The organism is Microbacterium memoriense (assembly GCF_025398275.1).
Taxonomy (GTDB): Bacteria; Actinomycetota; Actinomycetes; order Actinomycetales; family Microbacteriaceae; genus Microbacterium; species Microbacterium memoriense.
In genome coordinates this window covers 113,819-229,161 of the sequence record NZ_JAODOR010000010.1, presented here as the reverse complement: position 1 = coordinate 229,161, position 115,343 = coordinate 113,819, and the positions used below count along the sequence as shown (strand labels likewise).

Here is a 115,343-nt window from a genome sequence, read left to right as displayed (position 1 = left end):
CGTCCCTCGCGGTGACGGGCGCAGTCACGACGCAGGTGTGAGGGCACCCGCGCCGGTTACCAGATCATCGGGCGGTCATCGTCATCCGGACCCGTGAGGTCGAGGTCGACGACGACGGGCACGTGGTCGCTCGGGATCTCGCCCTTGCGTTCGTCGCGGTGGATGCCGGCGCCCACGACGGCGTCGGCGAACGCCCGCGAGCCGAGGATGAAGTCGATGCGCAGGCCCTCATTGCGCGGGAACCGCAGCTGCTTGTAGTCCCAGTACGTGTAGCCGGTCGGAACGAGGGGGCGCACAGTGTCGGAGAGTCCGGCATCCAGCAGCGACTGGAATGCCGCACGCTCGGGCGGTGACACATGCGTCGACACGCCCTCGACCAGCGTCGGGTCGCCGTTGTCGGCGTCGGTCGGGGCGATGTTGAAGTCGCCGGTCAGGGCGAGAGCGAGGTCCGGGTTGGCCCCGAGGCTGTCGGCCGTGTATCCGCGGAGCGCTTCGAGCCAGGCCAGCTTGTACGCGTAGTGCGGATCATCGAGCGAGCGTCCGTTGGGAACATACAGACTCCAGACCGTGACGCCGCCGACGGTCGCGCCGATCGCGCGCGCCTCCTGCGGAGCATCGGGCCCGTCGTAGCCCTTCTGGAATCCGGGCATGCCGGGAAAGCCGATCTGCAGGTCCTCGAGCGGTTCACGGCTCGCGATCGCGACGCCGTTCCATTGATTCAGTCCGTGCGCCTCGACCGTGTACCCCGCCGCCTCGAACTCGGCGTAGGGGAACTGCTCGGGCTTGCACTTGATCTCCTGCATCGCGAGCACGTCGATGTTCTCGCGCACGGCGAAATCGACGGTGCGCGCGACGCGCGCGCGGATGGAGTTGACGTTCCAGGTGGCCACACGCATGCCTCCCAGCGTATCCGCCGGCGCCTCCCCCACCCGCCGCCGCGAGACACCATCCGTGCACCGAGACATCTGCTGGTGTGCGGTGTCTCGGTGCACCACCGGTGTTTCGCGGCCGGGCGACGGGCCGGGCGACGCGGCCGGGCGACGCGTCAGAGGGCGCGGAGGATGTCCTCGACGCGCTGTTTCGCGTCGCCGAAGAGCATCTGGGTGTTGTCGCGCCAGAACAGGGGGTTCGCGACGCCGGCGTAGCCGGAGGCCATCGACCGCTTGAAGACGACGACGTCGGCGGCGTCCCAGACGTGCAGCACCGGCATCCCGGCGATCGGCGAGGACGGATCATCGGCCGCGGACGGGTTGACGGTGTCGTTCGCCCCGATGACGAGAACGACATCCGTGCCCGTGAAGTCGTCGTTGATCTCGTCCATCTCCAGCACGATGTCGTACGGCACGCGCGCTTCGGCGAGGAGCACGTTCATGTGTCCCGGCAGGCGTCCGGCGACGGGGTGGATGCCGAAGCGCACCTCGATCCCGCGATCGCGCAGCCGCTGCGTGAGATCCGCCACCGGATACTGCGCTTGCGCGACGGCCATGCCGTAGCCCGGCGTGATCACGACCGACCGGGCGGTGCGAAGGAGCTCCGCGACTCCCGCGGCATCGATCTCGCGGTGCACGCCCGGGGCTCCGGCATCCGCCCGCGGGGCCTCGATGCCGAACCCGCCCGCGATCACCGACAGGAACGACCGGTTCATCGCCTGACACATGATGTAGCTGAGGTAGGCGCCGGACGACCCGACGAGCGCTCCCGTGACGATCAGCAGGTCGTTGTTCAGCAGGAAGCCGGCCGCGGCGGCTGCCCAGCCGGAGTAGCTGTTGAGCATCGAGACGACAACGGGCATGTCGCCGCCACCGATCGAGGCGACCAGATGCCAGCCGAGTGCGAGTGCGAGGACAGTGACGGCGATCAGGAGCGGCAGGACCGGCGTGAGGACGTACCAGACCGTCAGCGCGATGAAGGCGACGAGCGCGCCGAGGTTCAACGCGTTCTTGCCGGGGAGAACGAGCGGTTTCGACGCCATCCGCCCGGAGAGTTTGAGGTAGGCGACGATCGACCCCGTGAAGGTCACTCCGCCGATGAAGACCCCGATGAACACCTCGGCATGGTGGATGTCGCGGAGCGCCCCGGTGAGATCGTCGCCCGACAGGGCCCCGTTCCAGCCGACAAGGACCGCGGCGAGGCCCACGAACGAGTGGAGCAGGGCGATGAGCTCCGGCATCCCGGTCATCTCGACGACGCGGGCACGCCAGAGTCCGATTGCTCCGCCGACGAGCACCGCGACGACCAGCAGTGTCAGGCCGAGCGCGGCGGGTGGCTCGCCCCAGCTTCCGGCGGCGACGAGCCAGACGGTCGCGATGAGCGCTATCGCCATGCCGGCGATGCCGAAGGCGACGCCGCGGCGCGAGGAGGCGTGGGTCGAGAGCCCTGCCAGGCTCAGGATGAACAGCAGCGCCGCGACGATGTACGCGGCACCGGCGACGGACGCGGCGACGCTCACTTGTCGGCCCCCTTCGAGAACATCGCGAGCATTCGGCTCGTGACGGCGAAGCCGCCGAAGACGTTGATGGATGCCAGCAGCACCGCGATGGCCGCGAGGATCTGCACGAGCAGATTGTCGGCCGTGATCTGGACCATGGCGCCGACGATGATGATGCCGCTGATGGCGTTCGTGACGCTCATGAGCGGCGTGTGCAGTGCGTGGGCCACCTTGCCGATGACGTAGAACCCGATCACGACCGACAGCGTCAACACGAGGAAGTGCTGGGGGAGCGGTGCCGGCGCGAACGCGCAGATGAGGAAGAGCACGGCGATGCCGAGTGAGATGAGACCGGTCTTCGCACGCGAGGACATCTTCCTCTTGACGGGAGCCGGTTCGAGGGCCGCGGCCGGGGCGGCGGGCGCCGATACCTGCACGGGCGGGGGCGGCCACGTGACTGCGCCGCCGCGGGTCACCGTCACCGCGCGTTGGACGATGTCGTCCTCGTCCAGAGTGAGCACGCCGTCCTTCTCCGGAGTGAGGAGGGTGAGGAGGTTCAGCAGGTTTGTCCCGTAGAGCTGCGAAGCCTGCTGGGGGAGGCGTCCGGCGAGATCGGTGTACCCGAGGATCACGACGCCGTTCGCCGTCACGACGCGTTCGCCGGCGACGGAGCCGTCGACGTTCCCGCCCTGGCCGGCTGCCATGTCCACGATGACGCTGCCCGGTTTCATCGAGGCGACATCGGCGGCGGTCAGCAGGCGCGGCGCCGCGCGCCCCGGAATGAGGGCCGTCGTGATCACGATGTCGACCTCGATCGCCTGCCCGCTGTAGATCTCGGCGGCGCGGCGGTCGTAGGCCTCGCTCGTGGCTTTCGCGTACCCGTCGGCGGATGCCTCGACCGCCACATCGACCGGCAGATAAATGCCACCGATCGAGGCCACCTGGTCGGCGACCTCGGGCCGCGGGTCGGTGGCGCGGACGATCGCGCCGAGACTCGAGGCCGCGCCGATCGCCGCGAGACCGGCCACTCCGGCTCCGGCGACGAGAACTTTCGCCGGCGGCACTTTGCCGGCGGCCGTGACCTGACCGGTGAAGAAGCGGCCGAACTCGTGCGCGGCCTCGACGACAGCGCGGTAGCCGGCGATGTTCGCCATCGAACTCAGGACATCCATCGACTGCGCGCGCGAGATGCGCGGGACGGCATCGAGCGCGAGCGCCGTGATGCCTTGGCCGGCGAGGCGCTCGAGCAGCTCGGGGCGCAGCGCCGGACTCAGGAGAGCGATCACGGTCGCGCCGGGATGCAGGAGTGCGATCTCCTCGTCCGTCGGCGCGTTCACCTTCAGAACGATGTCGGCAGCCCACGCCTCACCCCGCGAAGCGACCGTCGCGCCGGATTCCAGGTACGCCGCATCGGGGAAGGAGGAGCGCGCGCCGGCATCCGCCTCGATGAGGACGTCGTAGCCGAGTCCCCGGATCTTCAGGGCCGTCAGCGGAGAGACAGCGACGCGGCTCTCGCCGGGCTGCTCAGCGACGATGCCGATGCGGGCCATGATGCTCCCTTGGTCGAGTCCGACACTAGCGTCGACTATGTGGTCAGGCCACAAGGCTAGCGGATGCCGCGCTCTAGAATCGACGCATGACCATCGCCTCCACTGCCGCTCTCGAGAACGACCGTCAGACGCTGATCGGGCTGATCCAGGAGGAAGCCGTCTTCCACGGCGACTTCACGCTCTCGAGCGGCAAAAAGGCGACGTATTACGTCGACATGCGCAAGCTCACGCTCGACCACCGCGCCGCACCGGCGATCGGGCGCCTCGTGCTGGACATCATCCGTGACCTGAGCGTGGATGCCGTGGGCGGGCTCACTCTCGGCGCCGACCCGATCGCCAACGCCGTGCTGCACGCGTCGGTGCAGGCCGGAACGCCGGTGGATGCGTTCGTCGTGCGCAAGGAGCCGAAGGATCACGGCCGCGGCCGCCAGATCGAGGGTGCCGAGGTCGCGGGAAAGCGCGTGGTGGTCGTGGAGGACACCTCCACGACCGGTCAGTCACCGCTGAAGGCCGCCGAGGTCGCGCGCGCGGCGGGCGCGGATGTCGTCGCGGTCGTCACGGTCGTCGACCGCAAGACCGGCGCGCAGGCCGCCGTCGAAGAAGCCGGATACACCTGGCGCTCGATCATCGACCTCGCCGACCTGGGCCTCGCCCCGCAGTGATACGAGCCGGGTCAATGCCGCGGAGCGGCGTTGAGGCGGCTGCGTATCAGGCCCCGTAGCGGCGCGAAGCGCCACGTATCGAAACCTCGCGCCGGCCCGCGCCCGCGGGCGCAGCTCAGCGGAACGCGGGTAGCTGCGATGCCAGCGCCAGCATGAGGCCGAGCAGTGTCATCAGGACGAGCGCGCGGCCGTTGGGCAGCGGCGTGCCCTGAGGGGCCTCGCGGCGCGCGCGAAGGAACAGCACGAGCGTGATGAGCAGAACCACGAGCGCCGAGACCGCAAGGAACAGCGCCATCAGTCGTCTCCTCCGCGTCCGCGGAAGTACTGAACCGCGAAGGCCACGAGCGTACCCACCAGGACGAGGATCGTCGCGGCGAACAGCAGCGTCTGCTCGAAGGGAGTCACAAACCCTCCGGCATCTCTGATTCCAGTGGCACCGGACGCAGGAGGTCGGCCACCGAATCGAGGATCTCGTCGGGGCGGAACGGATACCGCTCGATCTCGGCGTCGTCCGCGATTCCGGTGCGCACCAAGATCGTGTGCAGGCCCGCCTCGATGCCCGCGACGACATCGGTGTCCATGCGGTCGCCGATCATTCCCGTGTTCTCCGAATGCGCGCCGATCTGGTTCATCGCCGAGCGGAACATCATCGGATTCGGCTTGCCGACGACATACGGTGCTTTGCCGGTCGCGTGGGTGATGAGTGCCGCGAACGACCCGGTGGCAGGGACGACGCCGAATGGGGTGGGTCCGGTGGCATCCGGATTCGTGACGATGAACCGCGCGCCGGCGTTGATATAGCGGATCGCCTGCGTGATGCGGTCGAACGAGTAATTGCGGGTCTCCCCGACGACGACGTAGTCGGGGTGCGTCTCGGTCATGACGTAGCCGGCCTCGTGGAGCGCGGTCGTCAGGCCCGCCTCACCGATGACGAACGCCGTGCCGCCTGGATGCTGAGACTTCAGGAATTCGGCGGTCGCGAGCGCGGACGTCCAGATGCGATCCTCCGGCACCTCGAGTCCCGAGATCCTCAGTCGGGCGCTGAGATCGCGCGGCGTGTAGAAGGGGTTGTTGGTCAGCACGAGGAACGGGATCCCCTCGCTCCGCCACTGCGCGAGCAGCTCCGCAGCACCCGGGATGGGCTTGTTCTCGTGGACGAGAACCCCGTCCATGTCGGTCAACCAGCATTCGATATCGCCGCGTGTCCGCATGGGGCCCAGCCTAGCGGCGGCTGGCGACGTAGTCTCGAGCCGTGACGCGTGAGAAATGGGACCCCCGGCAGCTGCCCGACCTGACCGGTCGGCGCTATCTGGTCACCGGATCCACGGCAGGGCTCGGGTTCTTCTCGTCGCTGCAACTGGCCGGCGCGGGTGCGCACGTCGTGATGACGGGCCGCAATCCGAACCGGCTGTCGACCGCGCGGGCGACCGTGTTGCGACAGCATCCGTCGGCGTCGGTGGAGACCCTGATCCTCGACACGAGCAACCTCGGCTCGGTCCGCTCCGCCGCGGCGACCGCGCGCGGACGCACGGGACTGGACGGACTGTTGTTGAACGCGGGAATGGTGCATCCGCCCGCGGAGCGGGACACCACGGCGGACGGACACGAGATCGTCTTCGCCACGAATGTGCTCGGCCACTTCGCGCTCGCGGGTGAGCTGCTGACGTCGCTCGCGATGGCGCGCGGGCGGATGGTCTGGCTCGGTTCGATGTCGACGTCGATGTGGAAGTACGACCCGGTCGATCCCGAGCTGGAGAACGGCTACACGCCGTGGCGCGCGTACGTGCAATCGAAGGTCGGCACGACAGCGCTCGGACTCGAGGCCGATCGGCGGCTCCGCGACGAGGGTGTCCCGGTGGACAGCCTGATCGCGCACCCCGGTTACTCGACGAGTGGGCGCACGCGCGGCATCCTCGGGATCAACGAGCCGTCCCGCGGCACACGGTTCCTCGACAACCTGCAGGCGCCGATCACGCAGTCCAAGGAGCACGGCGCGTGGCCGCTTGTGCGTGCCCTGGTCGACCCGGACGCGCGCGGCGGATCGTTCTGGGGGCCGTCGCGTGTGGCCACCGGATTGCCGCGCGAAGCGACGCCCTCGGCGATCACCCGTGACACCGAGATCGCCGCCCGCCTCTGGAACTACTGCGCGCATGCGACCCGCATGCCGTGGCCCTACGAAAAGGCCGCGAAGGCTCGTCGCCGCTGAGCTCCGGCTCAGGCGGTGAGCCAGACCGCCTCGGCGGCGCCGGCGGGCAACTCGACGGACTCCCCGCCGTCGATGCGCACCGCGGCGCGACCGGTGACCATCACGGCGTGGCCGACGTCGAGGCCCGTCGCCTGCAGCGCTCGCAGGAGCGCGGGGTCGCGGTCGCTCACCCGCAGCACCCGGCCGGTGTGGCCGACGAGCGCCCCGCCGAGGAGCACGAACGGGACGCGGACGACCTCGCCGGCCGCGTCCGGGATGGCATCGCCGTGCGGATCGAACCGCGGGTGACCGAGCCGGCCGTCGATGCCGTCCAGCAGCCGATCGCTGATCGTGTGCTCGAGCACCTCGGCTTCATCGTGGACCTCATCCCACGCATAGCCGAACTCGCGGACCAGCCACGTCTCGATCAGGCGATGCCGGCGGATGATCGCCGCGGCGCGCAGGCGCCCGGCATCCGTCAGCGAGATCGGCCCGTACGGCCGGTGCGAGACGAGATCCTGCGCCGCGAGCTTCTGCACCATCTCGGTCACGGTCGACGGGGCGAGGCCGAGCTCGGCGGCCAACTGCGACGGCGTGATCGGGGCGGTCTGCCACTCGGTGTGGTGGTAGATCGTCTTCAGGTAGTCGTCGGTTGCGGCGGAGTGCACGCTTCAGGCTATCCGCCCGTGAACACCAGCCACAGGAGCAGGGCATTGAGCGACACGAGAAAAATGGCTGCGGCGATCCCGGCTGCCGTCGTCCACCAGCGGTTGCGGTACGCGCCGAGCACGTCCGGCTTCGCCGTGAGGGCGACCAGCGGAATGAGCGCGAACGGGATGCCGAAGCTCAGCACGACCTGACTCAGGACGAGGGCCTGCGTCGGGTCGGCGCCGAGCGCGAGAAGCGCCAGCGCGGGAACGAGCGTCACGAGGCGCCGGGCGAGCAGCGGGATACGCACCCGCAGCAGGCCGTTCATGATCTCCGCGCCGGCGTAGGCGCCGACGGCGCTCGAGGCGAGCCCGCTGGCGAGCAGGCCGACCGCGAACAGGGTTGCGACGACCCCGCCGAGGCCGGTCTGCAGCGCGGCGTACGCACCTTCGAGGCTGTCGGTACCGGGCACGCCGACGAGGTTCGCCGCGGCCAGCAGCAGGATGCAGAGGTTCACGGTGCCGGCGATGACGAGCGCGATCGTGACATCCCACCGGGTGGCGCGCAGCAGGCGAGCGACGCTGTGTCCGCGATCGCCGGCGCGCGCAGTCGGGGCGGTGAAGCGGTCTCGGGCGAGCGCGGAGTGCGCATAGATCGCGTGCGGCATGATCGTGGCCCCGAGGATGGATGCCGCCAGCAACACGGACTCGGCGCCATCGAAGCGGGGCAGGAGTCCGCCGGCGATGGCCCCGGCATCCGGAGGCGCGACGAAGACGCCGTACGTGAAACCCACCGCGATGATGATCAGCAGGCCCATCACGACGAACTCGAACGGACGCGCGCCGCGGCGCGACTGGATCGCGAGGAGCATGATCGAGACGGCGCCGGTGATCAGGCCACCCCAGATCAGGGGGATGCCGAAGAGCAGCCAGAGCGCGACGGCGCCGCCGATGATCTCCGCGACGTCGGTCGCCATCGCCACGAGCTCGGCCTGGACCCAGTAGGCTCGTCGGCCCCAGCGGCTGCGGATGCGCTCGCCGAGCACGTCGGCCAGGCTCCGACCGGTGACGATGCCGAGCTTCGCGGACAGGTACTGGATGAGCCAGGCCATCGCGTTGCCCAGCACCACGACCCACACCAGGAGATAGCCGAAGCGGGCGCCGGCGGTCATGTTGCTGGCGACGTTGCCGGGATCGAGATAGGCGACGCCCGCCACGAGCGCGGGCCCCAGCAGCCACGCCGCGCGTCCGGTTCCGCGGCGGCGCGCGACGCTCGGCGCGGTCTTCTCTGCGATAGACGAATATTTCGGCATACCGAAAACTGTACCCCATGATTTTTCGGTCGACCGAAATCGCATCGTCGCGTTCCGTCTTCAGTCTCCGTGGGGGGGATCTGCTCACCCACGCGCGGATTCGTGGGCCTCCGCGGGCCGCCGTGCGTTGCGCAGACTGAATACGCAACGGCGGCCGCACTAGCCTGGACCAATGCGTCAGCCCGTCACCCCGGATGAGAGCCCCGAGCGGGAGCCCGCGCGGGAGCGGGAGCCCGAGCTCGCGGTCGGGGTGGGGCCGTGGCCGGGTGGCCCGGAGGCCTGGCCCGAAGATCCGCGCTTCGATCCTGACCTGCTCGCGCAGGGCGACCGCCGCAATGTCGTCGACAAGTACCGGTACTGGACCATGGCGGCGATCGTGGCCGATCTCGACGAGCGGCGGCATCCGTTCCATGTTGCGATCGAGAACTGGCAACACGACATGAACATCGGCTCGATCGTCCGCAGCGCCAACGCCTTCGCCGCAGCGGAGGTGCACATCATCGGCAAGCGCCGGTGGAACCGCCGCGGAGCGATGGTCACCGACCGTTACCAGCACGTCCGTCACCACGAGGATGTCGCCGCATTCCAACAGTGGGCCGTGGCCGAAGGCATCCCGATCCTGGCGATCGACAATGTCGACGGCTCGGTGCCGGTCGATCGCGCCGATCTCCCAGAACGCTGCGTGTTGCTGTTCGGGCAGGAGGGCCCGGGACTCTCGGCCGAGGCGATCGCGGCGGCGGACGGCGTGATCGAGATCACCCAGTACGGTTCGACGCGCTCGATCAATGCCAGCGCGGCCGCCGCCGTCGTCATGTACGACTGGTGCCGCCGCTACGCCTGAGCCGCGAACCCGGGCATGCTCGGTCCCACCGTCGCGCGGGGACGCGGCGCGGGGTCACGCGCCGGCGGTGAGCCAGTGCGCACCGCGCACACGCCAGGCGAGCGTGCCCAGTCGGGCGAGCATGTAGACGCCGAAGAAGCAGACCGCGAGCCACGTGAGCCCGGCCGCTCCCGTGGGATGCACGAGCCACAGCGCGAGGAGCGCCGGGACATAGGGCAGGAGGTTCAGGCCCCCGGCGATCGCCAGGTAGCGCGTGTCGCCCGCCCCGATGAGCACGCCGTCGAGGACGAACACGATGCCGCACACCGGCTGCGCGACCGCGAGCACGAGCAGCGCCGGCTGGACGACCGCGGCAATCGCTGGATCGCCCGTGAAGACGATCCCGATGACGCCGGAGAGCGCCGCGATCAGGCCGCCGACGGCGACCCCGAACCAGGCACCCCACGCGAGCGTGCGTCCCAGCACGCGTCGGACGAAGGGCTCATCCCCTGCGCCGAGGCCCTTGCCGATCAGGGCCTGCGCCGCGATCGCGAGCGCATCGAGCGCGAACGCGGCGGTCGCGAAGATCGTGAACGCGATCTGCCAGCCGGCGAGCTCCTCGGTGCCGAGCGCCGTGGCGACGCCGACGGTCGCCAGCAGCGCCACGCGGAGGGACACGGTCCGCAGGAACAGCCAGCCGCCCGAACGCGCCGATCCGCTGACACCCTCCCGTTTCGGGCGAAGGGATGCCGCGTGCCGCCGCGCGAGACGTCCGACAACGAACGCGTACGCTCCGACCATCGACCATTGTGCGACGACGGTGCCGGCGGCGGAACCCGCGATCCCCCACCCGAGACCGTAGATGAAGACCCAGTTCAACAGCGCGTTCAGGGTGAAGCCGATGCCGGCGATCCACAGCGGCGTCACGGTGTCTTGCATTCCGCGGAGGAGTCCGGTGGCGGCGAACACCACGAGCATGGCCGGGAGCCCCCACATCGATAGGCCCAGGTAGATCTCGGCTTGCTCGGCGACGTCGGCCGGAGCGCCGAACAGTGCGACGAGCCACGGTGTGGTCAGCGACCCCGCGATCGCCAGGATCGCGCCGAGGCCGAGGGCGAGCCAGAGTCCGTCGATGCCGGCACTGACGGCGCGGGTAGGGTCGCCGGCGCCGAACCTGCGCGCGACGGCGGGTGTCGTGGAGTACGCGAGGAAGACCATCAGTCCGACGATGGTCTGGAGCACCGCCGACGCGATGCCGAGGCCGGCGAGTGGAACGATCCCGAGGTGCCCGACGAGGGCGGCATCGACGATCAGGAACAACGGTTCGGCGACGAGCGCACCGAGGGCGGGAACCGCCAGCCGCAGAATCTCGCGATTGAGCGTGGGTGCGGCCATATCCCCGAGCCTAGAGGCGCACCGGAGCGTCCCCGGCGGAAAGTAGCCTGGAGGCGTGGCGGACACCGGGATCCTCAGCAGACTCCCGTTGGGGAGGCTGCTGGCACGCATGCCCGCGTGGGTGCGGATCGTGCTCTCGCTCGCATCGATCGTGCTCGGCGCGGTCATCGTCCTCCGCCCGACGACCGCGCTCGACATCCTCGCCCTCCTCCTCGGCGGAGGCATGGTGCTCACCGGCGTCCTCGAAGCCACCGGCCGGGTGGATGAGGGTGAACGCCGCTGGCGTGGCGCGCTCTCGATCGGGTGGATCGCGCTCGGCGTGTTCGTTCTCGCGTGGCCGGGTCTCACGGTCCGCGCCGTCGCGGTCATCGCCGGCATCCTGCTGCTCGTCAACGGCGCGGCCGGCCTCGGCTCGGCTTTCCTGAAGGGGCGCGGCTGGGACGATCGGATCGCGGATGCCGCCTTCGGCGCGACGGGAATCATCTTCGGGGTACTCGCGCTCGCGTGGCCCGACATCACGCTGCTCGTCGTCGCGGTCGTCTTCGGCGCGTCGCTGATCATGCGAGGAATCGTCGATCTGTGGTCGGCGCTGCGCCGACGGCGCGATGAGCACCGCCCGCCGTCGAAGACCGCTCCGCGACGGCGATGGGGACGAACCACCGTCGCGCTCCTGTCGGTCGCCGTCGCGGTGGTGGCGGTGGTGGGAACGGCACCGCTGCGGGAAGGCTCGACCGTCGTCGACGAGTTCTATGCTGCCCCGCGCACGATCCCCGATCAGCCGGGCAAGCTGGTGCGCTTCGAGCCGTTCACCCGGGAAGTTCCGACGGGGGCGGTCGGCTGGCGCATCCTCTACACGACCACGGGCCAGGACGGAGAGATCCGCGTCGCGAGTGGGTTGGTCGTCGTTCCGGACGGCGGCGAGCCCGGGGAGCGCTGGCCGGTGATCGACTGGAACCACGGAACGACCGGATTCGCGCAGCACTGTGCGCCCTCGCTGCAGGAGCGACCGTTCTGGGCAGGCGGAATGTACGTCGTCAAGAAGGTCATCGCCGAGGGCTGGGCGATCGTGGCGACCGACTACATCGGTCTCGGGACGGAGGGGCCGCACACGTATCTGTTCGGCGAGTCGAGTGCGGTCGCCTCGTTGGATGCCGTGCGCGCTGCGCGCGAGATCCAGGAGGCGAACCTGAGCGCGAGCACTGTCGTCTGGGGGCACTCCCAGGGCGGCGGCGCGGCCCTGTGGACCGGCGCGCTGGCCCGCGAGTACGCCCCCGACGTCTGGGTGCGCGGCGTCGCGGCCTTCGCACCCGCCGCTGACCCTCCCGCGCTCGTCGACAACGTGTCCAACGTCACCGGCGGACTCATCTTCGCCTCGTACGCGTTCGCAGCTTTCGATGAGGTGTACCCCGACATCACGTATGCGCGCTACATCCGGCCGGGGCTGCAGCCGGTGCTCCGCGCGATGGCGGAGCGGTGCCTGACCGATCCCGCGATCGCGCTGTCGGTCGTCGCCGTCGTCGGGACGGCCATCGACCCCGAACTCTTCTCGACCGACCCGTCGTATGGCCCCTTGGGCACACACCTGCGGGAGAACATCGCGCCCGCGTGGATCGGACCGCCGCTGTTCCTCGGACAAGGCGGAAGCGACTCGATCGTGCCGCAGGCGACGCAGGACGCCTACGTCGAGGATGTCTGTGCGCGCGGGCAACGCATCGACTACCGCCGCTATGCGCTCTATGAGCACGCCGAAGTGATGGAGACCTATTCGCCGATGGTCGCCGACGCGATCACCTGGACGCGCGCGCGGTTCGCGGGGGAGCCTGCGAACGCGCAGTGCGCGACCACCGACGTGCCGCGCTGAGGTCCCCGGCATACACCGCAGTCACGGCGCGTATCCTGGACGGCATGACCGAGACCACCCCCAGATCGGGTATCGAGCTGTCCGAACTGAGCACTGACATCCGTCCGCAGGATGACCTGTTCCGCCACGTCAACGGCACGTGGATCGAGCGCACCGAGATCCCCGACGACAAGGCCCGCTGGGGCTCGTTCCATCTGATCGCGGAGCAGGCGGAGAAAGACGTCCGCGTCATCATCGAAGAATCGACGGATGCCGAGCCGGGCACCGAGACCCGCAAAATCGGCGACCTGTTCGCGAGCTTCATGGACACCGACCGCATCGACGCGCTCGGCGCCGCCCCGATCCTGCCGCAACTGGAGCGCGTCGAGGCGATCGGCTCCCTCCCGGAGTTCCTCCGCGTCGCCGGCGAACTCGAACGCGAGGGCGTCGGCGGCATCGTCGGCACCTACATCGAGCCCGACCCCGGCAACCCGCAGCGCTACGTCGTCTTCTTCGTCCAGAGCGGTCTGTCGCTGCCGGACGAGAGCTACTACCGCCTCGAGAACTTCACGGCGACGCGGACCGCGTTCCGCGAGTACGTCACGACGATGCTGAGCCTTGCCGATGTCGCGGATGCCGGGGCCCAGGCCGATCGGGTGCTCGCGCTCGAGACGGAAATCGCCGGACACCACTGGGACAACGTCCGCAGCCGGGATGCCGTCGCGACCTACAACCTGATGACCTGGGACGACGTGCAGGCGCGCGTCGGCGTGGATCTGGACGGATGGCTCGACGCCGTCGCCGGAGAGCACCGTGACGGGTTCACCGAGATCAATGTGAACCAGCCGAGCTACCTGGAAGGCCTCGGTACGCTCCTGACCGAGGAGCGGCTCGAGGATTGGAAGGCGTGGCTGCGTCTGCACGTCATCCGTGCGTCGGCGGCGTTCCTGTCCGACGAGTTCGTGGCGACGAACTTCGCGTTCTACGGCACCGAGCTCACGGGCGTTCCCGTCAACCGCGAGCGCTGGAAGCGGGGTGTGAGCTTCGTCGAAGCGGCCCTCGGCGAAGCGGTCGGGAAGGTCTACGTCGAACGTCACTTCCCGCCGCGCGCGAAGGAAGAGATGGACGAGCTCGTCGCGAACCTCATCGAGGCGTACCGGCAGTCGATCTCCGAACTCGAGTGGATGACTCCCGCGACGCGTGAGCGGGCGCTCGAAAAGCTTGCGGCCTTCACGCCGAAGGTCGGCTTCCCGGTCAAGTGGAAGGATTACAGCGCTCTCGAGGTCGACGGGGACGATCTGATCGGCAACGTCCGCCGCACGAACGCGTGGGAGCACGACCGGCAGCTCGCCAAGCTCGGAGCACCGATCGACCGCGACGAGTGGTACATGACGCCGCAGACCGTCAACGCGTACTACAACCCGTTGATGAACGAGATCGTCTTCCCCGCCGCGATCCTGCAGTATCCGTTCTTCGACATGGATCGCGATGCCGCGGCCAATTACGGTGGCATCGGCGCGGTGATCGGTCACGAGATCGGGCACGGCTTCGACGACCAGGGCAGTGCCTTCGACGGCACGGGAGCGCTCAACGACTGGTGGACCGACGAGGATCGCACAGCCTTCGAAGAGCGCACCAGCGCCCTCATCGCGCAGTACAACGCGCTCGTCCCGCAGGGTCTCGCCGCCGAGCACACCGTCAACGGTGCTCTCACGATCGGTGAGAACATCGGCGACCTGGGTGGCCTCGGCATCGCCCTGAAGGCCTACCGGCTCCACCTCGGGGAAGGCGCCGGCGACGGTCCCGTCATCGACGGGTTCACCGGCATCCAGCGCCTGCTGCTCAGCTGGGCGCAGATCTGGCAGCAGAAGGGTCGGGATGCGGAAACCATCCGTCTGTTGACGATCGACCCGCACTCGCCGAACGAGTTCCGGTGCAACCAGATCGTCCGCAACGTCGATGAGTTCTACGCGGCGTTCGAGGTCGCCGAGGGTGATGAGCTGTGGCTCGCACCCGAGGCACGCGTCACGATCTGGTGAGCGAGCGGCCGAGTTCGCGTCGCGCCGGAGCGCACGACCCGGTGCCGGGTTCGCGCGCGGGCGAGCGCGCGGCCGCGCGCGCCGGGGAGGCGGCGGACAGTCAGCGCGAGCTGCGTTCCCGTCGCACGCCGCCGCCCGGGACCGCACGGCGCGCGCTGCGCCAGCCGTCTTTTCTCGGCACGCTGAAGGCGCTCGACGTGCTCTCGACCGCGGGGGCACACGTGTCGGTGCGTGTCTCGGACCTCGACAGCGGCGACGGCATCCTCGTCGGCGACGATCATCTGACCCTTCCGGTCGCGGGCCTGGGCATCGTGCCGCTGTTGATCGAGGTCGCGGCTCAGATCGAGGCGCGTACGCTCGATCCGCTGGAGATTCTGGAGCGCGCCTCGGTCGATCCCGTCGGGGTCGCCGGTCTCTGGCAGCACCTCAAGGCGCCCGCACTGCCGGTGTGCGACCTTGCCGTCCTCACGGCGGCCGCCTCGGACGCCTCGGCCGCCAACGCGCTGCTTGCCCGCGTGGGCCTGGATGCCGTGCGCGCCCGCGTCGAGTCGATCGGTCTGACCAAGACCGCCCTGCTCGACCGATTCCGTGACGTGCGCGGACCCGATGACGCCCCGCAGGTCGCGCTGGCGTCGGCCGGCGAGCTCGCGGCGCTGTTCGCCGCGATCGTCAACGCGCAGGTCGTCTCCCCGGCCGTCAGTGCGCAGGTCGGTGAGTGGCTGAACCTCACGCAGGACCTCGCTCTCGTCGGATCGGCGACGGCGATGGATCCGTTCGCCCATGAAGACGATCGACACGGCCTGCTGTTCGTGAACAAGACCGGGCGCGCCGACGGCATCCGTGCGGAGGCGGGCGTGATCGCCGGACCGCGCGGCGGCCTCTCCTACGCGCTGATCGTGTGCTTCGACGATCTGTCGATCGCACACCGCCTGCGGGCGAACGAGGCGTTCCACACGCTGGGCCTCGACCTCATGGAGTACGTGTACTAACCCGCGTCCCACTGTGCGCACCTTGTGTCCCACTTGCGGCACAGCATGTCCCACTTCTGGTTGCTTCTGACGCTCAGAAACAACCGAAAGTGGGACATGGGGTCAAAACACGATCGTGTGGTTGCCGTCGCGGAGCACGCGGTCTTGCGCGTGCCACAGGACGGCGCGCGACAGAACCTGGCGTTCCACATCTGCGCCGCGGCGGGCGAGCTCCGTCGCCGATTCGGCGTGCGTGACGCGGACGGTGTCCTGCTCGATGATCGGTCCCTCGTCGAGGTCGTCGGTCACGTAGTGGGACGTCGCGCCGATGAGCTTGACGCCACGCTCCTTGGCCTTCTTGTACGGCTCCGCGCCGATGAAGGCGGGCAGGAATGAGTGGTGGATGTTGATGACCGGCACGCCCAGCTGGGACAGGAAGTCGCCGGACAGGATTTGCATGTAGCGGGCCAGGACGACGAAGTCGACGTTCCCCACGAGCAGCTTCAGGATCTCGGCTTCGGATGCCGCCTTATCGGGCCCGGTCACCGAGGGCACGTGGAAGAACGGCACGCCGAAACTACGGACATCCTCCGCAGTCGTCGTGTGATTGGAGACGACCATCGGGATCGTGACGGGCAGGTCGCCGCGGCGGTGGCGCCAGAGCAGGTCGAGGAGGCAGTGGTCCTGTTTGCTCGCGAGGATCGCCATGCGCTTCGGGACCGACTGGTCGGTGAGCTCCCACGCGAGTTCGAAATCGGCGAGCGTCCGAGCCACTTCTTGCTCGATCTGCGGCCGGTCTGCGGCGAAATTCGGGCGGTGGAACACGACCCGCTGGAAGTAGGCACCGCCGCGGGCATCGTCGGAGTACTGATCGAAAGCGACGATGTTGCCGCCGATGCGCGTGATCATCGCCGACACGGCCGCGACGATCCCGGGGGTGTCCTTGCCTTGCACGATGAGACAGGCGTGGGCGGGAAGAAGGTGCGGCGTGTGGACCGGAGACATGACTCGATTCTGCCGTGTCGCGCCGCCGTCCCCTATTCGCGCGCGCGGTGAAGCCACGTGTGGATGCTGCTCGTCGGCTCGTCCGCGTCGCGACAGCACGATGCCCCCGCCGAGTCGGCGGGGGCATCGCAGCGGGGGCTTACTTGAACGCGTCCTTGACGTTCTCGCCGGCCTTCTTCAGGTCGGCCTTGGCCTGGTCGGTCTGACCCTCGGCTTCGAGGCGCTCGTTACCCGAGACCTTGCCAGCCGCTTCCTTGGCCTTGCCGCCGAGGTCTTCCGCCGTGTTCTTGATCTTGTCGTCGAATCCCATGGGGAACCCCTTTCGTTCCGGTCAGCGTGGACACCGACCATCTGGACTTCACGTTACGTGCCCGGTCACGGGATGCCGATGGGGTTGACGCGTGGGCCGATGTGGCCTACGAGATGCTCAGCGCACGCCGCGCATGAGAGCCAGGACCGGCTTGACCGCCAGCAGCAGCGCGATGCCCATCGCGATCGCGACCGCGCCGATCGTGGAGAAGTAGGGCACCTGGTCGGCCGGGTCGTACAGCTTCGCGAGGGACCCGGCGATGGCCGTGCCGAGCGCGACCGAGAGGAACACGCTGGGAGCCGAGGACCCGGTCGGCGATCCAGGCGCCCAAGATCGTCGAGAGGTACACGGCGCCGCCGTACGCGCCGACGATGCCGGTCGCCACGCCTCGTCGATCCCGAGGCCTCCGCGGGCGACGGAGTAGTACATGTAGATGAGCAGGATGCCCTGCATGCCGTAGAAGCTGAAGCGCTCCCACATCTCGACGCCGAAGATGTGCGCGAGCGCCCACGGTTGGCCGAAGAAGCGCGTGTCGTGATCGTTGCGGTCGCGGGGTCCGGCGGCGTCGGAGGTCGTCGTACTCATGCGACGACGCTACTGGCTAGCGCGCGGGGAGGGCGGGATGAGCATCGGTGTACCCACCGCGGGTGGGGATGAACACGGCCACGACGAGCGCGATGATCGCGGCGGCGCCACCGAGGATCAGCGACAGCGTGAATCCGGCGCTCGTCGGCACCGGCACGCCGTCGAACTCTGTCGAGGAGGTCGCCAGCACCGCCCCGATGACCGCCGCCGCTGTGCTCGTTCCGAGCGAGCGGAACAGCGCGTTCAGGCCGTTTGAGGCGCCGGTCTCGCTCTGCGGCACGGAGCGCATGATGAGCATGGGCATGGAGGCGTAGCCGAATCCGATGCCCGCACCGATGAGGATGTTCGCGACGAGGAGGTGCCATACCTCGGTCGAGAACGCGAGCGTGAAGCCGTACGCGGCGATGAGGGACAGCGCTCCCAGAAGGAGGAGGAGCTTGGGCCCGGTGCGCTGCGCGATGCGGCCAGAGAGGGGGGAGAGCGCCATCATCACGAGGCCCGACGGCATGACGACCAGGCTCGCGGCGAGCAGCGACAGCCCGAATCCACCCGTCTCCACCGGCAGTTCGAGCATCTGCGGGTAGACGACGTTCGACGCGAAGAGCGCGAACCCCATCGCGACCGACGCGATATTGGTGAGGAGCACGGCGGGTCGTGCGGCGACGCGCAAGTCGAGAAGCGGCTCGTCGATGCGCAATTCGAACCAGCCCCAGAGCAGCAGGATGCCGAGCCCGCCGAGCCCGAAGGCCAGGACCGGCGGTGAATCCCAGCCCCATTCGTTGCCGCGCGAGATCGCGAGAAGGATGCCGATGAGGCCGACCGCGAGCCCGGCGGCGCCCACGAAGTCGAACCGCCCCGCCGTGCGGAGGACGCTGACCGGCACGATCCACAGCACGAGGACGAGGACGACGATGCCGAGCCCGGCGGCCATCCAGAACAGGAGGTGCCAGTCGCTGCGCTCGGTCACGAGCGCACTGATCGGGAGCCCGAGCGCGCCGCCCACCCCGAGCGTCGCGCTCATGAACGCGATCGCCGCATCGACGCGGTCGGCGTGCAGGACGTCCCGCATGATCGAGATGCCGAGCGGGACGACACCGACGATCGCGCCCTGGAGAGTGCGGCCGACGATGATCGCGATGATCCCGGGGGAGAGTGCCGCGATCACCGAACCGAGGATCATCACCGCGACGAGGGCCAGGACGACGCGCCGCTTGCCGTACATGTCGCCGAGCCGCCCCGCGATCGGCGTGATGACGGCCGCCGCGAGCAGCGTGGAGGTCACGACCCACGCCGTGTCCTCGCGGCTGGCGTCGAGGAGCTCCGGGAGCTTCGACTGAATCGGCACCATGAGCGTGAACATGAACGACGAGCAGAGTCCGGCGGTCGCGAGAACGGCCACGATCGCACCTTGGCTCGGCATCCGGGTCCTGCGGCGGCGCGCGTCGTCATCCCGTGTGTTCACTCATCGAGGCTATCCACGCTCGCCGGGGCCGGGGCCGTCGCTCCCTTCGCCGAGTGCGCTGGTTTCTCGCGACTGCGCCCCTCCCGCACGGCGGGCGACCGGCGCGCTCGGCGCGAACCAGCGCACTCGGCGACGTTGCGGTGCGGCATGCGCGTGATCGGCCGCAGCGCCTAACCTGGGGGCATGGCAGACGATCAGCCCGCGGGCATCGACATCCGCGCGCTGGAATCCGTCGAGCAGATCTTCACGGCGAGCGAGGTGCTGAGCGAGGTCTGGGGCGGCGATCGCACCGGCATGCCGCCCAATCTGCTGCGCGCACTCGCACATTCGGGCAACTATGCCGTCGGCCTCTTCGACGGCGACCGGATGATCGGCGCCTCCGCAGCCTGGTTCGCAGCGCCCGCGGAGCGATCGATGCACTCGCACATCACCGGCATCCTGCCCGACTATCGCGGCCGCAGTCTCGGGCGATTGCTCAAGAATCACCAGCGCGTGTGGGCGCTCGCGCAGGGCGTGGGGCACATCACGTGGACCTTCGACCCGCTCGTCGCGCGCAACGCGCACTTCAACGTGCGGGTGCTCGGCGTGCACATCACCGAGTACCTGATCGACCACTACGGCGCGATGGACGACGGTGTGAACCGCGGCGATGAGTCAGACAGATTGATGGCGTCGTGGGCGCTGGCGGCACCGGCATCCGCCCCGCGTGAAGAGGACGTCGTCACGTCGGTCCCCGTGCCGCACGACATCGAGACCCTCCGCCGCGCCGATCCGACCGAAGCGCTGGAGTGGCGCTACCGCGTGCGCGATGCCTTCGGCGGGCTGCTCTCGGACGGGTTCGTGGTCACCGGATTCGATGACGAGCGCGGATACCTCTTCGCCCGTCGGATGTGAGCCGACTGGCCGGTTATTTCTGCCAACCTCGCGCCCGCGTGTGTAGGCCGCCAGCGCGAAACCCTACGCTGGCGGCTATGTCGATCGTCGATCTCAGCCACCCCATCCGCGCCGGACTCGTCACGTACCCGGGGCTTCCCGCGCCGGTGATCACTTCGCACCTCACGCGTGAGGCGTCCCGCGCGAACTATGCACCCGGGACCGAGTTCGCGATGGACATCATCACGATGATCGGCAACACCGGCACGTATCTCGACTCTCCGTTCCATCGCTACGCGGAGGGTCCCGACCTGGCGGGCCTCGACCTCGCGAGCCTGGTGGGCCTTCGCGCCGAAGTCTTCCACCTGCAGGACGCGGGCACCCGGGGGATCGGCGCCGACACCTTCGCCGGTCGCGACCTCGGTGGCGCGGCCGTCCTGCTGCACACCGGGTGGGATCGATTCTTCGGCACCCCGGAGTACGGCGCCGGGGCCCCGTTCCTGAGTGAGGACGGTGCTCGCGCCCTCATCGCGGCGGGGGCCAGGCTCGTCGGCATCGACTCGGTCAACATCGACGACACCGAGTCCGGCGGCGAGCGTCCGGCGCACACGCTGTTGTTGGATGCCGGCATCCATGTCGTCGAGCACCTCACCCGGCTGGAGGACGTGCCCGCGTCGGGCGCGCGGTTCACGGCGGCGCCGCCCGCGATCGAGGGGTTCGGCACGTTCCCGGTGCGGGCCTACGCCGAGCTGCCGTAGCCTCATTGTGCACAATTGAATTGTGTGCAATGCTTTTGGTATGGCCACCGCTCTCGACGACTTCGTCTGCTTCGCGATGTACACGGCATCCCACGCGACGACGCAGGCCTACCGCGAGGTTCTGAAGCCCTGGAGGCTCACCTATCCGCAGTACCTCGCGATGGTCGTGCTCGCGACGGGGGAGCGCACTGTCTCCGAACTCGGCGACGAGATGAGCCTCGATTCGGGCACGCTCTCGCCTCTGCTGCGTCGACTCGACGACCGAGGGCTCGTCGCGCGACGCCGTGACACGGACGACGAGCGCGTCGTGCGCGTGCGGCTCACGGACGAGGGGCGCACGGTCCACGCCGCGGTGATGGATGCCGTCGGCTGTCTGGTCCCGGCCTTCCTCGGCGGTGGGGGCGACCTTCCCGAGCTCTTGCGCCAACTGGGCGCGATCACCGACAGCATGCGTGAGCTCGCGGCCACCCACCGCGCGGCCGCATAAGACCTCCACGAAAGGACACACCATGGACACTCTCTACACCGCAGAGGCGCTCGCGACCGGCGGCGGCCGCAACGGACACGTCCGCACGAGCGACGGCATCCTGGACTTCGACGTGCGCGTCCCGAAGGAGATGGGCGGCGCCGGTGGCGCTCCGAACCCCGAGCTCCTGTTCGCCGCCGGCTACGCGGCCTGCTTCCACAGCGCGCTGCAGTCCGTCGCGCGTGCGCAGAAGGTCGCGATCGAGGGGTCGAGCGTCGGGTCACGCGTCGGCATCGGCTCGAACGGAGAGGGCGGGTTCCAGTTGGCCGTCGAGCTCGAGGTCAACATCCCCGACGTCGATCATGACGTCGCGCAGGCGCTCGCCGATGCCGCCCACCAGGTGTGCCCGTACTCCAACGCGACGCGCGGCAACATCGAGGTGCGGGTCACCGTCGTCGACGACTGAGCACTGCTCGCGCTCGGGGCCCGGCATCCGCCCGCTCGGTGAACTGAGCATTGCGAGAGGGGATGTGCGCAGGTGAGGGTGAATTCGCGGGATTCATCCTCCCGAGCGCACATCCCCTCTGCTCGCGCTCGGGGCCCGGCCGCCGCACTAGCCTGGGCGCATGCCGATCGCCCGCGCCGCCGCATCCGTCACACTCGAGGGTGTCGAGCTTCGTGTTCTGCACCTTCCGCTCGTCGCTCCGTTCACGACGTCGTTCGGGACCGAGACCGTCCGCGAGGTCATCGTCGTGCGCGCGCTGACCTCCGATGGCGAGGGGTGGGGTGAGATCGTCACCCAGCAGGCGCCGCTGTACTCGAGCGAGTACACGCAGGGCGCGTGGGATGTCGCCGCGCGCTTCCTGATTCCCGCGCTGTTGGATGCCGGTACCCTCGCTCCCGAGAAGGTCGCCGGGGTGCTGGCGCCCTTCGTCGGGCACCGGATGGTCAAGGCGGGCCTCGAACTCGCGATCCTCGACGCCGCGCTCCGGGCCGAGGGGCGCCCGCTCGGCGAATACTTGGGCGCCACGGTCGATCGTGTGCCGAGCGGGGTGAGTGTCGGCATCCAGGCTGATCCCGCCGCTCTCGTCGAGACCGTCGGCGGTTATCTCGATCAGGGCTACGTCCGCATCAAGATCAAGATCAAACCCGGTCGCGACATCCTCGACACTGCCGCGGTCAGAGACGCCTTCGGGGCGATTCCGCTCCAGGTCGATGCGAACTCCGCGTTCACACTCGCCGACGCGGACGCCCTCGCCGAGCTCGACCGCTTCGACCTCCTGCTGATCGAACAGCCCCTGCAGGAAGACGACCTCGTCGACCACGCCACCCTCGCCCGGCGCTTGCATACCCCCGTCTGCCTCGACGAATCGATCACGTCCCGCAAGGCCGCGGCCGACGCGCTCGCGCTCGGCGCGGCATCCATCATCAACATCAAGGCCGGGCGCATCGGCGGCTACCTCGAGGCCGTCGCGATCCACGATCTGTGCCGGGATGCGGGAATCCCGGTGTGGTGCGGCGGGATGCTGGAGACCGGGATCGGGCGCGCGGCGAACGCGGCGCTCGCCGCGCTGCCGGGCTTCACTCTCCCCGGCGACGTGTCAGCGTCGGATCGGTTCTACGCGCGCGACATCGTGACCGAGCCGGCCGTGCTCGAGGGCGGACACGTGCGCGTGCCGACCGGACCGGGGATCGGCGTGGAGATCGACCGTGCGGCCCTCGATGCCTTCACGGTCGAGCGGGTCGAACTGCGGCGGTAGCGAGCTATCTTCCCCGGTTGACCAGGCCGGTCGCACCCGCGATGAAGAGTCCGAAGAGGATGATCGACAGCAATTTGAGCAATCCGAAGGCTGCGACGAGGCCGACGCTGCTGGGCCACAGCGCGGCGAACCCGAGGTCGAGAGGGATGATCGCTGTGTTCGCAGCGAAGACGAGAGACCAGGCGACGCGGAACCCTGGGTCCGCGTTGGGCGCGCCGGCGGCGGCATTCAAGGCATAGACGTCGTCGAAGGCCGCAATCGTCACGGCGGTGATGGCGATCCAGCAGCCGAGGAGCCACCACAGCGCGCGGGTGTTCTTGTAGAAAAAGCCGGTGGTTACATCCAGCACGGAGTCGAGTGCCCGGCGAAACCACGGCCGCGTCTGCGAACGATCGCGTTCCGCTTCGATGCGAAGTTCGGTGGCCTCACCGGCATCAGCGCTCTCGTCAAGCGCACGAGCGAACTGCTCCCACACTTGTGGCGCGTGAGACCCTGCTGCGCCACGGCGCAGCCATGCACTGATCCACTCGTGTGCACGGGCGTCTTCGGCGGGCCGTTCGGGGAGGTGCAGGATGAGTCTGCCGATTTCGATGCGGTTCGGTGAGCCGATGGCCGCGACCGACTCCACGCCCTCGGAGCCGTCGATGCTGAGCGTTTCGATGCGTGTTCCGGAGAGGACGACCCGCATGCGGAGCGTCTCATCGCGGGGGAACGAATCCGGCCGCAACTCGAGGCTCCCGATCTGGGAGTCCACGAGAAACAACTGCTGCAAACCTTCGCATCCGAAGAACCGCACGTCTGCTTCGATGTGGGTGCCGCTTGCGTCCACGGCGGAGCGAGGGCCGATGAAGAGGCAACTGTCGAAACTGAGAAGTCGGGCAGAAAAGCGGTCCATCGAAATACCCGACAGCACGCACCCCTCGAAGCCGATGGCGAACGGAGCCGTGAGCCAGTTGAGGTCTATCGGGCCGTCGATGATCACGCGGTGCAAGCGAAGCCCACGAGCATCGACGTCGTCGATCGTGCTCAGCGCCTCGCGCAAGAGACTCGCGTCGAGCCGGGCTGTGGGCAGCGCACGCTCCAGGAACGCTCCGGAGTACAGCTCGTCGCTGCGGATACCGACGGGCTCACCCGTCTCGTCGAACTGGTTGACGATGAGGCCGAGACGCATCGCATAGCGGATCTCTTCCAGGCCGATCGGGCGCAGATCGTCGAGTTCTCCTGACTCTTTCGCGTTATCGATGTAGGACCGGAGCGATCGTTCTGTCAGCGTCCCCATGGCGTACTCCTCCGGCCGTGACCACCTGGCGCGATTCGCCGAGCGAGTCCGAGGCTAGCGATGGGGGAAGGCGGGTCAGAGCTGTGCGGGGTAAGCCCGGACAACTCCGTACGGCAGAAGCCGCCGCACCACGTATCTGGCCGGGTTCATTTCTGGTGTACGGCGTGGGTGTTCGCCCCAGGGCGGGACGCCGCGGTGGACCTGAACAACTCCTGCAGGAGGCTGCTCCAGCAGGCCGGACGGCGCGTTCTTCCGTGCCGCGTTGTGCCGGTCCGCGCGGCGCTGCAGGAGCTGTTCAGGTCAGCTGCTGAGAAAAGCCCGCTGGCCAGCAGCCGGTCAGGCGTCGGGTTGCGAGCCGGCGGCGACCTGCGCGCCGATCGCGGTGGCCTCGGCGAGGCCCGCATCCGGGCCGGCGGGCGCCGTCGCGCGGGTCTTCGCGCGGTCGGACTCCTGGGCGAGCCCCTGCGCCATCCCGCGACCGGTCGCCTGCCCCTGGATCACGGCGCGCAGGTCGATGCCGGTGGTCGCCTGGACCGCGTCGAACGTGGCACGCATGCTTGCCGCCGACTCGGTGGCCATGTGCGAAGACGCGCCCTCGCCACCGAGCACCGTGATCGAGCCGACCTTGTCGAAACCGCGCGCGAACTCGGTCATCATCGGGACAAGGGTCTCGAGCGCGCGCTGAGCGAGCAGAGCCTCCTGGTTCTTCGAGAGGGCCTCGGCTTCGGCCGAGATCGCTTCGGCTCGCGCTTGCCCGACCAGACGCACGGCGTCGGCCTCGGCCTGCGCGCGCAGCCGTGTGGCTTCGGCCTCTTGTGCCGCGATCTGGGCGCGCGCTTCGGCCGCCTTGACCTGCGCGTACGCCTCGGCGTCGGCACCGCGCTGGCGCTGGTAGAGATCAGCATCGGCGACCTTGTTGATGTCGGCATCGAGCTGGGCCTGCTTGTTCTCGGCACCCTGCAGGAGGACCGCCTGTTCGCGCTCGGCGCGGGCGAGTGCTTCGGCCTGGTCGGCCTCGGCGCGGGCGCGCCCGACCTGGGCAGCGGCGTCCGCGGAGTTCTTGTCGAACGCGGTCTGCTCGATGAGGTTCGCCTCGTCGGTCGCGATCTGGCGGGCGCGCACTTCGCGGGCGGCATTGATTCGGGCGACGTCCGCCTCGCGACGCACGCGTTCGACCTCGGTCGCGCCGAGCGCGTCGATGTACCCGTTCTTGTCGGTGACGCCCTGGATCTGGAACGAGTCGAGGATGAGCCCCTGGGAGAGCAGGTCGCTCTTGATCCCGTCGGCGATCTGGTCTGACAGCTTCTGCCGGTCGTTCATGAGCTGTTCGACGGTCAGCGTCGCCACGACCCCACGCAGCGCGCCTTCGAGCTGTTCGGTCGTGAACTGCTCGATCGCGCTGTCCTGCGACAGGAAGCGCTCGGCGGCGCGACGCACCAGCTCGGGATCCGACCCGATCTTCACCAGCGCGACTCCGCTGACGTTCACCGTGACACCCGTCGATGATTGCGCCGTCGGCTCGATCTTGATCTGGCGTGCGCGGAGCGAAATCATCTCGGCACGCTGCGTCAGCGGATTCACCAGGGCGCCGCCACCGGTGATCACCGAGATTCGCGACGAATCTCCGGCGGCATTCCGCTGATTGCGACCGACGACGACGAGCGCCTGGTCGGCCTTGGCCACCTTGTACCAGGCGCGCACCATGATCAGGATGAAGACCAGCAGGATGATGGCGGCGACGGCGGCGATCCCGATGATCACGAGCGTGCTTCCGGCGGCGAAGAGATTGTCCACGAGCACTCGACTTTCTGTGTTGCGACTATGTCCTTCGACCGTACCCGGTGGCGCGCAGAGGCGTCGGGCTAACCCGATTCCGTCCGGGATGCGGCCGCTCTAGGCTCGAGTCATGACCATGCCCCCGCCCCCGTATCCCGCCGCGCCGCAGCCGCTGAACCCGTCCGACGAAAAGATGTGGGCGACCCTCGTCCACGTCGGCGGCATCTTCTTCGGCTTCCTCCCCGCCCTCATCGGCTACATCGTGATGAAGGATCGCGGGCCGTTCGTCCGCGCGCACACCGCGACCGCGCTGAACTTCCAGCTCACGCTGGTGATCGCCGAGATCGTCGGGTGGATCCTCACCATTGTCCTCATCGGTTTCGTGATCCTGGCAGCCGTCTACGTGCTGCGCATCGTGTTCTCGATCATCGCGGCGGTGAAAGCCAACGCGGGCGAGTGGTACACCTACCCGATGAGCATCACGTTCCTCCGATGAGCCGCCGGTAGAATCGACGGATGCCGCCTTCTTCGCGGCATCCGCGATTTCTCGCACTCCCGCACACGACCATTTGGAGCCACCTGTGGCCGAGCAGTCCCGCCTCGACAAAGTCATCGCCCTCGCCCGTCACCGCGGGTTCGTGTTCCAGGCCGGTGAGATCTACGGCGGCTCCCGCTCCGCGTGGGACTACGGCCCCCTGGGGACGGAGCTGAAGGAGAACATCCGTCGGCAGTGGTGGCAGACCTTCGTCCGCGGGCGTGGCGACATGGTGGGTCTCGACTCGTCGGTGATCCTGCCCAAGCGCGTGTGGGAGGCATCCGGACACGTCGCGACCTTCACCGACCCGCTCGTGGAATGCCTGCAGTGTCACAAGCGCTTCCGCGCCGACAACCTCATCGAGGACTTCGAGGCACGCAAGGGGCGTACGGCCGAGAACGGGCTGGCGGACGTGCCGTGCCCGAACTGTGGCACGAAGGGTCAGTACACCGAGCCGAAGGCCTTCTCCGGTCTCGTCAAGTCGTACCTCGGTGTCGTGGACGACGAAAGCGGCCTGCACTTTCTGCGCCCCGAAACGGCGCAGGGCATTTTCGTGAACTTCTCGAACGTTCACACCTCGTCGCGGAAGAAGCCCCCGTTCGGCATCGGCCAGGTCGGCAAGGCATTCCGCAACGAGATCACGCCCGGTAACTTCATCTTCCGCACCCGCGAGTTCGAGCAGATGGAGATTGAGTTCTTCGTCCCGCCCGCCGACGCGCAGGAGTGGTTCGAGCACTGGGTCGCGGCCTGCTGGGACTGGTTCATCGACCTCGGAATCGACCCCGAGAACATGCGTCAGTTCGACGTTCCCGAAGACGACCGCGCGCACTACTCCGCCGGGACGATCGATGTCGAGTACCGCTTCGGCTTCACCGGCAAGGAGTGGGGCGAGCTCATGGGTGTCGCCAACCGCACCGACTACGACCTCACGAGCCACACCGAGGCATCCGGTCAGTCGCTCACCTACTTCGACCAGGCGACGGGCGAGAAGTACACTCCGTTCGTGATCGAGCCGTCGTTCGGTCTCACCCGCTCGATGATGGCCTTCCTCGTCGACAGCTACCGCGAAGAAGAGGTGCCGAACTCCAAGGGCGGCACCGACACCCGCACCGTGCTCGGGCTTGACCCGCGCCTCGCGCCGGTCAAGGTCGCGGTGCTGCCGCTCAGCCGCAACGAACGCCTCTCGCCGCTCGCGCGCGAGGTTGCCGACACGCTGCGCGCGCAGGGCTGGAACGTCGACTTCGACGACGCCGGCGCGATCGGCCGTCGCTACCGCCGCCAGGACGAGATCGGCACGCCGCTGTGCGTCACGATCGACTTCGACTCGCTCGACGACAACGCGGTGACCGTCCGCGACCGCGACACGATGGCCCAAGAGCGCGTGCCGCTCGAGGCTCTTGTCGCGTATCTGTCCGAGCGCCTCCGCGGCGCCTGACCCCGGCATCCGCCATCCCCTTCACCCTTGTCCCACTCTGGCCAGGGGATGTCCCACTTGCGGCGGGGTTTGTCCCAAATGTGGCTGGTTCAGAGCGCCGAAAGCAGCCATAAGTGGGACATGGTCCCCGGGGTGCTGGGGAACCCTGGGGATGTCCCACTTCCGGTGGGGTTTGTCCCAAATGTGGCTGGTTCAGAGCGCCGAAAGCAGCCATAAGTGGGACATGGTCCCCGGGGTGCTGGGGAACCCTGGGGATGTCCCACTTGCAGTGGGGTTTGTCCCAAATGTGGCTGGTTCAGAGCGCCGAAAGCGGCCATAAGTGGGACATGGTCCGGGGGAGGAGCCGCTGAGTCAGCCGGTGACGGTGATCGTCGCGTCCTCGTTGTCGCCGGAGGTCGTCGCCGTGTACGACGCGGTCAGGATGCCGCGCAGCACCTCGAGGTCGACCAGGGTCAGATCCTTCACATACAGGCAGGCGACGCTCGTCGTGTGCGGGCCGAGCTCGGCGAGGGCTGCCGTGTGCGCACCCGCGTCGTCGAGGTAGATCGTGGAGGCAGCCTTCCGTGGCGCGAAGGCGAGGAGCGGCATGTCGCCTTCGTTGCCGGTCGGATACCGGTAGTGACAGCTGCCGAAGCCGATGACGGTGCCCCACAACTCCGGTTCTCGACCGGTGATCTCGCGCATCAGCGCGATGAGCGTGTCGGCATCGCGTCCGCGCGTCGCCGGAGTGACCTGAGCGACGAACGCGGCGACCGAGCCACCCGTGGGCTGCATCTCAGGCGCCCTTCGCGGCGGCCTTCGCCGCGCGCTTGTACTCGCGCACGAGCGTGAGCGACTCGGGCGAGACGATGTCGGCGACCGAGCGGTACGAGCCTTCGTCGCCGTACGCGCCCGCCGCCGCGCGCCACCCATCGCCGGTGAACCCGTACTGCTTGCCCAGCAGGGCGAGGAAGATCTTCGCCTTCTGCTCACCGAACCCGGGCAGGGCCTTCAGCCGCTTCAGGACCGCCGCCCCGTCGGGTGAGCCGCGGGTCCAGAGGGCTGCGGCGTCGCCATCCCAATCATCCAGAAGCGCTTGGCAGAGTGCCTGCACGCGCCCGGCCATCGATCCCGGGTACCGGTGCACGGCCGGAGTCTGCCGGAACACCTCGACGAACGCGTCCGGATCGGCGCCGGCGAGGGTCGCGGCATCCATCGCTCCGGTGCGTTCCTGGATCTTCAGCGGTCCGCTGAACGCCGTCTCCATCGCGATCTGCTGGTCCAGCAGCATGCCCACAAGGAGCGCCAGGGGGTTCTCGGTCAACAGGGCGTCGGCGGCAGCATCGCCGGTGATGTGCAGGCTCATGCACTCAGTCTCGCAGGAGGATCACCAGGCCGATGAGCGGCAACCGCGCGACTACCGCTTCGTGACGGTCACCTCGACGGTGTCGCCGATGTCTTTTCCGAGCGCGGCGCGGACCTTGGCGCTGAGAGACACCATGTGCCCTCCGGTTCCGGTCACCATAGCGCCGACGTTCTCCAGCCGGACATCGTCGACCGCGGCGTCGACTCTGACCGTCTTTCCCGTGCCGAAGAACTCCGCCGATCCGGGGATCTCCACGCAGCTCCACACGGCGCCTTTGACCTCGACACCGATCGTCGTCCGAAAGCTCAGCTCGTCTGCGCCCATGGCGACAGCGTAATCGGTGCTCCTCTCACCCGTCTTCCGGATGGTGGATGGGAAGATGGCGGGATGCCCGGTTCTGAGAGTTTTGTCGCGCACGTGCGCGAGCGCCGCGTCGTCGTGATCGGTGCGGGCGTCGCGGGTCTCGTCGCGGCGTGGGAGTGTGCACGAGTGGGTCTGACCGTCACCGTGGTGGATGCCGCGGACCGCCCGGGTGGGTCGCTGGCTCCGGTCGAGATCGATGGACTCACCCTCGACGGCGCCCACGCCGACCTCTCCCTGGGTGACCCTGATGTCGATGCCGTGTTGCACCTCCTCGGGTGCGACGCCACCGTCCTGGTCCCCGGCGACCGGAACGCGCTCGCCGGCGGTGGACCGCTGCCCGGGGACGGGCAGCTCGGGATCCCGGTGAACCCCTGGGCGCCGGAGGTGCGACGCGTCATCGGATGGTCCGGCACGTGGCGGGCCTATCTCGACCGTCTTCGCCCGCCGTTGACGATCGGCCGCGAGTCGAGCCTCGGTGCGCTCGTGCGCGGACGCCTGGGAGACCGCGTGGCCGATCGCCTCGTCGCGCCGCTCACCGCTGCGCGCTGGGAGACCGCGCCGGATGATCTCGATGCGGATGCCGTCCTCCCGGGCATCAGCACGGCGCTCACCCGGACGGGGTCACTGACGGGTGCCGTCGCGCAGCTTCAGGCGAGCCCCGAGCCCGCGCGGCGGGCGCTTCCCGCCGGCTTCGGTCCGCTCCTCGCGGCGCTCGACACCCATCTGCGAGACCTCGGCGTCGAGGTTCGCACCGGCCAGGAGGTGACGGGGATCACCGCGCGGGATGAGGGATGGCGCGTCGCGATGGATGACGCCGACATCCACGCGGATGCCGTCATCATCGCGACCGATGCCGCAGACGCCGGTCGATTGCTCGAGCCCGTGGTGGGTGAGACGCGTGCGTTCACCGCCGTCGACGAGGTCGACGTCGTCACCCTCGTGGTCGACGCGACGGATGCCGCCCAGGGAGGGTCGGATGTCCTGGTGTTCCCCCGCGGCTCCGAGGTGTACTCGGCGACCGACGTGACCGCCCGCTCACCCCAGGCGGGGCCGGCGCGCCGGGTGGTTCGGGTCGTGCTCGCTGCCTCCGACCGCGACGACGCGGCGATTGCCGCGGTGGCTGCGGCATCCGTCACCGACCTCGTCGGCGCCTCGCCCACGTCGAGCCGCATCAGGGGTGTCGCCCGGTCACGTCGGGTCGCCGCAGGCACGGGTCGCCGGGTCGCCGACCCCGCGCGACGTGAGGCGACACGGGCAATGCTCCACGCGCACGAGGGTCTGTACATTGTCGGCGGGTGGGTCGCCGGAGGGGACGTGGCCGACGAGATCGGCGATGCCGTGCGCACCGCCGAGCGAGTGCGACACGGCCTGCTCTGGGGTCAGGAACCGGCCCTCGATACCCCGTAACGGGGCCCGGCGCAAGAGGATGCCCGAATCGGCATGCAGCGTTACGCTAAAGACCCATCACCACACCGCCACCAGCGTGAGGAGACCCCATGAGGGGCAAAATCGGTATCGTCGTCGGGCTCGCCGCGGGCTACGTGCTCGGGTCGCGCGCCGGACGTGAGCGCTACGACCAGATCAAGGCCGAATTCCTGAAGGTCTGGAACACCGATCCCGTGCAGAAGCAGGTGTCCAAGGCGAAGGATCTCGGCAAGACGGCCGCTCTGGCACTGCCGAGCGCCGTGTGGGATGGCGCCGTGAAGGTGACCAAAGCCGCCACGCGCTCCGGCACACCCGGGCAGAAGCTCGACAGCGCACTCAAGGCGGGGAAGGCCTCGGCCGATGACGTCGCCCGGGGTGCCGAGGTCACCGCCGACGAGGTCAAGAAGGCGGCCGACAAGGCGGTCAGCGATCTCAAGAAGTCCGCGGACCGCTGATGGCCAGTCCCCGCGGCTTCCGCGATCGCGCGGATCAGAGCCTGTTGACTCTGATCGGCGAGGTGCCCGAGCTGGTGCGCAATCTCGTGGTCGCCGAGGTCGACTCGGCGAAGGCGTGGGTGAAGAACACCGGCAAGGACGTCGGGATGGGGGGCGTATGGTTCCTCGTCGCCCTGTTCTTCCTGTTCTGGTCGTTGCCCGCACTGGCGGCGTTCGCCATCATCGGGCTGTCGTCGTGGATGCCGGCCTGGCTCGCCAGCCTGATCGTCCTGATCGTCGGGCTGCTCGGCGCCACGGTGTTCGCGCTGATGGGTCTGATGCGGATCAAGAAGCTGTCCCGCTCGCAGAATCCCGCGCAGGCATTGAAGGTCGACGCACGCATTGTGAAGGAAGTGGCCGATGAGTTCTGAGCTGTCCATCCCGAGGACCGCGGTCGCGTTGGGGATCACCGACCCCGTCGAACTCGCACGCGCCGAGCTGAAAGCCACGCTTGCCGCGATCGAAGTGAAGGCCAACGTGCCCAAGCGGCTTTCCGTCGTTGCCGATCGCCGGGTGGCCGAGGCGCGCCGTTTCACGAATCAGAATCCGACGGCGGCAACCGCCGCCGTCGCCGGTGTCGCCGCCGCTGTCGGCTTCATCGTCTGGGGCATCGTACGTCTCTACACCCGCTGACCCGATCACAGGCGCGTGGCCGGCGCCGCGCGGGTATGCTCTTGTGCGAGGCAGTGGCAACGGTGCGCACTCTGCCGGCTTTGCCGACCCGATGCGCAGCATCTGGGACCCGACACGGTCGGGACGCGCGGCTGCGTGTGTTCCGACCTGAGCACCACGAGAGTCGAGCATGAATTCTGACGCGCGGGCCGCAGCGGCCGTCAAGCCCCTCAAGGGCTGGCGCGTCCTCGTGCCTCGCGGCGGTCCGTGGGGCGACTCGGTCGCGGCGACGCTCCGCGGCCAGGGGGCTACTCCGGTCATCGCGCCGCTCATCAACTTCGCTCCGTCGACCGACCAGGAAACTCTCGAGACGGCGCTGGCAGATCTCGCCGCCGGTGCGTTCGACTGGGTCACGCTCACGAGCGCGACCACGGTGGATGTGTTGTACGCCTATCGCGCGGTGATTCCGGCCTCGACCCGTGTCGCCGCCGTCGGTGAGACGACCGCTACGGCGCTGTCGGCCGTCGGATACCGCGTGGACCTCGTACCTGACGAGGACAACTCGGCGGCCGGTATGGCCGCGCAGATGATCGCACTCGAGCCGGAACCGCGCCGCATCCTCACTCTTCGCAGCGAGGTTGCGAAGCCCGTGTTGACGCGCGAACTCTCGCACGCCGGGCACGACGTGCGCAGCGTCGTCGCCTACCGGACGGTCGGGGTGCCCGTGACCGAGCGCATCGCGCACGATGTCGCCACCGGTCGCATCAACGCGATCCTCGTGACGAGCGGGTCCGTCGCCGAGCAGGTCCGTCTGCAGTTTCCCGCCATTCCGGACAGCACGGTCGTCGCCGCGATCGGTCCGCGCACCGCGAAGGATGCCCGTCGCGCCGGTCTCGGCGTCACCGCCGTCGCGCGGGAACAGACGGTCGACGGACTCATCGCGGCGGTCTCGACCTTCCCGCTTCCGCACGCGTCGGACGAGTTCGCCGTCTGAGACCGGATTGTTGCCGGTGGGGGAGTGTTCGCAGCGGGCGACGCTGGCAGACTGATCCCATGGTGACCCTGCTGCTGGACTCGACGCAGCTCGATATCGTGCTGTCGTCCGCCGAGCGTGCTCTCTCGAGGCGCAAGAGCGATCTGCGCATCGACCGCAGCCACATCCAGAAGGTGCAACTCGTCGACGACGCGTGGACGTGGCTCCGCGGCGTGCCGAGCCCGGGCACGTTCGTGCGCGGTGTGCTCGCGATGGGCACGTGGAAGAGCGCGGGCGGGTCCGATTTCGTCGTCGTGCGCCGTCGGCATCCCGCCGTCGTGATCGACCTCGAGGCTGACCCGGAGTTCGAGCGCATCGTGCTGACGACCCGCAACGGCCTCGCGCTCGTGCAGGCGCTGCGGCTGGAAACCGATGACCATCCGCAGGAGGTCACCGAGATCGTGACCTCGTCGCTCCCCGTCATCGGCGGCACGCACGCACCCGCTCCGCGCCCGCGTCCCGCGCTCGCGTGACGCCGCGCGCCCGGTGGGCGCGGGTAACGTTGCCGGAGTGAGTGAACCGGCATCCGTCCCTGAGGACCCGTCGACCGTCCGCCTCCACCGCGAGGGGAGCGTCGGGCGGATCACCCTGGATCGCCCGCGTGCGATCAACGCGCTCGACCTCGGAATGATCCACGCGATCGCGGCGGCACTGGATGGCTGGGAGCACGACGTCGACATCGCTCTCGTCCTGGTGGACGGTGCGGGCGAGCGGGGTCTGTGCGCCGGCGGTGACGTGCGGGGTCTGTACGAGCAGATCGTCTCCGGCCGTGCCGACCTGACGGGTGGCTTCTTCCGTGCGGAGTACGCGTTGAACGCGCGCATCGCGGAGTATCCGAAGCCGATCGTCGCGTACGCGGACGGCATCACGATGGGTGGGGGCATCGGCCTGGCCGGCCATGCGGCCGTGCGCGTCGTCACCGAGCGCTCGAAGCTCGCGATGCCCGAGACCCGCATCGGGTTCACGCCGGACGTCGGGGGAAGCTGGCTGCTCGGGCGCGCGCCGGGTCGGGTGGGCGAGTACCTGGCGCTGACGGGCGGGACGATGGATGCCGCCGACACGATCTATGCCGGCTTCGCCGATCACCTTGTGCGTTCGGAGCACCTGGACGATCTGCGCGACGCGTTCGTCACGCGGGCGGACCCCGAGACCCCGACCGAGCTGGTCCTGCTCTTCGACGAGACGGCACCGGCATCCGCCCTCGAAGCAGCCCGTCCGTGGATCGATGCGGCGTTCTCCGCGGACACCGTGCCCGAGATCCTCGAGCGCCTGCGCGCGCGGCCCGAGGCGGACGCCGCCACGACGGCTGACCTGCTGGAGGGTCTCTCGCCCACGGCTCTGACCGTGACGCTGGATGCGGTGCGCTCCGCGCGGACGCTTCCGAGTCTGCGGGCCGCGCTCGAGCAGGAGTATGGACTCGTGCTGTGGTTCGCCCTGACGCAGCCGGACCTGCCCGAGGGGATTCGTGCCCAGCTCGTCGACAAGGATCGCTCGCCCCGGTGGCAGCCGGCGACCCTCGCCGACCTGCCCGCCGATCTGGGTGCGCGCGCGCTGGCGTTCGAACCCGAGACCGCGCTCTGGTCCTGATGTTCGACAGCCCTCTTTCCGCCTCGGCATACGAGGTGCTCGCCGTGGCCCCAGACGCGAGCGATGACGATCTTCGCCGCGCCTATCGACTGCGTTTGCGGCAGACGCATCCCGACACCGGCGGAGACGCGGCCCTCTTCGTCCAGGTGCAGCGCGCGTGGGACCTCGTCGGGACGGCCGACGCCCGCGCCGTCTACGACCGGGGCCACGGATTCTCTGCCGAACCGGTCTCGTTCGCGCCCGAATCGGCGACGTGGCGTCCGCCCGGACGGCCCGTCGACACGCGCCCCCGCGCGCGCTCGTTCGGTCAGCCCGGCGGTTGGCGGCGCGAGCGGTATCTCACGCTCATGCGCGAGTGGGTCGGCCGTGGAGTCGCTCTGGAGGATGCGTACGATCCGGCGCTCGTGCGCACCGCCCCGCGCGAACTGCGGCGGATGCTGGCCGACGCGCTCGCCGAAGAGGCGACGGCGCGCATCGTCGGGGACCTCGGGATGGGTTTCACCGTCTGGCATGATGTCGCCGCCGACCCGCACGATCCCGAAGCGAAACTCGACCATGTCGTCCTCGGACCGAGTGGGCTGTACGCGCTGCTGTCGGAGGACTTCGGCGGGCCGGTGCGGACGCGGCGGGGTGAGCTCATCGGGGAGGGTGTCGTCGGGGCACCGGTCGCGCAGCTTGTCGCGCGCGCCCGTGCACTCGCGCGCGCGGCCCGCGTGAAGTTCGGTGGGGTCATCGTCGTCTTGCCCGATGATGATGTGATCCTGGCGATCGAGGAACTCGGAAAGGTGCGGGGTCTGCCGGTCGCCGTCGTTGCGCGATCGGCCTTGTCGACGGTGCTGCGTCGCGGACTCTCGGGGGCTCGCGACATCGGCGGCAACGAGCTGTTCGACGTGCGTACGCGTCTGCAGCAGACCATCCGCTTCGTCTGAGCGGGGGTGGCTAGGGTGAAGCCATGGAACCGGCATCCTGGGCTTTCCTGATCCTGGCGCTCGCGATCGTCGGTTTCGTCAGCGGGAAGATCCCCCTCGCTGTCGTGTCGATCGGTGTCGCGCTGGCGCTCTGGGCGACCGGAGTCCTGACGTTGCCGGCGGCGTTGGCCGGCTTCGGCGACCCCACGGTGCTGTTCATCGCGTCCTTGTTCGTCGTGAGTGAAGCCTTGGATGCCACCGGCGTCACCGCGTGGATCGGGAACCAGGTGATCACCCGGGCCGGGCGCGGCCGCTCACGGTTGACGATGATCATCGGGCTCATGGCCGCCGTCATCGCCGCCTTCATCTCGATCAACGGCGCTGTCGCGGCGCTGCTTCCGGTCGTCGTGGTCGTCGCGTTGCGAGCGGGGATCGTGCCGTCGAAAATGCTGATCCCGCTCGCTTTCGCCGCGAGCGCGGGGTCGCTGCTGACGCTGACCGGCACGCCCGTCAACATCGTCGTGTCGGAGGCGGCCGCGGCGGCGGGCGGACGCGAGTTCGGGTTCTTCGAGTTCGCGCTCGTCGGCATCCCGCTCGTGCTCTTGACGGTGCTCATCGTGACGTTCGCCGGCAACCGGCTCCTGCCCGATCGGGTCGCGGAGAACCTCGGTGACGGCGTGCCCGACCCCAGCGAGCATGCGGAGGTGCTGCGGCGGAGCTACGACGTCGACCTCGACACCGGTGTGCTCTTCAACGTGCGTGAGGGAGTGGCGGAAGTCCTCGTGGCCCCGCGGTCCTCTCTCATCGGGCGGGTCGCGTGCGCCGGAATGACGACGCGCAACGAGAACCTCGTCATCCTCGCTGTCCGCCGCGGCGAAGACGACGGCCCCAACGCGTCGCGCGGCACCGGCGTCGCCGGCTCGCTCGAACTGCAAGCGGGCGATGCGGTTCTCGTCCAGGGCCCGTGGGCAGCCCTCACGCGCTACACGCAGTCGCCGGATGTCATCGCGGTCACGCCTCCGCACGCGTTGCAGCGCACCGTCCCGCTCGGGCGCGGCGCGCGGCGTGCTCTCGTGATCCTCGCGGTCATGGTGATCCTCTTGGCGACCGGCCTCGTGCCGCCGGTTGTCGCGGGTCTCCTCGCCGCCGGAGCGATCGTGCTGACCGGCGTGCTGTCGATTCCGCAGACGTATCGCTCGATCTCGTGGACGACCGTGATCCTCATCGCCGGGATGGTGCCCCTGTCGGCGGCGTTCATCTCAACCGGTGCGGCAGCGATCGTCGCGGACATCGTGCTCGGGATCATCGGCAGCACGTCACCCCATCTCGCGCTGCTGGTGTTGGGTGTGCTCACCATGGTGCTCGGCCAGTTCATCTCGAACGTCGCGACGGTGCTCGTGGTGACCCCGATCGCCGTCGCGATCTCGCAGGCGATGCAGGTCAGCGTGCAGCCGTTCATGATGGCGCTCACGGTCGCCGGTGCCGCGGCCTTCATGACCCCCATCGCCACCCCGGTGAATCTCATGGTGCTGCAGCCGGGGGGCTACCGATTCGGCGACTACTGGAAGCTCGGTCTGCCGCTCATGCTCGTCTTCCTCGCGGTTGCGGTGGTCTACGTGCCGCTGATCTGGCCGTTCACCCCGTAAGGCCCCAGAGTTCCAGCGGGTGGGTCAGGCGCCACCACGCATCCGGTTCGGGGACGTCGGCGGTCAGGTGCAGGCCGACCGTCTGCGTGCTGAGCGGACCCGTCAGCGTGATGCTTCCGGCCGCGGCATCCGCCTCGCGCGCATCGGCGAGGTCGAGGTCGATCGTCGTGGTCGCCGCCGCGGCGTTCCACAGGATCGCGGAGGCATCGGCATCCGTCACGATCTCGACGCGTGAGCCCCACCGGGTCGTGACGATCCCGGCGACCGTGCCCGCCGGTAGGACCTGCGGCTGGGAGATCTCGGCGATCACCTGATCGAGGAGTCGTGTGGTCTCGCTGTCACGGAGAGCGTCGCTCGGCTGGCCGAGAACGCTCGCCGTGACACGGATCGTCTCGTCACCGGCCGTCGTGACCTTCGCCGCGAGCAGGTTGTAGGCGCCGAACAGGCTGCCGGTCTTCAGCCCGATCACGCCGGGGTCGACCAGGAGGTCGTTCGTGTTGACGACCTCGCCCGCACCGGGCAGGGTCACGCTCTCCGTGCGGACGATCTCAGCGACGACGGGGTTCGCGAGCGCCGTGGCGGCCAGCGCGACGAGACTCGCGGGGGTCGCGGTGTTCGCCTCGTCGATCCCCGTCGGGTCGACCACGGTGATTCCGGCCAGCCCGCGATCGCTCAGCCACTTCGTGGCTGCCCGCGCGAAGACGGCATCCGTCGGCCAGTACGTGCTGGCGAGCCGGTCGGCATAGTTTCCCGCCGAGCCGATGAGGATTCCCTGCATCAGCTGGTACGCGGTGAGTGTGCCTCCCACGGGGACATCGAGGGCCGACTCGTCGTTCGCGAGATAGTCCCAGTACGCCGCGCGGTCGCTGCGCGTGAACGAGAAGGTCGCACCGTCTTCACCGAGAGCGAAGGGCGCTTCCTCGAGTGCCATCAGCACCGTCACGAGCTTGGTGATGCTCGCCATCGGTGCGACGTCGGTCGTGGATGCCGGGACAGAATCGATTCCTCGCACCGCGACGGCCGCCGATCCGGCCTCGGGCCACGCGACCGTGGACACGGGGGCGGCGATGTCGTCGACCGTCGCAGCGGTCACCGCGGGCGGCACCGCGTACAGGGGCCAGAGGAGGGTCGCGCCGGCGTAGGCGCCGGCCATCGCGAACACCGCGAGGATCGGAACGATGACGCCGGCGCGGAAAGGCGACCGGCGCGGTCGCGTCGCCAGTAGATCGGGCGCCGCCCAGCGGTACGGGTGAGTGGTGTCCTGGAGGTTGTCGGGCGCGAAGCGGATGCCGACGGCATCCTCGTCGACCCACCCCAGCGCGACGCGGGAACCGTTCTTCCGCGACATCGCAACGGGACCCGTCTGCTGCTCACGGAGCGCACGCCGCGATGACGGGGGCGCGTCTTCCATGGTCACCCGCTCAAACTACCCGGTTCTCGCTATGATCGTTTTCACAACCACGGGAGTCCGGTGAGCCGGGCTGAGAGGAAGCGATCCACGCTTCGACCGTCGAACCTGATCCGGATCATGCCGGCGCAGGGAGGAGCAGAAAATGCACACTGTCACGTCCCCATCCCCCGTTTCGACTTCTGGCCGCTTCCGTTGGCGCGTTGTCGACATCGTCGTCGCCAGTGTGATCGCCGTCGCCTGCGCCGCCGTCTTCCTGCTCTGGAACGTCGGCTATGAAGGACCCTCGTCGGTGCTGAAGCCGCTTCTGCCGGGAATCCAGGGTTTGCTTGCCGGGCCGTGGCTGATCGCCGGCGTGCTCGGCGGTCTCATCATCCGCAAGCCTGGCGCCGCGATCTACACCGAGACGGTCGCCGCGGTCATCTCCGCACTCGTCGGCAACCAGTGGGGTGGTCCCCTCACGATCGTGTCGGGTCTCGTCCAGGGCCTCGGCGCGGAGATCGTGTTCCTGATCTTCCTCTACGGCGTGTGGCGTCTTCCGGTCGCGATGCTCGCCGGTGCCGGGGCGGGTCTTGCCTGCGGCATCAACGACCGCATCCTCTGGTACCCCGGCACCGACACGCTTTTCACCGTCGTCTACATCACCTCGACCACGATCTCGGGCGCCGTCATCGCCGGCCTCGGTGCGTGGCTCATCACCCGCGCCGTCGCGCGAACGGGTGCGCTCTCGCGTTTCGCCGCCGGACGCGAAGCGGGCGTGCGCGTCTAGCGTGGCGGAGGCTTCTCGCGGGGCGGGGTCTTCTCGCCCCGCCCTGATCGAGGCACGCGGCTGGGGGTGGCGCTACGCGACCCGCCACGCCTGGGCCGCGCGCGACGTGACCCTCCGAATCGAGCCGGGCGAGCGGGTGCTGCTGCTCGGGGCGTCGGGCGCGGGGAAGTCCACGCTCCTGCAGGGTGTCGCCGGTGTCCTCGGGGGCGCCGACGAGGGCGATGCCACCGGCGAGATCCTCATCGACGGATCACCGGCGGCCGCCGCGCGCGGGCGCACGGGGCTGGTGCTCCAGGACCCGGACAGCCAGACGATCCTCGCGCGGGTGGGTGACGACGTCGCCTTCGGCTGCGAGAACCTGGGCGTCCCGCGCGCCGAGATCTGGCCCCGCGTGGGTGCCGCGCTCGCCGCCGTCGGACTCGACGTCCCCCAGGGGCGATCGACGGCCGCGCTGTCCGGTGGGCAGAAGCAGCGGCTCGCGCTCGCCGGCATCGTGGCGATGCGCCCCGGCGCCGTTCTGCTGGATGAGCCGACCGCCAACCTCGATCCGCGCGGGGTCGCCGACGTCGTGGATGCCGTGCGGCGCGTGCTGGATGCCACCGGCGCGACGCTCATCGTGATCGAGCACCGGATCGACGCCTGGTTGCCGCTTGTCGACAGGGTGATCGTGCTCGGAGCGGAGGGCGGAGTGCTCGCCGACGGCACGCCGGATGCCGTCCTCGCAGCACGGGGCGTCGAGCTCGCGGCCGCGGGAGTCTGGGTTCCCGGCATCCGCCCCGTGGCGCCGTCGCTGCCCGCGCACTCGCCGGGTGAGGTTCTGGTTGCGGGGGAGCGGCTCCGCGTCGGACGCGCGCGTGGCGTCGCGGTCGCCGGACCGATCGATGTCGAGGTGCGCGCGGGTGAAGTGCTCGGGATCGTCGGCGCGAACGGCGCCGGCAAGTCGACGTTGGGTCTCACGCTCGCCGGGCTTCTCCCCGCGGTGGGAGGGGCGGTACGCGCGAGCGGGTCGCTCGCCGGGGGAGCGGTCGTGCGTCGCGGTGCCCGCGCGGACGATCCGCTCGCGTGGACGTCGACCGCGCTGCTGACGCGGATCGGGACGGTGTTCCAAGAGCCCGAGCACCAACTGCTGGCAACGACCGTCCGCGGTGAGCTCGAGGTCGGGCCGCGCCGCCTCGGTCTTCCCGAGTCGGAGATCACCGCGCGCACCGACGAGCTGCTCGAGCGGTTGCGGTTGACGGCGGTCGCGGCGGCGAACCCCTACACACTCTCCGGCGGCGAGAAGCGGCGGCTCACCGTGGCGGCGACTCTTGCGACCCGGCCGCGGGTCGTCGTGCTCGATGAGCCGACGTTCGGACAAGATGCCCGCACGTGGCGCGAGCTCGTCGCGATCATCGCCGATCTGCGCGACGGCGTCGACGAGCGCGGCCCCCTCGGGATCGCCGCGATCACCCACGACGAGGCGGTTCTCGATGCCCTGTCGGCCCGGCGATTCTCGCTGGAGCCCGCGCGATGAGTCCTCGTGACGGGCACGGTGTGGTGGCCGGTCTCAACCCGGTCGCGAAGCTCGCGGCATCCCTGCTGATCGCTCTTCCCCTCGTCGTGACGGTCGATGCCGTCTCGGCCGGCGTGGCTCTGCTCCTCGAACTCCCGCTGCTGCTGATGGCGGGCCTGGGGTGGCGACGCTTCTGGGTGCGCACGCTTCCGCTGTGGATCGGTGCGCCCGCGACGGCGGTCACGATCGCGTTGTACGGTGCGACGAGTGGCGCGGTGATGTTCGAGTGGCTGTTCATCCGCGTCAGTGAGGGTTCGCTCGCCCTCGCACTCGCGGCGTTCCTCCGGGTGTTGGCGATCGGGCTGCCCGCCGTCGTCCTGTTCGTGACGGTCGATCCCACGGACCTCGCCGACGGGCTGGCGCAGATCGTTCGGCTGCCGGCACGGTTCGTTCTGGGCGCGCTCGCCGGGATGCGGATGCTCGGTCTCCTCGTGGAGGATTGGCGCGCGCTCGCACTCGCGCGCCGCGCGCGCGGCGTCGCCGACACCGGTCGCATCCGGCGTTCCCTCGGTATGGCCTTCGCGTTGTTCGTGCTGGCGATCCGGCGCGGATCGGCGCTCGCCACAGCGATGGAGGCCCGCGCCTTCGGCGCCCCGAGTCCGCGCACGTGGGCGCGCCCGTCGCGGTTGCACGCCGGAGACGGGCTGCTCATGATCGCCGGACTCGCGATCTCCACGGTCGCCGTGGCTGTCTCAATCGCCGTCGGGACGTTCAACCCCATCTTCGGCCCGGCGTGATCCCGCGGCCGGTCAGGTCGCGTTCCAGAGGTCGCGGTCGTAGGTGAGGCGTTCGTGATCCGGGTCGACGCCGTATGCGGCGATGAGGCCGGGACTCAGTACCGAGGATACTGATACGCGATGTCATCGCGTAGGCTGAGCGGCGAGTTCGAAGGAGAGCACACATGGAGATCGCTGGAGCATCCGCCCTGGTCACGGGTGGCGCGAGCGGACTGGGCCTCGCCACTGCGCGACAGTTGGCTGCGCGCGGAGCGCACGTCGTCATCATCGATCTCCCCTCCTCAGCCGGAGCCGATCGCGGGGAGGAACTCGGCGGGACGTTCGCCCCGGCCGATGTCACTGATCCCGCTCAGGTCGCCGCTGCCGTCGCTGTCGCGGTCGCGCAGGGACCCCTTCGCGTCGTCGTGAATTGCGCGGGAATCGCCCCGCCCGCCAAGGTGCTGGACCGCGACGGCGCGCCGACCGATCTCGCCCATTTCGAGAAGATCGTTCGCGTCAACCTCATCGGCAGCTACAACGTCATCGCTCAGGCCTCGGCGGCGATGGCGCAGACCGAACCCACCGACGGCGGAGACCGCGGCGTGATCGTGAACACAGCATCCGTCGCGGCCTTCGACGGTCAGATCGGCCAGCCCGCCTACGCGGCGAGCAAGGGCGGCGTACACGCGATGACGCTGCCGATTGCGCGGGAGTTGGCTCGATACGGCATCCGTGTCTGCACTGTCGCGCCCGGGATCATGGAGACGCCGATGCTCGCGGGTCTTCCCGAAGCCGCTCAGACGAGCCTCGGCGAACAGGTTCCCTACCCCGCCCGGCTCGGCCGCCCGGACGAATACGCGGCGCTCGTGATGCACATCGTCGACAACGGCTATCTCAACGGCGAGACGATCCGTCTCGACGGCGCCATCCGGATGGCGCCGAAGTGACCGTCGTCGCTGTCACCTCCACTTTCACCCCTACCTCCGCGTTCCGTATTCAGTCTGCGTGCGGGGGCGCCCCGGCCGTGGCCGCGCGAATCCGCCACCGGCACGGGCAACCCACATCGGCCGGACTGAATACGGACCGGGAACAGCTCGACAAGGAGACAGCGGCATGACCGACTCGATCATCTACACGCGTGAGGGTGCGCTCGCGCGTCTGACGTTCAACCGACCCGCGAGCCTCAATGCCATGGGGTTCGAGATGGGTGGCCGCTGGCGTGATCTCGCCCACGAGATCACGTCCGACGAGACCGTCGGCGCCGTGATCCTCGACGCCGCCGGACCGGCCTTCTGCGCCGGCGGTGACGTCGTCGAGATGGCGACGAGCGGCGCGGTCGGGGCAGACGTGACCGCCGCGGCGCACCGCATCCACGACGGGATCCGCACGTTCGTGGAATCGGACAAGCCCCTCGTCGCCGTCGTCCACGGAGCGGTGGCGGGCGGTGGACTCGGTCTGATGCTGACGGCCGACTACATCGTGGCCGCGCCGCGCGCGAAGTTCGTCAGCAGGTACGCCAACATCGGCCTCACTCCGGACCTCGGTGTCTCGACGCTGCTGCCGGCGGCGATCGGGCAGACGCGGGCGCTCCGCCTCCTCCTCCAGGACGAGACGATCGACGCCGCGACCGCTCTCGACTGGGGTCTGATCGCCGAGGTGGCCGACGATCCAGCCGCCCGCGGCGCGGAGATCGCCGCGTTCTGGATCACCCACGCGACGGCCGCGTTCGGCCAGGCCAAGCGCCTGATCCGCGCGGGAGCCCGCCGTTCCTTCGCCGACAATCTCGGCGACGAGGCCCGCTCGATCGGCGCCGCCTTCGACACCCCCGAGTCGCGGGCCCGCGTCGCGGGGTTCGCGGCCGCATCCGCCAAGACCGCACCCAAGGAGACCGCATGAGCACCCTCGCCGGCAAGACGATCCTGATGTCCGGTGGTAGTCGGGGGATCGGGCTCGCGATCGCGCTGCGCGCCGCGCGCGATGGCGCCAATATCGCGTTGATGGCCAAGACCGACACCCCGCATCCGAAACTCGAGGGCACCGTGCACTCGGCCGCCGAGCAGATCCGCGCCGCGGGCGGGCAGGCGCTTCCGATCGTCGGCGATGTCCGCAATGACGACGACATCACCGAGGCGGTCCTGAAGACGCAGGGCGAGTTCGGCGGCATCGACATCGTCGTCAACAACGCGTCGGTGATCGACCTCTCCGGCTCGCTCGACCTCGCCGCGAAGAAGTACGACCTCATGCAGGACGTCAATGTGCGGGGAACCTTCATGCTCAGCCGCGCGGCGCTGCCGATCCTCAAGGATGCCGAGAACCCGCACATCCTGTCGCTCTCGCCGCCGCTGAACACGACGCCGCGCTGGCTGGGCGCCCACACGGCGTACTCGATGGCCAAGTTCGGGATGACGATGGCGACGCTCGGCCTCGCGGCGGAGTTCGCGAAAGACGGAGTCGCGGCCAATACGCTCTGGCCCGAGACGACGATCGCGACCGCCGCCGTGCAGTTCGCGCTCGGCGGCGACCGGATGATGAAGGTCAGCCGTACGCCCGACGTCTACGCCGATGCGGCCTATGCGGTCATGCTGCAGCCGGCGCGCGAGTACACGGGACAGACGCTGATCGTCGAGGACGTGCTGCGCGCCGCCGGGGTCACCGACTTCTCCGGGTACGCCGCGGTGCCGGGCACACCCGACAGCGCGCTGTTCCCCGACATCTTCCTCTAAACGACGACAGGACGGTCAGACGAGGCCGAGGGCGACGAAAGCGTTCCAGACGCCGTCGTCGAGCACATCGGTCGTGACGTGATCCGCCCGCGCCTGAAGCTCGGGGTCGGCGTTGCCCATCGCGACCGCGGTCTCGACGACCTCGAACATCTCGACGTCGTTCCAGCTGTCGCCGATGCCGACGGTCCCCTCGACGCCCCGGTCGAGCAGCTCGAGCACCTCGAGGATCGCCGAGCCCTTGTTGACGCCGCGCACGGCGACCTCGCCGTTGGATCCGCCGGGCAGCGGAATCGACCCCGGGATCACGTGGAAGCGCTCGCCGAGTTCCGTCTCGACGTGGGCGAGCGTGTCGGACTTCATGCTGATGAACGTGCTTTTGACCACGGCATCGAAGTCGAGGCCCTCGATCGGACGGTAGCTCAGCGCCGGCAACGGGTCTTCGTCGACGTCGAGGCCCAGGCGGCGGAGGTCCTCATCGTGGCGGTCGCGCCGCTGCTGGAAGAACTCATCCGCGAACGCACCGACACCTTCGCTCGCGTACACGGCCTCGTTCGTCTGCAAGAAGTAGTGGATGCCGTGCTCCTCGAAGTAGCCGACCATCCGGTCGACGTCCTCTCGCGGCATGTGGTGCGATACAACGAGGTCGTCCCCGCGCGTCGCGAAAGCCCCACCGTTCGTGATCGCGCCGTCGAAACCGATCGCGCGTACCGAGGGGTGGAGATCGCCGGCCGACCGTCCGGTGCAGAGGTACACGAGGTGCCCGTTCGTACGCGCTGTGCGGATCGCGGTCACGGTCGAGGGGGCGATGACGGACCCGTGTTCGAGGATCGTCCCGTCGACGTCGATGAACACGGTACGGGAGGCGGGAGTCGATGAGGTCACTGCCCCATTCTCTCGCGCCTAGATGAACGGATGCTCCGGGTCAGTGCTCGGGGCCGGTCACGAGCAGGATCGCACCGAGTCCGATCATCATGCCGCCGCCCGTTGCGGTCAGTGTCTCGATGCGACGCGGTGACCGGGCGAACCACGCCCGAGCGCCGGCGGCCATGAACACCCAGATCGAATCGGACACCAAAGCGATCATCGCGAAGACGAGGCCGAGTTCGAGCATCTGCAGCGAGACCGAGCCCGTCTGCAGATCGACGAACTGCGGGAGCACCGCGACGAAGAAGGCGAGCGTCTTCGGATTGGTGATCCCGACGACGAATCCCTGCCAGAGCTGACGGGCGGGGGATGCCGGCAGTGCGGTCGAGGTGACGTCGGCGGCGGCATCGCGCCGGTGACGGATCGCCTGAACGCCCAAGTACATGAGGTACAGCGCCCCGGCGATCTTCAGCACGGTGAACAGTGCGAGCGACTGTGCGATGATCGCGCCGACCCCGGCCGCGACCAGCGCGACGATCGGGATGAGCGCGAGGGTGACCCCGGCGACGCTGAGCAATCCGCCCCGGCGACCGAGGGTGAGCGTCCGGCCGACCGAGAACAGCACCGCGGGTCCAGGGATCATGATGAGCACGATCGCGGCAGCGATGAAGGCCAAAAGGTTGTCGAGAGGGACCACGGGCCCAGCGTAACGACGGATTCCCGCGGAAAGACGCGGGAAAATCGGGAAAGGTAACAATTCCGCGCAAACACTGTCATGGTGACGTTCCCAGTGCTACCGTGTTACCGATAACAAGCGGAGACGTGCTCGACGAGGAGCCTTTGGATGCACAGCAGCATCCGTGATTCTCGAAGCCGCACTTCCCTCCGTACAGCGGTGCCCTCGCCCGGGGGCGAACCGTCGGGGGAACTCGACAACCAAGAGAATCACGGAAGGATTCGATCGATGCAACGATCCACCAAGCGCACAGCCATGACGCTCGCGCTGGGCCTGCCCCTCGCGTTGACGCTCGCTGCCTGCAGCGGAGGAACCGGCGATGCCGGTGACGGTGGCGGCGACGCCGGCGGCGACAACAAGCTGACCGTCTGGGCCTGGGACCCGGCGTTCAACATCTACGCGATGGAAGAGGCCGAGAAGGTCTACCAGGCGGAGAACCCCGACTTCGAGCTCGACATCGTCGAGGTCACGTGGGATGACCTGCAGACCAAGCTCACCACGATCGCGCAGTCGCAGGCGTTCGACGAGCTGCCCGACATCTTCCTCATGCAGAACAACGCGTACCAGAAGAACGTCCTGAACTACCCGGACCTCTTCAGCCCGTTCACGACGGATGCGGTCGACTTCTCCGAGTTCCCGACCTCGGTGGTGGACTACTCCACGATCGATGGTGAGAACTTCGGTGTGCCGTTCGACTCGGGTACCGCCGTCACCGCACTCCGCACCGACGTCCTCGAGCAGGCCGGCTACACGGTCGATGACTTCACCGACATCACGTGGGACGAATACCTCACGATTGGCAAGGACGTCTTTGCCAAGACCGGTCAGCCGCTGCTGTCGGGTCAGGCCGGCTCCGCCGACCTCCCCGTCATGATGCTGCAGTCGGCCGGCGCCAGCCTGTTCGACGACGAAGGCAACCCGACGATCGTCGACAACGATGCGCTGAACGCTGCGGTCGACATGTACACCGAGCTGGTCGAGTCGGGCGTTCTCCTCGAGGTCAACTCCTGGGACGAGTACATCGGCACGCTGGTCAACGGCGCTGTCGGTGGCACGGTCAACGGCATCTGGATCGTCGGTTCGATCCAGACGGCGGCTGACCAGTCCGGCAAGTGGGCCATCACCAATCTGCCCAAGCTCGACGGCATCGACGGTGCGACGAACTACTCCGCCAACGGTGGATCGTCGTGGGCGCTCAGCTCGACCGGCAACACCGAGCTCGCCGAGAAGTTCCTCGCCGAGACGTTCGCCGGTTCGACCGAGCTGTACGACACGATCCTCCCCGTGGCCGGTGCGGTCGCCAACTGGATCCCCGCCGGTGACAGCCCCGTCTACGCGGAGCCGGTCGAGTTCTTCGGCGGACAGCCGATCTTCCAGGAGGTCGTCGCGTTCGGTGCCGAGGTTCCCAGCAACAACACGGGCGCCTACTACTACGAGGGCCGCGACGCGGTCAGCGCAGCGATGACGAAGATCATCGGCGGCGGCGACCGTGACGCCGCTCTGGCCGAGGCTCAGGCCAACGTCGAGTTCGCAATGCAGTAATGCCCCTCGTGGCCGGGGAGGGTTCACCCTCCCCGGCCACACTGGCATTGCCCACCCATAGACGAAAGCGAGATCGACGGTGCCTACTGATACGACCGCTCTGTCGCGGTCCGCGCGCAAGAAAGAAGCGCCACCGCTAGACAATTACATCGGCTCGAAGAAGCCGTGGCTCACCGGCTCGAGGCGCCGGAACCTCACCGGCTGGGTGTTCCTCCTCCCCGCCTCCCTGATGATCTTCGTGGTGAGCTTCATCCCGATGATCCAGGCGTTCTTCCTGTCATTGCAGACAGGTCGAGGCAGCCGGCTCGATTGGGCTGACCCGCTCTGGTACAACTTCGAACGCATGCTGAGCGATGAGATCTTCAAGCTCACGATGTTCAACACGTTCCTGTACCTGATCATCCAGGTGCCGATCATGCTGATCCTGGCGATGGTCCTCGCGAACCTGCTGAACAACCCGAAGCTGAAGTTCAAAGCATTCTGGCGCACGGCGATCTTCCTTCCCGTCGCCGTCTCGCTCGTGTCGTACTCGCTGGTGTTCCGGACGCTGTTCGCGACGGACGGTTTCGTCAACGACATGCTCACCGGCATCGGCGTGCTCCAGGATCCGGTCAACTGGCTCGGTCAGGTCGACACTGCTCGCGCCGTGCTGATCCTCGGACTCATCTGGCGCTGGACCGGCTACAACATGGTGTTCTACCTGGCCGCTCTCCAGAACGTCGACTACTCGAGCATCGAAGCCGCCCGCATGGACGGCGCGAACGCCTGGCAGGTGTTCTGGAACGTCACCGTGCCGCAGCTGAAGCCGATGATCGTGTTCACCGCGATCCTGTCGACCAACGGGACGCTGCAACTGTTCGATGAGTCGTGGGCCCTGACCCTCGGTGGTCCGGCTTACCACACGATGTCGATGTCGCACTATCTCTACGAAGTCTCCTTCCAGAAGAACCCGAACTTCGGCTACGCCGCGGCGATCTCGTACGTGATCTTGATCCTCGTCGCGATCCTCGCCCTGATTCAGATGAAAGTCGGTGACAAGCGTGACTAAGCGACGCTTCCGCGGCCTCCCGGGGTACCTGTTCCTGTCGATCTGGGCACTGTTCTCCCTGTTCCCGCTGTACTTCATGGTCGTCTCGTCGACCAACACGAGCGCCGCCGTCTTGGGCTCGAGCATGTTGCCGGGCGGCGAGCTGATGAACAACATCAGCAAGCTGTTCGCCGCTCAGGATGTCTGGGGTGCGATGGCGACCTCGTTCTACATCGCGATCGGCACCACGGTCCTCGCCTTGATCCTCTGCTCGCTTGCCGGCTACGGCTTCGAGGTCTTCCACTCCAAGGGCAAGGACCGCCTGATGGCGGTGCTGCTGCTGGCGCTGATGATCCCGTTCGCCGCGACGATGATCCCGCTGTTCCAGCTGTTCGCTCGGGTCGGCATGATCAACTCGATTTGGGCTGTCATCATCCCGGCGATCTCGACACCGTTCCTGATCATGCTGTTCCGCCAGTCGTCGCGGTCGTTCCCGCACGAGATCATCGAAGCTGCGCGCATCGATGGGCTGAGCGAGGTCGCGATCTACGCGCGTATCTACATTCCGACGATGAAGGCGACGTTCGCCGCGGCGGCCGTGATCACCTTCATGATGGCGTGGAACAACTTCCTCTGGCCGAAGGTGATCCTCATCAGCGGTGACATCTTCACGATGCCGATGCTCATCGCCAACCTCGGTGGCGGCTACGTCGTCGACTACGGCGTGCTCATGCTCGGCGTGCTGCTGGCGTCGCTGCCGACGATGGTGATCTTCTTCATCCTCCAGCGTCAGTTCGCGCAGGGCATCACGGGGGCTATCAAGTGACATTCGACGCCTCCCGTATCGCGGATCCGCGATACGTCTCTGAAGGGCGCCTGGGCGCGCACTCCGATCACCGCTGGTTCCGCGATGCGGGCGAAGCGGATGCCGGAGCAAGCGGCTACGAGCAGTCCTTGAACGGCCGGTGGAAGATCCACTACGCGAACAATGCCGGAGCGACGATTCCGGGCTTTGAAGCGGTGGACACGGATGTGTCCGGGTGGGATGACATCCCCGTCCCGGCGCACATCCAGCTGCACGGCTACGACCGCCCGCAGTACGTCAACGTCCAGTACCCCTGGGATGGCCGCGAGCAGATCGAGCCCGGCGAGGTGCCCGAGCGCTTCAACCCGGTCGCGTCGTACGTGAAGACCTTCACGCTCGACCGGCCGCTGGAGGTGGGGGAGCGGCTCAGCGTCACCTTCCATGGAGTCGAGAGTGCGATCGCCCTGTGGCTCAACGGGCGGTACATCGGGTACGCGACCGACAGTTTCACGCCGTCGGAGTTCGACCTCACGGACGCCCTCCAGGACGGCGAGAACCGCCTGGCGGCGCAGGTGTTCAAGTGGACGGCCGCGTCGTGGATCGAGGACCAGGACTTCTACCGGTTCTCCGGCATCTTCCGCGACGTGACCCTTTACCGGCGCCCCGCTGCGCACGTCGAGGACGTCCACGTCCGGACCGTGCTCGACGACGACTTCGCGGGAGCGGAGATCATCGTCGCGACCCAGCTCGCCGGCGATGGCTCGGTGAGCGTGCGACTCGAGGGCGTCGGATCCCTAGAAGATCGCGGAGACGGTGTCTTCGGCATCCGGATTGACGCACCCCGTCTGTGGAGCCCGGAGGACCCGGCGCTCTACAACCTCATGATCGAGGTGACGGATGCCGCGGGATCGGTCGTCGAGGTCATCCCGCAACGCGTGGGCATCCGCCGCTTTGCGATCGAGAACGGCGTGCTGACCCTGAATGGCGTCCGCGTCGTCTTCAACGGTGTCAATCGGCACGAGTTCGGCCTGAACGGCCGGGTCGTCGGCCGCGAGCAGACCGATGCCGATCTCCGGGCGCTGAAGCAGGTCGGCGTCAACGCCGTGCGCACGAGCCACTATCCGAACAGCTCGGCGTTCTACGAACTCGCCGACACGTACGGCCTGATGGTCATCGACGAGATGAACCTCGAGAGCCATGGCCTCTGGGACCGGATTCGTGAACTCGACCGGCCCGTGGACGAGTCGGTTCCGGGCGACAAGCCCGAATGGCTGCCCGCGCTGCAGGATCGCGCCGCGAGCATGTTCCACCGTGATCGCAACCACCCGAGCATCGTGATCTGGTCGCTCGGCAACGAGTCGTTCGGTGGCACGAACCTCCGTGACGTGGCCGACTGGTTCCGAGGGGTCGATGACCGGCCCGTGCACTACGAAGGCGTGCACTGGGATCCGCGGTATCCGGAAACGACCGACATCACGAGCCAGATGTACACGACCGCCGCGAACGTCGAGGCGTATCTCGCCGAGAACCGCGACAAGCCGTTCATCCTGTGCGAGTACGCCCACGCGATGGGGAACTCGTTCGGCGCCGTCGACGAGTACGTCGAGCTCGCGTACCGGGAGCCGCTCTTCCAGGGCGGATTCATCTGGGACTTCGCCGACCAGGCGATCGAGCTCACCGACAGGTACGGCGAGACCTTCCTCGGCTACGGCGGAGACTGCGGTGAGTCGCCGCATGACGGTGACTTCTGCGGGAACGGCATCTTCTTCGCCGATCACTCGCCGACGCCCAAGCTCCAAGAGGTGGCGTACCTCTACCAGGGGATGCGCATCCGGATCGGCGCGACCTCGTTCGAGGTCGACAACCGCCTGCTGACCACCTCGACGAGCGCCTACCGCTGCGTCGTGACGTTGGCCCGTGAGGGCGTCGTCCTGCGCGAAGAAGTCATCGAAACCGATGTGGCCGCGCAGACGACCGGCGAGGTCGCGTTGCCGTTCGGTGCGCCGGATGGACCCGGCGAGTACACGGTCGATGTCACTTTCCGCCTGCCGGCCGCGACCAGCTGGGGCCCCGAGGGGCACCGGGTGGCCGGCGAGCAGACGGTGTGGACGGTGGACGGTCCCCCCGCGGTGATCACGCGCGCTCCGGCGCCCGAGCTCATCCGCGGGACTCACAACATCGGTGTGCGCGGCGACGGGTTCTCCACGCTGTTCTCGACGCTCTACGGCGGCATGGCCTCGTATCGCTTCGGGCAGAGTGTCGACGGCGGGCGTGAGCTGCTGGCATCCATGCCGAAGCCGAACTTCTGGCACGCGCCGACGGCCAACGAGCGCGGTTGGGGCGGTCCTTTCGAGGACGGCCAGTGGCTGCTCGCCAGCCGCTACGCGCGCGTTCAGAACTCGATGACGTCCACGCGCGTGCGTCAGGACGACGAGTCGGTGACCGTGTCGTATCGGTACGAGTTGCCGACGCAGCCGGCGACGGCCGTCGAGGTCGACTATCGCGTCGACGGCGCGGGTCGTGTCGAGGTGACGCAGACGCTGCAGCTCGTCGATGGGTTGCCTGACCTTCCCGAATTCGGGATGCTGCTGGCTGTGGATGCCGACTTCCATCGTCTCCGCGTTTACGGTGAGGGACCGGAAGAGTCCTACATCGACCGACGCGGCGGCGCGCGACTCGACGTCTATGAGCGCGATGTGCGCACCGAGCTCACGCCGTACCTACGGCCGCAGGAAGCGGGCAGCCGCACGGGTGTCCGCTGGGCGGAGATCACCGATCGCCGAGGCGCCGGCATCCGTGTCGACAGTGCGGGCGGGATGGAGTTCTCGGCGTTGCCGTGGACGCCGTTCGAGATCGAGAACGCCGAACACCACACCGAGCTCCCGCCGATCCACCGCACCGTGTTGCGCCCTGCGCTCATGCGGCGCGGCGTCGGTGGCGACGACTCGTGGGGCGCGCGGACGCTGCCGGAATATCGGCTGCCGCGTTCGGGTGAACTTGTGTTCCGGTTCTCCTTCCAGGGAATCTGACGTGCTCGAGCGCGCGTCGTCGATGCGAGACGTCGCCCGCATGGCGGGCGTCTCGCTGCAGACGGTGTCGCGCGTCGCCAACGGCGAACCGCACGTGGCCGACGCGAAGCGGGAGCGGGTGCTCGCGGCCATGCAAGACCTCGAGTACCGCCCTAATTCGGCGGCGCGGGCGATGCGGCGCGGTGCCTACCGGTCGGTGGGAGTGGTCTACCACTCGCTCCATTCGGTAGGCACCCACCGCTCGCTCGAGGAGATCTCCGAGCGCGCCGCCGCCCACGGCTATGGGACGACGATCATGCCCGTGGCGGCGGCATCCGGCCGTGCCGCGAGCAGCGCGTTCACACGGCTCGGAGAGATGGCGGTGGACGCCGTCATCGTCGTCTTCCCGTCTCCGTTCGGGCTCGATGCGACCCTCGAGATCCCGACTGCGGTGCCCCTCGTGGTGCTCGGTCCGCCGCAGGGCGGAGGGTCGTCGTCGGTCGGCTTCGACCAGGACGGCGGCGCCGTGCAAGCGATCGAGCACCTGCTCGAGCTCGGGCATCCGACGATCCATCACGTCGCCGGACCGGCCGACAGCTTCTCCGGCGCCGCGCGCACGGCGGCGTGGCGCCGCTTGCTGGAGGCCGACGGGCGGAGGATCACGGCGTACGGCCACGGGGACTGGAGCGCTGAGTCCGGTTACACCCTCACCCGGCGGATGCTGGAGACCGAGCGCCCGTCCGCGATCTTCGTCGGCAACGACCAGATGGCGTTGGGTACGTACCGCGCGCTTGCGGAGGCGGGACTGCGGGTTCCCGAGGACGTCTCGGTGGTCGGCTTCGACGATGTCGACGAGGCGCCGATGTACGCGCCGCCGCTGACGACCGTCGCGCAGGACTGGGACGGGCTCGGCCGCGAGTCGCTGCGGATCGCGCTGTCGATGACCCACGGCGGCGCACCCGAGGACGTGAATCTGCCGCTGCGTCTCATCGTGCGGGACTCGACCGCCCGGTACCGCCCCGCCTGAGGTCAGATCAGTCCGTTGCGCACGAAGGCGTGGTGGATGCCGTCGGCGTCGAGGAACACGGCACGGCGCTGGAAGTCGGGAGTCATGGTGTCCTTTCCGGAAAACGGGCACCATGCGCCCGCGATTTTCAGGTCAGGCCTGCAGCGACGCGCCGTTGGTGCGGATGACGTCGGCGTACCAGTCGAACGAGCGCTTCTTGAAGCGGTCGAGCGTGCCCGTGCCGTCGTCGTTGCGGTCGACGTAGATGAAGCCGTACCGCTTGCTGAGCTGCGCGGTCGACGCGCTGACGACGTCGATGCAGCCCCACGTCGTGTAGCCCATCAGATCGACGCCGTCCGCGATCGCTTCACCGACCGCCTCGAGGTGGGCCTGCAGGTAGGCGATGCGGTAATCGTCGACGACGGTCTTCACCCCGTCGATCTCGACGAGCACGTCCTTCGCGCCGAGGCCGTTCTCCACGATGAACAGCGGCTTCTGCCACCGGTCCCAGAACTGGTTGAGCACGATGCGTAGGCCGACGGGGTCGATCTGCCAGCCCCACTCCGATTCCTTGAGCGTCGGGTTCTTCACGCCGCCGAAGAGGTTTCCCTCACCGATCTGGCGCTTCGACTCGTCGACCGTCTCGCAGATCGAGGAGTAATAGCTGAACGAGACGAAGTCGACCGTGTTCTCCTTGAGGAGGGCTTTGTCCTCGTCGCTGATGACGAGTTCGACACCCTGCTCGCGCAGGCTCCGCAGGTAGTAGCCCGGATACTCGCCGCGCACGTGGATATCACCGAAGGCGAGGTTCGTGCGCTCGGTGGTGAGTGAAGCGAACACGTCGTCCGGGTTCGGGGTGAGCGGGTAGACGGGCATGGACAGCACCATGCATCCGATCTGCGCGTTCGGGGCCAGTTCGCGGGCGATCTTGGTGGCCGACGCCGATGCGACGAGCTCGTGGTGCACGGCCTGGTAAAGGTCGGACAGCACGCGTTCGCGACCGGAGTCGTCGATCGAAATGACGACGTTGTTGTTGAGCACCTTGTCCACAGCGACCGCGTGGGCAGCGTTGCCGGGATTGCTCATGGCCAGCAGTCTAGAAGCCCGAGTGCGTCGGCGGGTGCTGTCGGAAGACTCCGGGCCACATCGCCTCGCTCGCCGCCTCGGTCGGCGTGACGAAAGCAGGCTGGATCGACCCGAGGCCGCCGTTCACGCCACGCGCGCGCCGATTCAGCCTGCACCTCGTACCGATGCGGCCGCTGCTCAGGTGCCCGGCGATACCCTGGGAACATGACCGAATCTGAATCCACCCCCGTGCGCAGCACCGGCCCCCGGCAGGTCCGCCCGCGCACCGAAGGCTGGACGCAGAAGCTCGATGCCGACGGCAAGCCGCTCCTGCAGTTCGCGGCGCCCAAGAAGGGCATGCCGCCGGTCCACCTGGCCGACCTCACGCCCGACGAGCGCGTCGCCAAGGTGAAGGAGCTCGGGATGCCGGGCTTCCGTGCCGCGCAGCTGGAGAAGCACTACTTCCAGCACTACACGTCCGACCCCGCCCACATGACGGATCTGCCGGCATCCGGTCGTGATGAGCTGGCCGCCGGCATGTTGCCGCACCTGCTGACCGAAGTGCGACGCCTCGAGACCGACCGCGGCGACACGATCAAGTTCCTGTGGAAGCTGCACGACGGCGCCCTCGTCGAGTCGGTGCTCATGCGCTACACCGGCCGCATCACGCTCTGCGTGTCGTCGCAAGCGGGCTGCGGCATGAACTGCCCGTTCTGCGCGACGGGGCAGGCCGGGCTCACCCGGAACATGTCGGCGGCCGAGATCGTCGAGCAGGTCGTGCGCGCCAATCGGTTGATCGCCGAGGGCGGTCTCGGTGACCCGCGCCGCGTCGGGCACGAGGACGAGCGCGTCACGAACATCGTCTTCATGGGGATGGGTGAGCCGCTCGCCAACTACAACCGCGTCATGCAGGCCGTGCGCACGATGGTCGACAAGAAGCACGGACTCGGGATGAGCGCCCGCGGCATCACGGTCTCGACCGTGGGTCTCGTGCCGGCGATCAACAAGCTCGCCGCGGAGGACATCCCGGTGACCTTCGCGCTGTCGTTGCACGCCCCCGACGATCTGCTGCGCGACGAGATGATCCCGATCAACTCGCGGTGGAAAGTCGATGAGGCCCTCGACGCTGCCCGCGGCTACTTCGAGAAGACCGGGCGTCGCGTCTCGATCGAATATGCCCTGATCAAGGACATGAACGACCACGCGTGGCGTGCCGACCTGCTCGCCGACAAGCTCAACGCCCGCGGGCGGGGCTGGGTGCACGTGAACCCCATCCCGCTGAACCCGACGCCGGGATCGGTGTGGACGGCGTCGGAGGTCCCCGTGCAGAACGAGTTCGTCCGGCGTCTCAACGAAGCCGGCATTCCGACGACCCTCCGCGATACGCGCGGCAAAGAGATCGACGGCGCCTGCGGGCAGCTCGTCGCGACGGAAGAAGACCAGGCCGTCGCCGCCGGGGTCCCGACCGACTGACCCCCGGCATCCACCGCGCCGGTAGCGTGGAGACATGGTCAACTATCGCTATCTCGGTAACAGCGGCTTCAAGGTCTCGGAGATCACCTACGGCAACTGGGTGACGCACGCGTCGCAGGTCGGCAACGAGGCCGCCATCGCTACGGTCCACAAGGCGCTGGATCTCGGCATCACCTCGTTCGACACCGCCGACACGTATGCCAACACCGCCGCAGAGGTCGTCCTCGGTGAGGCACTCAAAGGCCTCGATCGTACGGACTACGAGGTCTTCACCAAGGTCTACTGGCCGATCGGCAAGAAGGGCCCGAACGATCAAGGGCTGTCGCGCAAGCACATCTTCGACGGCATCCATGGGTCGCTCAGCCGGCTCGGCGTGGACTACGTCGACCTTTACCAGGCCCACCGCTACGACTACGAAACCCCGCTCGAAGAGACGATGCAGGCGTTCGCCGACATCGTCCGTCAGGGCAAGGCGATGTACATCGGTGTCTCGGAATGGACGGCGGAGCAGCTGCGCGAGGGCGCTGCGCTCGCGAAGGAGCTGAAGTTCCCGCTCGTGTCGAACCAGCCGCAGTACTCCGCGCTGTGGCGGGTCATCGAGGGCAAGGTCGTGCCGGCCTCGGAAGAGCTCGGCATCTCGCAGATCGTCTGGTCGCCGATGGCGCAGGGAGTGCTGAGCGGTAAGTATCTGCCCGGTCAGCCGGTGCCCGAGGGATCGCGTGCGACCGACGAGAAGAGCGGCGCGAACTTCATCTCGCGGTTCATGAAGGACGACGTCCTCACGGCGGTGCAGAACCTGAAGCCCATCGCCGAACAGGCCGGACTCACGTTGCCGCAGCTCTCGATCGCCTGGGTGCTGCAGAACCCGAACGTCGCCGCGGCGCTCGTCGGCGCGTCACGTCCGGAGCAGCTCGAAGACTCGGTCAAGGCCTCCGGAGTCGTGCTGGATGCCGAGGTCCTCGCGGCGATCGATGCGGCGCTCGCGCCCGTCGCCGTCACCGACGTCGAGCAGACCTACACCGTGTCGCCGAAGGGTCGGCCCGCCTGAGCCATGGGGATGACGAGCGCCGGGATTCTCCTCTATCGGCTCGCCGAGAGGGAGATCGAGGTGCTCGTCGCCCACATGGGTGGCCCGTACTGGGTCGGGAAAGACGCGGCAGCGTGGTCCATTCCCAAAGGGGAATACGACCCTGAGGTCGAGTCTCCGCTGGATGCGGCGAAGCGGGAGTTCCGCGAAGAGCTGGGCGTGGACGCGCCGACTCTCGGCTACGCCGAGCTGGGGAGCTTCGTGTACTCCTCCGGCAAACGGGTGACCGTTTTCGTCGCCGAGGGAGCTGACTTCCCTGCATCCGGTTTTACGTTCGGTGAGTTCGAGCTCGAGTGGCCCCCGCGTTCCGGCCGGAGGCAGAGGTTCCCCGAGCTCGATCGTGCGGAGTGGATGCCGCTCGACGTTGCGCGCCCTCGACTGGTGAAGGGTCAGCGGCCCGCGCTCGATCGTCTCGCGGAGTATCTCGCCGCGGCCTCGCAGTGATCGCGGGTGTCAGCGCTTCTTGGCGGGGGCGGAAGACACGTCGAGCTGCTCGTGGAGGCCGCCGAGCGAGGACCAGGCGCTCGCGGTGCCCTTCGCGGCATGTTCGGCGCCGCGCACAGCGCGCTCGTCGGCCCACTCGTTGAGCACGTGCCCGCGGTGACCGCGCACGTGCTCCAACACGACATCGGGGAGTCCCGCGGCACGGCGGGCATCGCGTGCGATGATCAGCTGCTCGAGCAGGTCGCGGTTCTTGGTCGGCGCTCCGGTCGAGGTCTTCCAGCCGCGGCGGCGGTGCGCATCCATCCACGAGGAGTACGTGTCGATCGCGTACTTGGAGTCGGCCTGCACCAGAAGATGCGCGACATCGGCGTGATCCTCGATCGCCTTCAGCATGCCCAGGAGCTCGCCGATGTTGTTCGTGCCCTCCGGCAATGCGCCGGCGGCCCAGTGCCCGTCCTCACCGACCCATGCCCAGCCGGTCGGCCCCGGATTGCCCTTGCACGCGCCGTCGGTGGCCACGGTGTACGGCTTATCTGTCACCCCTCGACGGTAGCCGATCAGGGGCCGGCGAGCTCACGACGTCGCATCAGCAGGAGGGATGCCGCGGTTCCCCCGACCGTGACGAGCGCCACCCACCAGAGCCCGCGCAGGTCGACATCCCCGCCGCTCGGAACCGGTGTCGCCGCGAAGGGTGACACGTGGATGAGCGCGTCGGGGAAGGCGAACAGCGGCCCGAAGAGCCCGACGACCAACCCCAGGATGACCAGGCTCCACGACAGCGTCATCGTCGCGCGCGGGGCGAGCACGAACACGAGGGCGCTCAGTGCGAGGAAGACCGCGGCCGCTCCGGCTTGGCCGGCGCCGGTGACCACGGCATCCATCATCAGCTCGGCCGGTGCAGCGTCGACCGAGGCGAGTCCGAGCGCGGCGCCGATGATTCCCGCGCCGATGATCGCGATGATGCCGACCGCGGCGACCAGCAGGTATCCGCTGAGCCATCGCACGCGCGAGAGCGGCGTGGCGAGTACCGCTTCGGCGAGACCTCGCATCTCGTCCTGCCGTGCGCGACACACGAGTTGCACCGCGCAGCACCCCGCGAGCACGCCGAGCATCGTGAAGAAGATGACGATCGACCCTTGGGTCAACGAACCCTGCTGCGCGACTGCGTGAAGGATCTGCTGGATCGCCGGGAGGTCGCCTGCGACATCGGCGAGCACCGAAGCCATTTTCGTCGCCAGGATGCCGATGACCAGTCCGCCCACCGCCCATCCGGCGATGGCCGCCCAGCTCAGCCGCCACAGCAGTCCGGTGTGCGTCGACAACAGTCCGCTGGCTTCGGCCGGCCCGCGCCGGTCGGGGAGGGCGCTCGCGCCGACATCCCGCTGGACGGCGATCGCGCCGGCCACCCCTGTCACCACCACCGCGGCGGTGAAACTCAGCAGGAGGGGAGCCGGGCTGTCGTCGGCGAAGGGGCGCGTCTGTTCGGCCCACCCGAACGGCGACAGCCACGCGAGCGGAGCGCTCTCGATCCGAGCCAGATCGGCGCTCGGCGTGCCGATCGCATTGCCGAGGCCTGCGACGAGGTAGCCGATCATGATCGTCCAGACGCCGATCGCGTTCGCCGCACGAGCCGTCTGCACGAGCTGCGCCGCCAACAATGCGACACCGAGGAAGACCACGCCGACGCTCGCCGTGGCCAGTCCCACGAGCACCGCGCCCCCGATCGCCTCGCCTGAGCCGACGAAGACCGCAGCGACCAGCGTCGCGAGCAGGATATTCGCGGCGAGGCCTTCGATGAGCGTCGCGATCAGCGGCGCGGTGCGGCCGGCCGGCGTCGCCGCGATGAGGTCGCCGCGCCCGGATTCCTCCTCACCGCGGGTGTGGCGCACCGCCAGGAACGAGCTCATGAATGCTGCGGCCATCGCGAGGAACGGGAGGATCAGGAACACCAGGAACGCGCCCTCGTCGGCCCCCGACGGCAGCCCGCGGAACAACAGGATGACCGGATTGACCATGACGGTCGCCAGCAGCGCTTCGCGGTGCGCGAGTGTGCCGAAACTGCTCTGCACGCCGGCGAAGGCGGATGCCGCCAGCAGCGCCGTCCCGCCGATCCACATCAGCAGCTGCCAGCGGTCGCGGCGCAATCGGTGGTGAAGGAGCGCGCCGACACCGGTCATCGCCGCTCCCGGCGTTCCCGTCGGGTGGCCGGCGCGGCCTCGGCCGGCGCCGCGTCATCCCCAGGCGCCGCATCCCCGTATTGCCGAAGGAAGAGCTCCTCGAGGCTCGGCGGCACGATCTGCAGCCCCGTTGCCCCGGCGGCGGCAATCGCCGGAAGCGCGGCGGTCACGGCATCCGAATCGAGTGTGAAAGTGACCCGCCCATCGATCGTGCGTCGGTCGTGTGCCCCCGGGATCTCGGCCGACGCAGCGACGCCCTCGGCGACGAAGGAGACCTGGGTACGAGTGAGGTGGCGGAGCTCGGCGAGCGTCCCGGATTCGACGATGCGGCCGGTGCGGATGATCGACAACCGGTCGCACAGGACCTCGACCTCCGACAGAATGTGGCTCGACAGAAGGACGGTCGCCCCGTCGCCGCGCACGCGCCTGATCTCGTGCCGGAAGACGACTTCCATCACGGGGTCCAGGCCGCTCGTCGGCTCGTCGAGGATGTACAGATCTGCGGGCGCCGCGAATGCGGCGATCAGCGCGACTTTCTGGCGGTTGCCCTTCGAGTAGGCGCGTCCTTTCACCGTGGGGTCGAAGTGAAAGGCATCCATCAGTCGTGCCCGCTCAGCGCGGTAGTGATCGTCGTGGCGCGTCACACCGCGCAACCGCGCCAGGAGGTCGATCGCCTCGCCGCCGGAGAGGTTCGGCCACGTGCTGACATCACCCGGAACATACGCGATGCGACGGTGCAGCGTCGCGGCAGATTCCCACGGATCGGCATCGAACACCGTGACCTGGCCACCCGTCGCGCGAGCCAGGCCCAACAGGATGCGGATGGTCGTGGACTTGCCGGCCCCGTTCGGTCCCAGGAATCCGTGAACGTGGCCCGCGTCCACAATGAGGTCGAGACCGTCGAGTGCGAGGGTATGGCCGTAGCGCTTCTGCAGCCCTTCGGCGCGGATGACGGTGCCCATGAGCAGACGCTACGCCCGATCGGGTCACCGCGCGAGAGGACATGCGTCTCCGCTCTCGTGTATACGAAAGGGTGATCGCTGTGACTGTACGTCGACTTCCGTTGGCTTTATGTATACACTGGGCGAGAAGCGACGAGGAGGTGCAGCGCATGAGGGCCAGTGACCGCGCGTACCGCACGCTTCTCGACGAGATCCAGTCCGGCGCCCTCGCGGCCGGCGCCGTCCTCGGTGAAGTCGAGCAGTCCACGCGGCTCGGCGTCAGCCGCACGCCGCTCCGCGAAGCTCTCGGGCGCCTGGTCGCCGATGGCCTCGTCGTCCAGGCATCACCCCGTGTCACCGTCGTCGCCGACATCGACACCGGTGACATCCGAGAGCTTTTCGAGGTGCGCCGCGCTCTGGAAGAGACCGCTGCGCGGCTGGCGTCCGCTCGCGGCGATGCCGCGCTGTTCGCCGCGCTCGCCGCCGAGTTCACCGACATGGATGCAGCCGCAACTCCCGACGCGTACTACGAGCTCATCGCACGCTTCGACGCCGCGCTCGATGCCGCGGTCGCCAACGACTATCTCACCGGGGCGTTGCGGACGATCCGCACGCACCTCGTGCGCGTGCGCCGCCTCGCCCGCGACAATCCGGCGCGCCTGGCGGCATCCGTCGCGGAACATCGGCTGATCGCCGCCGCCGTGGCCGACCGCGATGCCGACCTTGCCGCGCACGCCACGCACGTCCATCTGCACAATGCGCTGACCAGCATCCTCGGATCGCTGGAGAGCGACGAGACACCGACCGGAAGGGTCCCCGCATGACCGTCACACATCACGTCCGCGTCCACCGGAGCGAGGAAGAACTCGCCCGGGAAGACCAGCTCGCGTTCAAGATCGCCCAGGTCGCCGTCGACCCGGTCGAGGTGGAACCCGAGGTGGTCGACATGATCATCAACCGCGTGATCGACAATGCGGCGGTGGCCGCGGCATCCCTCACCCGGGCGCCGGTCAGCGCCGCGCGGGCGCAGGCGCTCGACCACCCCGTGTCGCGGAACGGCGCCGGCGCGAGCGTCTTCGGCACCGAAGAACTCTCGAGCCCCGAGTGGGCGGCGTGGGCCAACGGTGTCGCCGTACGCGAACTGGACTACCACGACACCTTCCTCGCGGCCGAGTATTCGCACCCGGGCGACAACATCCCGCCGATCCTCGCGGTCGCCCAGCACGTCGGTGCCGACGGCGCCGCGCTCGTCCGGGGGCTCGCGACCGGATACGAGATCCAGGTCGACCTCGTGAAGGCGATCTGCCTGCACAAGCACAAGATCGACCACGTCGCCCATCTCGGCCCCTCCGCCGCGGCCGGCATCGGCACGCTCCTCGGATTGGATGCCGGGGTCATCGCACAGGCCGTCGCCCAGGCCCTGCACACCACGACCGCGACGCGCCAGTCGCGCAAGGGCGAGATCTCGACGTGGAAGGCGCACGCTCCCGCCTTCGCCGGCAAGATGGCCGTCGAAGCCGTCGATCGCGCGATGCGTGGTGAGACGAGCCCGGCGCCGATCTACGAAGGCGAAGACGGCGTCATCGCCTGGATGCTGGACGGCCCGCAGGCCGCCTACGACGTCCCGTTGCCGGCCACCGGAGAGGCCAAGCGCGCGATCCTCGATTCGTACACGAAGGAGCACTCGGCGGAGTACCAGGCGCAGGCATGGATCGACCTGGCCCGGAAGCTCCACGGCGAACGCTCCTTCGACCCGGCCGATGTCGCCGCGATCGTGCTGCACACTTCGCACCACACCCACTACGTGATCGGCTCGGGCGCGAACGATCCCCAGAAGTACGACCCGACCGCATCGCGCGAGACCCTCGACCACTCGATCCCGTACATCTTCACGGTCGCGCTGCAGGACGGCGGCTGGCACCACGTGGACTCCTATCTGCCGTCGCGCGCACAGCGCGCCGATACCGTCGCGCTGTGGCAGAAGGTCACGACCGCGGAGGATGCCGAGTGGACGCGGCGCTACCACTCCGAAGACCCGGCCGAGAAGGCCTTCGGCGGTCGCGTCGAGATCACTCTGACCGACGGCTCGACCATCGTCGATGAGATCGCTGTCGCCGACGCCCACCCGCTCGGCGCCCGCCCGTTCGCGCGTGCGGACTACATCGCGAAGTTCCGGCTCCTGGCCGAGCCCGTCCTGACTTCCGCCGAGATCGACCGCTTCCTGGATCTCGCCGAGCGCCTGCCCGCACTCACCCCCGCGGAGGTGCGGGAGCTCAACATCGTCGCCCGCGACGGCGTTCTGGCCTCCGCCCCGTCCCCGACCGGCCTGTTCTGATGCCGGCCACCGCGCTCTCCCCGTACCGTTTGCAGGATCAGACCACACCAATCGTGTCGGTAGACGGCTCTCGGGGCCCGGGCCTGTGGTCTGATCCTGCAGTCGGTACGCGGGCGCGGCGAGACGTCGCGCGGAAAGGGAAGAGCTGATGTTGTATGCACAGACGCCGGCCGCTGAAAAGCGGCGGATCCTCCGGGAGCGGCTCGCCGCAGGCGAGATGCTGCGGTTTCCGGGCGCCTTCAATCCGCTGTCGGCACGGCTCATCGAGCAGAAGGGCTTCGACGGGGTGTACATCTCGGGCGCCGTCCTGTCGGCCGACCTCGGCCTCCCCGACATCGGCCTGACGACGCTGACCGAGGTCGCCGGCCGCGGTCAACAGATCGCGCGCATGACCGATCTCCCCGCGATCATCGACGCCGACACCGGCTTCGGCGAGCCGATGAACGTGGCGCGCACGATTCAGACCCTCGAAGACGCGGGCCTCGCCGGCACGCACATCGAGGACCAGGTCAATCCGAAGCGCTGCGGTCACCTCGACGGAAAATCGGTCGTCGACGAGAACACAGCGATCAAGCGCATCCGCGCCGCAGTCGATGCCCGCCGCGACCCAAACTTCCTCATCATGGCGCGCACCGACATCCGCGCCGTCGAAGGGCTGCCCGCCGCGATCGACCGCGCGAAAGCGCTGGTGGATGCCGGGGCCGACGCGATCTTCCCCGAGGCGATGAAGGACCTCGGCGAGTTCGAGGCCATGGCCGACGCCCTGGACGTGCCGATCCTCGCGAACATGACCGAGTTCGGGAAGAGCGAACTGTTCTCCGTGGACCAGTTGACGGATGCCGGTGTTCAGCTCGTCATCTGGCCGGTGTCGCTTCTGCGGATGGCGATGGGAGCCGCGGGCCGAGCTCTCGATACCCTGACGGAAGCCGGTCACCTCACGAGCCGCCTCGACGAGATGCAGCATCGCGCCGATCTGTACGACCTGCTCGACTACGAGTCGTACAGCCACTTCGACACCAACGTCTTCACCTTCCAGATCGACCGATGACACCTTTCGCCCGGCGACCGGGTGATGAGAGAGGATCGAGCACTATGACGGACATCAAGAAGGGCCTTGCCGGGGTTGTCGCCGACGTCACCGCGGTCAGCAAGGTCAACCCGGAAACGAACTCGCTGCTCTATCGGGGATACCCGGTGCACGAGCTCGCGGCGACGCAATCCGCCGAGGCGGTCGCCTACCTGCTGTGGAACGGCGAGCTCCCGGATGCCGCTCAACTCGCCGAGCTGCGGGCCACCGAGCGCGCCCACCGCGCCCTCGCCGATGACGTGAAAGCCGTCATCGACCTCACCCCTCTGGGGGCGCACCCGATGGACGAGATCCGATCGGCGGTCAGCGCCCTCGGCGCGCGGGACCTCGCCGGGACGGGGTCGGTGCTCGACGCGAGCGGCACCCCGGAACAGAACCTCGAGCGCAGCATCCGCCTCTTCGCGGCGCTCCCGGCGATCGTCGCGTACGGGCAGCGCCGCCGCCGCGGACAGGACCTCATCCCGCCGCGCGATGATCTCGACTACGCCGCCAACTTCCTCTGGATGACCTTCGGCGAGGAGTTCGACCCCGTCGTCGTCGACGCGTTCAACCGCTCGATGATTCTGTACGCGGAGCACTCGTTCAACGCGTCGACGTTCACCGCGCGCGTCATCACGTCGACGCTGAGCGATCTGTACTCGGCTGTCGTCGGTGCGATCGGGGCGCTCAAGGGGCCCCTGCACGGCGGGGCGAACGAAGCGGTGCTGCACATTTTCGACGAGATCGGGGATGCCGACAACGTCGTCGCCTGGCTCGACGACGCCCTGGCCCACAAGCGCAAGATCATGGGCTTCGGTCACCGCGTCTACAAGCACGGCGACTCGCGCGTGCCGACGATGAAGGCGGCGCTGGACACCCTCATCGCCTACTACGACCGGCCCGACGTCGAGGCGCTCTACACGACCCTCGAGTCGGAGTTCGTGGCCCGGAAGGGGATCTACCCGAACTTGGATTACCCGTCCGGTCCGGCCTACAACCTGATGGGGTTCGACACCCTCACCTTCACGCCGCTCTTCGTTGCCGCGCGGGTCGTCGGGTGGACCGCGCACGTCATGGAGCAGACGGCGGCGAACGCCCTGATCCGTCCCCTGTCGGAGTATGTCGGCCCCGACGAGCGCCACATCGACGGATTCGTCGACGAAGTCGGTACGTCCACGATCTCGCTCCGCGAAGTGGAAGCCGAGGGCTGACGCGGGAGCTGACGAGGACGGCTGACGCGGAGGTCTGACAGGGCGGCTCACGCGCAGCCGGATTCGCCCGGCTGCCGGGATGAGAGACTTCTCATCCCAAACTGTGACCGTTCACAGTAGCGTCGGAGGCGACCGCAGAGGGCACGGCGCCGTGCCCGCACACCCCGGGAGCTCCGCGTGCCTCAGTCGACGACGACTTTCTCCACCTCCACCCGGCGAGCCCTCGCCTTGTTCACGAGCGCCCTCCTGGTCGCCGCCGGGTCCGTCGCCCTCGCGGCGACCCCGACGCTTGCGGCCGACCGCAGCCCCGCCATCGTGGGCGACCTGCAGAGCGAGCTCGGCTGCCCCGGCGACTGGGACCCGACCTGCGCGGCGACGACCCTCGAGGCGGTCGACGGGACGACGCAGTACGCGGCGACGTTCGACGTCCCGGCCGGCACCTACTCCTACAAGGTCGCGCTCGACGGTGGGTGGGACGAGAGCTACGGCGCCGACGGCGCGGCGGGCGGCGCGAACATCCCGCTGACGGTCGGCGGCCCCGCGACGCTCCGTTTCGTCTACGACGACGAGTCGCACCGCATCGGCATCGAGGCGCTGTCCCTGGCATCCGGCTACACGTCCGCCGACGACGCGCTGGTGTCGGCACCGGTGCGTCAAGCCGGCGACGGTCAGCAGTTCTACTTCGTCATGACCGACCGGTTCGCCAACGGTGACCCCGCCAACGACACCGGCGGGCTCTCGGGCGACCGGCTCGCCACCGGACTCGACAAGACCTCCTCCGGCTTCTACAACGGCGGTGACATCGCGGGGCTGCGGCAGAACCTCGACTACATCTCCGGTCTCGGCACGACCGCGATCTGGCTCACGCCGAGCTTCATGAACAAACCCGTCCAGGGCGAGGGTGCGAACGCGAGTGCCGGGTACCACGGGTACTGGATCACCGACTTCACCCGCATCGACCCGCACCTGGGGACGAACGACGAGCTCAAGGCCTTCATCGACGACGCGCACGCCCGCGGCATCGACGTGTATTTCGACATCATCACCAACCACACCGCCGACGTCATCTCGTACGCCGAGAACCAGTACACCTACGTCGATCAGGCCACGAAGCCCTACCGGGATGCCGCTGGGACGCCGTTCGACCCCGCCGACTACGCCGGGACCGGCACGTTCCCGGCGATGGATGCCGCCACGAGCTTCCCGTACACGCCGGTCGTGGCGCCCGCCGAGGCAGATCTCAAGGTGCCCGCCTGGCTCAACGACGTGACGCTGTACCACAACCGCGGCGACTCGACGTATTCGGGCGAATCGACCACCTACGGCGACTTCTCGGGTCTCGACGACCTCATGACCGAGAGCCCGACGGTCGTGAACGGCTTCGCCGACGTCTACAAGAGCTGGATCGATTTCGGCATCGACGGGTTCCGCATCGACACCGCCAAACACGTCGACTTCCCGTTCTGGAAGACCTGGACGAAGGACGTACTCGACTACGCGCATGCGCAGGGCAAGCCCGACTTCTTCATGTTCGGCGAGGTCTACGACGCCGATCCTGCGACGCTCTCGCCGTACGTCCGCGACACCGACATGAACTCGGTGCTCGACTTCGCGTTCCAGTCGGCGGCGACGAGCTTCGCCAAGGGCGGTGACGCGCAGGTGCTGCAGAAGATGTTCGCCGGTGACGACCGTTACACGACGCCGGACTCGTCGGCGACCGCACTGCCGACCTTCCTCGGCAACCACGACATGGGCCGCATCGGCTACTTCCTGAAGAACACGCCCGATGCCGCCGCCCGCGACTTGCTGGCGCACGACCTGCTCTTCCTCAGCCGCGGTCAGCCGGTCGTCTACTACGGCGACGAGCAGGGCTTCACGGGCGACGAACCGGGCGGCGACAAGAGCGCGCGGCAGAGCCTGTTCGCCAGCCAGGTCGCCGAGTACCAGAACCAGACCCTGATCGACGGCACGACCGTCGGATCCGTCGACCGCTACGACACCGACACCGCGGTGTACACGCACGTCGCCGACCTCGCTGCGCTGCGGAAGGACCACCCGGCCCTCGTCGACGGCGCGCAGATCGAGCGCTATGCAGGCGACGGCGTCTACGCGTTGTCGCGCGTCGACGCGGGTGAGAAGATCGAGTACCTCGTCGCGCTCAACAACACCTCGTCCGCGGCGACCGTCACGGTGCCGACGCTGACGGCGGATGCCTCGTTCACGGGCCTGTACGGCGCGACCGGCACGGTCGCCACCGGTGCCGATGCCGCGGCGTCCATCACGGTCCCGGCGCTCTCGGCCGTCGTCTACCGGGCCGGGTCGCCCGTCACGTCACCCGCCGAGGCGGTGCCGCTCGCGGTGTCCGTACCGGCAGCCGGCGCGGCGCTGACCGGCCAGGCCGCTGTCTCGGCGAGCGCCGATCAGTCGTGGCGGCAGACGAGCTTCGCGTGGCGCGTCGTGGGCGGCGACCAGTGGCAGTCGCTCGGCACCGCCGAAGACACGACCCCCGGCGTCTTCCACGACGTGACGGGCCTCGCCGCGGGAACCCTCGTGGAGTACCGCGCGGTGTCGACGGATGCCGCCGGCCACCGCTCCGCCGCGTCGACGTACGCGTCCGTCGGCAACCGGGTGAACCTCGCCGCCGACGTCGTGCCCGAAGAGCCCGACGACGCGACCCCGTACGGCGCCGTCAGCATCCCCGGCTCGCTCAACTCCGAGATGGGGTGCGCGGGCGACTGGGCCCCCGACTGCGACCAGGCGCAGATGACGCAGGTCGACGGGATCTGGCAGCTCACGGTCGACCTCCCTGCCGGCGACTACGAGTACAAGGTCGCGACGGAGAAGAGCTGGGACGAGAACTACGGCGCCAACGGCGTCGCGAGCGGCCCCAACATCGTGCTCACCCATCCGGGCGGCCCCGTGACCTTCTGGTTCGATCCGCGCACGAAGGTCGTGCAGTCGAGCGATGACGGCCCGGTCGTGACCCTCGCGGGATCGTTCCAGTCCGAACTCGGGTGTGCCGCCGACTGGTCGCCGGAGTGCCTGCGCGCGATGATGTTCGACGGCGACCGCGACGGCGTGTACACCTTCTCGACCAGCAAGCTGCCCACCGGGTCGTACGAGGTCAAGGTCGCGCACGGCCTCAGCTGGGATGAGAACTACGGTGCCGACGGTGCCGCGGGCGGCGCCAACATCGCCTTCTCGGCCACCGAAGGCAAGCGCGTGACCTTCACCTACGACGCCACGACCCACCGGCTCGAGATCGTCTCGGCCGACCCGCCGCTGGCCGGCACCGGTCAGTCGCGCGCGCACTGGATCGACGCCGAGACGATCGCCTGGCCGGGTGATCTCGGCGCGGCGACGGGCGCGAGCTTCGCGCTGTACGGATCGCAGACCGCCGGCCTCGCCGTCGCCGACGGGGAGGTGACCGGCGCTGAGCCCATCGCCCTCACCCGCGTCGACTCGGGGCTCACCGAGGCGCAGCGTGCGCGCTTCCCCGCTCTGTCCGGCTACGTCGCCCTGCACATCGAGGGGCAGGATCGGGATGCGGTCGCCGCGCTCCTGCGCGGACAGGTCGCCGTCGCGCAGCGCGCCGCAGACGGAAAGCTCACGGCGTTCACCGGCGTGCAGATCCCGGGCGTGCTCGACGACCTGTACGCGGACGCCGCGGAGGACGATGTGCTCGGGGTGTCGTTCCGGGGGTCGAAGCCGACCTTCCGTCTGTGGGCGCCGACGGCGCAGTCGGCGACGCTGCTCACGTGGGATGCCGGCGCCACCGGCGACCCGACGCGGCATGCGGCATCCTTCGATGCGGCATCCGGCACGTGGACCGTCGCCGGACGCACGGCGCTGAAGGGCGACGAGTACCTGTGGGAGGTGGTGGTCTACGCCCCCACGACCGCGAAGGTCGAGACCAACCGGGTCACCGACCCCGCGTCGGTCGCGCTCACGACGAACTCCACGCGCTCGGTCGCGGTCGACCTGGACGACAAGGCGTGGAAGCCCGCGGTATGGACGAAGGCGAAGGCGCCCGTGATCGCCCGCGACGTCGACCGTGCCATCTACGAGCTGCACATCCGCGATTTCTCGATCACCGATGAGTCGGTGCCCGAGAACGAGCGCGGCACCTACCTCGCTTTCGCGCGCGACGGCGCGGGCACGGCGCAGCTGAAGCAGCTGGCATCCGCCGGCATCAACACGGTGCACCTGCTGCCGTCGTTCGACATCGCGACGATCGAAGAAGACCGCGCAGCCCAGGCCGTGCCGGGGTGCGACCTCGCGGCGCTGCCGGCCGACTCCGACCAGCAGCAGGCGTGCGTGCAGGCGGTCGCCGACACCGACGGGTTCAACTGGGGCTACGACCCGTTCCACTATTCGGCGCCGGAGGGCTCGTACGCGACGAACCCCGAGGGCGGAGCACGCATCGGCGAGTTCCGGACGATGGTGGGCTCGCTCCACAAGATGGGGCTGCAGGTGGTGCTCGATGAGGTGTTCAACCACACCTCGGCGTCGGGACAGGCCGACACCTCGGTGCTCGACCAGGTGGTGCCGGGCTATTACCAGCGGCTCGACGCCAGCGGTGCGGTGCAAACCTCGACGTGCTGCCAGAACGTCGCGACCGAGCACCGGGTGGCGCAGAAGCTGATGGTCGATTCGCTCGTGCTCTGGGCGAAGGAGTACAAGGTCGACGGCTTCCGCTTCGACCTCATGGGGCACCACTCGAAGGAGAACCTGCTGGCTGCGCGTGCCGCGCTCGACGAGCTGACGCTGAAGAAGGACGGTGTCGACGGCAAGAGCATCTATCTCTACGGCGAGGGCTGGAACTTCGGAGAGGTGCAGGATGACGCGCTCTTCGTGCAGGCGCGGCAGGGCAACCTCGGCGGCACCGGCATCGGGACGTTCAGCGATCGCCTGCGCGACGCCGTCCACGGCGGCAGCCCGGTCGACAGCGGCTCGACGTTCCGGCAGGGCTTCGGCACCGGGCTCGCGACCGATCCCAACGGCGATCCGATCAACGGGACCGCCGAGCAGGCGCTCCGAGACCTGGGTCATCAGACCGATCTCGTCAAGCTCGGGCTCGCGGGCAACCTGGCGGACTTCTCGTTCGCCACGGCCGACGGCGCGGTGAAGACGGGGGCCGAGCTCGACTACAACGGTCAGGCGGCCGGCTACGCCGCCCAGCCCGAGGAGATCATCAGCTACGTCGACGCGCACGACAACGAGACGCTGTACGACCTCGGTGTGCTGAAGCTGCCGACAGACACGACCATGGCCGATCGCGTGCGCATGAACACGCTGTCGCTCGGCACGGTGACCCTCGCCCAGACGCCGTCGTTCTGGCACGCCGGCACCGAGCTGCTGCGGTCGAAGTCGCTCGATCGCAACAGCTACAACTCGGGAGATTGGTTCAACCGCATCGACTGGACCGGCCAGACCTCGACGTTCGGGTCGGGCCTGCCTCCCGCGGCCGACAACAAGGACAAGTGGCCGGTCATGCAGCCGCTGCTGGCCGACCCAGCGCTCAAGCCCGGCGCGGCCGACATCGCCGCCGCCGAAGCCGCCGCCCTCGACCTGCTCCGCGTGCGCCGTGAGGTGCCGCTGCTGCGGCTGGGTTCGGCGGAGCGTATCGAGCAGAAGGTGTCGTTCCCGAACAGCGGCCCGGGAGCCGCGCCCGGCGTCATCACCATGCTGATCGACGACCGCGTCGGCGACGACGTCGACCCGGATCTCGCGGGTGCCCTCGTCGTGTTCAACGCGTCGCCCGAGCCTGTGACGCAGACGGTGCCCGCGCTCGCGGGCCGGTCATTCGCGCTGACCGCTGCCCAGGCGAACGGCTCGGATGCCGTCGTGAAGACGACGACGTGGGATGCCGCATCCGGTGCGGTCACGGTGCCCGCCCGGTCGGTCGCGGTGCTCACGGAGCCGCAGGTCACCGAGGTCGCGACCCACGTCTTCGCGCAGCCCGATCGCCCGCTGGTGCGCGCCGGATCGTCGGTCATGGTGGGAGGCCGCGTCACAGCGGACGATCGCAGCGCCACCGTGGGCACGGTCACGGTGACCGACAACGGTCGGGTCGTCGCCACGGTGCAGATCGCCGCGGGCGACCGGGGCAGGTTCTCGGTGACCGTTCCGAAGCTCGGCCGGGGACTGCACGTGCTGCGCGTCTCCTTCGACGGGGAGCCGGGCTGGCTTGACGCGCGGGCACGCGGGGTGCTACCGGTCGTCGCCTACTGAGGGTAGACGTCGACCCGGGAAGCGTAGAATCGCCCCGCATGGGGCTGAACATCAAGAACGAGCGCACGGTCGCCCTCGTCACGGAGCTCGCGGCCTTGACGGGAGCATCCAAGACGAGCGCGATCGAGGATGCCGTGCGCCGACGCGTCGACGAGCTGGCCGGTGACGGCGAGCTCACCGCGAGCGTCGCCGCGCGGCGCCGGACGGCGGACCGGCTGCTCGAGGGGATCCGCGCGAGCATCGCCGGGACGCCGGGCACGTGGCGAGAGTACGAGCGCACGGAACTCTACGACGAGCGGGGTGTGCCGCGGTGATCGTCGACACCTCTGCCGTCATGGCGGTGATCGAGGAGGAGCAGGGTCACGAGGAGGTCGCCGGGCTTCTGGCGGCCGGGGGTGGCCGGATCTCGGCCGCGACGCTCGTCGAGCTCACCGCGGTCGTGCAGCGCTACGGCCGCCCCGAGGTGCATCGCATGGTCGATCGCCTGCTCGCGGCATGGCAGGTCGAGATCGCCCCGTTCGATGCCGCCCAGGCGCGCATCGCGCAGCAGGCTTACCGTGATTTCGGCCGCGGCAGCGGCCACCGCGCGGCGCTCAACCTCGGGGATTGCTTCAGCTACGCCCTCGCGACCGCGCAGAACGAGGAGCTGTTGTTCGTCGGCGAGGATTTCGCCGCGACGGACATCCCCGCAGCCCTCGGCCCGGAGCGTCGCCTCGCCTAGACTGAGCAATGTGCTCTACCGGGCGCTGACGATGATGTCGATTTGTCTCACGAGGACGTGACCAGATGAGCGTGACCGCCACCCCGACGACCCTTTCCGCCGATGAGAGGGACGCCATCCTCCAGGCCGTCCGGGAGTTCGCGGCCACCCGACTGGCGCCGAACGCGCTCGATTGGGATCGCCGCAAGCATTTCCCCCGCGACGTGCTCGCCGAGGCCGGCGAGCTGGGGGTCGGCGGCATCTACATCCGCGAGGACGTCGGCGGCTCGGGGCTGCAGCGCGAGGACGCCGCCGCGATCTTCGAAGCTCTCGCGGCGGGCGATCCCACGATCGCGGCGTACATCTCGATCCACAACATGGTGGCGTGGATGATCGACACGAACGGCACCGACGAGCAGCGCCGCGCATGGCTGCCGCGCCTCGTCACGATGCAGGACCTCGGCGCGTACTGCCTCACCGAGCCGGGTGCCGGGTCGGATGCCGCGGCGATCACGACGAGCGCCATCGCCGACGGCGACGAATACGTGCTCACCGGCGTCAAGCAGTTCATCTCCGGCGCCGGGGAAGCCTCCGTCTACGTCGTCATGGCGCGCACCGGCGCCCTTCGACAGGCTCAGGAACCGCGGAAATCAGACGGCATCACGGCGTTCCTCGTCCCCGCGGATGCCGCAGGCCTGAGCTTCGGGCCGAACGAGCAGAAGATGGGCTGGAACGCGCAGCCGACGCGACAGGTGATCCTCGACGAAGTGCGGGTGCCGGCATCCGCCGTGCTCGGCGAGCTCGGCGGCGGATTCCGCATCGCCATGAAGGGGCTCGACGGCGGGCGCGTGAACATCGCCGCCTGCTCGCTGGGCGGTGCGCAGTGGGCGCTCGATCGGGCCGTCCGTTACGTCCACGAGCGGTTCACGTTCGGCGAGGCGCTCGCCGAACGGCAGTCGGTCGTGTTCACGCTCGCCGACATGGCGACGCAGCTGCAGGCAGCCCGCGCGCTCGTGCGCGACGCGGCGCGCGCGATCGACGAGGGTGCGCCCGACGCCGCGGTGCAGTGCGCGATGGCCAAGAGGTTCGCCACGGATGCCGGGTTCGAGGTCGCCAATCAGGCGCTTCAGCTGCACGGCGGCTACGGCTACCTGCAGGAGTACGGCATCGAGAAGGTCGTGCGCGACCTGCGGGTGCACCAGATCCTCGAGGGGACCAACGAGATCATGCGCGTGATCATCGGTCGCGAGGTCGTCGGAGGCTGAGCCCCGGCGCGCTGCGCGATCGGGTCCCGAACGACAGCGTCGGATGCCGGAGAGCCCGGCATCCGACGCTGCTGCGTGTGAGTGGTCAGCTCAGCTTCGCCCGCCGCCGCACGGTCAGCACGATTCCCGCGACGAGCACGCCGAGCGCCAGGACCGTCACGAACCCGATCGGGAACGTGCCGCCGGTCGCGGCGAGCGTGCCCGGAGCGACGACCTCGACCGGCACGCGGATGTCGACCTGCCCGGGCGCGCTGATCACGAGCGTGTGCGCGCCGAGCGCGAGGTTCGACGGAACCCGCACGGTGAACGCCGTCCGTCCGTCCAGCCCCGCGGTGGGGATCCCGGTGATCACGATCGGGTCGCTGTAGAGCGTCGCGCCGATCTGCTGCCCCGGGGTGAGACCCGACAAGACGACCGGAAGGGCGCCGCCCTGCTCGACCCGGCCCGATCCGATGTCGATCGTCGCCCAGTCGGCGTCGCCGCCCGTCTCGGGCAGCTCGCCCTCGCCCGCGCCCGGCTCGGTCGGGTCGGTCGGGTCGACCGGTGTGCCGGCCCCGACGAGCGCGCGCCCGAGCGGCGACGGGTCGACGACGTCGTGCGCCACGAAGTAGGCGACCGTCGCCGCCAGGTCCACCTGCCCGGTGTCGGTGCGGTCCGTGCCGGCCGCGAAGGTGACGAAGTTGTCGCCGCCGGCGGCGAGGAAGGAGTTCGTTACGACGGTGAACGACTCGGTCGCCGTCACGGGCTTGCCCGCGAACGCCATCGACACGATCCGCGATCCGCGTGGGGCGGACTCGTCGTAGCGGTACGAGAATCCGTCCGAGACGCCGAGATGCAGCTTGGGCCGCTCCGACCCCGCCGGCTGCCATTGCTCTTCGAGCACGGCCTTCAGCTGCGCGCCGGTGAGGGTCACCGTCACCAGCGTGTTGGCGAAGGGCTGCACGTTCGCGACGTCGCGGTAGGTGACGGTGCCGTCCGTGCCGTAGAGCAGGTCGGTGCGGAGTCCCCCGGGGTTCATCAGACCGATCTGCGCCGGCGTGCCCGCGTAGTCCTCGTTCGAGGTGGCCCACAGGTACAGGTCGGCGACGGTGTTGCCGAGCGTCGACTCGACCCCGCGGTCGTTGCCGGCCGGTGTGCCGCCGCGGAGGATGTCGGTGCTGATCGCACCGACCTCGACGGCGCCCTTCTCGACGGCGACCGCGACGGCATCCGCCACGATCTTCGCGACGGCGGGATCTGCCGGGAACGCCGCCGTCCCGCCGACGACGAGCGGCTGCACGCCGCCTGCGATCGAGACGAGCTCCTTGGTTGTGGAGTCGACCGACAGCTGCAGCGTGCCCAGCGCCTTGCCGTACTCCGACGCCTGGATCACCGGGCGTCCGTCGATCTCGCACGCGTACGTCTGGTGCGTGTGCGCCGACACGATGGCGTCGATGTCGGGCGACGCCTCACGGATGAGGGTCCCGAAGGTGCTCGTGTCGGCGGCGACGTTCGCGCAGACCGAAGTCGCCGATCCTGAGTGGGTGAGCAGGACGATCACGTCGGCGGCATCCGCCGCGGTGATCTCCGCCGCCACCCGATCGGCGGCCTCGCGCTGGTCGCCGAACTCGATACCCGCGATCCCGGTCGGTGTCACCATCGCAGCCGCGTCGGGCGTGACGGTGCCGATGAAGGCCACCCGCACACCGTCGACCTCACGGACGGCGTACTCGGGGAGCGCCGGCGTCTTCGTGCCGCGCAGGTACACGTTGGCGCCGAGGCCGAAGTCGCCGCTGCCGAAGCGGGGCAGCACGCGGCCCGTGAGGTCGACGAATCCGGCGTCGAACTCGTGGTTGCCGACGGCGCCGAGGTCGAGACCCGCGGCGAGCAGCGCATCGATGGTCGGGTGGTCCTGCTGGATGAACGACGTGAACGTCGACGCTCCGATGTTGTCGCCGGCCGAGACGAACAGGGTGTTCGGGTTCTTCGCCTCGAACGCGTCGACGGCACCGGCGACGACCGCGGCACCGGCAACGCCGTTGCGGAGATCGGCCTCGAGCCGACCGTGGAAGTCGTTCACGGTGAGCACCTGGATGTCGGTGAGGCCGTCGTCGATGGCGAACAGCGTCGTCGTGCCCGAGACCTCGTTCGCTACCGCGAGCAGGGGCTCGCCGGTGGTCGAGGACTCCGCCGGGATGAACGTCACACCCTCGGCGCCGAGGTCCAGCGAGGCGGCGCTCGGATCGACGCCTGCCGCGAAGTCGCGGTTGTTGACGTACGTGACGAACGTGGATGCCGCGGGGTCCGTGATGTCGTAGACCATGATGCCGCCGACGCGCTCAAGCCCGACGAAGGCATAGGTCCGTCCGTTCACCGCGCCGATGGCGACACCCTCCGGCTCGGGGCCCTTCGCGGCGCTGCGCGTGTCGAAGCCGGTCTCGTCGTGACCCGAGTTGACGTAGTCGGGCACAGCGGCCGCGAGGGTCTGCTCGAAGCCGTCGCCGGAGTCGAAGACCTGCCGGCCGTCGGTCGTCCAGATCGAGAAGGAGCGCCCGCCGTAGGAGTACAGCTCGCTGTAGCAGTCGGCGCCGTCGGCGATGCCGAGGTCGGTGGCGATCTTCAGGCGACCGAGGTCGGCATCCGCCTTCTGCGCGGCGAGCGGGCTGTCGGCGCAGACCGCCGCGAGACCCTTCTTGCCGAGGTCCTTCACCCGCGCCTCGTCGATGTAGTCGCCCCATTCGCGGGCGTCGCCCTCGTTCGCGGTGACCAGGTACGTCGCGCCGCCCGCCTGGTACGACGACATGCCGTCGGGCATGTAGATGCCCTTCAGGCCCGGGTAGGTGGCGATGTCGATCGCCTTGTCGCGGTCGCTGGCGTCGAGACCGTTGCCCGCCAGCCCGTGGTCCTGGAATCCCAGGGAAAAGAGGTCGGTGACGGTCGCGGACGCGAGGTCGACGACCGCGATCGCGTTCGCCTCCTGGATCGCGGCGTATGCCGTGCCGCCGTCGATCGTGACGTACTCCGGCTCGAGGTTGCGGCTCACGCGGTTGGATTCGAGCGGGCGCTCGCCCTGGTCGGGCGCGGCCACGTCGGGGCCGAACACGCGGACATCGGCCGGCAGGTTCGCGCCTTCGAACGCGCTGAATCCGGCGATGCGCACGGCGCTCTGCCCAGGTGCCTGCTTGGCGGCGGGCAGCGTCACGACGCCGATCGAGCCCTCCGGGTCGATCGAGAAGTCGCCCGCCGGCTCGCCCTCGTTCGCGACGACGGCGAAGGCGCCGTCCTTCGAGAGGGTGACCATGTCGGGCAGGGCGCCGACGGTGACCGATCCGAGAATGGTGGGCGCTGCGGCATCCGCGTCGAAGAACACGAGCGAACCCGCATCCGTCTTGGTCGGCGCCTCGAGGGCGATGACACCCAGGCCGTCGGACCGCACGGCGACGGAGTTCGCGATGCCGTCTGCGGTGATCTCGTACAGCTCGACCGGTGCGGCCGGGTCGGTGACGTCGAGCACCGTGACGGCGCCCGCCTGCGCGTTCACGACGAACAGGCGGTCGCCGTGGGCGGCGACGATCTCGGCAGCCGACGCTTCGAACACGCCCGTGCGGTGCGTGCCGATGGGGGTCAGTGAGATCGCGGCGTCGTCGGCGGAGTACGCAACGGGCGGTGTCGGGGCGGGCGCGGCCGAAGCTGCGGTGAGGGGGGTCAAGGCGAGCGTGCAGGCGAGGGCGGCCGTGGTGGCCCCCGCGATCGCACGACGTCGGACGGAAGAGCGCATCGATGTCCTCGGATGGGTGGGCAGGGATGCCTCCTGCCTACGCGCGGCGCGTGGCGCTCGTATGACGCAGAGGTGAACGGCAGGGGGCGGCGCGCACCGCTGGACCCTCCGCGAGAAACGGGCGCGGCGACGGCGCGCGTGACACGATGGGGTCATGACCGAGTACACCTCGATCCTGACCTCGACGCGAGGACGCGTCGGCTGGATCACCCTCCACCGTCCCGAGGCGCTCAATGCACTGAACTCGACACTCGTCGACGAGCTGGCGCACGCGGCATCCGCCTTCGACGCCGACGACGCCGTCGGATGCATCGTGCTGACCGGCTCGGAGAAGGCCTTCGCCGCGGGCGCCGACATCAAGGAGATGGAGGGCAAGTCGTCGCGGGACATGGCGATGCAGAACCCCTTCGTCGGCCTCGAGGCGTTCAGCCGGGTGCGCACCCCCGTCGTCGCCGCGGTGGCGGGGTACGCGCTCGGCGGCGGCTGCGAGCTCGCCATGACGTGCGACATCATCCTCGCCGCCGACACCGCGCGCTTCGGACAGCCCGAGATCACCCTCGGAGTGATCCCCGGGCTCGGGGGCACGCAGCGGCTCCCTCGCGCGGTCGGCTACTACAAGGCGGCCGAACTCGTGCTGACCGGGCGGATGATGGATGCCGCCGAGGCCGAGCGTGCGGGGCTCGTCTCGCGGGTGGTGCCCGCCGCCGATCTGCTCGCCGAGGCGGAGAAGGTCGCCGAGACGATCGCGGCCAAATCGCTGCCGGTCGTCTATGCCGCCAAAGAGGCACTGCGCGCGTCTCTGGAGACCACGGCCGCCGAGGGCCTGCGGTTCGAGAAGCAGGTCTTCTCGTCGCTGTTCGCCCTCGACGATCAGAAGGAGGGCATGGCTGCCTTCCGGGAGAAGCGATCGGCGAATTTCACCCACCGCTGAGTCCTCCACGATCGGCGTGAATCTCAGTTCCACGCTTCGCGGCACTCAGTCGCATCTCGTAGGATGAAGTCATCGCGAAGGAGAACCGATGAAGATCGTGGTGCTGGTCAAAGAAGTCCCCGACACCTATGGCGACCGCAAGCTCGACCTCGAGACCGGGCTTGCCGATCGGGCGGCGTCCGATCGCGTGCTCGACGAGATCGGTGAGCGGGCCCTCGAAGTGGCGCTGAGCCACGCCGATGCGCACCCGGGTTCCGACGTCACCGTCGTCTCGATGGCGTCTGCGGCGGCTTCCGCCACCGTGCGGAAAGGACTCGCGATGGGGGCGGCATCCGCTCTGCAGATCGTGGATGACCGACTGGCCGGCGCCGACCTCGGTGTGACGGCGCGCGTCCTCGCCGCCGCGGTGACACGCGCCGGATTCGACCTCGTCATCACCGGAAACCTCTCGACCGACGGCGCCGGGGGAGTGCTCCCCGCCATGCTCGCCGAGCACCTGGGCGTACCCCACGCGACCGCGCTGTCGGCCGTGACGATCGCTGATGATCGCGTCTCGGGCACACGCTCGAGCGACGCGGGCGTTGCGCAGATCAGCGCGCCGCTGCCAGCCGTGATCTCGATCACCGAAGCGCTGCCGGATGCCCGGTTCCCGAACTTCAAGGGCATCATGGCGGCGAAGAAGAAGCCGTTCGAGACCGTGTCGCTCGATGACCTCGGCGTCGACGTCGACCCGGCGCTCGCGCCCCAGTCGATCATGACGACGGTCAGCGAGAAGCCGCCCCGCGGGGCCGGCGTGAAGATCGTCGACGAGGGGGATGCCGGCGACAAGCTCGCCGCCTTCCTCATCGAAAACCGACTGGCGTAAGGGAGAGTGTGATGGTGGATTTCGCAGCGGACTCGGTCCTCGTGCTGGTGGAGGTCGCTCCGGCGGGCGAGCTCGCCACGTCGACGGCCGGGCTCCTCGGCGCCGCGGCCGCAGTCGGGACCCCCGTCGCGCTCGTCGTCGCGGGTGTGGACGCGCAGGCCTCCCTTGCGGCTGCCGCCGGTGAACGGGGAGCCGCCGTCGTGCTGACGGCCGACCTCGGCGGCGCCGACACGGCGCTGTCGGTGCCGCTCGTCGATGCGCTCGCCGCCGCTCACGCACTCGTGCGTCCCGCGGCAGTCCTCGTCTCGAACTCGATCGAGGGGCGCGACATCGCGGGTCGGTTCGCGGCGCGCGCCTCGCTCGCGCTCGCAGTGGATGCCGTGGGCCTCACCCGTGACGACGACGGCATCCTCGCGCAGCACTCCGTCTACGGCGGATCGTTCAACGTGACCTCCGCGCCGACGTTCGGCGCGCCCGTCATCACGCTCCGTCAGGGCGCCGTCGACGCGCGGGCCGAAGCTGTGGCCGCGCCGGTCGTCGAGCCGCTCGTGGTCACGCCGTCGGGGGCCGCCGCGGCCACGATCGAATCGTTCCAGGCGGAAGTCGCGGCATCCAGTCGTCCCGAACTCCGTGGCGCGGGCAAGGTCGTCGCGGGCGGGCGCGGACTCGGCTCGCAGGAGAAGTTCGTCCTCGTCGAGCAGCTCGCCGATGCGCTCGGCGCGGCGGTCGGAGCTTCACGCGCCGCGGTGGATGCCGGGTACATCCCCTACGCGGCCCAGGTCGGGCAGACCGGCGTCTCGGTCTCGCCGCAGTTGTATGTCGCACTCGGCATCTCCGGCGCGATCCAGCACAAAGCCGGCATGCAGACCGCGAAGACGATCGTCGCGATCAATAAAGACGGCGATGCGCCGATCTTCGACATCGCCGACTTCGGCATCGTAGGTGACGTGTTCACGGTCGTCCCGCAGCTGATCGCCGCCCTTCAGGCCAAGAAGGCGTAGCGCCGATGGCCTCGTTCCCCGGGCTGCGCCGCGGCCTCCCTCGCGTCGTCGGGGGTGACCCCTGGCCGCCGGCATCCGCCGTCCCTGTCGCCGAGATTGCTGCGGATGCGGGGATAGCTGCTGAATCTGCTGCGGCCGCTGACGGTACGCCGGTCGCTGAGCGTGGCGAAGCGGCGCCTCGACCGTCCGACCTCTCGACCAGCCCGGGGGGCGTGAGTGCCCTGGGCCCTGACCAGGTGGCGCAATCTGCGCCCGTGGCGGCCGCGTCTGGGCAGATCGCGACACCTGTGGCTGATGGCGGGCCCGCGCTCGTGCGGCGGGGGCTCCCTCGCGCGGCGCACGGCGAGCCCTGGCCCCCAACGGACACGGCGCCGCGTGCGCCCGGTCTTGCAGGGCAGGTGGCGCATTCGGTGGGTTCCGTCGCCGGGGTCGGGCAGGTTGTGACCCCCACTGTGGATTCTGCCGACTCAGCCCCCGGACAGGTGGCGGAATCTGCCCCCGTGGCAGCACCGTCTGGGCAGATCGCGACACCTGTGGCTGATGGCGGGCCCGCGCTCGTGCGGCGGGGACTCCCTCGCGCGGCGCACGGCGAGCCCTGGCCCCCAGCGGACACGGCGCCGCGTGCGCCCGGGCTTGCAGGGCAGGTGGCGCATCCGGTGGGGTCGGTCGCCGGGGTCGGGCAGGTTGTGACCCCCACTGTGGATGCTGCCGACTCAGCCCCCGGACAGGTGGCGGAATCTGCCCCCGTGGCAGCACCGTCTGGGCAGATCGCGACACCTGTTGCCGACCGTGCGGCCGCGCCATCGGCACCCGCGCCGGCAGCGCGGGCCCCGGCATCCACCGAACCCCCACGCGCACCGCTCACCGTGCCGCAGACGGTCTGGGCGGGTCGCGCCGCGTACCACCGGCCGCCGCGCAAGCCGGAGCCGCAGAAACTCGGACCCTTCACGAAGGCGCAGTGGGCCGGCGCGGTCATCATCGGCGGAGGCGGACTGCTGTTCGCCGCGGCGCTTGCGGTCGTGTTCGTTCGGGCCTTCCTCAGCCTCGATGTCATGCAGGACTTCCTCGTGACCTACCCCGGCGAGTACCACCTGCCGGAGGGTGCGCCCGTGGGGTTCCCGGCGTGGCTCGGGTGGCAACACTTCTTCAACGTGTTCCTCATGGTCCTGATCATCCGGTCGGGGCTCACGATCCGCACCGAGAAGCGGCCATCCGTCTTCTGGACGCCGAAGAACAACCCGAAGGGCAAGACGAGCCTCACGATCTGGTTCCACCAGTCGCTCGACATCCTGTGGCTCGTGAACGGCGTCGTCTTCCTCGCGCTGCTGTTCGTCACGGGCCAGTGGATGCGGATCGTCCCGACGAGCTGGGACGTCATCCCGAATGCTCTGTCGGCGGCCCTGCAATACGTCTCGCTGGACTGGCCGACCGAGAACGGCTGGGTGAACTACAACTCGCTGCAGCAGCTTGCCTACTTCTCGACGGTGTTCATCGCCGCGCCGCTCGCGGCGATCACCGGCTACCGGATGAGTGGTCTCTGGCCGAAGAAGAATGCGCGACTGTCTGCGGCGTATCCGATCGATTGGGCCCGCAAGGTCCACTTCCCGGTGATGCTGTTCTTCGTGGTGTTCATCTTCATCCACGTCGCGCTCGTGCTGGCGACCGGCGCACTCCGCAACCTCAACCACATGTACGCGGCGCAGGGATCGGTCGACGGTGTCGCCTATGCCGACAACTGGACCGGATTCTGGATGTTCTTCGCGTCGCTCGTGGTCATCGCAGCGGCGTGGGTCGCGGCCCGCCCGCTCGTGCTGGCGCCGATCGCGCGCCTCTTCGGCAACGTCAGCGGGCGCTGACCGCTCGCTCACACCGCCGGCATCCCGGTGCCCGTCGGCCTCCTCAGCCGTCATGAACTCCGCAGAATGCAGCGATCTCCGCAGGCGATCGGCCGGATGGGTGCGGAGATGTCGACATTCTGCGGAGATCGCGCGCGCCGAAACGGCACGGGGATGCCGGCAAGGGGATGCCAGCGGAGCGGCGGGTCAGCGGGTGAAGCGGACCTCGGTCAGCGTCTCGCCGAGGAACGGCTCGGTGTGCGTGGCACCGTCGAGCGTGAACCCGTTGCGCGTGTAGAACCGGTGGGCGCGGGGGTTGTCCTCGGCGACCCAGAGATAGACGTCCTCATCGGGGTGCACGGCGGAGTCGAAGAGCAGCTGACCCGTGCCGGTGCCGTGGAAGGCATCGAGCAGGTAGATGAAGTACAGCTCGCGGGCACGCGGCGCATCGCGATCGCGGGCCGGGCCCGAACCGACGAAGCCGACGATCTCGCCGTTCGCGAGAGCCGCGAACATGCGGAAGTCCTCGCCCTGCGCGGCCCAGTGGGTCCACAGTTCGGCGAGACGCTTGGGTGACACCTTCTCGAGTGCCGCTTTGCTGATGAGGTGGTCGTAGGTCTCGTGCCAGCACGTCGCGTGGACGCGGCCGAGAGCTTCGGCATCCACGTCACGCACGGGACGGACGACGATGTCGGTCTGCGCAGTTGAATCCACGGTGGCTTCCATGGCCAGACTCTACGTCGACCCTATGAAAATCTGAAATCGACGGATGCCGCCGCCCTCACGTCAGGAAACACAGGCTTTCGCGCTAGCATCGCGCTTCGTGAATGTGTGGTGGCGATCCCTCCTGACGATCTGGCGCGCGAAGGTGCTTCTGCACCGGCGTGGGCCGATTCCGCCGCACAGCGTGGGTCGGATCCGGCTGCGCACGATGCCCACCGACATCGACCTCCTGGGACACATGAACAACGGCCGCTACGCGTCGCTGTTCGACCTCGGTCGCTTCGACCTGCTCATCCGCACCGGCATCTGGGATGCGATGAACGCCCAGGGCTGGTACGCGGTCGTCGCGAGCGAATCGGTCACGTTCCGCAAGTCGCTGCAGCTGTGGCAACGCTTCACGGTGGAGTCACGCCTCTACGGGCACGACGACAAAGCCGTCTATCAGATCCACCGCGCCGTGGTCGATGGCGAGGTCTACGCAGAGATGATCGTGCGCGCGCGGTTCCTCCGCCGCACGGGCGGCGTGGTGAACACCGAGGAGCTGTTCGAGGCTCTGCACCGTCCGGACGACCTGCCGCCCCTGCCGGACTGGATCACGGAGTGGGCGAAAGCCTCGGCTCTGCCCTCGACGAAATCGCCCGCGCCGAGCGTCTGGAGCTGACGCACGTCGCGCCGCGCGCACGGATGCCGTTAGCCTCAACGCGTGCTCTCCGTTCTCGTCCGCGCCGGCCGCGTGTGGCTCGCGCACTGGCCTGCGCTGCTCGCGTGGCTGCTCGGCGGGACGCTCGTGCACTTCCTGGTGCTCAAGCTCGCGTCCTTCGTCGGCGCACAGAACGCGGTCGGTGGCATCCTGCTTCTGCCGGTTGCGGCCCTTGCGCTGCTGATCGCCTACGTCGCGATGTTCCTCGTCGTGCGCGACGGGATGCCGGGCCTCCGCGGCCTCGCACCGCTCCCCAGCGACCCGACCGAACGGCGTGACGCGTTCCTCAGCGGTGTCCTCGGCGGCATCTTGCCGTTCGTCGCTTTCTACGCCGCGTGGGGGTTCATCCGTGAGGACGTGATCACCTACACGAACGATGCGTTCGAGTGGCAGTTCATCTGGGGGTTCAGCGCCGCCCTGAACGGCCGCGACTTCGACAGCGCCGGGACGATCGACGACCTCGGCATCAATCCCTTGACGATCGGCCTTCTGGTCATCGCGTTCGTGGGACGGTGGGCCTACAAGCGCTACGGAGATCGAGTGCCGCACACCTTCGGGTCGCGCCGTGTCTTCGGGGTCGTCGCGGTCTACCTCGAAGCCTTGTGGGTGTACCTCGCGGCCTACCTCATCACCGACCTCGTCGGCCTGGTGACGGGGTGGGTCGAGACGCGACAAGGCACCGTGTGGTTGGGCGACCTTCGTGACGGACTGACCGGATGGCTCGCGCCGCTGGGCATCCTGTGGGACGGCGTGGGGTGGCTCCTCGGCGAAGTCGGCGGGATCATCCTGCTCCCGCTCGCCTGGTTGACGATTGCCGGCGTCATCTACGGGCAGGCGGTGAAGGCGACGACGCCGCGGCTGAGCGGGACGCGTTTCACCCGCGTGCGCGCGCGGTACGGTTCGATCCCGGCGCGCGCGCGTCGACGCATCTCCGACTTCTGGGACAGCCTGGTCGTCTCGCGCTTCCGGCCGGTCGGCGCGGCGATCGTGCTGATGTGGCGCGCCGGGCCCGTCCTGATCGGCGGATACATCTTGCTGTTCACGGTGGTGGAGTTCGGCCTGCAATGGCTCTTGATCGGTGTCTCGCGCGCCCTCGGGCCGCACGAGTATCTGGGGTTCTGGGTGCCGATGTCGGTAGCGCTCGTCATGATCGCCACGCTCCTGGTCGAACCCCTCCGTGTCGCGGTGATCGCAGCGACATACGACCAGACCGTCACCGCCCTCGCGGATGCCGACCGCTCAGCGGGTGACGTCGAATCGCACGTCAGTGGCAACAGCGTCGGTGTCGCGGCTACTCGTGATCGCGACGAGCAACCGGTCGGGGGCATCGCCCGGCAGCAGGACGAGACCGGAGAGGTCGAACGGGACCGCTGAGCCCCCATCGTCGGTCGCGCTGGGGCAGAACCCGAGCTCATCGTCGTCGCGAGTCCAGTCCAGCGAGTAGTTCGGCCACCACTCGCGTCCGGTCTCCGGGTCGATGAGCACCGGGACGCTGCACTGGATCGCATCCTGACCGGGTGCCACACGCACGCGGACGACGACCGGGTCGCTCCCGGACGGGGCGCCGATCTCCTCCGGGTCGATCGATGTGATCTCCGGCACCTCGAACTTCCAGTCGCCGACGAGCGTGCCGGAGTCAGCGGGTACGTCGCGCTGGGCGTTGCGGACGGACCCGAACTCGATCGTGTCGAATGCCCACACCCCCACCGGGATCAGAACGACCAGTGCCGCCAGCGCGAGGGCGTTCCGGCGCCACCACCCGGCGCTCACGGGTTCGTCCAGGCGGTGTCGGGGAGGGCGAACTCGGCCGCTCGCTCGAGGGTTGTCAGATCGACCGGCAGCTCGATGACGGCGGACCCCTGCTGATTCTCGGACGGGGAGAGTCCGGGGAGGGGGGTCCCGACGGACAGCTGCAGAACCGCCTCGGCGGCGCGATCGTCGCCGGCGATATCCGGCGGGAGTTCGAACACGAGGGTTCCCGACTGGGGGATGCCGACGTGCAGGCCCCAGCCGCTGATCGCTGCGTCGGGATCGTAGGCTTTCACTCTCTCGCTCGCGAGGAAGGTTCGATCCCCGACCCTCAGGTAGGCAAGGCCCAGCGATGCGGGCTCGCGTTCGATCAGGGCCGCATCGAGCGAGACGACGAGCCAGGTGCCCTCGGCGAACCACCCGCTCGTCGACACTCGGTCGGCGCGCTGCACCTCGTGGACGGTGACGGCGAGATTGTCGGCATCGATGGGTTCCCCGAGCTCCGCCACGACGGGGAACGGGTCGGCGAGCCGCTGCTCACCATCGGGAGTCGCGCCGGCGACGAACCACGCCGCGACCACCATCGCCAGGGCGATGATCCACGACACCGCCCGCGTCATTCGTCGGACTCCGATCCGGCATCTTCGAGCGGCACCGTCACCGTCGCGGCCGGGGCGTAGTCGCCCCAGTCCTCGCCCGTGTAAAGGAGCTGGCCGGTGATGAGCGCGGCATCCTGGACGACGAGGGTCAGATTCTCGCCTTCGTGATAGTCGTCCGGGCCCACCGCCCACGTGTAGACCAGCAGCGCCGGCACATTCGGCTGCAGCCAGAGCGGCGATGTCTGGTCGTCTTCCCGGACCACGGCGCCCGCGGGGCGAGAGTCTCCTTCGCGGAGTACCGCCTGCAGAAAGCTCTCCGATCCAGCCGAGGACAGGGGTCGATCCCACAGGTTCTCGACCTGCGCGAGCACGACGAGAAGGCGCTCGCCACGATCGCTGTCCGGGGTGACGCCCGAACCTTGGAGGGAGTCGATCAGGACCGCGCGCTCCACGGTGACCTTCAGCTGCGCGCTCGTATGGACGTCGCCCGCTGTCAGTTCGGGAAGGGTCGGCTCGGCGACGGCCACCGGCGCGAGCCCGCCGAAGGCGGCGGTCGCGGCGAGGAAGAGTCCGGTGCCGATCGCGGCGAACCACTTCGTGGGCACCCGATCGGTCGCCTTCTGGAGCCGGGCGAAGCGCGACGGGCGCGGCGTCGCGCTCTTCTCGTCCGGGCCGGGGGCATCCTCACTCGCTCAGGCTATAAGGCCCGCTGTCGTGAAGGCATCCGCGATCGCCTCACGCACCAGACGGATGCCGGGACGCGATGCGCTGGAGCGACGCTCGGCGGTGAAGATCTCGCGGGCCGGATCGCCCGGCAGCGGCGTGAGGGTGACGGGCGCGGCCCCGCCCGCCCACAGCAGATCGGGAAGCATGCCGACGGCGTGACCGGCCGCGATGAGTGCGACGTGCGCGCCGAGGTCGGCGAGTTCGTAGCGGACGTCGGGTTCGAATCCCGCCGCCCGACACTGCTGCACGGCCCACTCTCGTGCCGCCGTCCCGGTGGGCTCCAAGACCCATGCGCGGTGCGCGAGCGCTGCGAGCGGGGCGCGGGATCCGTCGGTGGCGAGACGCACCGGGTCGGTGCCCAGCGCCCGCCTGTCGAGTCCCGGCCGGAGCTCGCGGGTGAGTCCCGGGTACTGCTCGGCGATCGCGAGGTCGAACCCGCGCGCCGCCAGCTCGAACAGTCCCTGTTCGGGCGGAACTTCGACCAGTTCGACACGGAGATCGGGCGCGCGCTCGCCGAGGAGCGTGAGCGCGGCCGGAACGACGGCGTGCGTGGCGGTCTGGAGGACGGCCACGCGCACCGGCGCGATGCCGGGCTGCAGCTCCTCCAGCTCTCCGCGGATCCGCTCGTCCGCCGCGAGTGCCCGCGCCGCGTGCACGGCCAGGGCCTGGCCGTGCGCCGTGAGGCGCACGCGTCGCCCGTCCGCGACGAGCAGCGGCACCCCTGCATCCCGCTCCAGCTGGGCGAGTTGCTGCGACACGGTCGACGGGCTGTAGGAGAGGGCCTCGGCGACAGCCGCGAGGGTCCCGCGGAGGGCGAGTTCGTGCAGCAGGCGCAGGCGACGCAGTTCGAACACGGCAGCCGCCTATTCATCGATGAAGGTGAACAATATTGATCGTAGATCATCGCTTTTCATGAATCATGGTCGTGCCGCACGCTGAACGGATGGAGACGAGGCAGTCTGGGGACAACGCGAGCGCCGAGACGGCTTCGCACGAGGAGGCCGGCATGCCCGAGCAGAACCTTTCGACACGGGTGCAACAGTCGATCGCGCTGGCGGAGCGCTGGGTACAGGAAGCCGCTCACGTCGCCGCCGACCCCGCCGCAGAACGCCTCGCGGGCGTGCTGAAAGACCCGCACGGACTGCCCTTCACGATCGGATTCGTCGACGGAGTGATGCGGCCCGAGTCGTACGCCGCCGCGGCCGCGAATCTGCAGCGGGTCGCGCCACTCGTACCGGGCTTCCTGCCCTGGTATCTGCGCGGAGCCGTGCGCCTCGGGGGCGCGGTCGCGCCCGTGCTCCCCACCCCGGTCGTTCCGATCGCCCGACGCGTGTTGCGCGAGATGGTCGGCCACCTGGTCGTCGACGCGCGCCCCGACAAGCTCGGGCCCGCGATCGCGAAGCTCCGCTCCGCGGGCGCACGATTGAACCTCAACCTCCTCGGTGAAGCGGTCCTCGGCGAAGCCGAAGCCAAGCGCCGGCTCGACGGCATCCATGACCTCATCCACCGCGACGACGTCGACTACGTGTCGGTGAAAGTGTCGGCGATCGCGAGCCACATCTCGATGTGGGCCTTCGACGAAGTGGTCGAGTCGGTCGTCGAGCGCCTCCTGCCGCTGTATCTGACGGCATCCGCCGATGCGACCTTCATCAACCTCGACATGGAGGAGTACCGCGACCTCGATCTCACGATCGCGGTGTTCACGCGCATCCTCGAGGACCCGCGGCTGCAGAGCCTCGAGGCCGGCATCGTCCTGCAGGCCTACCTCCCCGATGCGTTGCCGGCGTTGCAGCAGCTGACCGCATGGGCGCAGCAGCGCGTGGCGGCCGGTGGGGCCCGCATCAAGGTGCGCCTCGTCAAAGGCGCGAACCTCGCGATGGAGCGGGTGGATGCCGTGATGCACGGCTGGGACCTTGCCACGCACGCGAGCAAGCTCGACTCCGACGCGAGCTATCTGCGGTGCCTCGATGAAGCCCTGCGGCCCGAGCACACGGATGCCGTGCGCATCGGCGTCGCCGGCCACAACCTGTTCGACATCGCCTACGCGTGGCTGCTCGCGGGCGAGCGTGGCGTCACCGACGGCGTCGAGTTCGAGATGCTGCTCGGCATGGCCCAGGGGCAGGTCGCGGCGGTCAGCGCCGACGTCGGTCACGTGCTCCTGTACGTCCCGGTGGTCCGGCCGGACGAGTTCGACGTCGCGATCAGCTACCTCGTACGGCGCCTCGAGGAGAACGCATCGAGCGAGAACTTCCTTTCGGCCGCGTTCGATCTGCACGATGACCCGCGTCTGTTCGCGCGCGAGCGCGACCGCTTCATCGCCTCGGTGGAGCGCGCCGGCGATCCGGCGCTGCCGGTGGGGGCCAACCGGCGGCAGGACCGGGGCGCTCTCGCGGAGGCTCCGGCATCCATTCAGCGTACTCGCGAGACGGGCGAGCATGCGGCGGAGGGGCTCACCCAGGCCGTGCTCGGCATCGCCCGAGCGGGGCAGGAATATGTCGAGACGGCCGTCTTCTCGCCGCGTGAATCGGCGCAGCCCACCGAGGGTGCCCCGGGCTTCCGCAATGCGCCCGACACTGATCCGGCACTTCCCGCGAACCGCGCATGGGCGCGGGAGATCCTCGGCCGGGTGGCCACGTCCGACGCCGGCGAAAGCACGATCGCCGCGGCCCGACTAGACGATCCCGTGGCTCTCGAAGAGACCCTCCGCCAGGTGCGCACGGCGGGAGCGGCATGGGGTGCGACGCCGGCGGCCGAGCGCGGGCTCGTCCTTCAGGGTGCGGCACGCGCACTCGAGCGGCGGCGCGGCGAATTGATCGAGGTCGCGGCATCCGAGACCGGGAAGGTGTTCGCCGAGGCCGATGTCGAAGTCAGCGAGGCGGTCGACTTCGCTGCGTACTACGCCGCGACGGCGCGCGAACTCGACAGCATCAGCGGTGCGGTGTTCGTTCCCGCGCAGGTGACGGTCATCACTCCGCCGTGGAACTTCCCCGTCGCGATTGCGGCCGGCGGAGTACTCGCGGCGCTCGCCGCGGGATCGGGCGTCGTGTTCAAACCTGCGCCACAGGCTCGGCGCTGCGCCGCGGTCGTCGCCGAAGCGGTGTGGGAGGCGCTCGACGAGGCGGGGGTCCCGCGGGATGTCCTCGCGCTCGTCGACATCGACGAAGGTGACCTGGGGCAGCAGCTTCTCTCGCATCCCGATGTGGACCGGGTGATCTTGACCGGCTCGTGGGAGACGGCTGCGCTGTTCCGTTCCTGGCGACCTGAGCTTCCGCTACTGGCCGAGACGAGCGGCAAGAACGCGATGATCGTCATGCCGTCCGCCGACCTGGATCTGGCGGCATCCGATCTCGTCAAGAGTGCATTCGGTCACGCCGGGCAGAAGTGCTCCGCTGCGTCGATCGCGATCCTGGTGGGTCCGGTCGGGCGCTCGCAGCGCTTCGCGCGGCAGCTGGTGGATGCCGTGGAATCCCTCCGCGTGGGCGCACCCACCGATCCGCTCAGCGAGGTCGGGCCGCTCGTCGAGGTGCCCCAGGGCAAGCTCGCGTGGGCGCTGTCGACGCTGGAAGACGGCGAGCGGTGGCTTGTCGAACCGCGCCCCGTCGAGGATGCCGACCCCTCCCTCGCCGGAAGGCTCTGGCGACCCGGCATCCGCGTGGGAGTGCGGCCGGACTCCCGCATGCACCGGGAGGAGTTCTTCGGTCCCGTCCTCGGGATCATGCACGCAGCGTCTCTCACTCACGCGATCGAGCTGCAGAACGCCGTCGCGTACGGTCTGACGGCGGGGCTCTACACGCAGAGCCCCGACGACCTCGCCCTGTGGCTGGACGAGGTCCAGGCCGGCAATCTCTACGTCAACCGCGGGATCACCGGCGCGATCGTCCAGCGGCAGCCGTTCGGCGGCTGGAAGCGCTCCGCGGTGGGCGCCGGTGCGAAGGCCGGAGGTCCCAACTACCTGATCGGGCTCGGGTCGTGGCGCCCGTCGGCGAGCGGCGCGCCGTCATCGACACTGCACCTGCGCGGACTCGATACCCGCATCACGACGTTGATCGAATCGGCTCAGCCCAGCCTCGACTACGACGGATTCGAGTGGCTTCGCCGGGGGGCGCTGTCGGATGCGATCGCCTGGGATCGTGAGTTCGGCCGAGTGCGCGATGTCTCTCACCTGGAGGTCGAGCGCAATCTTTTCCGCTACCGACCGGTCGATGTCGCGATCCGCGCCGCCGGCGATGCCGCGTGGCACGAGGTCTTGCGCGTCGTCATCGCCGGAGTGCGGGCCGGGTCGGCCGTCACCTTGAGTGCACCGGTCGGGCTGCCTGCCGGTGTGCGCCGTGCCCTCGGAGAGCTGAACGTCCCGGTGTCGGTCGAGACGGAGGCGGAGTGGACGGCGCGGCTGCAGCCGGATGCCGCCGATCGCCCGGGACGCGTGCGACTCATCGGAACACCCGCATCCGTCGCCGACATGCACCGCACGCTCGCCGAGTCGACGGGAGGCGACCCGGACGTCGCGGTCTACGACAACCCGGTGACGACGGCCGGGCGGATCGAACTCCTGCCGTTCCTGCACGAGCAGGCGCTCGCGATCACGGCGCATCGATTCGGGAATCCCGACCCGACGTTCGTCGATGTGATTTGAGACGATCCAAAGAGAAACAACTTATCTTTCTGGATGCCGGGGCGATACGGAGGGACGATGATGACGGCGCTTCTGGGGAGCGCCGCAGGAGGAGTCTCCAGTTCCAGCACAATGGTCGGACCCGAACTCCTACCAGAAGGCACACCGGGGGGAGTGTCGCTCTGGGGTCGAGGTTGATCTCTCGGCCCCGGGGCATCCCCGCGCCCGCAGGCGATCAGGCCGCGCGGGGCGCGATCGGCACCATGAATTCGTTCACGAGCGCGCGGACTCCGAGCGCGAACAGCGTCCACGGTCCGGCCGGCACGTCGTCGTCCGGGCCCGCCTCGATCCGGGGATGCGGGATGCCTTCGAGCGCCCGCACGGCGAATCCTTCGCCGAGTGCGGCCATCGCCTCGGAGAAGTCGGTGATCGTCAGCGGTGACTTCATCCGCAGCCCATACGACGACATCAGAAATCCGTAGAACTCGTCGAACGCCGCGATCGACTCATCGTGACGCTCCCGACTGGCCGCCTTGAGCTCGGGCCAGGTGTCCGCGGCGGTGCGCAGGGCGAGTGCGATCAGGAATGACTGCGCATCCCGTGCCTCGTCCGGGTCATCGACGTCACTCGTGGCGGCGCGCACGTGCGCGTTCGCCGCGGCCCGGATGATGTCATCGCCCGGCGCGCCGGCCTCGATGAGCCCGGTCACGGCATCCCGCACGTAATCCGCCGGACTGCTCAGCCTCAGACGCACCATCGCCACCGCCAGGTCGCGTTGATAGTCGGTCTGATCGGCCCACAGGCGGTAGGCCGCGCCCGTCGTCAACTCCGCGCGCCGCAGAACGTCCTGCAGTCGGATGTGCTGAATGCCCGCGCTCACGCCGCGCTCGAGGACCATCTGCATCCCCACGCGGATCAGCAATGCGCGTGTTTCTTCCCCGGTGCGTCTCGCCATGAGAAAAAATCTACTCACATCGCTGTGCGCGCGCTCGGACTTCGCTCACGTTGCCGCCGGGCCGATCTGGCACAATGGAGTCCGGCGTGCCCGCCTCGACGTTTCCTTCCCGGTGTCACTCGGGGAGGAGAAGCGCCGACGGGCCTCTGGACAGCGTCCGCCGCCCTTCATTCGAGGAGCGAGTAAATGTCCATCCTTCGACAGGCCCACGAGTCCGTGCAGAGCACCGGGCGCATCCAGCAGCGACGTCGGTACCTCATGTGCCGCCCCGAGCACTTCACCGTCAGCTATCGGATCAACCCGTGGATGGAGCCGGCGAAGCCGACCGACACGGCCAAGGCCGTCGCGCAGTGGCAGACGCTGCACGACACCTACCTGGCACTCGGCCACGAGGTCGAGCTGATCGACGCCGTCCCGGGGCTCCCCGACATGGTCTACACCGCCAACGGCGGGTTCATCATCGACGGACGTGCGCTGGGCGTGCGTTTCCGCGTGGCCGAACGCAGCGGCGAAGAACGACCCTTCATGGACTGGTTCGCGGCGAACGGGTTCGAGGTCATCGAGCCGATCGAGGTGCAGGAAGGCGAGGGAGATTTCCTGCTGGTCGGCGACACGATCCTGGCCGGCACCGGGTTCCGGTCGGTGGGCGACAGCCACCGCGAGATCGCCGAGGTGTTCGGCCGCGAGGTCGTCTCGCTCCGGTTGATCGACCCGCGGTTCTACCACCTCGACACCGCCATCTCGGTGCTCGATCCGGTCGAGGGTCCGGGAGGCGTGGAAAAGGCGAACATCGCTTATCTCCCCGCCGCGTTCGACGATGAATCGCGCCGCATTCTGGAAGAACGCTTCCCCGACGCGATCACGGTCTCGGATGAGGACGGCGCCGTCTTCGGGCTGAACTCGGCCAGCGACGGCTACAACGTGTTCATCTCGCCGCGCGCGACCGGGTTCGAAGCCCAGCTGCGCGAACGCGGCTACCACCCGGTGCTCGTCGACCTGTCCGAGCTGTTGCTCGGCGGCGGCGGAATCAAGTGCTGCACGCTCGAACTGCGAGGAAACCGATGACCATGACCGCTCCGGACGCCGTCGCCGAGCTCATCGACGCCGAAGACGCGCACGTCGCCCACAACTATCACCCGCTGCCGGTCGTCATCGCCCGCGGTGAGGGCGCATGGGTCACCGACGTCGAAGGCAAGCGCTACCTCGACCTCCTCTCGGCCTACTCGGCCGTGAACTTCGGTCACCGGCATCCGGCCCTCGTCGCCGCCGCCACCGAGCAGCTCGGCCGCATCACGCTGACGAGTCGTGCGTTCCACAACGATCAGCTGGGGCCGTTCGCGGGAGCGCTGGCAGCCCTCTGCGGCAAGGACCTCGTCCTCCCGATGAACACGGGCGCCGAAGCCGTTGAGACCGGCATCAAGGTGGCGCGGGCGTGGGCGTATCGCGTCAAGGGCGTCGCCCCGGACGCCGCCACCATCATCGTTGCGGACGGAAACTTCCACGGCCGTACCACGACGATCGTCAGTTTCAGCGATGACCCGCAGGCGCGTGAAGGCTTCGGCCCGTTCACGCCGGGGTTCGTCTCGGTGCCGTTCGGGGATGCCGCTGCGATCGAGGCAGCGATCGACGAGAACACCGCAGCCGTGCTCGTCGAACCCATCCAGGGCGAGGCGGGCGTCGTGATCCCGCCGGAGGGGTACCTCCGAGCGATCCGCGAGATCTGCGACCGACGGAACGTGCTGTTCATCGCCGACGAGATCCAGTCGGGTCTCGCCCGCGTGGGCACGACGTTCGCGTGCGACCGGGAAGGTGTCGTCCCCGACATGTATCTGCTCGGCAAAGCGCTGGGCGGCGGCATTCTGCCGCTGTCGGCCGTCGTCGCGAACCGTGACGTGCTCGGTGTGATCCGCCCGGGCGAGCACGGGTCGACCTTCGGGGGCAACCCGCTCGCGACCGCGGTCGGATTCCGGGTGGTCGAGATGCTGGCATCCGGCGAGTTCCAGACCCGTGCGACGGCGCTCGGCGAGCATCTCGCGGCAAAGCTCGACGAGCTCACCGGGCACGGCGTCGTCGCGGTCCGCGTCGCGGGCCTCTGGGCCGGCGTCGACATCGATCCCGCTCTCGGGACCGGGCGCGAGATCGCCGAAAAGCTCCTCGCGCGCGGGGTGCTCGTCAAGGACACCCACGGCCAGACGATCCGCATCGCCCCGCCGATCGTGGTCCGCGCGACCGAGCTCGACTGGGCCGTCGAGCAGCTGCGCCTGGTGCTGTCCGCCTGACCCGCGCCGCTTCCCCGGCAGCATCCAGCGCACTCGACGGGGGATGCCGGACCCCAGCGCGAGCCGACATACTGCCGAAACACGCGCCGGACTAGGCTCATCCCATGGGTGACCTGTTCGACGGATACGGCTCCACGCTCGCACCACGCAAAACCGCGTCTGGGGTGCCGGCGTTCGATGAGATGTTCGCGGCGCCGACCAGCGCCGGGGCAGATGTGTCCTCGCGCACGGCCTACCGCGAGCTCTATCAAGCGCTTGCGAAGATGACGCAGGAAGAACTGCGCGGGCGGACGGAATCGCTCGCGAGCTCGTACCTCGCGCAGGGCGTGACGTTCGACTTCGCCGGCGAAGAGCGGCCTTTCCCGCTCGATGCTGTTCCGCGCGTCATCGAATTCGACGAGTGGTCGCGCGTCGAAAAGGGCGTCCAGCAGCGGGTCAAGGCGCTCGAGGCGTTCCTCGACGATGCCTACGGACGCCAGCACTGTGTTCGCGATGGCGTCCTTCCCGCCGCTCTCATCGCCAGTTCGCAGTACTTCTACCGGCAGGCTGCCGGCATCCACTCGGCCAACGGTGTGCGGATCCAGGTCGCGGGAATCGACCTCATCCGCGACGAGCACGGCGAAATGCGCGTGCTGGAAGACAACGTGCGCGTGCCGTCCGGCGTGAGCTACGTCATCTCGAACCGCCGGGTGATGGCGCAGACCCTGCCCGAACTCTTCGTCTCGATGCACGTGCGACCCGTCGGTGACTACCCCAACAAGCTGCTGCAGGCGCTCCGTGCGTCCGCCCCTCCGGGAGTGGACGATCCGAACGTCGTCGTGCTGACGCCCGGTGTCTACAACTCCGCGTACTTCGAACATACGCTGCTCGCGCGCCTCATGGGCGTCGAACTCGTCGAGGGTCGCGACCTGCAGTGCATGGGCGGGAAGGTCTTCATGCGCACGACCCGCGGGTCCAAGCGTGTCGATGTGATCTACAAGCGGGTCGACGATGACTTCCTCGACCCGCTGCAGTTCCGCGCCGACTCGATGCTCGGGGCTCCCGGACTCTTGCTCGCTGCCCGACTCGGCAACGTCACGATCGCCAACGCGGTCGGCAACGGCGTCGCCGACGACAAGCTCCTCTACACGTACGTGCCGGATCTCATCCGGTACTACCTCGCGGAAGAGCCGATCCTGAAAAATGTCGACACCTGGCGCCTCGAAGACCCGGGTGCGCTGGAAGAGGTGCTCGACCGGCTTGCCGAGCTCGTCGTCAAACCCGTGGACGGTTCCGGCGGCAAGGGCCTCGTCGTCGGCCCGGATGCGTCGCCCGCCGAACTCGAGAAGCTCCGCAAGAAGCTCCGCAAAGACCCGCGTGGCTGGATCGCGCAGCCCGTCGTCATGCTCTCGACCATCCCGACGCTCGTCGAAGACGGGATGCGGCCGCGCCACGCCGACCTCCGCCCCTTCGCCGTCAACAACGGCGACGAGGTCTGGGTGTTGCCGGGTGGACTCACCCGCGTCGCGCTGCCGGAAGGGCAGCTCGTCGTGAACTCGTCGCAGGGTGGCGGCTCGAAGGACACGTGGATCGTGGGCGGTTCGGCCCCCGAGCGCGGCGAATATGGACACGGGACCGGTGTCGCCGGTCTCGTGGCCGATCAAGCAGCGGTGACGGAAGCGATCACGGTCATCTACGACCCGCAGCAGGCGCCGGATCACTCGCCGCAAGACGGCCCGCAGGATCTCCATCAACAGCAGGAGCAACAACAGCAGTCCGCAACGGCAGCCGAGCCGACAGCATCCGCTCGAGCCGACAGCTTCGATGCGCACGTATCCTGGCGGATCGACCAGAAGTTGTCGGCTCGCGAGGGTGCTGAGGGGGGCTCGGGATGCTGAGCCGCATCGCAGAATCGCTGTTCTGGATCGGGCGCTATATCGAGCGCAGCGACGGCACGGCCCGCATCCTTGACGTGCACCTCCAGCTGCTGCTGGAAGACCCGTGGATCGATGAAGACATCGCGTGCCGCTCGCTCATGGGGGTCATGGGGACCTTTCCGGAGGAAGACGGCGTGCGGGTCAGCCGCGTCGACGTCCTCAACCGGCTCGCCGTGGATCGCTCGAACCCCTCGAGCATTGCCTACGCGATCCAGTCGGCTCGCGAGAACGCCCGCCGCGCGCGGGAGATCGTCTCGACGGAGCTCTGGGAGACCCTCAACACGACGCAATCGCGCATGCCGCGTCGCATCAACAACGAGAAGACGCACGAGTTCTTCCAGTGGGTGCGCGAGCGTGCGGCGCTCGCCGTCGGGATCACCGACTCCTCGACGAGTCGCGATGAGGCGTGGCAGTTCCTGACGCTCGGGCGCTCGATCGAGCGCACCGACATGACCGCGCGGCTGTTGGCGACGCGGTCGTTGACGGAAGCATCCGGCCCGTCCTGGACGACGATTCTCCGTTCCTGCGGTGCGTATGAGGCGTACCTGCGCACATATCGCGGCATGCCGAGCGCGAGCAACGCGGCCGAGTTCCTGCTGCTCGATCGCCTCTTCCCGCGCTCGATCATCCACTCGATCCAGCGCGCCGAAGAATGCATGAGCGCGATCGACCCGGTTGCCGATCGCGTCGGCCATTCCAACACCGTGTTGCGCGCGCTCGGGCGTATCCGCAACGATCTGGAATACCGCCCCATCGGGGAAATCTTGTCGGAGCTCCCCGAACACATGGAGCAGGTGCAGAAGGTCACACGCGAGGCGTCGGAGGCCATCCGTGACCGGTTCTTCCCGACACACGCCGAACCGAGCTGGATCGGAGAAACCTCATGATGCGCCTGCGGATCGAGCACGCCACCGGATTCACCTACCAGGGTGAGGTCGGCGCTTCTTACAACGAGGCGCGGATGCTGCCGAGCTCGACGGACAGTCAGTTCGTGCTGAGCTCGCAACTCGACATCGAGCCGTCGACGAGTGTGAACCAGTACCTCGATTACTTCGGCACGCGCGTCGCCTCGTTCGACGTGCTCGCGGCGCACTCGGCGCTGAGCATCACCGCGCGCTCGCTCGTCGAGGTGCGCCCGCGGCCGCTGGAGTTCTCCGACATCACGTGGGATGCGCTGGCGCGCGAAGCGGGGCGCTCGATCGGCACGGTCGAGATGATGAGCGCATCCCCCCGCGCCGCCGCACATCCCGAGGTGGCCGAGATCGCCCGGTCGATCGCCGCACAGCACGAGCACCCGGGGCGCGCCGCGCACGCGATCGCTGAAGCCGTCGGGGATGCTGTGGAATACGTGCACGGCGTCACCGGGGTGCATTCGACCGCAGCCGAAGCATGGGCTGAACGCAAAGGCGTGTGCCAGGACATCGCGCACATCACCCTCGGCGCTCTGCGCGTCGTCGGGATCCCCGCGCGTTACGTGTCGGGATACCTCCACCCGAATGCGAACGCCGAGGTCGGCGTCGCGGTGCCGGGAGAGTCCCACGCCTGGGTCGAGTGGTTCGCCGGCGACTGGCAGGGTTTCGACCCGACGAACAACGCCGAGATCGGTGATCGCCACGTGCTCGTCGGGCGCGGACGGGACTACAACGACATCCCGCCGCTGCGCGGTGTGTACGCGGGCCCGTTCAAGAGCGAGTTGCACGTCAACGTCACCGTCACCCGCGAAGCCTGATTCCGCCGGGGTTCATCGCACCGGTCCCCTGGCGCAGAGCGCGATGTCCGCAGATGTGCGCGATCTCCGCATCCATCGGCCGGATTCGGTGCGGAGATGTCGACATTCTGCGGCGTTCGTGCGCGAGGTGAGAGGCGGTCAGTCGGGGGCGACGGTTGCCAGGAGTGCGCCCCGGGCGACCTGGTCGCCGGAGCGGACGGCGAGGTGCACAGTGCCGGAGGTCGTCGCGCGCAGGACGTGTTCCATCTTCATCGCCTCGACGACCAGCACGGCGTCGCCGGCGTCGACGTGCGAGCCGTCCGCGGCAGAAACGAGGACGACGGTTCCCGGCATCGGCGAGCGGAGCTCGGGGGAGGATGCGGCATCCGCCCGCCCGGCACGCGCGATCGCGACGTCGGTGAGCTCTACGGCACGCCCGTCGGCGACGAGCCAGTCCCCGGCGCTGATCACCTGGCGGCGAACGCCGTCGATCACGACCGTCGCCTCAGCGCCCCGCACCGACACGGATGCCGCCATCTCGGCCCCGTCGTCGACGCACACGCGGGCGGCAGACGGCGTTCCCCACACCCGCACGTCGGCGCATCGATCCCCGGCCGCCAGGCGATACCGGGTGGGCGCGGCTGGGCCCAGGCGCCAGCCGTCGGCGCGCCGCCACGGGCCGCCCGGCCGCGGCAGCGCCGCCCAGCGCAGGAGAGCAGCCTCGGCGAACGTGCGGTCCGATACGCGCGCGAACGGCAACGTGTCGAAGACGCGCGCGATCAGCCCGGTGTCGAGGTCGCCCCGCGCGACCCCGGGATCATCGAGAAGCAGCCGCAGGAACTCGACATTGGTCTCGAATCCGAGCACGGCCGTTTCGCCCAGCGCCGCGATCAGGCGGCGGCGTGCCTCGTCGCGGTCGGCGCCCCACGCGATGATCTTCGCGAGCATCGGGTCGTACTGCGTGCTGACGTCGAGGCCCTCGGCCAGCGACGTGTCGACACGCACCCCGTCACCTCGCGGATGCCGCACCGCGAGCGCCCGCCCGCCGGTCGGCAGGAACCCGGCGCGTGGGTCCTCGGCGTAGACGCGCGCCTCCATGCTGTGGCCGGTGAGGGTGACATCTGCCTGCGCGAAGGGCAACGGCTCGCCCGCCGCGATCCGCACCTGGAGTTCCACGAGATCGAGCCCGGTGATCTGCTCGGTGACGGGATGCTCGACCTGCAGGCGCGTGTTCATCTCCAGGAAGAAGAAGTCGTCCGGGCGGTCGCCGGCGACGATGAACTCGACCGTCCCAGCCCCGACGTAGCCGACGCTGCGTGCGGTCTCGCAGGCGGCTTCGCCCATGCGGGCGCGCGCGGCGGCATCCAGCAGGGGAGACGGCGCCTCTTCGATCACCTTCTGGTGTCGTCGCTGCAGGGAGCACTCACGCTCGCCGAGATGCACGACGGTGCCCTCCTGGTCGCCGAGGATCTGCACCTCGATGTGCCGGGGGTGGGAGACGTAGCGTTCCAGGAACAGCGTGTCGTCACCGAAGGATGCCGCAGCCTCACGCCGGGCCGCGGCGAGGGCATCCGGCATCCCGTCGGCCGATTCGACGACGTGCATGCCCTTGCCGCCACCGCCGGCGGACGGCTTGATCAGGACGGGGAAGCCGACCTCGGCCGCGCCGGCGATGAGCGCCGCGTCGGTCAGCCCGGGTACCGCGATGCCGGGGACGGTCGCGACGCCGCGGGCCTCGACGGTGCGCTTCGCGCTGATCTTGTCGCCCATGACGTCGATCGCTTCGGGCGAGGGGCCGATGAACACGATGCCGGCATCGGCGCAGGCGCGGGCGAAGTCCGCGTTCTCGGCGAGGAAGCCGAAGCAGGGGTGGATGGCTTCCGCTCCGCTGCGGCGGGCAGCATCCAGCACCCGATCGATCGCGAGGTAGCTCTCCGCGGCCGGCGCCGGGCCGATTCGGATCGCTTCGTCGGCCAGACGCACGTGGAGCGCGTCGGCGTCGGCGTCGCTGTAAACCGCGATGCTCCGGATGCCGAGGCGTCGGAGCGTGCGGATGATGCGGCAGGCGATCTCGCCGCGACCGTTGATGAGGACGGAATCGAACATCGCGCTCACATCCGGAAGACGCCGTAGCCGGGCGCCGCGTCATCCGCCGCGCGCATGACGACATCGAGCGCGAGCCCGAGCACCTCACGGGTCTCATCCGGGGCGATGATCCCGTCGTCCCAGAGGCGCGCCGTCGAGTAGTACGGGCTGCCCTGCGCGTCGTATTGTGCACGGATCGGCGTCTCGAACGCCGCCTGATCTTCGGTCGACCACTCCTGGCCGGCAGCATCCATCTGATCGCGGCGGACCGTCGAGAGGACGGATGCCGCCTGCGGCCCACCCATCACCGACACGCGCGCGCCGGGCCAGAGCCAGAGGAATCGGGGCGAGTACGCTCGCCCGCACATCGAGTAGGTCCCGGCCCCGAATGAGCCGCCGACGACGACCGTCATCTTGGGTACGCGGGCGCACGCGACGGCGTTCACCATCTTCGCGCCGTGTTTGGCGATGCCGCCCTCTTCGTATTCGCGGCCGACCATGAACCCGGTGATGTTCTGCAGGAACAGCAGGGGGATGCCGCGCTGATCGCACAGCTGGATGAAATGCGCGCCCTTGAGCGCGGACTCCCCGAACAGCACGCCGTTGTTGGCCACGATCCCGACCCGGTGTCCGTGGATGCGGGCGAAGCCGGTCACGAGGGTCGTCCCGTACTCGCTCTTGAACTCGTCGAAGCGGCTTCCGTCGACGATCCGCACGATGATCTCCCGTGCGTCATACGGGGTGGTCAGATCGACCGGAATGATGTCGGCCAGCGGCGTCGTGACGTGCGGCTCGCGGGACTCGTCGGTGGAGGGGACGGCGGGGTGCGGGAGGGTCTCCAGGATGCTGCGGACGATCTGGAGCGCGTGCGCGTCGTCGTCGGCGAGATGGTCGACGACGCCCGAGATGCGGGCGTGCGTGAGACCACCGCCGAGGTCTTCGGCCGAGACGATCTCCCCGGTGGCGGCCTTCACCAGGGGCGGTCCGCCGAGAAAGATCGTGCCCTGGTCCCTCACGATGACCGTCTCGTCGCTCATGGCCGGTACGTAGGCGCCGCCGGCCGTCGACGATCCCATCACCGCCGCGATCTGGGCGATACCGTCGCGAGACATGCGGGCTTGGTTGTAGAAAATGCGGCCGAAGTGGTCGCGATCGGGGAAGACCTCGTCTTGCATCGGAAGGTAGGCGCCGCCGGAGTCGACGAGGTAGACGCACGGCAGCCGGTTTTCGGCCGCGACTTCCTGGGCGCGCAGATGCTTCTTCACCGTCAGTGGGAAGTAGGTGCCACCTTTGACCGTCGCGTCGTTGGCGAGCACCATGACGTGGCATCCGTGGACGAGGCCGATACCGGCGACGACGCCCGCCGCCGGCGCTTCGCCGTCGTAGAGGTCCCACGCGGCGAGCGGCGCGAGCTCGAGAAAGGGGCTGCCGGGGTCGAGCAGTGCGTCGATTCGATCGCGGGCGAGCATTTTGCCGCGGTCGAGGTGACGTCGCCGCGACGATTCCGGGCCGCCGCGCGCCGCGATCGCGCGACGTTCGTCGAGCTCGGTGAGCAGGTCGGTGTAGGCCATCCGGACCTCCTCGTTCGGTTACTGCGCACTAACTGAATTCAGGTTAGTGACCGATAACCGAAATGTCGAGGGGTCAGGCGGGTGCCGCGTCCGGATCGAGCGAGGCCAGGGTGTCGTCTTCGACGGCATTGTCGGCGACGAGCTCGTCCTCGGTCGTCTCATCGCCGCCGAGCGGCGCGTCGTCGGGATCGGTGCGGTCGGTCTCGGGGGTGCTCATGTCTCGAGGCTACGCCCGACCGGCACGCCGTGGGCGAGTTCGCCGAAGACATCGGCGGCACTTTCGAGGCCAGCTTGCCCGCTCGGCGGTGTCAGCGGGCGAGGAGCTCGTCGACCGTCACGCCCGGCAGCGAGAGTGTGACCTCGGTGCCCCAGGGGTCGTGGGTGATGAGCGACGTGCCGTTGTCGGTGAACGCCTGCGCGCGTTCGCGCAGACGCGCCGCGACCGCGTCGAGGTCGGCGCGCGTGGGCACGGTGATCGCCACTTCGCCGAGACCGAGCCGCGCAGCACGCGGGCCCGCGCCGCGGCTGTTCCACACGTTCATCCCGAGGTGGTGGTGGTATCCGCCCGCCGACGCGAACAGGGCCGTCGGCAACGACGACACCGTTGCCTCGAAACCGAGGGTGTCGACGTAGAACGCGCGCGCCGCGCCGATGTCGCCCACCTGCAGGTGCACGTGGCCGACGCGTCCGGCGAGGGCGGGGCCAGCATCCAGTGCGTCCTGGGTGAGGTGGGTGCGGAGGTACTCGTTCGGATCGAGATACAGGGTGTCCATGCTGATCTCGCCGTTGATGTGCTGCCATGTGTCGCGGGCGCGATCGGTGTACAGCTCGATCCCGTTGTTCTCGGGATCGGTGAAGTAGAACGCCTCGCTGACGAGGTGATCGCTCGAACCGGTGAACCGGGTGCGGGCGTCGTGAGCGGCGCGGTAGACGGTCGCCGCGAGGCTCGCTTGCGTGTCGAAGAGGAATGCGGTGTGGAAGAGTCCGGCCTCCCGGGGGTTGACCTCGGGAAGATCCGGTGTGTGGATCAGGCGCATCATCGGCACATCACCACGACCCAGAACGCGATGCACCTCTCGCCCGCGCGTGCGTTCTTCGATCGGGTTCAGCGCGAACGCGTCGCCGTAGTAGCCGCTCATCAGGTCAAGGTCGCCGACGCGGAGCGTCACGGCATCCATCTGCGTGTCAGGGTGGATGACGCGATCGGCGTCGTGGGGGGAGGTCATGGTGCTCCTGTCGTGAACGATATCCACGATAGAAGCCTGCAGACGGGCCGGGCCGTTTTCGGCGGGAATCAGGCCTGCGGGTCGAACCGTCGCGGTGCGTGCGTGCGGGCGGCGAGATCCCGCAGCGACTCGAGGCTGCCGGAGAGGAATCCTGCCGCACGGGCCTGCACGAGCACGTTGCCGAGCGCGGTCGCCTCGACCGGGCCGGCGAGCACTGGCACGCCGGCCCGGTCGGCCGTGCGCTGGCACAGCAGGGCGTTGAGGGCGCCGCCGCCGACGATGTGGATCGTGCGGACATCGATCCCGCCGAGTCGGCCCGCGGTGGCGGTGGCCTCGGCGAACGCCTGCGCGAGCGATTCGACGATCGAGCGGGTGTACTCGGCGCGGCTCTGTGGAGCGCGCACGCCGTGTTCGCTGCACCACGCGTCGATGCGCGCCGGCATGTCGCCGGGCGGGAGGAAGCGGGCGTCGTTGATGTCGAAGACCGGCACGGCGGATGCCGGGACTTCCGCGGCCGAGTCGAGCAAGGTCGGCAGATCGATCGCGTGCCCTTCCTGGCGTTCCCACCCGCGGACGGTCTCGCTGAGCACCCACAGCCCCATGACGTTGTGGAGGAGTCGGACGCGCCCGTCGACGCCGCCTTCGTTCGTGAAGTTCGCCGCGAGCGCGTCGGGGGTGAGCACCGGGCGCTCGACCTCCACGCCGACCAGACCCCACGTGCCGCACGAGATGTAGGCCGCGGCATCCGCCTGCATCGGGATGGCGACGACCGCCGAGGCCGTGTCGTGCGAGCCGACGGCGACCACGGGCGCCTGTCCACCGAGCGATGCGGCGACCTCGGGGCGGAGTGCGCCGAGCACCTCGCCGGGCGCGATGAGCGGGGGGAGGATGTCGCGGGGGACACCGAGCCGCTCGATCAGGCTGTCGTCCCACGCGTGGTCGAGCCACCGCAGGAGCCCGGTCGTCGAGGCGTTCGTCAGTTCGGCGCGGGCGCTGCCGGTGAGCCAGAACCCCAGCAGGTCGGGGATCATGAGCGCGGTGTCGCCGGCATTCACCAGGAACGGATCTTCCGCGGCGAACTGATAGAGCGTGTTGAACGGCAGGAACTGCAGGCCGTTGCGCGCGAACAGCTCGGCGTGCGGCAGGTGCGCGTGGACGGCGGCGACGCCGCGCGCCGTGCGCTCGTCGCGATAGTGGAACGGCGTGCCGAGGAGGCGCCCGGCGCGAAGCAGCCCGTAGTCCACGGCCCACGAGTCGATCCCGATGCTCGCGATCGCCGGCTCCGCGCGGAATGCCTCACGGAGACCGGCGAGGGCCGCGCTGTACAGCCCGAGCACATTCCAGTGCAGGTCGTCGCCGAGGCGGATCGGGTCGTTGGCGAACCGCGCGACTGTTGTGGTCTCGAGCGTGTCCGGGCCGACGCGCCCGACGATGACCCGACCGCTTGTCGCCCCGAGGTCGACGGCGGCGACGGAGCCCGCCGGGATCATGCCCGTTCCTGCCCTGTCGCATGGGCGCTGGTGCGGGAGAGTGCTCGTGTGGCGGATGAGGCGGTCCGGGCGCTGCGCGCCATACGACCGAGCGCGATCATCGCAGGAAGGCGGCCGCGACGCCGGAATCGACCGGGATGTGCAGCCCCGTCGTGCGGGTGAGTTCCGGACCCGTGAGGACGTAGACGGCATCCGCCACGTTCTCGGGGACGACCTCGCGCTTGAGGATCGTGCGGTTCGCGTAGAACTGGCCGAGGTCCTTCTCCTCGACGCCGTAGGTCGCGGCGCGGTTGGCGCCCCAGCCGGCGGCGAAGATGCCCGACCCGCGCACCACGCCGTCGGGGTTGATGCCGTTGACCTTCACGCCGTGCTCGCCGAGTTCGACCGCGAGCAGGCGCACCTGGTGGGCCTGGTCGGCCTTGGTCGCCGAGTACGCGATGTTGTTGGGCCCGGCGAAGACGGAGTTCTTCGACGAGATGTAGATCACGTCGCCGCCCATCTTCTGCTCGATGAGGGCCTTTGCGGCCGCCTTGCTGACGAGGAACGAACCCTTCGCCATCACGTCGTGCTGCAGGTCCCAGTCCTTTTCGGTCGTCTCGAGCAGAGGCTTCGACAGCGAGAGCCCCGCGTTGTTGACGACGAGATCGATGCCGCCGAAAGCGAGCACGGTCGCGTCGATCGCGGCCTGCACAGCATCCGCGTCGGCGACATTCGCGGCGACGCCGATGGCCACGTCGGGCCCGCCCAACTCGGCGGCGGTGGCCTGCGCCTTCTCGAGGTCGAGGTCCGCGACGACGACACACGCGCCTTCCGCGGCGAGCCTCGTCGCGATGGCCTTCCCGATACCGGAGGCCGCGCCCGTGACGAACGCGATGCGGCCCTGGTGGGTCTTGGGCTTCGGCATCCGCTGCAGCTTCGCCTCTTCGAGCGCCCAGTATTCGATGCGGAACTTCTCCGCGTCGGAGATCGGCGCGTACGTCGACAGCGACTCAGCGCCGCGCATGACGTTGATCGCGTTGACGTAGAACTCGCCCGCGACGCGCGCGGTCTGCTTGTTCGCGCCGTAGCTGAACATGCCGACGCCCGGGATGAGCACGATCAGCGGATCGGCGCCGCGGATCGCGGGGCTTTCGGCGGTCGCGTGTGCGTCGTAATACGCCTGGTAGTCGGCGCGGTACTCGGCGTGCAGTTCCTGCAGGCGCGCGATCTGTTCCTCGACGGATGCCGTGGCCGGCAGGTCGAGGATCAGCGGCTTGACCTTGGTGCGGAGGAAATGGTCGGGGCAGCTGGTTCCGAGGGTCGCGAGGCGCGGGGCTTCGGTGGCGGCGAGGAAATCGAGGACGACGTCCGCATCGGTGAAATGGCCCACCATCGGCTTGTCCGTCGACGCGATGCCGCGGATGGTCGGCGCGAGGGCCGCGGCGCGGGCACGCCGGTCGGCCTCGGGGAGAGCCTCGAAACCGGGGCGGACGCTGCCGAACGGCTCGGCCGTGCCGTGCTCGGCGAGATACGCGGCGGCGGTGTCGATGATCCAGGACGAGTTCCGCTCGGCCTCGTCGGATGTGTCGCCCCACGCCGTGATGCCGTGTCCACCGAGGATGCAGCCGACGGCCTGCGGGTTCTGCGCCTTGATCTCGGCGATGTCGAGCCCGAGCTGGAAGCCAGGACGACGCCAGGGCACCCAGACGACGGTGTCGCCGAAGATCTGCGTGGTCAGCGCCGGACCGTCGGCCGCGGTCGCGATCGCAATCCCGCTGTCGGGATGCAGGTGGTCGACGTGTGCGGCATCCACGAGCCCGTGCATCGCCGTGTCGATCGAGGGGGCAGCGCCGCCCTTGCCGTGCAGACAGTAGTCGAACGCGGCGACCATCTCGTCTTCGCGGTCGACGCCGGGGTAGACGTTCACGAGCGCGCGCATGCGGTCGAGCCGCAGCACCGCGAGGCCTTCGGGCTTCAGGGTGCCGAGGTCGCCACCCGAGCCCTTGACCCAGAGCAGCTCGACCGGCTCGCCCGTGACGGGGTCGGTCTCGGTGCCTTTGGCGGACGTATTGCCGCCGGCGTAGTTGGTGTTCTTCGGGTCGGCGCCGAGGCGGTTGCTGCGCGCGATGAGTTCAGCAGCGGTGGGGTTCGTCATGGTGTCTCTCGTCTCGTGACATCTGCGGGGTCGGGAAGGCCGGCGAACCGGGCTCAGGCGCCCCAGCCCGCCTGGGTGCCGCCGACGCGGGCGGCCTCGATGGTGGACTGGTATCCGGATGCCGCGAACGCGGCCATCGGGTCGGCCGGCAGGCCGCGGCGCTCGCGCCATTCGGCGAGAGCGGGGCGCACGTCGGTGTAGAAGGCATCCATGAACACCGCCTGCGCACCCAGGACGTCGTTCGCCGTGCGCGCCGCCGCGAGAGCGTCGTGGTCGAGGAGCAGCGCTCGCGCAGTCATCTCCTGCACGTTGAGCACCGAGCGGATCTGTCCCGGGATCTTCGCCTCGACGTTGTGGCACTGGTCGAGCATGAAGGCCACGTCGGGGTTGTTCAGCCCCCCGCCGCGGATGACCTCGACGATGATGCGGAACAGCTGGAACGGGTCAGCCGCGCCGACGATGAGGTCGTCGTCTGCGTAGAACCGCGAGTTGAAGTCGAACGAGCCGAGCTTCCCGAGGCGCAGCAGCTGCATCACGATGAACTCGATGTTCGTGCCGGGGGCGTGGTGTCCCGTGTCGAGGCAGACCATTGCGCGGTCGCCGAGCGTGGCCACCTGCGCGTAGGACGTTCCCCAGTCGGGAACATCGGTGTGGTAGAACGACGGCTCGAAGAACTTGTACTCGAGAACGAGTCGCTGCTCACCGGAGAGGCGCTCGTAGATCTGACGCAACGAGTCGTTCAGACGGTCCTGTCGTGCGCGCATGTCCATCTGGCCGGGGTAGTTGGAGCCCTCGGCGAGCCAGATCTTCAGGTCGCGCGAACCCGTGGCATCCATCACGTCGATGCACTCGAGGTGGTGGTCGATCGCCTTGCGTCGGATGCGGTCGTCCTCGTGCGTCAGGGCGCCGAACTTGTAGTCCTCGTCCTGGAACGTGTTGGAGTTGATCGTGCCGAGCGCGACGCCGAGGTCTTCCGCGTGAGCGCGCAGCGCGCTGTAGTCGTCGACCTTGTCCCACGGGATGTGCAGGGCCACCGACGGTGCGAGGCCGGTGACGCGGTTGACTTCGGCGGCATCCGCGACCTTCTCGAACACGTCGCGCGGCGTGCCTTCGGTCGTCCAGACGCGGAACCGGGTGCCCGAGTTGCCGAAGGCCCAGCTGGGGAGCTCGATGCCCTGCTGCTCGAGGGTGGCGGTGATGTCAGGGGTGAGGATGCTCACGATCGGTCGCTTTCATGGTCGGCGCTGGCGGAGCCCGTCAGCTGGTCGTGCAGGTTGAAGACTTCGGTGAGGCCCGTGTCGGTCTGGTCGGGCCGGCCGTCGAGGCCCACGAAGAACTCGGCCATCGACGCTTCCCAGCGGGCGGCGACCTCGGAGGCTGCGAGATAGGCCTGCGCGGCCGCGTCGTCGTCGGTTTCGTAGTAGCCGAACAGGCGCCCGCCCGCACCGAGGAAGATCGAATAGTTGCGGCGACCGGATGCGGCGATCTCGGCCAGCATCTCCGGCCACACCGGGCTATGGCGGGCGATGTAGTCGTCGATGCGGTCGGGGGAGACCTGCAGTTCGAACGCGACGCGGGGCATGTCACTCCTCTGTGAGGCTCGCGCGGGTGGAGCACCGTGAAACGATCCAGATATGAATCGTTTCAAACTGTAGTGTGAGATGCGGAACCCGTCAAGAGCAATGGAGCAGAGTCGGTGAGCAGTCAGTGTCAGTGAGCATCAAGGACGTCGCAGCCGCGGCATCCGTGTCGGTCGGCACGGTCTCGAACGTGCTGAACCGGCGCGACAAGGTCTCGCCCGCGACCGTCGAACGCGTCCAGGCAGCGATCGATGAACTCGGATTCGTCCGCAACGACGCCGCCCGCCAGCTGCGCGCCGGCCGGAGCCGCAGCATCGGACTGATCGTGCTCGACAGTGCCAACCCCTTCTTCGCCGAGGTCGCGCGCGGCGCGGAGGAGCGCGCTGCCGCAGCCGGGATCTCGGTGCTCCTCGGCAACAGCGACCAGGACCCGGCGCGCGAGGGCGCGTACCTCGACCTCTTCCGAGAGCAGCGCGTGAACGGCGTGCTGCTCACCCCGCACGACCTGAACGCGGCCATCCTGACCGATGCCGGCATCCCGCTCGTCCTCGTCGACGGTGAGCTGCCCGGCGGCGAAGTGCCCTCGGTCGCGGTCGACGACATCGAAGGCGGGCAGCTCGCGGTCGCGCACCTGCTGGCGCAGGGGCGGCGGCGGATCGCGTTCGTCGGAGGACCCCTCGCCATTCGGCAGGTCGCCGATCGCCTCGAAGGCGCGCGTCGAGCGCTCGCGGAGGTGTCGGGAGCGACGCTCGAGGTCATCGAGCTCGATGCGCTGACCGTGCTGCGGGGCCGCGAGGCTGGGGAAGCGATCGCCGCTCGGCCGACCGACGCGCGACCGGATGCCGTGTTCTGCGCCAACGACCTGCTCGCCGTCGGGGTGCTCCAGGGGACGGCGATCCTCGGGGGCATTCGCGTCCCGCAGGATCTCGCGCTCATCGGCTACGACGACATCGACTTCGCCCAGTCGACGGTCGTGCCGCTCTCGTCGGTGCGCCAACCTGCGCGTGAGATCGGTGCGAGTGCCGTCGACCTGCTCTTCGACGCGCTCGCCGACCCGACCTCGCCCCCACGCCATGTGCGCTTCCGACCGCAACTGGTCGTGCGTGCATCCACCGTCCTCTAAGACCCGGAGTCTCTCTGTGATCCGTATCTCCCTGCACGACGGGTGGACCATCGCCCGCAAGCTCGCCGCGTTCGAGAGCCGCGACGGTGTCCCCGCGCCGGTCCCCGTCGCCGTGCCGCACGACGCCCTGCGCGATCTGCCGCGCTCGCCGGACAACGAAGGCGGTGTGCACTCCGGCTACATTCCGGGGGGTGTCTTCGAGTACGCCCGCGACCTCGAGGTGCCGGCCGAGTGGGCCGAGAAGACCGTGCTGCTGGAGTTCGAAGGCGTCTACCGTGACGCCGTCGTCTACATCAACGGCGCGTTCGCCGCGCACGAGCCGAACGGCTACGCCGCGTTCACGGTCGAGGCCGACGCGTTCCTCCACTTCGGCGAGACCAACACGGTCACGGTCGAGGCGCGGGCCCATCGCGACAGCCGCTGGTACACCGGCGCGGGCATCTACCGCCCCGTGCACCTCATCGTCGCCGATCCGGTCCACCTCGCCCTCGACGGAACCACGGTCGTCGCGAACGACATCGACCCGGAGCGCGCGATCGTCGAGATCGCCACCCGCGTCGAGAACACGACGCGGCACACGCGCACGCTGCGGCTCGCCTGGCAGATCGTCGCCCCGGACGGCACGGTTGCCGCGGAGGCCGACGCGCCCGTGACGGTGCTGCCGGGGGGCGAGGCCACCGCGCGCGTGCGTGTTCCGGTCGCCGAGCCCGCGCTCTGGGGACCCGACAACCCGGTGCGGTACGAGGCACGGATGACCCTCCGCGACGGGGACGCGGTGATCGACGAGGATGCCGTGGCCTTCGGCATCCGGCGGCTGCAGCTCGACGGCGTGCACGGTCTCCGGGTCAACGGCCAGACCGTCGACCTGCGCGGAGCGTGCGTGCACCACGACAACGGGCCGCTCGGTGCGATCACGCATCCGGATGCCGAGGACCGCAAAGTGCGCCTGCTCAAGGAGGGCGGGTTCAACGCGATCCGCAGCGCCCACAACCCCGCGAGCCGGGCACTGCTGGAGGCGTGCGACCGGCACGGCGTGCTCGTCATGGATGAGCTCAGCGACGTGTGGACCCGCGCGAAGACGGTGTTCGACGCGTCGGTGGGGTTCGATAAGAAGTGGGAGAACGACGTCGCGGCGCTCGTCCTGAAGGACCGCAATCACCCGAGTGTGGTCCTGTATTCGATCGGCAACGAGATCCTCGAGCTCGGCACTCCGCACGGCGCGACCTGGAGCCGCCGCATCGCGGAGGAGTTCCGCCGCCTCGACCCGACACGTTTCATCACGAACGGCATCAACGGGATCCTGGCGAACATGGACAAGATGGCCGAGGTCCTGGGGGACCTCGCCGAGGCCGATCCCAACACGATGATGGCCGGCATGGGCGAGCAGATGGCGGCATCCAACGCGTCGGAGCTCGTCACCCGCTCGACGGAAGAATCCGCGGCCGTGCTCGACGTCGTCGGCTTCAACTACGCCGATTCGCGCTACGAGCTCGACGGTGAGCTGTTCCCGAACCGCATCATCGTGGGCTCCGAGACGTTCCCCGATCGCATCGCAGATCTCTGGCGCGACGTGCAGCGCTTCCCGTATGTGATCGGCGACTTCACCTGGACCGGCTTCGACTACATCGGCGAGGCGGGCATCGGGCGGGTCGAGTACACGGATGTCGAGGGCTATCGTTCCACCGGCACGGCCGGTCCGTTCCCGTACCTGTTGGCCCAGTGCGGCGACATCGACATCACCGGGCACCGGACGCCCGCCTCGCTCTACCGCGAGATCGCGTTCGGGCTGTCGGCTGGCCCCGCTCTCGCCGTGCACCGCCCCGAGCACCACGGGAGGCCCGTCGAGAAGACGCCGTGGTCGTGGGATGACGCCGTCGCCTCGTGGAGCTGGGGCGCCGAGCCCGGGTCGCCGGTCACGGTCGATGTCTATGCCGATGCCGACGAGATCGAACTGCTCCTCGACGGACGCTCGCTGGGTGTGGCGCCGGTCGGCGCGCCGCGTCCGCTGATCGCCCGCTTCGAGACCGAGTACGAGCCGGGTGAACTCGTCGCGATCGCGCGGCGCGGCGGCGCCGAGATCGGCCGCTCGGCACTCCGGACGGCGGGTGAGATTGCGCTCCGCGCGACCGCGGAAGCGTCGACGGTGGATGCTGCGGCCGGCCTCGCGTACATCCCGATCACGCTGACGGATGCTGCCGGAATCGCGGTGTGCGACCGCGACCTCGAGGTGACCGTGACGCTGACGGGTCCCGGCGTGCTCGCCGGCCTCGGCTCGGGGCGTGCGCGCACGCTCGAATCGTTCGCGGGCCCGACCCGCAGGACCCACGACGGGCGGCTTCTCGCGATCGTCCGGGCTACGGCATCCGGCACGATCACGCTGACTGCGACGGCCGAGGGCTACGCACCCGCCGTCGTCGAGGTGCGCGCCGGCTGACGTGCTTGTGTGGGCGCGTATGCCCACTTTCGGCGCTGCGGGGGCAGGTGTGGTCGCATCCTCGCGAGGTTGCGGCACGAAGTGCCCCCTCAAGCCAAGAGGGGATGCCGGGGGTCAGCGGCGAGCGGGCTCGGGGAGGCTGATCGGGGTCGTCCCGGCAACCTCGTCGCTGAACTCCTCGGGTGCGACCACGTCGATCGGGCGCGTCTCGTCGAGCGACAGCGCGAAGCGGCGGCTTTCGTGACGGTGGAGGCGGCCCGAGATCAGCAGCCATCCGAAGCCGATCGCGAAGGCCACGGCGGCGGCGACGGCGCCCAGCAGGATCGCCGCCCGGGGACCGAACTCGCCGGCGACCCAGCCGACGATCGGCGCGCCGAGCGGGGTGCCGCCCATCAGGATCGCCATGTACAGCGCCAACACACGTCCACGGAGCGCGGGGTCGGTCGTGGTCTGCACGTATCCGTTGGCGGTGGTGAGGGTCGTGACGACCGCGAACCCGGTGAACATGAGCGTGAGGGCATAGAGCCAGTAGTTCGGCATGAACGCCGAGACGACTCCGGCGACGGCGAACAGTCCGGTGCCGACGATCACGAGGCGGATGCGGGCACGATCGCGTCGCGCCGCGAGTAGCGCCCCGGCCAGTGACCCGATCGCGAGGATCGAGCTCAGGAGCCCGTAGCCGTCGGCGCCCTGGCCGAATTCCAGAGCCATCGTGGAAGCGAAGATGGGGAAGTTCATGCCGAATGCGCCGAGAAGGAAGACCATCGCGAACGTGACCACGAGGTCAGGGCGTCCACCGACATAGCGGAACCCGTCCGCCAGGCGTGAGGCGCCGGAGGCCCGGACGCGCGGGATGAGCTCGTCTTGGCGGATCAGAGTGAGCGCGAAGATCATCGCGAGGAAGGTCACGGCGTTGATCAGGAAGACCCAGCCGGTGCCGACGGCGACGATGACGATTCCGGCGACGGCGGGGCCGATCATCCGCGCCCCGTTGAAGGATGCCGCGTTCAGCGCGACGGCGTTCGACGCGTTCTCGCGGTCGACGAGATCGGAGACGAACGCCTGCCGTGTCGGGTTGTCGAACGCGGCGATGAGGCCGAGGCCGAGCGCGAACGCGTACATCATCGGCAGGGTCATGACGCCGCTGAGGATCAGGATGCCGATCGCCGCGCCCAGGAGAAGCAGCGCCGCCTGCGTCAGCATGAGGAGCCGCCGCCGGTCGAATCGGTCGGCGACCCACCCGGTGACGCTCACGAGGAGGAGCGGCGGCGCGAACTGGAGCGCCATCGTGATGCCCATCGCGCCGGCGTCGTTGTCGGTCAGTTGGGTCAGGACGACCCAACTGAGGGCGGTCGCCTGCATCCACGCGCCGACGTTGGAGACGAGTGCGCCGATGAACCAGACGCGGTAATTGAAGACGGAGAAGGAGCGGAACATCGGCGTCACCGGGCCGCCACCTCCCGCATGAGGGCAGCGGCGTCGTGCAACGTGCCGCGCTGCTGGGGAGTGAGGCTGTCGAGCGCCGCCTCCAGCCATGAGTCCCGGCGGCGGACCGTCTCCTCGACCACGTCGCGTCCCTCGGGAGTCAGCGCGATGTTGACCTTGCGGCGATCGACGTCGTCCGGAGTCCGGGTGAGATACCCCGACTCCTCGAGGCAGTTCACGGTGCGGTTCATCGACGGCGCTGTGACGCGCTCGCGTTCGGCGAGATCGCGGAGCGTGTGGGCGCCGTGCACTTTGAGGGCCGCGAGGACGGCGAACTGCCCGTCGCTCATCGAGTCGACGGCGCGCTCGGCCCGGAGGCGCCGCGCGAGGCGAAAGGTCGCCATGCGCAGTTCGGATGCTTCAGAAGTCAGATCGGGAGTACTCATACAGATACTTAGCATAGCTCATTAGCCCTGCTAAGGATCTGTCGGTGGATCAGTCCGCGCGGTCACCGACCGGCGTGGACTCCTCCTCCTCGCGCTTGCCATTGCTCAGCGACAGCGTCGCGACGAGGCCCAGAGTCAGGAACCCCGCCGCGGTGAACGCGGACCAGCGCGTGCCCTCCGAGAAGGCGGCGCGGGCATCCGCGGCCGTCTGGCCCGTCGGATCCGCCTGGTCGAGACCCGCGATCGCGCCGCCCGCACTGTCGACGACGGCCGACACGACCTGGTCGCGCTCGGCGGGTTCGACGCCTCGGTCATCGAGGCGTGCGCCGAGGATCCCGGCTGTGCTCGTGAACAGCACGGTGCCCAGGATCGCGACGCCGAGTGCCGAGCCGAGCTGGCGCGCGGTGGACTGCGTTCCGGACCCCTGCCCGCTCTCGGCGACCGGCACATCGGAGAGGACGACGCCGGTCAGTTGCGCCGTGGCGAGCCCCACGCCGAATCCGTAGACGAACAGGAACGGCAGCAGCACACCCCACATCGTGTCGGGGGCGATGACGAACCCGAGTCCGGCGACACCGACGATCTCCGCGGCGATGCCCACTCGCACGATCGTCACCGGGCGCACCCGGCCGCTGAACGCGCCGGCGAATCCACTCGCCACGAACGATCCGACCGCGAGGGCGAGGAGGACGAATCCGGTCTGCAGAGCGTCGAAGCCGATGACGAACTGCAGCCAGAGGGGGAGGGAGAGGATGATGCCGAACTCGCCGAGCGAAACGACGAGCGCGGCGATGTTGCCGCTCCGGAACGACGAGATCCGGAACAGCGAGAAGGCCACGAGCGTGCTGCGCCCCTGGCGCTGTCGATGCAGTCCCCACGTCATGAAGGCGACGAGTCCGAGGGCCGCGACCGCGAAGGCGAACGGAATCGGAGAGATCGCCCACGGCCAGGTCCAGTCGCCGATCGTGGGCGCCGTCGCGGTCGTCCACCACCCGTATGTGCGGCCCTCGATCAGGGCGAAGACGAGCGCGGCGCTCGTGATCACGGAGAGGACGGCGCCGATCTTGTCGACGCGTCGTGCGTTCTCATCGCGTGATTCTGCGACCGCCCAGAGCACCCCGACGATGATGATGACGGCGAGGGGGACATTGATCCCGAAGGCCCAACGCCACGAGTAGGACGTCGTCAACCATCCGCCGAGGAGTGGCCCGACAGCGGCCATGCCGCCGATCGTGGAGCCCCAGACGGCGAAGGCGATGCCGCGCTCTCGGCCGCGGAAGGTGGCGTTGATCAGCGACAGGGTCGTCGGCAGCACCATTGCACCGCCGATGCCCTGCACGAGCCGCGCGGCGATGAGCGCGGCGCCGGTGGGTGCGAGTGCGGCAACCACCGACGAGAGCGCGAAGATCGTGACGCCGATCAGCAGCATCCGACGTCTGCCGAAGCGGTCGGCGAGGGTGCCGAAGACCAGGAGGAGGGCCGCGAAGACCAGGGTGTAGGCCTCCTGTACCCACTGCACCTGGGTCGAGGTGATGGCGAGTTCGTCGACAATGGACGGGATCGCGACGTTCACGATCGTCGAGTCCACGATGATCAGCGAGACCGCGATCGAGATGAAGACCAGACCGAACCAGCGCCGGCGGGCGGACATGTCCATGTAGTTAGCTTATCTAGCTATTTTCGGATCGTTACCCCCTTTCCTTCGTGCTCTACACTCGCGGTCATGCCCGAGTTCACTGACGCGCACGGCGTCGCGATCGTCTACGACGTCCATCCCGCCGCTTCGCCACGGGCCGTCATCCAACTCCTCCACGG

Annotated in this window: 99 protein-coding genes, 2 pseudogenes and 1 riboswitch (2 of these 102 running past the window's edge); of the genes and pseudogenes, 60 read left to right on the top strand and 41 right to left on the bottom strand. The window is 68.9% G+C overall.

The window, feature by feature from the left end; genetic code table 11:
• A protein-coding gene (locus tag N4R40_RS09280; protein ID WP_261607081.1) for a glycosyltransferase 87 family protein crosses the window boundary here: on the top strand, positions 1–41 show its 3' end. Its footprint begins 1,300 nt before the window's first position; 41 of the gene's 1,341 nt are visible here — the last part of the coding sequence; the start codon falls outside the window, past its left edge; its stop codon occupies positions 39–41.
• A gap of 15 nt (positions 42–56) precedes the next feature.
• Here N4R40_RS09280 and N4R40_RS09275 read toward each other — a convergent pair whose 3' ends face one another.
• The 3 genes from N4R40_RS09275 to N4R40_RS09265 all read right to left on the bottom strand — a co-directional run bounded on the left by N4R40_RS09275 (position 57) and on the right by N4R40_RS09265 (position 3,978).
• A complete protein-coding gene (locus N4R40_RS09275) occupies positions 57–896 on the bottom strand; it encodes an exodeoxyribonuclease III (protein ID WP_261607080.1) in 840 nt (279 codons plus the stop codon).
• 149 nt (positions 897–1,045) lie between these two features.
• Complete coding sequence (pntB, locus tag N4R40_RS09270) at positions 1,046–2,449, bottom strand: Re/Si-specific NAD(P)(+) transhydrogenase subunit beta (protein ID WP_261607079.1); 1,404 nt, start codon at positions 2,447–2,449, stop codon at positions 1,046–1,048.
• Positions 2,446–3,978 (bottom strand): Re/Si-specific NAD(P)(+) transhydrogenase subunit alpha, encoded by a 1,533-nt coding sequence (locus tag N4R40_RS09265; protein ID WP_261607078.1) that lies wholly within the window; start codon positions 3,976–3,978, stop codon positions 2,446–2,448. Before N4R40_RS09265 ends, pntB begins: the two co-directional genes overlap by 4 nt.
• Positions 3,979–4,064: 86 nt before the next feature.
• On the opposite strand from N4R40_RS09265, the gene pyrE reads away from it, so the two are divergent.
• Positions 4,065–4,640 (top strand): orotate phosphoribosyltransferase, encoded by a 576-nt coding sequence (gene pyrE, locus N4R40_RS09260; protein ID WP_261607077.1) that lies wholly within the window; start codon positions 4,065–4,067, stop codon positions 4,638–4,640.
• A gap of 115 nt (positions 4,641–4,755) precedes the next feature.
• Here pyrE and N4R40_RS09255 read toward each other — a convergent pair whose 3' ends face one another.
• Together N4R40_RS09255 and N4R40_RS09250 are read right to left on the bottom strand one after the other, a co-directional pair.
• The gene (locus tag N4R40_RS09255) at positions 4,756–4,935 is read right to left on the bottom strand and encodes a hypothetical protein (RefSeq protein ID WP_261607076.1); all 180 of its coding nucleotides are present in this window, start codon (positions 4,933–4,935) and stop codon (positions 4,756–4,758) included.
• Between the two features lie 106 nt (positions 4,936–5,041).
• Positions 5,042–5,851 (bottom strand): HAD-IIA family hydrolase, encoded by an 810-nt coding sequence (locus tag N4R40_RS09250; protein ID WP_261607075.1) that lies wholly within the window; start codon positions 5,849–5,851, stop codon positions 5,042–5,044.
• A 41-nt stretch (positions 5,852–5,892) separates the two neighbouring features.
• On the opposite strand from N4R40_RS09250, the gene N4R40_RS09245 reads away from it, so the two are divergent.
• Positions 5,893–6,846 carry an SDR family NAD(P)-dependent oxidoreductase gene (locus N4R40_RS09245; protein ID WP_261607074.1) on the top strand — a complete coding sequence of 318 codons (954 nt, stop codon included), beginning with the start codon at positions 5,893–5,895 and terminating at the stop codon, positions 6,844–6,846.
• An 8-nt stretch (positions 6,847–6,854) separates the two neighbouring features.
• Here N4R40_RS09245 and N4R40_RS09240 read toward each other — a convergent pair whose 3' ends face one another.
• On the bottom strand, positions 6,855–7,493 hold the full coding sequence (locus N4R40_RS09240; protein WP_261607073.1) for a metal-dependent transcriptional regulator: 639 nt from the start codon (positions 7,491–7,493) through the stop codon (positions 6,855–6,857).
• Positions 7,494–7,501: 8 nt separating this feature from the next.
• Entirely contained in the window at positions 7,502–8,785 is a 1,284-nt protein-coding gene (locus tag N4R40_RS09235; RefSeq protein ID WP_261607072.1) for an Nramp family divalent metal transporter, read from the bottom strand.
• Positions 8,786–8,957: 172 nt separating this feature from the next.
• On the opposite strand from N4R40_RS09235, the gene N4R40_RS09230 reads away from it, so the two are divergent.
• Positions 8,958–9,626 (top strand): TrmH family RNA methyltransferase, encoded by a 669-nt coding sequence (locus N4R40_RS09230; protein ID WP_261607071.1) that lies wholly within the window; start codon positions 8,958–8,960, stop codon positions 9,624–9,626.
• A gap of 54 nt (positions 9,627–9,680) precedes the next feature.
• Here the strand turns inward: N4R40_RS09230 and N4R40_RS09225 are convergent, their stop codons facing one another.
• Positions 9,681–11,000, bottom strand: a complete 1,320-nt coding sequence (locus N4R40_RS09225) for an MATE family efflux transporter (protein WP_261607070.1) — start codon at positions 10,998–11,000, stop codon at positions 9,681–9,683.
• Positions 11,001–11,055: 55 nt separating this feature from the next.
• Here N4R40_RS09225 and N4R40_RS09220 point away from each other — a divergent pair, with 55 nt between their 5' ends.
• The 3 genes from N4R40_RS09220 to N4R40_RS09210 are packed head-to-tail and all read left to right on the top strand — an operon-like array spanning position 11,056 to position 15,868.
• On the top strand, positions 11,056–12,861 hold the full coding sequence (locus N4R40_RS09220) for a lipase family protein (protein WP_261607069.1): 1,806 nt from the start codon (positions 11,056–11,058) through the stop codon (positions 12,859–12,861).
• Between the two features lie 44 nt (positions 12,862–12,905).
• Positions 12,906–14,879 (top strand): M13 family metallopeptidase, encoded by a 1,974-nt coding sequence (locus tag N4R40_RS09215; RefSeq protein ID WP_261607068.1) that lies wholly within the window; start codon positions 12,906–12,908, stop codon positions 14,877–14,879.
• Positions 14,843–15,868, top strand: coding sequence for a class A beta-lactamase-related serine hydrolase (locus N4R40_RS09210; RefSeq protein ID WP_261607067.1), 1,026 nt, complete (start codon positions 14,843–14,845; stop codon positions 15,866–15,868). The genes N4R40_RS09215 and N4R40_RS09210 overlap by 37 nt, the downstream gene beginning before the upstream one ends.
• Before the next feature lie 102 nt (positions 15,869–15,970).
• On the opposite strand, the gene purU is transcribed toward N4R40_RS09210, so the two are convergent.
• The 4 genes and pseudogenes from purU to N4R40_RS09190 all read right to left on the bottom strand — a co-directional run bounded on the left by purU (position 15,971) and on the right by N4R40_RS09190 (position 19,167).
• Positions 15,971–16,852 (bottom strand): formyltetrahydrofolate deformylase, encoded by an 882-nt coding sequence (purU, locus tag N4R40_RS09205; protein ID WP_261607066.1) that lies wholly within the window; start codon positions 16,850–16,852, stop codon positions 15,971–15,973.
• A gap of 139 nt (positions 16,853–16,991) precedes the next feature.
• Positions 16,992–17,162 (bottom strand): CsbD family protein, encoded by a 171-nt coding sequence (locus N4R40_RS09200; RefSeq protein WP_261607065.1) that lies wholly within the window; start codon positions 17,160–17,162, stop codon positions 16,992–16,994.
• A 286-nt stretch (positions 17,163–17,448) separates the two neighbouring features.
• Positions 17,449–17,747 (bottom strand): annotated as a pseudogene (locus N4R40_RS09195) (MFS transporter); the annotation flags it as partial.
• A gap of 16 nt (positions 17,748–17,763) precedes the next feature.
• Positions 17,764–19,167, bottom strand: a complete 1,404-nt coding sequence (locus N4R40_RS09190; protein ID WP_261607124.1) for an MFS transporter — start codon at positions 19,165–19,167, stop codon at positions 17,764–17,766.
• A gap of 225 nt (positions 19,168–19,392) precedes the next feature.
• On the opposite strand from N4R40_RS09190, the gene N4R40_RS09185 reads away from it, so the two are divergent.
• The 5 genes from N4R40_RS09185 to menC all read left to right on the top strand — a co-directional run bounded on the left by N4R40_RS09185 (position 19,393) and on the right by menC (position 23,066).
• Entirely contained in the window at positions 19,393–20,103 is a 711-nt protein-coding gene (locus N4R40_RS09185; protein WP_261607064.1) for a GNAT family N-acetyltransferase, read from the top strand.
• Between the two features lie 77 nt (positions 20,104–20,180).
• The gene (locus N4R40_RS09180) at positions 20,181–20,840 is read left to right on the top strand and encodes a cyclase family protein (protein ID WP_261607063.1); all 660 of its coding nucleotides are present in this window, start codon (positions 20,181–20,183) and stop codon (positions 20,838–20,840) included.
• Positions 20,841–20,880: 40 nt separating this feature from the next.
• Positions 20,881–21,327 (top strand): MarR family winged helix-turn-helix transcriptional regulator, encoded by a 447-nt coding sequence (locus N4R40_RS09175; RefSeq protein WP_261607062.1) that lies wholly within the window; start codon positions 20,881–20,883, stop codon positions 21,325–21,327.
• Between the two features lie 22 nt (positions 21,328–21,349).
• Positions 21,350–21,772, top strand: coding sequence for an organic hydroperoxide resistance protein (locus tag N4R40_RS09170; RefSeq protein WP_261607061.1), 423 nt, complete (start codon positions 21,350–21,352; stop codon positions 21,770–21,772).
• Positions 21,773–21,932: 160 nt separating this feature from the next.
• A complete protein-coding gene (menC, locus tag N4R40_RS09165; protein ID WP_261607060.1) occupies positions 21,933–23,066 on the top strand; it encodes an o-succinylbenzoate synthase in 1,134 nt (377 codons plus the stop codon).
• A gap of 4 nt (positions 23,067–23,070) precedes the next feature.
• Here menC and N4R40_RS09160 read toward each other — a convergent pair whose 3' ends face one another.
• A complete protein-coding gene (locus tag N4R40_RS09160) occupies positions 23,071–24,345 on the bottom strand; it encodes a hypothetical protein (RefSeq protein ID WP_261607059.1) in 1,275 nt (424 codons plus the stop codon).
• A 336-nt stretch (positions 24,346–24,681) separates the two neighbouring features.
• On the bottom strand, positions 24,682–26,106 hold the full coding sequence (locus tag N4R40_RS09155) for an SPFH domain-containing protein (protein ID WP_407665860.1): 1,425 nt from the start codon (positions 26,104–26,106) through the stop codon (positions 24,682–24,684).
• Between the two features lie 145 nt (positions 26,107–26,251).
• On the opposite strand from N4R40_RS09155, the gene N4R40_RS09150 reads away from it, so the two are divergent.
• Positions 26,252–26,617, top strand: coding sequence for a DUF4870 domain-containing protein (locus N4R40_RS09150; RefSeq protein WP_261607057.1), 366 nt, complete (start codon positions 26,252–26,254; stop codon positions 26,615–26,617).
• An 85-nt stretch (positions 26,618–26,702) separates the two neighbouring features.
• On the top strand, positions 26,703–28,091 hold the full coding sequence (locus N4R40_RS09145) for a glycine--tRNA ligase (RefSeq protein ID WP_261607056.1): 1,389 nt from the start codon (positions 26,703–26,705) through the stop codon (positions 28,089–28,091).
• 351 nt (positions 28,092–28,442) lie between these two features.
• On the opposite strand, the gene N4R40_RS09140 is transcribed toward N4R40_RS09145, so the two are convergent.
• The 3 genes from N4R40_RS09140 to N4R40_RS09130 are packed head-to-tail and all read right to left on the bottom strand — an operon-like array spanning position 28,443 to position 29,760.
• Positions 28,443–28,865, bottom strand: coding sequence for a DUF1801 domain-containing protein (locus tag N4R40_RS09140; RefSeq protein WP_261607055.1), 423 nt, complete (start codon positions 28,863–28,865; stop codon positions 28,443–28,445).
• A gap of 1 nt (position 28,866) precedes the next feature.
• Positions 28,867–29,436, bottom strand: coding sequence for an HhH-GPD-type base excision DNA repair protein (locus N4R40_RS09135; protein WP_261607054.1), 570 nt, complete (start codon positions 29,434–29,436; stop codon positions 28,867–28,869).
• Between the two features lie 51 nt (positions 29,437–29,487).
• Positions 29,488–29,760, bottom strand: coding sequence for a DUF1905 domain-containing protein (locus tag N4R40_RS09130; RefSeq protein ID WP_261607053.1), 273 nt, complete (start codon positions 29,758–29,760; stop codon positions 29,488–29,490).
• Positions 29,761–29,823: 63 nt separating this feature from the next.
• Here N4R40_RS09130 and N4R40_RS09125 point away from each other — a divergent pair, with 63 nt between their 5' ends.
• The 9 genes from N4R40_RS09125 to N4R40_RS09085 all read left to right on the top strand — a co-directional run bounded on the left by N4R40_RS09125 (position 29,824) and on the right by N4R40_RS09085 (position 37,504).
• Positions 29,824–31,206, top strand: coding sequence for a protoporphyrinogen/coproporphyrinogen oxidase (locus tag N4R40_RS09125; protein WP_261607052.1), 1,383 nt, complete (start codon positions 29,824–29,826; stop codon positions 31,204–31,206).
• A gap of 89 nt (positions 31,207–31,295) precedes the next feature.
• A complete protein-coding gene (locus N4R40_RS09120) occupies positions 31,296–31,679 on the top strand; it encodes a hypothetical protein (RefSeq protein ID WP_261607051.1) in 384 nt (127 codons plus the stop codon).
• On the top strand, positions 31,679–32,089 hold the full coding sequence (locus N4R40_RS09115; protein WP_261607050.1) for a phage holin family protein: 411 nt from the start codon (positions 31,679–31,681) through the stop codon (positions 32,087–32,089). The genes N4R40_RS09120 and N4R40_RS09115 overlap by 1 nt, the downstream gene beginning before the upstream one ends.
• Positions 32,079–32,351 carry a hypothetical protein gene (locus N4R40_RS09110; RefSeq protein WP_261607049.1) on the top strand — a complete coding sequence of 91 codons (273 nt, stop codon included), beginning with the start codon at positions 32,079–32,081 and terminating at the stop codon, positions 32,349–32,351. Before N4R40_RS09115 ends, N4R40_RS09110 begins: the two co-directional genes overlap by 11 nt.
• Before the next feature lie 169 nt (positions 32,352–32,520).
• Positions 32,521–33,324, top strand: coding sequence for a uroporphyrinogen-III synthase (locus N4R40_RS09105; protein ID WP_261607048.1), 804 nt, complete (start codon positions 32,521–32,523; stop codon positions 33,322–33,324).
• 59 nt (positions 33,325–33,383) lie between these two features.
• Positions 33,384–33,836 carry a hypothetical protein gene (locus N4R40_RS09100; RefSeq protein ID WP_261607047.1) on the top strand — a complete coding sequence of 151 codons (453 nt, stop codon included), beginning with the start codon at positions 33,384–33,386 and terminating at the stop codon, positions 33,834–33,836.
• 37 nt (positions 33,837–33,873) lie between these two features.
• A complete protein-coding gene (locus N4R40_RS09095) occupies positions 33,874–34,950 on the top strand; it encodes an enoyl-CoA hydratase/isomerase family protein (RefSeq protein WP_261607046.1) in 1,077 nt (358 codons plus the stop codon).
• Positions 34,950–35,879: a DnaJ domain-containing protein gene (locus N4R40_RS09090; RefSeq protein WP_261607045.1), complete on the top strand. Its 930-nt coding sequence runs from the start codon at positions 34,950–34,952 to the stop codon at positions 35,877–35,879. Before N4R40_RS09095 ends, N4R40_RS09090 begins: the two co-directional genes overlap by 1 nt.
• Positions 35,880–35,902: 23 nt before the next feature.
• On the top strand, positions 35,903–37,504 hold the full coding sequence (locus N4R40_RS09085) for an SLC13 family permease (RefSeq protein ID WP_261607044.1): 1,602 nt from the start codon (positions 35,903–35,905) through the stop codon (positions 37,502–37,504).
• On the opposite strand, the gene N4R40_RS09080 is transcribed toward N4R40_RS09085, so the two are convergent.
• Entirely contained in the window at positions 37,494–38,915 is a 1,422-nt protein-coding gene (locus N4R40_RS09080; RefSeq protein WP_261607123.1) for a D-alanyl-D-alanine carboxypeptidase family protein, read from the bottom strand. The genes N4R40_RS09085 and N4R40_RS09080 overlap by 11 nt on opposite strands.
• Positions 38,916–38,954: 39 nt before the next feature.
• A riboswitch (TPP riboswitch) is annotated at positions 38,955–39,064 on the top strand.
• Between N4R40_RS09080 and N4R40_RS09075 the strand changes: the two genes are divergently transcribed.
• The 6 genes from N4R40_RS09075 to N4R40_RS09050 all read left to right on the top strand — a co-directional run bounded on the left by N4R40_RS09075 (position 39,058) and on the right by N4R40_RS09050 (position 44,672).
• Positions 39,058–39,681, top strand: coding sequence for an ECF transporter S component (locus tag N4R40_RS09075; RefSeq protein ID WP_261607043.1), 624 nt, complete (start codon positions 39,058–39,060; stop codon positions 39,679–39,681). Its footprint overlaps the riboswitch before it by 7 nt.
• A 1-nt stretch (position 39,682) precedes the next feature.
• Positions 39,683–41,194 carry an ABC transporter ATP-binding protein gene (locus N4R40_RS09070; RefSeq protein ID WP_261607042.1) on the top strand — a complete coding sequence of 504 codons (1,512 nt, stop codon included), beginning with the start codon at positions 39,683–39,685 and terminating at the stop codon, positions 41,192–41,194.
• On the top strand, positions 41,191–41,970 hold the full coding sequence (locus N4R40_RS09065) for an energy-coupling factor transporter transmembrane component T family protein (protein ID WP_261607041.1): 780 nt from the start codon (positions 41,191–41,193) through the stop codon (positions 41,968–41,970). The genes N4R40_RS09070 and N4R40_RS09065 overlap by 4 nt, the downstream gene beginning before the upstream one ends.
• Before the next feature lie 164 nt (positions 41,971–42,134).
• Positions 42,135–42,896: an SDR family NAD(P)-dependent oxidoreductase gene (locus N4R40_RS09060; protein ID WP_261607040.1), complete on the top strand. Its 762-nt coding sequence runs from the start codon at positions 42,135–42,137 to the stop codon at positions 42,894–42,896.
• A 166-nt stretch (positions 42,897–43,062) separates the two neighbouring features.
• Positions 43,063–43,845, top strand: coding sequence for an enoyl-CoA hydratase/isomerase family protein (locus tag N4R40_RS09055; RefSeq protein ID WP_261607039.1), 783 nt, complete (start codon positions 43,063–43,065; stop codon positions 43,843–43,845).
• Positions 43,842–44,672: an SDR family oxidoreductase gene (locus N4R40_RS09050; protein WP_261607038.1), complete on the top strand. Its 831-nt coding sequence runs from the start codon at positions 43,842–43,844 to the stop codon at positions 44,670–44,672. The genes N4R40_RS09055 and N4R40_RS09050 overlap by 4 nt, the downstream gene beginning before the upstream one ends.
• Before the next feature lie 15 nt (positions 44,673–44,687).
• Here N4R40_RS09050 and N4R40_RS09045 read toward each other — a convergent pair whose 3' ends face one another.
• Together N4R40_RS09045 and N4R40_RS09040 are read right to left on the bottom strand one after the other, a co-directional pair.
• Positions 44,688–45,554 carry a Cof-type HAD-IIB family hydrolase gene (locus tag N4R40_RS09045; protein ID WP_261607037.1) on the bottom strand — a complete coding sequence of 289 codons (867 nt, stop codon included), beginning with the start codon at positions 45,552–45,554 and terminating at the stop codon, positions 44,688–44,690.
• Between the two features lie 40 nt (positions 45,555–45,594).
• Positions 45,595–46,233 carry a LysE family translocator gene (locus N4R40_RS09040; protein WP_261607036.1) on the bottom strand — a complete coding sequence of 213 codons (639 nt, stop codon included), beginning with the start codon at positions 46,231–46,233 and terminating at the stop codon, positions 45,595–45,597.
• Between the two features lie 267 nt (positions 46,234–46,500).
• Here N4R40_RS09040 and N4R40_RS09035 point away from each other — a divergent pair, with 267 nt between their 5' ends.
• From N4R40_RS09035 to N4R40_RS09015, 5 genes are all read left to right on the top strand, one after another.
• Positions 46,501–47,814, top strand: a complete 1,314-nt coding sequence (locus N4R40_RS09035) for an ABC transporter substrate-binding protein (protein WP_261607035.1) — start codon at positions 46,501–46,503, stop codon at positions 47,812–47,814.
• A gap of 79 nt (positions 47,815–47,893) precedes the next feature.
• On the top strand, positions 47,894–48,862 hold the full coding sequence (locus N4R40_RS09030; protein WP_261607034.1) for a carbohydrate ABC transporter permease: 969 nt from the start codon (positions 47,894–47,896) through the stop codon (positions 48,860–48,862).
• Entirely contained in the window at positions 48,855–49,667 is an 813-nt protein-coding gene (locus tag N4R40_RS09025; RefSeq protein ID WP_261607033.1) for a carbohydrate ABC transporter permease, read from the top strand. Before N4R40_RS09030 ends, N4R40_RS09025 begins: the two co-directional genes overlap by 8 nt.
• Positions 49,664–52,675, top strand: a complete 3,012-nt coding sequence (locus N4R40_RS09020; protein WP_261607032.1) for a glycoside hydrolase family 2 TIM barrel-domain containing protein — start codon at positions 49,664–49,666, stop codon at positions 52,673–52,675. Before N4R40_RS09025 ends, N4R40_RS09020 begins: the two co-directional genes overlap by 4 nt.
• Before the next feature lies 1 nt (position 52,676).
• On the top strand, positions 52,677–53,681 hold the full coding sequence (locus N4R40_RS09015) for a LacI family DNA-binding transcriptional regulator (RefSeq protein ID WP_261607031.1): 1,005 nt from the start codon (positions 52,677–52,679) through the stop codon (positions 53,679–53,681).
• 132 nt (positions 53,682–53,813) lie between these two features.
• On the opposite strand, the pseudogene N4R40_RS09010 reads toward N4R40_RS09015, so the two are convergent.
• A pseudogene (locus N4R40_RS09010) lies at positions 53,814–54,644 on the bottom strand (family 1 glycosylhydrolase); the annotation flags it as partial.
• 306 nt (positions 54,645–54,950) lie between these two features.
• On the opposite strand from N4R40_RS09010, the gene rlmN reads away from it, so the two are divergent.
• The 3 genes from rlmN to N4R40_RS08995 are packed head-to-tail and all read left to right on the top strand — an operon-like array spanning position 54,951 to position 57,729.
• Complete coding sequence (rlmN, locus tag N4R40_RS09005; protein WP_261607030.1) at positions 54,951–56,198, top strand: 23S rRNA (adenine(2503)-C(2))-methyltransferase RlmN; 1,248 nt, start codon at positions 54,951–54,953, stop codon at positions 56,196–56,198.
• A 34-nt stretch (positions 56,199–56,232) separates the two neighbouring features.
• On the top strand, positions 56,233–57,246 hold the full coding sequence (locus N4R40_RS09000) for an aldo/keto reductase family protein (protein ID WP_261607029.1): 1,014 nt from the start codon (positions 56,233–56,235) through the stop codon (positions 57,244–57,246).
• A 3-nt stretch (positions 57,247–57,249) separates the two neighbouring features.
• Positions 57,250–57,729, top strand: coding sequence for an NUDIX domain-containing protein (locus N4R40_RS08995; protein WP_261607028.1), 480 nt, complete (start codon positions 57,250–57,252; stop codon positions 57,727–57,729).
• Between the two features lie 9 nt (positions 57,730–57,738).
• On the opposite strand, the gene N4R40_RS08990 is transcribed toward N4R40_RS08995, so the two are convergent.
• The 3 genes from N4R40_RS08990 to N4R40_RS08980 are packed head-to-tail and all read right to left on the bottom strand — an operon-like array spanning position 57,739 to position 60,868.
• On the bottom strand, positions 57,739–58,269 hold the full coding sequence (locus N4R40_RS08990) for a ribonuclease H family protein (protein WP_261607027.1): 531 nt from the start codon (positions 58,267–58,269) through the stop codon (positions 57,739–57,741).
• Positions 58,270–58,286: 17 nt separating this feature from the next.
• Entirely contained in the window at positions 58,287–59,906 is a 1,620-nt protein-coding gene (locus N4R40_RS08985) for an ABC transporter permease (protein WP_261607026.1), read from the bottom strand.
• Complete coding sequence (locus tag N4R40_RS08980) at positions 59,903–60,868, bottom strand: ABC transporter ATP-binding protein (protein WP_261607025.1); 966 nt, start codon at positions 60,866–60,868, stop codon at positions 59,903–59,905. Before N4R40_RS08980 ends, N4R40_RS08985 begins: the two co-directional genes overlap by 4 nt.
• A 149-nt stretch (positions 60,869–61,017) precedes the next feature.
• Between N4R40_RS08980 and N4R40_RS08975 the strand changes: the two genes are divergently transcribed.
• The 8 genes from N4R40_RS08975 to N4R40_RS08940 all read left to right on the top strand — a co-directional run bounded on the left by N4R40_RS08975 (position 61,018) and on the right by N4R40_RS08940 (position 73,658).
• Complete coding sequence (locus N4R40_RS08975) at positions 61,018–61,671, top strand: GntR family transcriptional regulator (protein ID WP_261607024.1); 654 nt, start codon at positions 61,018–61,020, stop codon at positions 61,669–61,671.
• The gene (locus N4R40_RS08970; RefSeq protein ID WP_261607023.1) at positions 61,668–63,182 is read left to right on the top strand and encodes an MmgE/PrpD family protein; all 1,515 of its coding nucleotides are present in this window, start codon (positions 61,668–61,670) and stop codon (positions 63,180–63,182) included. Before N4R40_RS08975 ends, N4R40_RS08970 begins: the two co-directional genes overlap by 4 nt.
• Positions 63,183–63,330: 148 nt before the next feature.
• A complete protein-coding gene (gene prpB / locus N4R40_RS08965; protein WP_261607022.1) occupies positions 63,331–64,230 on the top strand; it encodes a methylisocitrate lyase in 900 nt (299 codons plus the stop codon).
• Between the two features lie 44 nt (positions 64,231–64,274).
• On the top strand, positions 64,275–65,459 hold the full coding sequence (locus tag N4R40_RS08960; RefSeq protein ID WP_261607021.1) for a bifunctional 2-methylcitrate synthase/citrate synthase: 1,185 nt from the start codon (positions 64,275–64,277) through the stop codon (positions 65,457–65,459).
• Between the two features lie 177 nt (positions 65,460–65,636).
• A complete protein-coding gene (pulA, locus tag N4R40_RS08955) occupies positions 65,637–71,693 on the top strand; it encodes a pullulanase-type alpha-1,6-glucosidase (RefSeq protein WP_261607020.1) in 6,057 nt (2,018 codons plus the stop codon).
• A gap of 38 nt (positions 71,694–71,731) precedes the next feature.
• Positions 71,732–72,007 carry a type II toxin-antitoxin system VapB family antitoxin gene (locus N4R40_RS08950; protein ID WP_261607019.1) on the top strand — a complete coding sequence of 92 codons (276 nt, stop codon included), beginning with the start codon at positions 71,732–71,734 and terminating at the stop codon, positions 72,005–72,007.
• Positions 72,004–72,414: a type II toxin-antitoxin system VapC family toxin gene (locus N4R40_RS08945; protein WP_261607018.1), complete on the top strand. Its 411-nt coding sequence runs from the start codon at positions 72,004–72,006 to the stop codon at positions 72,412–72,414. Before N4R40_RS08950 ends, N4R40_RS08945 begins: the two co-directional genes overlap by 4 nt.
• 65 nt (positions 72,415–72,479) lie before the next feature.
• Positions 72,480–73,658, top strand: a complete 1,179-nt coding sequence (locus N4R40_RS08940; protein ID WP_261607017.1) for an acyl-CoA dehydrogenase family protein — start codon at positions 72,480–72,482, stop codon at positions 73,656–73,658.
• A gap of 85 nt (positions 73,659–73,743) precedes the next feature.
• On the opposite strand, the gene N4R40_RS08935 is transcribed toward N4R40_RS08940, so the two are convergent.
• On the bottom strand, positions 73,744–77,415 hold the full coding sequence (locus tag N4R40_RS08935) for a choice-of-anchor I family protein (protein ID WP_261607016.1): 3,672 nt from the start codon (positions 77,413–77,415) through the stop codon (positions 73,744–73,746).
• A gap of 154 nt (positions 77,416–77,569) precedes the next feature.
• Here N4R40_RS08935 and N4R40_RS08930 point away from each other — a divergent pair, with 154 nt between their 5' ends.
• The 4 genes from N4R40_RS08930 (at position 77,570) to N4R40_RS08915 (ending at position 82,068) form a co-directional block, all read left to right on the top strand.
• The gene (locus tag N4R40_RS08930) at positions 77,570–78,346 is read left to right on the top strand and encodes an enoyl-CoA hydratase-related protein (protein ID WP_261607015.1); all 777 of its coding nucleotides are present in this window, start codon (positions 77,570–77,572) and stop codon (positions 78,344–78,346) included.
• Between the two features lie 88 nt (positions 78,347–78,434).
• On the top strand, positions 78,435–79,211 hold the full coding sequence (locus N4R40_RS08925; protein ID WP_261607014.1) for an electron transfer flavoprotein subunit beta/FixA family protein: 777 nt from the start codon (positions 78,435–78,437) through the stop codon (positions 79,209–79,211).
• A gap of 11 nt (positions 79,212–79,222) precedes the next feature.
• Positions 79,223–80,212 carry an electron transfer flavoprotein subunit alpha/FixB family protein gene (locus N4R40_RS08920; RefSeq protein WP_261607013.1) on the top strand — a complete coding sequence of 330 codons (990 nt, stop codon included), beginning with the start codon at positions 79,223–79,225 and terminating at the stop codon, positions 80,210–80,212.
• A 746-nt stretch (positions 80,213–80,958) separates the two neighbouring features.
• The gene (locus N4R40_RS08915; RefSeq protein WP_261607012.1) at positions 80,959–82,068 is read left to right on the top strand and encodes a cytochrome b/b6 domain-containing protein; all 1,110 of its coding nucleotides are present in this window, start codon (positions 80,959–80,961) and stop codon (positions 82,066–82,068) included.
• Between the two features lie 186 nt (positions 82,069–82,254).
• Here the strand turns inward: N4R40_RS08915 and N4R40_RS08910 are convergent, their stop codons facing one another.
• Positions 82,255–82,773, bottom strand: coding sequence for a GNAT family N-acetyltransferase (locus N4R40_RS08910; protein ID WP_261607011.1), 519 nt, complete (start codon positions 82,771–82,773; stop codon positions 82,255–82,257).
• A gap of 97 nt (positions 82,774–82,870) precedes the next feature.
• Here N4R40_RS08910 and N4R40_RS08905 point away from each other — a divergent pair, with 97 nt between their 5' ends.
• On the top strand, positions 82,871–83,431 hold the full coding sequence (locus N4R40_RS08905) for an acyl-CoA thioesterase (RefSeq protein ID WP_261607010.1): 561 nt from the start codon (positions 82,871–82,873) through the stop codon (positions 83,429–83,431).
• Positions 83,432–83,473: 42 nt separating this feature from the next.
• Positions 83,474–84,844, top strand: a complete 1,371-nt coding sequence (locus N4R40_RS08900) for a hypothetical protein (protein WP_261607009.1) — start codon at positions 83,474–83,476, stop codon at positions 84,842–84,844.
• A 392-nt stretch (positions 84,845–85,236) separates the two neighbouring features.
• Here N4R40_RS08900 and N4R40_RS08895 read toward each other — a convergent pair whose 3' ends face one another.
• The 3 genes from N4R40_RS08895 to N4R40_RS08885 all read right to left on the bottom strand — a co-directional run bounded on the left by N4R40_RS08895 (position 85,237) and on the right by N4R40_RS08885 (position 87,398).
• The gene (locus N4R40_RS08895; protein ID WP_261607008.1) at positions 85,237–85,839 is read right to left on the bottom strand and encodes a DUF4352 domain-containing protein; all 603 of its coding nucleotides are present in this window, start codon (positions 85,837–85,839) and stop codon (positions 85,237–85,239) included.
• Entirely contained in the window at positions 85,836–86,423 is a 588-nt protein-coding gene (locus N4R40_RS08890; protein WP_261607007.1) for a hypothetical protein, read from the bottom strand. The genes N4R40_RS08895 and N4R40_RS08890 overlap by 4 nt, the downstream gene beginning before the upstream one ends.
• Positions 86,424–86,510: 87 nt before the next feature.
• Positions 86,511–87,398: a LysR family transcriptional regulator gene (locus N4R40_RS08885; protein WP_261607006.1), complete on the bottom strand. Its 888-nt coding sequence runs from the start codon at positions 87,396–87,398 to the stop codon at positions 86,511–86,513.
• 152 nt (positions 87,399–87,550) lie between these two features.
• Here N4R40_RS08885 and N4R40_RS08880 point away from each other — a divergent pair, with 152 nt between their 5' ends.
• Complete coding sequence (locus N4R40_RS08880) at positions 87,551–91,177, top strand: bifunctional proline dehydrogenase/L-glutamate gamma-semialdehyde dehydrogenase (protein ID WP_261607005.1); 3,627 nt, start codon at positions 87,551–87,553, stop codon at positions 91,175–91,177.
• A gap of 214 nt (positions 91,178–91,391) precedes the next feature.
• On the opposite strand, the gene N4R40_RS08875 is transcribed toward N4R40_RS08880, so the two are convergent.
• Positions 91,392–92,111 carry a hypothetical protein gene (locus N4R40_RS08875; protein ID WP_261607004.1) on the bottom strand — a complete coding sequence of 240 codons (720 nt, stop codon included), beginning with the start codon at positions 92,109–92,111 and terminating at the stop codon, positions 91,392–91,394.
• Between the two features lie 186 nt (positions 92,112–92,297).
• On the opposite strand from N4R40_RS08875, the gene ddaH reads away from it, so the two are divergent.
• From ddaH to N4R40_RS08850, 5 genes are all read left to right on the top strand, one after another.
• A complete protein-coding gene (gene ddaH, locus N4R40_RS08870) occupies positions 92,298–93,176 on the top strand; it encodes a dimethylargininase (protein WP_261607003.1) in 879 nt (292 codons plus the stop codon).
• Positions 93,173–94,390, top strand: a complete 1,218-nt coding sequence (gene rocD / locus N4R40_RS08865) for an ornithine--oxo-acid transaminase (RefSeq protein ID WP_315902493.1) — start codon at positions 93,173–93,175, stop codon at positions 94,388–94,390. Before ddaH ends, rocD begins: the two co-directional genes overlap by 4 nt.
• A gap of 104 nt (positions 94,391–94,494) precedes the next feature.
• Positions 94,495–96,267, top strand: coding sequence for a circularly permuted type 2 ATP-grasp protein (locus N4R40_RS08860; protein ID WP_261607002.1), 1,773 nt, complete (start codon positions 94,495–94,497; stop codon positions 96,265–96,267).
• On the top strand, positions 96,261–97,193 hold the full coding sequence (locus N4R40_RS08855) for an alpha-E domain-containing protein (protein ID WP_261607001.1): 933 nt from the start codon (positions 96,261–96,263) through the stop codon (positions 97,191–97,193). Before N4R40_RS08860 ends, N4R40_RS08855 begins: the two co-directional genes overlap by 7 nt.
• Positions 97,190–98,035 (top strand): transglutaminase family protein, encoded by an 846-nt coding sequence (locus N4R40_RS08850; protein ID WP_261607000.1) that lies wholly within the window; start codon positions 97,190–97,192, stop codon positions 98,033–98,035. Before N4R40_RS08855 ends, N4R40_RS08850 begins: the two co-directional genes overlap by 4 nt.
• 138 nt (positions 98,036–98,173) lie before the next feature.
• Here N4R40_RS08850 and N4R40_RS08845 read toward each other — a convergent pair whose 3' ends face one another.
• The 8 genes from N4R40_RS08845 to N4R40_RS08810 all read right to left on the bottom strand — a co-directional run bounded on the left by N4R40_RS08845 (position 98,174) and on the right by N4R40_RS08810 (position 108,102).
• Entirely contained in the window at positions 98,174–100,120 is a 1,947-nt protein-coding gene (locus N4R40_RS08845) for an acetyl/propionyl/methylcrotonyl-CoA carboxylase subunit alpha (protein WP_261606999.1), read from the bottom strand.
• A 5-nt stretch (positions 100,121–100,125) separates the two neighbouring features.
• On the bottom strand, positions 100,126–101,670 hold the full coding sequence (locus tag N4R40_RS08840) for a carboxyl transferase domain-containing protein (RefSeq protein ID WP_261606998.1): 1,545 nt from the start codon (positions 101,668–101,670) through the stop codon (positions 100,126–100,128).
• Positions 101,671–101,743: 73 nt separating this feature from the next.
• Positions 101,744–101,887, bottom strand: a complete 144-nt coding sequence (locus tag N4R40_RS08835) for a hypothetical protein (protein ID WP_261606997.1) — start codon at positions 101,885–101,887, stop codon at positions 101,744–101,746.
• Positions 101,888–101,978: 91 nt separating this feature from the next.
• Positions 101,979–102,896: a VOC family protein gene (locus N4R40_RS08830; protein WP_261606996.1), complete on the bottom strand. Its 918-nt coding sequence runs from the start codon at positions 102,894–102,896 to the stop codon at positions 101,979–101,981.
• A gap of 68 nt (positions 102,897–102,964) precedes the next feature.
• A complete protein-coding gene (locus N4R40_RS08825; RefSeq protein ID WP_261606995.1) occupies positions 102,965–104,386 on the bottom strand; it encodes a rhamnulokinase in 1,422 nt (473 codons plus the stop codon).
• 97 nt (positions 104,387–104,483) lie between these two features.
• On the bottom strand, positions 104,484–106,520 hold the full coding sequence (locus N4R40_RS08820; protein WP_261606994.1) for a bifunctional aldolase/short-chain dehydrogenase: 2,037 nt from the start codon (positions 106,518–106,520) through the stop codon (positions 104,484–104,486).
• Between the two features lie 53 nt (positions 106,521–106,573).
• Positions 106,574–107,740 carry an L-rhamnose isomerase gene (rhaI, locus tag N4R40_RS08815; RefSeq protein ID WP_261606993.1) on the bottom strand — a complete coding sequence of 389 codons (1,167 nt, stop codon included), beginning with the start codon at positions 107,738–107,740 and terminating at the stop codon, positions 106,574–106,576.
• Positions 107,737–108,102, bottom strand: coding sequence for an L-rhamnose mutarotase (locus tag N4R40_RS08810; RefSeq protein WP_261606992.1), 366 nt, complete (start codon positions 108,100–108,102; stop codon positions 107,737–107,739). The genes rhaI and N4R40_RS08810 overlap by 4 nt, the downstream gene beginning before the upstream one ends.
• Positions 108,103–108,227: 125 nt before the next feature.
• Here N4R40_RS08810 and N4R40_RS08805 point away from each other — a divergent pair, with 125 nt between their 5' ends.
• Positions 108,228–109,223 carry a LacI family DNA-binding transcriptional regulator gene (locus N4R40_RS08805; protein ID WP_261606991.1) on the top strand — a complete coding sequence of 332 codons (996 nt, stop codon included), beginning with the start codon at positions 108,228–108,230 and terminating at the stop codon, positions 109,221–109,223.
• Between the two features lie 16 nt (positions 109,224–109,239).
• Entirely contained in the window at positions 109,240–111,657 is a 2,418-nt protein-coding gene (locus N4R40_RS08800) for a glycoside hydrolase family 2 TIM barrel-domain containing protein (RefSeq protein WP_261606990.1), read from the top strand.
• Positions 111,658–111,771: 114 nt separating this feature from the next.
• On the opposite strand, the gene N4R40_RS08795 is transcribed toward N4R40_RS08800, so the two are convergent.
• From N4R40_RS08795 to N4R40_RS08785, 3 genes are read right to left on the bottom strand one after another with little or no spacing between them, the layout of a single operon-like run.
• Entirely contained in the window at positions 111,772–113,094 is a 1,323-nt protein-coding gene (locus N4R40_RS08795; RefSeq protein ID WP_261607121.1) for an MFS transporter, read from the bottom strand.
• Between the two features lie 5 nt (positions 113,095–113,099).
• Positions 113,100–113,528: a MarR family winged helix-turn-helix transcriptional regulator gene (locus N4R40_RS08790; protein WP_261606989.1), complete on the bottom strand. Its 429-nt coding sequence runs from the start codon at positions 113,526–113,528 to the stop codon at positions 113,100–113,102.
• A gap of 49 nt (positions 113,529–113,577) precedes the next feature.
• Positions 113,578–115,185, bottom strand: a complete 1,608-nt coding sequence (locus N4R40_RS08785; RefSeq protein WP_261606988.1) for a DHA2 family efflux MFS transporter permease subunit — start codon at positions 115,183–115,185, stop codon at positions 113,578–113,580.
• Positions 115,186–115,251: 66 nt separating this feature from the next.
• On the opposite strand from N4R40_RS08785, the gene N4R40_RS08780 reads away from it, so the two are divergent.
• Positions 115,252–115,343, top strand: the beginning of a protein-coding gene (locus N4R40_RS08780; RefSeq protein WP_261606987.1) for a lysophospholipase. 757 nt of this gene lie beyond the right edge of the window; the window shows 92 of its 849 coding nt (coding positions 1–92); it begins with the start codon at positions 115,252–115,254; the stop codon falls past the right edge of the window.

What these genes read in the sequence shown, in the direction of transcription:
- N4R40_RS09275 (WP_261607080.1), bottom strand. Translation starts at nt 896, where the DNA reads ATGCGTGTGGCCACCTGGAACGTCAACTCCATCCGCGCGCGCGTCGCG.
- N4R40_RS09265 (WP_261607078.1), bottom strand. Translation starts at nt 3,978, where the DNA reads ATGGCCCGCATCGGCATCGTCGCTGAGCAGCCCGGCGAGAGCCGCGTC.
- pyrE (WP_261607077.1), top strand. Translation starts at nt 4,065, where the DNA reads ATGACCATCGCCTCCACTGCCGCTCTCGAGAACGACCGTCAGACGCTG.
- N4R40_RS09255 (WP_261607076.1), bottom strand. Translation starts at nt 4,935, where the DNA reads ATGGCGCTGTTCCTTGCGGTCTCGGCGCTCGTGGTTCTGCTCATCACG.
- N4R40_RS09250 (WP_261607075.1), bottom strand. Translation starts at nt 5,851, where the DNA reads ATGCGGACACGCGGCGATATCGAATGCTGGTTGACCGACATGGACGGG.
- N4R40_RS09235 (WP_261607072.1), bottom strand. Translation starts at nt 8,785, where the DNA reads ATGCCGAAATATTCGTCTATCGCAGAGAAGACCGCGCCGAGCGTCGCG.
- N4R40_RS09230 (WP_261607071.1), top strand. Translation starts at nt 8,958, where the DNA reads ATGCGTCAGCCCGTCACCCCGGATGAGAGCCCCGAGCGGGAGCCCGCG.
- N4R40_RS09225 (WP_261607070.1), bottom strand. Translation starts at nt 11,000, where the DNA reads ATGGCCGCACCCACGCTCAATCGCGAGATTCTGCGGCTGGCGGTTCCC.
- N4R40_RS09215 (WP_261607068.1), top strand. Translation starts at nt 12,906, where the DNA reads ATGACCGAGACCACCCCCAGATCGGGTATCGAGCTGTCCGAACTGAGC.
- purU (WP_261607066.1), bottom strand. Translation starts at nt 16,852, where the DNA reads ATGTCTCCGGTCCACACGCCGCACCTTCTTCCCGCCCACGCCTGTCTC.
- N4R40_RS09200 (WP_261607065.1), bottom strand. Translation starts at nt 17,162, where the DNA reads ATGGGATTCGACGACAAGATCAAGAACACGGCGGAAGACCTCGGCGGC.
- N4R40_RS09190 (WP_261607124.1), bottom strand. Translation starts at nt 19,167, where the DNA reads ATGCCGAGCCAAGGTGCGATCGTGGCCGTTCTCGCGACCGCCGGACTC.
- N4R40_RS09185 (WP_261607064.1), top strand. Translation starts at nt 19,393, where the DNA reads ATGGCAGACGATCAGCCCGCGGGCATCGACATCCGCGCGCTGGAATCC.
- N4R40_RS09180 (WP_261607063.1), top strand. Translation starts at nt 20,181, where the DNA reads ATGTCGATCGTCGATCTCAGCCACCCCATCCGCGCCGGACTCGTCACG.
- N4R40_RS09175 (WP_261607062.1), top strand. Translation starts at nt 20,881, where the DNA reads ATGGCCACCGCTCTCGACGACTTCGTCTGCTTCGCGATGTACACGGCA.
- N4R40_RS09170 (WP_261607061.1), top strand. Translation starts at nt 21,350, where the DNA reads ATGGACACTCTCTACACCGCAGAGGCGCTCGCGACCGGCGGCGGCCGC.
- menC (WP_261607060.1), top strand. Translation starts at nt 21,933, where the DNA reads ATGCCGATCGCCCGCGCCGCCGCATCCGTCACACTCGAGGGTGTCGAG.
- N4R40_RS09160 (WP_261607059.1), bottom strand. Translation starts at nt 24,345, where the DNA reads ATGGGGACGCTGACAGAACGATCGCTCCGGTCCTACATCGATAACGCG.
- N4R40_RS09150 (WP_261607057.1), top strand. Translation starts at nt 26,252, where the DNA reads ATGACCATGCCCCCGCCCCCGTATCCCGCCGCGCCGCAGCCGCTGAAC.
- N4R40_RS09140 (WP_261607055.1), bottom strand. Translation starts at nt 28,865, where the DNA reads ATGCAGCCCACGGGTGGCTCGGTCGCCGCGTTCGTCGCTCAGGTCACT.
- N4R40_RS09135 (WP_261607054.1), bottom strand. Translation starts at nt 29,436, where the DNA reads ATGAGCCTGCACATCACCGGCGATGCTGCCGCCGACGCCCTGTTGACC.
- N4R40_RS09130 (WP_261607053.1), bottom strand. Translation starts at nt 29,760, where the DNA reads ATGGGCGCAGACGAGCTGAGCTTTCGGACGACGATCGGTGTCGAGGTC.
- N4R40_RS09125 (WP_261607052.1), top strand. Translation starts at nt 29,824, where the DNA reads ATGCCCGGTTCTGAGAGTTTTGTCGCGCACGTGCGCGAGCGCCGCGTC.
- N4R40_RS09120 (WP_261607051.1), top strand. Translation starts at nt 31,296, where the DNA reads ATGAGGGGCAAAATCGGTATCGTCGTCGGGCTCGCCGCGGGCTACGTG.
- N4R40_RS09115 (WP_261607050.1), top strand. Translation starts at nt 31,679, where the DNA reads ATGGCCAGTCCCCGCGGCTTCCGCGATCGCGCGGATCAGAGCCTGTTG.
- N4R40_RS09110 (WP_261607049.1), top strand. Translation starts at nt 32,079, where the DNA reads ATGAGTTCTGAGCTGTCCATCCCGAGGACCGCGGTCGCGTTGGGGATC.
- N4R40_RS09105 (WP_261607048.1), top strand. Translation starts at nt 32,521, where the DNA reads ATGAATTCTGACGCGCGGGCCGCAGCGGCCGTCAAGCCCCTCAAGGGC.
- N4R40_RS09100 (WP_261607047.1), top strand. Translation starts at nt 33,384, where the DNA reads ATGGTGACCCTGCTGCTGGACTCGACGCAGCTCGATATCGTGCTGTCG.
- N4R40_RS09090 (WP_261607045.1), top strand. Translation starts at nt 34,950, where the DNA reads ATGTTCGACAGCCCTCTTTCCGCCTCGGCATACGAGGTGCTCGCCGTG.
- N4R40_RS09085 (WP_261607044.1), top strand. Translation starts at nt 35,903, where the DNA reads ATGGAACCGGCATCCTGGGCTTTCCTGATCCTGGCGCTCGCGATCGTC.
- N4R40_RS09080 (WP_261607123.1), bottom strand. Translation starts at nt 38,915, where the DNA reads ATGGAAGACGCGCCCCCGTCATCGCGGCGTGCGCTCCGTGAGCAGCAG.
- N4R40_RS09075 (WP_261607043.1), top strand. Translation starts at nt 39,058, where the DNA reads ATGCACACTGTCACGTCCCCATCCCCCGTTTCGACTTCTGGCCGCTTC.
- N4R40_RS09065 (WP_261607041.1), top strand. Translation starts at nt 41,191, where the DNA reads ATGAGTCCTCGTGACGGGCACGGTGTGGTGGCCGGTCTCAACCCGGTC.
- N4R40_RS09060 (WP_261607040.1), top strand. Translation starts at nt 42,135, where the DNA reads ATGGAGATCGCTGGAGCATCCGCCCTGGTCACGGGTGGCGCGAGCGGA.
- N4R40_RS09055 (WP_261607039.1), top strand. Translation starts at nt 43,063, where the DNA reads ATGACCGACTCGATCATCTACACGCGTGAGGGTGCGCTCGCGCGTCTG.
- N4R40_RS09050 (WP_261607038.1), top strand. Translation starts at nt 43,842, where the DNA reads ATGAGCACCCTCGCCGGCAAGACGATCCTGATGTCCGGTGGTAGTCGG.
- N4R40_RS09035 (WP_261607035.1), top strand. Translation starts at nt 46,501, where the DNA reads ATGCAACGATCCACCAAGCGCACAGCCATGACGCTCGCGCTGGGCCTG.
- rlmN (WP_261607030.1), top strand. Translation starts at nt 54,951, where the DNA reads ATGACCGAATCTGAATCCACCCCCGTGCGCAGCACCGGCCCCCGGCAG.
- N4R40_RS09000 (WP_261607029.1), top strand. Translation starts at nt 56,233, where the DNA reads ATGGTCAACTATCGCTATCTCGGTAACAGCGGCTTCAAGGTCTCGGAG.
- N4R40_RS08995 (WP_261607028.1), top strand. Translation starts at nt 57,250, where the DNA reads ATGGGGATGACGAGCGCCGGGATTCTCCTCTATCGGCTCGCCGAGAGG.
- N4R40_RS08985 (WP_261607026.1), bottom strand. Translation starts at nt 59,906, where the DNA reads ATGACCGGTGTCGGCGCGCTCCTTCACCACCGATTGCGCCGCGACCGC.
- N4R40_RS08980 (WP_261607025.1), bottom strand. Translation starts at nt 60,868, where the DNA reads ATGGGCACCGTCATCCGCGCCGAAGGGCTGCAGAAGCGCTACGGCCAT.
- N4R40_RS08975 (WP_261607024.1), top strand. Translation starts at nt 61,018, where the DNA reads ATGAGGGCCAGTGACCGCGCGTACCGCACGCTTCTCGACGAGATCCAG.
- N4R40_RS08970 (WP_261607023.1), top strand. Translation starts at nt 61,668, where the DNA reads ATGACCGTCACACATCACGTCCGCGTCCACCGGAGCGAGGAAGAACTC.
- prpB (WP_261607022.1), top strand. Translation starts at nt 63,331, where the DNA reads ATGTTGTATGCACAGACGCCGGCCGCTGAAAAGCGGCGGATCCTCCGG.
- N4R40_RS08960 (WP_261607021.1), top strand. Translation starts at nt 64,275, where the DNA reads ATGACGGACATCAAGAAGGGCCTTGCCGGGGTTGTCGCCGACGTCACC.
- N4R40_RS08950 (WP_261607019.1), top strand. Translation starts at nt 71,732, where the DNA reads ATGGGGCTGAACATCAAGAACGAGCGCACGGTCGCCCTCGTCACGGAG.
- N4R40_RS08940 (WP_261607017.1), top strand. Translation starts at nt 72,480, where the DNA reads ATGAGCGTGACCGCCACCCCGACGACCCTTTCCGCCGATGAGAGGGAC.
- N4R40_RS08935 (WP_261607016.1), bottom strand. Translation starts at nt 77,415, where the DNA reads ATGCGCTCTTCCGTCCGACGTCGTGCGATCGCGGGGGCCACCACGGCC.
- N4R40_RS08930 (WP_261607015.1), top strand. Translation starts at nt 77,570, where the DNA reads ATGACCGAGTACACCTCGATCCTGACCTCGACGCGAGGACGCGTCGGC.
- N4R40_RS08925 (WP_261607014.1), top strand. Translation starts at nt 78,435, where the DNA reads ATGAAGATCGTGGTGCTGGTCAAAGAAGTCCCCGACACCTATGGCGAC.
- N4R40_RS08920 (WP_261607013.1), top strand. Translation starts at nt 79,223, where the DNA reads ATGGTGGATTTCGCAGCGGACTCGGTCCTCGTGCTGGTGGAGGTCGCT.
- N4R40_RS08910 (WP_261607011.1), bottom strand. Translation starts at nt 82,773, where the DNA reads ATGGAAGCCACCGTGGATTCAACTGCGCAGACCGACATCGTCGTCCGT.
- N4R40_RS08895 (WP_261607008.1), bottom strand. Translation starts at nt 85,839, where the DNA reads ATGACGCGGGCGGTGTCGTGGATCATCGCCCTGGCGATGGTGGTCGCG.
- N4R40_RS08880 (WP_261607005.1), top strand. Translation starts at nt 87,551, where the DNA reads ATGCCCGAGCAGAACCTTTCGACACGGGTGCAACAGTCGATCGCGCTG.
- N4R40_RS08875 (WP_261607004.1), bottom strand. Translation starts at nt 92,111, where the DNA reads ATGGCGAGACGCACCGGGGAAGAAACACGCGCATTGCTGATCCGCGTG.
- ddaH (WP_261607003.1), top strand. Translation starts at nt 92,298, where the DNA reads ATGTCCATCCTTCGACAGGCCCACGAGTCCGTGCAGAGCACCGGGCGC.
- rocD (WP_315902493.1), top strand. Translation starts at nt 93,173, where the DNA reads ATGACCATGACCGCTCCGGACGCCGTCGCCGAGCTCATCGACGCCGAA.
- N4R40_RS08860 (WP_261607002.1), top strand. Translation starts at nt 94,495, where the DNA reads ATGGGTGACCTGTTCGACGGATACGGCTCCACGCTCGCACCACGCAAA.
- N4R40_RS08855 (WP_261607001.1), top strand. Translation starts at nt 96,261, where the DNA reads ATGCTGAGCCGCATCGCAGAATCGCTGTTCTGGATCGGGCGCTATATC.
- N4R40_RS08850 (WP_261607000.1), top strand. Translation starts at nt 97,190, where the DNA reads ATGATGCGCCTGCGGATCGAGCACGCCACCGGATTCACCTACCAGGGT.
- N4R40_RS08845 (WP_261606999.1), bottom strand. Translation starts at nt 100,120, where the DNA reads ATGTTCGATTCCGTCCTCATCAACGGTCGCGGCGAGATCGCCTGCCGC.
- N4R40_RS08840 (WP_261606998.1), bottom strand. Translation starts at nt 101,670, where the DNA reads ATGGCCTACACCGACCTGCTCACCGAGCTCGACGAACGTCGCGCGATC.
- N4R40_RS08835 (WP_261606997.1), bottom strand. Translation starts at nt 101,887, where the DNA reads ATGAGCACCCCCGAGACCGACCGCACCGATCCCGACGACGCGCCGCTC.
- N4R40_RS08830 (WP_261606996.1), bottom strand. Translation starts at nt 102,896, where the DNA reads ATGACCTCCCCCCACGACGCCGATCGCGTCATCCACCCTGACACGCAG.
- N4R40_RS08825 (WP_261606995.1), bottom strand. Translation starts at nt 104,386, where the DNA reads ATGATCCCGGCGGGCTCCGTCGCCGCCGTCGACCTCGGGGCGACAAGC.
- N4R40_RS08820 (WP_261606994.1), bottom strand. Translation starts at nt 106,520, where the DNA reads ATGACGAACCCCACCGCTGCTGAACTCATCGCGCGCAGCAACCGCCTC.
- N4R40_RS08810 (WP_261606992.1), bottom strand. Translation starts at nt 108,102, where the DNA reads ATGCCCCGCGTCGCGTTCGAACTGCAGGTCTCCCCCGACCGCATCGAC.
- N4R40_RS08795 (WP_261607121.1), bottom strand. Translation starts at nt 113,094, where the DNA reads ATGTTCCGCTCCTTCTCCGTCTTCAATTACCGCGTCTGGTTCATCGGC.
- N4R40_RS08790 (WP_261606989.1), bottom strand. Translation starts at nt 113,528, where the DNA reads ATGAGTACTCCCGATCTGACTTCTGAAGCATCCGAACTGCGCATGGCG.
- N4R40_RS08785 (WP_261606988.1), bottom strand. Translation starts at nt 115,185, where the DNA reads ATGGACATGTCCGCCCGCCGGCGCTGGTTCGGTCTGGTCTTCATCTCG.